Below are 87421 nucleotides of genomic sequence, written 5' to 3'. Positions count from 1 at the left end.
CCGCTCGGCCACCGCCACAGCCCGGCATGACCTTGGAAGGAGAGGCGCTCATGGACGCGAACAGCGTGGAACTCGAGATCGGCGGGATGACCTGCGCCTCCTGCGCGAACCGCATCGAGAAGACCCTGAACCGGCTCGACGGGGTCACCGCGACGGTGAACTACGCGACGGAGAAGGCGAAGGTCGCCCTGCCGGAGGGCTTCGACCCGGCGGTGCTCATCGCCCGGGTCGAGGACATCGGCTATTCGGCCGCGCTGCCGACGCCGCCGATCGCGGACGGTCGCGACGGCGCCGGTCCGGGGGACGCTCCCGGAGACCCGGCGACGGAAGACCCCGAGCTGCGGTCGCTGCGCACCCGCCTGATCGTCAGCACGATCCTCACCGTCCCGGTCGTCGCGATGGCGATGATCCCCGCCCTGCAGTTCACGTACTGGCAGTGGGCGTCGCTCGCGCTCGCGGCGCCGGTGATCGTGTGGGGCGCGTGGCCGTTCCACCGCGCCGCGTGGCTGAACCTGCGCCATGGCGCCGCGACCATGGACACGCTCATCTCGCTGGGCACGCTGGCCGCGTTCGGGTGGTCGCTGTATGCGCTGTTCCTCGGCACCGCGGGCATGCCCGGCATGCGGCACGAGTTCTCGTTCGCGCTGGCCCGCTCGGACGGCGCCGCGAACATCTACCTCGAGGTCGGCGCCGGCGTGACCGTGTTCATCCTCGCCGGGCGGTTCTTCGAGAAGCGCTCCAAGCGTCAGGCAGGGGCGGCGCTGCGCGCGCTGCTCGAACTCGGTGCGAAGGACGTCGCGGTGCTGCGGGACGGATCCGAGGTGCGGATCCCGATCGGGCAGCTCGCGACCGGCGACGAGTTCGTGGTGCGGCCGGGGGAGAAGATCGCCACCGACGGCGTCGTGGTCTCCGGATCCAGCGCGGTCGACGCCTCGATGCTCACCGGCGAATCGGTGCCGGTCGAGGTCGGCCACGGCGACGCCGTCGCCGGGGCGACCGTCAACGCGGGCGGGCGCCTGGTGGTCCGCGCGACGCGCGTCGGATCCGACACGCAGCTCGCGCAGATGGCGCGCCTCGTCGAGGACGCGCAGACCGGAAAGGCCGAGGTGCAGCGCCTCGCGGACCGCATCTCCGGGGTGTTCGTGCCGATCGTGATCGCCGTCGCGGTCGTCACGCTGGCCGCCTGGCTGCTCGTCGGCGCTCCCGCCACGGCGGCCTTCACCGCCGCGGTCGCGGTGCTCGTGATCGCGTGCCCGTGTGCCCTGGGCCTGGCGACTCCGACGGCGCTGCTGGTCGGCACCGGGCGCGGCGCGCAGCTCGGGATCCTGATCAAGGGACCGGAGGTACTGGAGTCCACCCGCCGCGTCGACACGATCGTGCTCGACAAGACCGGCACGGTCACCAGCGGGCGGATGACGCTCGTCGACGTGATCGCGGAGGACGGCACGGATCCGGCAGAGCTGCTGCGCCTCGCGGGGGCCGTCGAGCACGCCTCGGAGCACCCGATCGCGCAGGCCATCGCCCGTGCGGCCCAGACGGCGGCGGCCGGCGCCGGCACGGGCGCAGCAGACGGCCGGTCCTCGGATCAGGCGCCTGTCGGGCCGTCGGTCGAGTCCTTCCAGAACCTCGAGGGCCGCGGCGTGCAGGGCGTCGTCGAGGGGCGCGCCGTGATCGTCGGGCGCGCGGCGCTGCTCGCCGACTGGGCGCAGCACCTGAGCCCCCGGGTGGCCGCAGCCAAGGCCGACGCCGAGGCCGGCGGCAAGACCGTGGTCGCCGTCGGCTGGGACGGATCCGCGCGCGGGATCCTGGTGGTCGCCGACACGGTCAAGCCCACGAGCGCCGAGGCCATCGCCGAGCTCAAGCGGCTCGGCCTCACCCCGATCCTGCTCACCGGCGACAACGAGGCGGTCGCCCGCCGGATCGCCGCCGAGGTCGGGATCGACCGGGTCTCGGCCGAGGTGCTGCCCGAGGGCAAGGTCGACGTCGTCAGGCGGCTGCAGGCCGAGGGCCGCGTCGTCGCGATGGTCGGCGACGGCGTGAACGATGCGCCGGCGCTCGCCGCCGCGGACCTGGGCATGGCGATGGGCACGGGGACCGATGTCGCGATCGAGGCGAGCGACATCACGCTCGTGCGCGGCGATCTGCGCACAGCCGCCGACGCGATCCGGCTCTCCCGTCGCACGCTCGGCACCATCAAGGGCAACCTGTTCTGGGCGTTCGCCTACAACGTCGCGGCGATCCCGATCGCCGCTCTGGGCCTGCTGAACCCGATGCTCGCCGGTGCCGCCATGGCCTTCTCCAGCGTGTTCGTCGTCGGCAACAGCCTGCGGCTGCGCCGGTTCCGCTGACTCCACCGACCGCAACGACGAGCCGGCGAGCCGTGCCGGCCGCCGGCTCGTCGCGTGGGCGACGGGTGGAGGACGGCTCAGGATCCGGTCGCGAGAACGCCATTCGCTCAGGATTCCCGTTCCTTTCACCGAATCGATTCGATACCATAGGAGACGGCTCGCCGTGACCGATCACGGCGAGCTTTGCTTTCGTCCCCCGCCCCCGCTCGAAGAGTCCCCCATGGCCACGTCCCTCACCACCGGCCGCCCCTGGCGCGTCATCCTCGCGTTCGCCGTCCCCCTGCTGATCGGCAACGTCGTGCAGCAGCTGTACCAGTTCGCCGACGCGATCGTCGTCGGGCGCCATCTCGGCGTCGACTCGCTCGCCGCCGTCGGCGCGACCGGCAGCCTGATCTTCCTGCTGATCGGCTTCGCCTGGGGCCTGAGCAGCGGATTCGCGATCCCCACCGCGCAGGCGTTCGGCGCGGGCGATCACGCAGCCGTGCGGCGCTCGGTCGCGACCGGCACGCTGCTCACCGCGGCGACCAGCATCGTCATCTCGGTCGGTGCGCCGCTCGTGACCGAGCCGCTGCTCGCGCTGCTGCAGACCCCGAAGATCCTGATGCCGGAGGCGACGATCTTCACCCAGGTCACCTTCATCGGGGGCAGCACGGTGATGTTCTTCAACTACCTGTCCGCCGTGATCCGTGCGATCGGGGACTCGCGCACGCCGCTGGTCTTCCTCACCGTCTCGTGCGCGCTGAACATCGTGCTGGTGATCCTCATGGTGGGCGTCTTCGACTGGGGCGTCGCCGGAGCCGCGCTCGCGACCGTGGTCGCGCAGGGCGTATCGGTGGCGCTGTGCCTCATCTACGTGTGGCGCCGAGTGCCGGTGCTGCACGTGCACCGCGCGGACTGGCGGGTCACCCGCGCCGATCTCGCCGGTCACCTGCGCCTCGGCCTGCCGATGGGCTTCCAGGCGTCGATCATCGCGATCGGCACGCTCACCGTCCAGGTCGCCCTCAACACGCTCGGCGCCGAGGCCGTCGCCGCCTACACGACCGCCTCGCGAGTGGACAGCCTCGCCGTGGCCTTCCTCGCCTCGATCGGGCTCGCGTCCTCGATGTACACCGCGCAGAACCTGGGCGGCCGCCGGCCCGACCGGATCCGCCGCGGGGTCGCCGAGGCGATCTGGATGGCCGTCATCACCGCGGTCGTTCTCGGCACGCTGCTCGTGCTGTTCGGATCCTTCATGGTCCGGATCTTCATCGGATCCGGGTCCGACGAGGTCGTCCGCCTCGCTGCACTCATGCTGCTGATCAACGGCGTGAGCTACACCGCGCTGGCCGTGCTGTTCGTGCTGCGCGGGGTGCTGCAGGGCCTCGGGCGCACGCTGATCCCGACGGTGACCGGCGTGATCGAGCTTGTCATGCGCGTCTCCGCCGCGGTCGTGCTCGGCGCCCTCATCGGCTACCCGGGCGTGGTGCTCAGCAACCCGCTGGCCTGGCTCGGCGCGGTCGTCCTGCTCGTCCCGGCGTACCGCGCCGCGCACCGCGAGCTGGCGCTGATGCCGGTCGATCCTGCCGAGGTCACCCCGACCACCGCGATCCCGGTGATCGGTCCCACCGACGGCTCGATGGTCGTCGACGGCGTCATCACCGCGCCGGTGCCGGTCCTCAAGGCGAGGAACCTGCCGCGGATCCGGATCCGGCGCTGACCCTTGCGCCTCGGTCCCGCCATCCAGCACGCTGGAGGCCGGGGGAGCCACCGCCACGCCAGGGAGCACCGTCATGTCGCAGCGCATCACCCCGAACATCTGGTGCGATCGGAACGCGGAGGAGGTCGGGGCGTTCTACGCCTCCGTGTTCGACGACACCACCTCGCGGGTGACCGGGCGATACCCGGACGCCGGCCTGGCGGATTTCCCGCACGAGTTCGCCGGCCAGGCGGTGAGCGTCGACGTGGACATCGCGGGCTTCCGGATCACCCTCATCAACGCCGGATCGGACTTCGCGCCGAACCCGTCGATCTCGTTCCTCGTGAACGTGGATCCGCGCCGGTTCGACGGCGACGAGCGCACCGCCCGCGATTGGATCAACCGCACCTGGACCCGCCTCGGTGAGGAGGGCATGATCCTGATGGACATCGGCGAGTACCCCTACAGCGGCCTGTACGGCTGGGTCGAGGACAAGTTCGGGGTCAGCTGGCAGCTGAAGCTGATGGATCCGGAGGCACCGCCGGCGGCGCACATCGTGCCGATGCTGACGTTCGGCGGCGAGATGCGGAACAAGGCGCGCGAGGCGCTCGCGCTCTACACCGCGCTCCTGCCGGAATCGGCCGTCGACCGGGTCGCCGAGCACGAGGTCACGGTGATCCCGGACGTCGACGAGCCGGTCACCTATGCCGACTTCCGTCTCGCCGGCCAGCCGTTCGCCGCCATCGATTCGCCCGTCGACCAGGATTTCTCGTTCACACCCGGGCTGTCGTTGCAGGTCGACTGCGAGGGACAGGAGGACATCGACCGGCTCTGGGACGCCCTCAGCGCGGTGCCCGCGGCCGAGCAGTGCGGCTGGCTGACCGACCGCTTCGGCGTGAGTTGGCAGATCGTGCCGTCGAACATGGCCGAGCTGATGCAGCGGCCGCAGGCCTTCGAGCACATGATGCAGATGAAGAAGCTGGTGATCGCGGACTTCTGAGTCGGGCGCCGCGGGTCGCTGGGGCGCCGGATCCCACCCTCCCCGCTTGGTCACCGCATCGTCGCGGGCACCCACGTGAGAGTCTTCCGAGTCCGCCGCGCGCGGACCAGGGCGAATGCGGTGCCAACGAGCGATCCGATGAGGACGCTCCCATCGAGGTCAACCCGATTCCGCACTTGAGACACTGATCTGCTTCCTTGCGGCACTCGAACTCGAGCCGAGCCCAGCCATGGAGTCGGCCGACCGTCGTCACCAAGACTCGGGAATCTCCCCGTCTGAGCTCTCAACGACACCCTGGATCGGACTCAGTGCCTGCCATACGTTGTTCACCTTGGTGAGGAAGAACACGGCACTCTTGTATCCGCGCGCTTTCTTGAAGGGATCGATGCTCGACTCGCTATACGGCGAGGTGCACGACTCCGGGGGCGAGACGATGTTCACTTCCGTGGTGCCGCTGCCTTTGAGCCACGCATCAACCCGAACTGTCCACACGTTCGCGGACGTGCCGAACAGAGGAACGCTGCCGTTCTTGCCCGTCACCTGCCCCGCGATCACCGCATCAGCCTGATCCGCAGCGTCGGCGGGTGTCGCATACGAGGCCCACGACGGGCACGCGGCTCCCGCTGAGCATCCCACGAGAGCGCTGGCGGCAAGCAGTACGGGGCCCAGAATCGAAGCCTGTCGAGCAACCCGCCGAATCGCCATGATTCGAGTATCCACGACCACCGTGAACGACAAGATGCGCCCGGGTGCTCTTGCTCGTGCATCTTGCGATCGCGGATCCGCTGTATCTCGGGCGTGCGAACCGCCGGTCGCTGGGTCCGGGTCTTCCCGCCGTCCGGCCCGAATGGCGGAAGGGCTCAGCGGTGGTCGCGGTCGTGGTGCTGACGCGCCTCGTCGCCCGACGCGATCCGCTCCGCCTCGCGGGCACGCAGGTCGACGCGACGGATCTTGCCCGAGATCGTCTTCGGCAGCTCGGGGACGAACTCGATGATGCGCACCCACTGGTGCGCCGAGAGCTTGCCGCGCGCGTGGGCGAAGATCGATCCCGCGGTCGCTTCGAGGTCCTCGTGCGCGGCGGCGGTCAAGCACACGTAGGCCTTCGGCACCGCGAGCCGGGTCGCATCGGGGCTCGGCACGACCGCCGCCTCGACCACGTCCGGATGCTCGAGCAGCACCGACTCGAGCTCGAACGGCGAGATCTTGTAGTCCGAGGCCTTGAAGACGTCGTCCGCGCGGCCCACATAGGTCAGATAGCCCTCGGAGTCGCGCGTGGCGATGTCGCCGGTGTGGTGGAATCCGCCCACGCGCGACCGCGCGGTCGCCTCCGGATCCCCGTAGTAGCCCGCCATCAGCCCGAGCGGCCGGCCGGCCAGGTCGAGGCAGATCTCGCCCTCCGCGACGCCGTCGGCATCGCCGTCGAGGCGCTCGCCGCTGACCGGATCCACGAGCACGACCGGATAGCCGGGCAGCGGACGGCCCATGGATCCGTCCTTCACGACCTGCCCAGGGGAGTTCCCGACGCAGCAGGTCATCTCGGTCTGCCCGAAGCCGTCGCGGATCGTGCCGCCCCACGCGTCGCGCACCCGTCCGATGACCTCGGGGTTCAGCGGCTCGCCGGCGCCGACGAGCTCGCGCGGCGGATGCGGCAGGCGGCCGAGATCCGCCTGGATCAGCATGCGCCACACGGTCGGCGGAGCGCAGAACGTGGAGACGTGATGCTGCTCCATGACGTCCATCAGGGTGTTCGCGTCGAACCGCTCGTAGTTGTAGACGAACACGGTCGCCTCAGCGAGGAACGGGGAGTAGAAGCTCGACCAGGCGTGCTTGGCCCACCCGGGGGAGGAGATGTTGAGGTGCACGTCGCCCTCGCGCACGCCGAGCCACCACATCGTGGAGAGGTGCCCGACCGGGTAGGAGACGTGCGTGTGCTGCACGAGCTTCGGCCGGCTGGTCGTGCCCGAGGTGAAATACAGCAGGCTCGTGTCGGTCGCGGGGGTGGGGCCGTCGGGTTCGAATTCGTCGGAGCCCGCGACGGAGTCGGAGAAGTCGTGCCAGCCGGCCGGGGCGGCATCGCCGGTGTCGACGACGGCGACCCGCAGGATCCGATCCGGCAACTCGGCGACGCGATCCGCGAGCGACGCCAGGGTGACGACCGCGTGCGCCTCACCCTTCTCCGCGCGGTAGGCGATGTCGGACGGCGAGAGCAGGGTGGAGGTGGGGATCGCGACCGCGCCGAGCTTCGTCAGGGCGAGCATGGTCTCCCACAGGTCGATCGTGTTGCCGAGCATCACGATCACGTGGTCGCCGCGGCGGATCCCGAGGCCGCGCAGCCAGTTCGCGACCTGATCGGAGCGCCGCGACAACTCGCCGTACGTCCAGCTGCGGCTGCTGAGGTCGGCCGACACGATCTGCACCGCCGGCCGATCCGGGTTCTCCGCCGCGACCACGTCGAACCACTCCAGCGCGAAGTTGAACTCGCGCAGCTCGGGCCAGCGGAACGTGCTGCGGGCGCCCGCGTAGTCGACAGCGTGCGCGTGCATCAGGTCGCGGGCGGCGCGGATCGCCGTGGTCGCGGCGGTGGCGGGGCGGGGCTGGGTCATCGTCGATCTCCTGGGTCCCTGACGGCGTGATCCCTGCGGCCGTGGCGGGCCCCCAGGGCGATGGGTCCCCTTCATCTTGGTCCGGTTCGACCGGTTCCGCGAGCCGCCGATCGCCGGTGCGGCGAGGAGGGCAGCCGCCCGGCCCGCCTTCCAGACGCGCGGGCTGCGCGTGGGTGATGCGCGAGCGCGCACACCTCGAGAATGCGAACGGGCGGGCGGGGCGGCTGTCACCGTCGCCGTGCGAGCAGGTGTCGCCGACGGTTCACGGACCCTCCGGGGGTGAGCGGGCGAACACCAGGCGCGTTCCGGCCGGGACGCGCCGGCCGGCGTCCGCAGGGGCGCGGTTCGACGAGGGCCGCTGACCGCCGCGGGCGCGGCGGCGGACCTGGTCGGTGCCGGACGAGGCGCGACGGCACGGCGGCAGGATGGACCACTCCTCGGCGACGATCGCGTCGAACTCGGCCCGCATCAGCGCGTCGTCGGCGCAGATGAGGTCGATGAACCGCTCGTCGAGGCGCGGATCCGTCCTGCTGCCGGAGGCGGATGAGATCGTCATGACTGCTCCCGATCGGCTCAGGCGTCGATGGCGAGGCTCTCCGCCTTGCTCGAGATCGCGACCTTGCGCGGCTTCGCGGCCTCGGCGACGGGGATCTGCAGGGAGAGCACGCCGTCGTCGTAGTTCGCGCTGATCTTCCCGGTGTCGAGGTTGTCGCCCAGCACGAGCTGCCGGCTGAAGACGCCGCGCGGCCGCTCTGCGGCGACCATGCCGGCGTCGCTCGCCCGGATCGATCTCTCGGCCTTGACCGTCACGACGTTCCGTTCGACGTCCAGGTCGATCGAGTCGCGGTCCACGCCGGGCAGGTCGAACTCGACGTGGAAGACGTCGCCGTCCCGCCAGGCGTCCATCGGCATCACCGACGGTCGTGCCAGGGTTCCGTCCGCTCCGAAGATCTGCTGGGTGAGTCGATCCAGCTCACGGAACGGATCAGTGCGCATCAGCATCGTGACCACCTCCATGACCTCAGTTGAAGATGCTTCCGGGGCATGGATCCCACTCAGGATCTATGCCCTGCGCTGTAGATTTGTTATAACACCGACGCTAGGTCGATGCAAGAGAAAAGTTGCCGATCGGGAGCGGCGGCCTCACCGGAGACGCGGAGGCCCGGCTGGGTCGGCGGATGGCCTACGCTGGCGAGCGTTCCCCTGTCGTCCCACTGATCGGAGAAGCATGTCCCAGCCCCTGTTCGTCGAGATCGGCAACGATCCGCGGGACTACGCCTGGGGACGCGTCGACGGCGTCGCCGGCGTGCTCGGCACGGAGGGATCCGGCGGTCCGGAGGCGGAGCTGTGGCTCGGTGCCCATCCCGGGTCCCCGACCCGTGCGGTCGCGGGCGAGCCGTGGGGGACCCTCGTGGACTGGGAGCGCGAGAGCGGCGAACGCCTGCCGTTCCTGCTCAAGATCCTCGTCGCCGGCTCGCCGCTGTCGCTGCAGGCGCACCCCACTCCGGCGCAGGCCGCAGCGGGCTTCGCGGACGAGAATGCGCGCGGCGTCCCGCTCGACGCCGCGCACCGCAACTACAAGGACCCGTACGCCAAGCCCGAGCTGATCGTCGCGCTCGAGGACGGCTTCGAGGCGCTGTGCGGGTTCCGCCCGGTCGCCGAGACGATCGCCGACGTCGACGTGCTCGCCGAACGCGCCGGATCCGGCGCTCTGGCGCCGTGGCGCGCCGTGCTCTCCGGCCAGGACGGGCTGCGCGAGGGCTTCTCGTGGCTGCTCGCGGGCGGGCCGCAGGTCGCAGCGACCGTGCAGACCCTCGTCGCCGCCGCCGAGGGCGACGACCGCTTCGAGCTCATCACCCGGCTCGCCGCCGCGTACCCGGGCGACCCCGGCATCGCGGTGGCGCTGATGCTGCGCCACGTGACGCTCGCGGCCGGCGAGTCGCTGTGGCTGCCGGCGGGCAACATCCACGCCTATCTGCGCGGTGCGGGCGTCGAGCTCATGGGCCCGAGCGACAACGTGCTGCGCGGCGGCCTCACCCCGAAGCACGTCGACGTCGCCGAGCTCGAGCGGGTGCTCACCTTCACGGCGAGCGAGGACGACCATCTCGTGCCGGTCGAGCTCGGCGACGCCGTGCGCAGCTACCGTCCGCGCATCCACGCGTCGGGCGCCGGCGTCCCGTTCGAGCTGCTGGCCGTCACCGGCGACGCCGAGGTCGCGCTCGCCGGAGCGTCCATCGCGATCGCGACCGACGGATCCTTCACGCTCGTCGCCGAGGGATCCTCCGCTCCCGTCCCGCGCGGCGCCGCGGTGTTCGTGTCGCGCGCCGCGACCGTGCAGATCACCGGATCCGGCCGCCTCTGGATCGCCACCGCCTGACGTCAGCGGCGCTGGCCGGATGCAGAGCTGGCGCTGCGCAGTCGACGGGCCGGATCCGCACTCCGCCGCGGCCCGTGCGGAGAACCACCCGCGCGCCCCGTAACGTATTACCGTGAATCCGCCTTCTCGCCGTGTGATCGGGCTGACCCGGCAGGAGTGGGCCCTCGTCGCGATCACCGGCGTCTGGGGCTGCACGTTCCTCGTCGTGCACACCGCGATGCAGCACTCCGGGCCGTGGTTCTTCGTCGGGCTGCGGTTCCTCGCGGCCGGACTGTTCGCGGCGGCGATCTTCTGGCGTTCGCTGCGGGGGATCGGCTGGCGCGAGATCGGCGCCGGCGCGGCCATCGGCGCCGCGATCTACGGCGGCTACGGGCTGCAGACGGCGGGCCTGCAGACGATCGACTCCAGCACCAGCGCGTTCATGACCGCGTTCTACGTGCCCCTCGTGCCGCTGCTGCAGTGGCTCGTGCTGCGCAAGGCGCCGCGGGCGCTCACGCTGACCGGCGCCGCCCTGGCGTTCGTCGGCCTGCTGCTCGTCTCGGGCATCGGCGCTCGCGGCGTGCATCTCGGCGAAGGCGAGCTCTTCACGCTCGTGAGCACGCTGCCGATCGCGGGCGAGATCATCCTGATCAGCCTGTTCGGCGGGCGCTTCGACGTCGGACGGCTCACGGTCGTCCAGCTGCTCGCCGCGTCGCTGCTCGGCTTCGCGACGATGCCCGTCGTCGGCGAGCCCATCCCGGCGTTCGACCCGGTCTGGCTGATCACGGGCATCGCGATGGGCCTGGCCAGCGGGCTGATCCAGCTCACGATGAACTGGGCGCAGCGCTCGGTGTCCGCCACGCGCGCCACGATCATCTACACCGGTGAGCCGGTGTGGGCGGGCGTCGTCGGCCGGATCGCGGGGGAGCGCATCCCGCCGCTCGCGATCCTCGGCGCGGCGCTCATCGTCGCGGGCACTCTGCTCAGCGAGCTGCAGCCGCGCCGCCGCGACGGCGGCACCGCGGAGGATCCGCAGCCGGCGGAGATGCCGGCGGAGATGCCGGCGGAGGCGCCGACGGAAACGGCGGCGGAGGAGCCGGGGGAGCCGCGGCCGCCGAGCGGGCGCCTAGGATCCCCCGCGTAGACTGGAAAGGTCCGCCCGACCGAGGATCCGTCATGCCCGCCACCCGCACGTTCCCGCTGCGCCATGTGCAGCTCGCGCGCGCCGTCTTCGCGGCGGTCGCGGCACTGATGATCACCTTCTCGGCCGACCATTCCGCCGCGGTCGGGCTCGCGGTGTTCAGCGGCTTCGCCCTGGTCAGCGGCCTGATCTTCGCGCTCGCCGCCTGGCTCTCCGCGCCCTCGGGGCAACGGTGGCCGTACGTGCTGCTGGCGGTCGCCGCCGGTCTCACCGGCATGGCGGCGGGGGTGCCCGCGTGGCGCACGACGCCGCTGTTCTTCGTCGCGGTCATCGCCTGGGGAGTGCTCACGGGCGTGATCGAGCTCGTCGCCGGGCTCCGCGCCCGGCGAGCGATCCGCACCTCCGACGCGGATGGGCCAGCGGCGCCCGAAGGGGCACGGGACGCGATCCTGATCGGATCGCTCGGCCTGCTGCTCGCGGTCGCGCTGCTGTGCGTGCCGACCACCTACGCCCTCAACTACACGATCGCCCAGGCCGGATCGTTCACCCTGACCGGCATCACCCTCGCCGTGGGGATCTTCGGCGCCTATGCCGCGATCGTCGCGGTGTTCCTGGGGATCGCCGGGCTGTCCCCGCGCCCCTCCGGCGCCGCGGCAGACCTCGGCGACCCGGCCTCCGGATCCGCGGCGAGGCCCTCGGCCGGTTCGGGGACCACCACCGCCGGAGCCGTCACGACGACCCCGGCCGAGAACGAAGGATCCGCATGACCGAGAAGACCCGGCGCCGCGACCTGATGCGTCCCATGCAGCTCGTCGGGCTGTCCCTGCTCTGCGGCGTGTTCGCCGGCGTGGTCACGCTCATCGCGACCGGAGCCTTCACGCAGGACGTCATGCAGAGCGTCGCGAACGGCACCTACCGGGCGATTCCGCCGTGGAACCTCGCGTTCATCGTCACCGGCGGCATCTTCATCGCCGCCCTGCTGATCCTGTCGATCCTGATCCTCGCCGTCGACCCGGCCGACTTCGCGAAGCCGCACGACCGGCCCGTGCTGTACGACGAGCCGGACGGCACCGGGGCGACGGGCCAGGAAGGCACTCCCGGCGCCGCCGACGAGGGCCCCGGGCGCGCCGCGTCCTGAGCCCGGAGCGGGCGACACGCGCGTCCTCCGGGAATAGCCCGAGCCGCCGGGGCCTTGACCCCAGGGTGAGCAACACGATCGATCGACGCGCCGTGGGTTTCCGGTCCGAGCGTGGACCGGTGCTGCTCTCGATCATGCTGACCACCGGCCTGATCGCGATGGACGCCACGATCCTCGCGACCGCGGTTCCGAGCGTCGTCCGCGACCTCGGCAGCTATCAGCAGTTCCCGTGGCTGTTCTCGATCTACCTGCTCGCGCAGGCGGTGAGCGTGCCGATCTACTCGAAGCTCGCCGACACGGTGGGACGCAAGCCGATCCTGCTGTTCGGGATCGCGCTGTTCCTGCTCGGTTCGATCCTGTGCGGTCTCGCGTGGAGCATGACGTCGCTGATCCTGTTCCGGCTGGTGCAGGGTCTCGGCGCCGGCGCGGTCGCGCCCATGGGCATGACGATCGTGGGCGACGTCTACTCGGTCGCCGAGCGCGCCGTGGTGCAGGGCTACATCGCGAGCGTGTGGGCCGTGTCCTCGGTCGTCGGCCCCGCGCTGGGCGGGGTGTTCGCGCAGTTCGACGCGTGGCGGCTGATCTTCTTCATCAACATCCCGCTCTGCATCGTCGCCGCGTGGATGCTCATGCGGCACTTCCACGAGGACGCCGCGCGGCGCAGGCACCGGATCGACTACCCCGGCGCAGTGCTGCTCACAGTCGCGCTGACCGGACTGATCCTGGGCGTGCTCGAAGGCGGCAACGCCTGGGCCTGGCTTTCGGTGCCGAGCGTGATCTGCTTCGTCGTGGGGGCCCTCGCGCTGCTCGCGTTCGTGCTCGTGGAGCTCAGGGCCGCCGAGCCCATCGTGGATCCGCGGCTCATCTCCCGCCGGCTCATCCTGACCACCACGCTCGCGTCGTTCGCGATCGGAGCACTGCTGACCGGGATCACGAGCTTCGCGCCCGCCTATCTGGAGGGCTCGATCGGCGTGCTCCCGCTGCTGTCCGGTCTCGCGGTGGCCGCGCTCACGCTGGGCTGGCCGCTCTCCGCCGCCAACGCCGGGCGGCTGTATCTGCGGCACGGGTTCCGCTTCACGGCCCTGATCGGCGCGTCGATCGCGACCGTCGGCGCGATCGGGCTCGCGCTGGTGGGCCCATATCCGAACGCGTTCGTGCTGGCCGGCGTGGCGTTCGTCGTCGGCTTCGGACTGGGCTGGACGGCGGCGCCCACCCTGATCGTCGCCCAGGCGTCGGTAGGCTGGGGCGAGCGCGGCGCGGTGACCGGCATGAACACGTTCGCGCGGTCGGCGGGCGCGGCGGTCGGGGTGGCCGTGTACGGTGCCATCTCGAACGCGATCATCGCGCAGGGCGGCGGGGCGCAGGATCCGGCGACGGTCGTGCACGCGTCGACCTGGGTGTTCATCGCGGCGGCCGCCACGGCGGCGCTCATCCTCTTCGCGGTCTTCGCGATGCCGAAGGATCGCGCGGGCGCGCACACCGCGGCACCGGAACCGGTGCCGGCCGAGGCCTGAGCCCGGCCGAGGCCGACGCTCGGGGCGGTCCCAGGTTGTCGTGGCCCGGACCGGCCCGTCGTGGCCCGGGTCGTCGTGGCCCGAACTGCGCGGGCCGTCGTGGCCCGGACCACCGGGAGATGGAAAACGCTCCTTCCCGCGGCGCCGCGGCGTCGATTTCCATCTCCACCGATCCAATGCGCGGCCGGGAGATGGAAAACGCTCCTGCGGACACTGTCGCAGGAGCGTTTTCCATCCCGGAGGGTGCGGGGCCTACTTCGCGAGCGTCTCCGCCAGCCCCACGTAGGTCGCCGGCGTGAGCGCGAGCAGGCGCTGCTTGGCCTCGTCGCCGATCTCCAGCCCCTGCACGAACTCGGCCAGCTCGGCCGCGCCCACGCGATGACCGCGGGTGAGCTCCTTCAGCAGCGCGTACGGATCCTGGATGGTGGAGCGGCCGGCGACCACCTCGGCGCGGACCACCGTCTGGATGGCCTCGCCGAGCACCTCCCAGTTCACGTCGAGGTCGGCGAGCAGCACGTCCCTCGCGAGCAGGATCTCGTTCAGCCCGCGGCGCAGGTTGTCCAGCGCGAGCAGCGAGTGCCCGAACGCGACGCCGATGTTGCGCTGCGTGGTGGAGTCGGTGAGATCGCGCTGCAGGCGCGAGGTGACCAGCGTCTGCGACAGCGAGTTCAGCAGCGCACCGGACAGCTCCAGGTTCGCCTCGGCGTTCTCGAACCGGATCGGGTTGATCTTGTGCGGCATGGTCGAGGATCCGGTCGCACCGGCGACGGGGATCTGCGTGAAGTAGCCGAGCGAGATGTAGGTCCAGATGTCGGTCGCGAGGTTGTGCAGGATCCCGCCCGCGTGCCGGACGTGGTCGTACAGCTCGACCTGCCAGTCGTGCGACTCGATCTGCGTGGTGAGGATGTTGAAGTCGATCCCCAGGCCCTCGATGTATTCGCGGGCCAGTCCCGGCCAGTCCACGGACGGCTCGGCGGCGAGGTGCGCCGACCAGGTGCCGGTCGCGCCGGAGAACTTCGCGAGGTACTCGGATCCCTCGATCCGCTTCACGACCCGCTCGAGGCGCCACGCGAACACCGCGAGCTCCTTGCCCATCGTGGACGGGGTGGCGGGCTGGCCGTGCGTGCGGGACAGCATCGCGGCGTCGGCGTGCTCGGTCGCGAGCTCGCGGAGCTTGGCGATCACGTCCTGCAGGGCGGGCAGCCACACCCGCTCGACGGCGCGCTTGACGGTGAGCGCGTAGGAGGCGGAGTTGATGTCCTCGCTCGTGCAGGCGAAGTGCGTCAGCTCGGCGATCGCGTCGAGGCCGAGGGCGGAGAGGCGGTCGCGGACCAGATACTCGACGGCCTTCACGTCGTGGCGGGTCACCGCCTCCTTCTCGGCGAGCCAGTCGATCTCGGCCTGGCCGAAGTCGCGGTACAGGCCGCGCAGGCGCTCCTTGTCGTCTTCGGCGAGCGGCGCCGTGCCGAACAGCGAGCGGTCGGTGAGGGCGATCAGCCACTCCACCTCGACCTCGACGCGGGCGCGGTTCAGGCCCGCCTCGGAGAGGTAGTCGGCGAGCGGGGCGACGGCGGCGCGGTAGCGGCCGTCGAGGGGGCTGAGCGGCTGCACCGGGAGAGAGGAGCGGGCCGAGGGCTGAGCAGTCAGGGGAGACCTCCTGATGGGGGCACGCGTCAGAGTCGGGGTGCCGATGGCCGGATGGCGGGTTCGAGCTGACGGAACAGGCCGTGGCTCGCGCTCTCGATCATACCGAGCACCTCGTCGAACATCCGGGCGTCGGCGTAGTAGGGGTCGGGGACGTCGAGCACGGTGGGGTTGTGCTCGAAGGAGAGCAGCAGGGTGACCTTGCCCTCCTCCGACTCGTCGCGCGCCCACTGCCGCAGGATCCGCTCGTGCGAGCGGTCCAAGGCCACGACCAGGTCGCTCGCCGCGAACGACTCGTAGGTGAACTGGCGGGCCCGGTGCCGGGTTCCGTCGTAGCCGCGGCGGGCCAGCGCCTCGATCGTGCGGGTGTCGGCCTGCTCCCCGACGTGCCAGTCGCCGGTGCCCGCGCTCGTCGACACGATCCGGTCGCCGAGCCCCTGCTTGTCCGCGATGTCGCGGAACACCACCTCGGCCATGGGAGACCGGCAGATGTTCCCCGTGCACACGAAGATCACGCGGAACGGATCCGACTCGGCCATGGGTCCCATTCTGCCGCACGGCCGTGTCCGGATCCCCCTCCACATCCGGCCGGAAGCCGCGGGATCGCCCGGGTTGCGTGCGCCAGGCCCCGCCCTCGGACGCGGGTCGGCAGGGTGGTGACATGCTCACCATCGCACCCGACACCGCACAGGGATCCTGGCTGCGCGCCGAGGCGCTGCTCCGCTGCGACAGCGCGCGCGAACGCATCGAGCGCACGATCGTCGACCTGCGGGCGATCGACGACGGCTGCGGGTGGCGGGCGAAGGCCGTCGATCTGCTGCGGGCGGAGCTCGAACGGCGCCGGGAGGAGCTCCTCATCGCGCTGGACCGGGTGGGTTCCATCGAAGCCGCCCTGCGGGAGGGATGAGCGCCGTGGGCGACGACGTCGAGATCACGCACGGCGGCATCATCGCCGTCGATCCCGACGACCTGCGCGTGATCGGCAACCGGATCCTGTACGCCTCCGTCGCGGTGGAGCTGGCCGAGCAAGAGCTGCTCGCGATCCCGGACATCGTGGCGCCGACGACGGTCGGCCCGCTGCCGTGCCTGTGGGCGGGGACGGCGCAGTTGCGCACCGCGGGAGAGGGGCTCGCCGCGCTTGCGAGCACGATCGGCACCCTGGCCGACGTGTACGAGCTGGCCGAGCTGCGCGCGCAGCAGCACCTGCTCCGCGGCTCGGATCGGCAGCTGGAGCAGGCCTGTCAGCTCCGTATCGACGAGCTGCTGCGGAACGACGTGACGCTCCCGGCGGTCGAGGCCGCGCTGCGGCGGGAGTGGGAGAGCCGCCGGGTCGACGGCTTCCTCCCCGAGCCGGACGTCGCGCCGCCGACGCCGGGCGATCTCGCACTGTCCGCGCTGACGGCGTCAAGTCCGGCGCTGTACGGGATGCTGATGACCGCCGGGATCGAGGCCACGGGGCTCACCGCCTACGGCCGCGACCTGATGCTGCTGCTGGCGTCGAAGCGCGGCGTGGTCCCGGCGACACCGCTCGCGCCCACGCCGGGGACGGCGGTCGTGCGGGAGTCCGGCACCGCGACCACCGCACCGGGACTGCGGCCGGGCGACGTCCTCGTGACGCGCAGCGCTCGGCCGACGCCGGTCAGCAGCGCTCCCGCGTCGCTCACGGAAGCGGTGTCGCGGGTCCCGTACGGCAGGACGCCGCAGGTGCGCGTCGAGACGTACGAGCTGAGCGACGGATCGAAGCGTTTCGTGGCGTACGTCGACGGCACGCGCCCGGCGGGCGGGGACGCGGAGCCGTGGGACATGGGCTCGAACATCGACCACGCCGAATCCGACTCGTACAAGGCCACCGTCGCCGCGCTCAAGGACGCGGGGGCGGACGCGACCACGCCCGTCGACCTCGTCGGCTACTCGCAGGGCGGCATGGTCACGGATCTGATCGCGCAGTCCGGCGAGTTCGACGTGCAGGGCGTGTTCACCGTCGGGTCCCCGATCGAACCGGAGCTGTCCGGCGACGTGCTCGACGTCGCGGTGCGCCACACGGACGACGTCGTGGCCGGGCTCGCGGGCGGTGGCAGCGCGGACGGCACCGGCTCGCCGGACAGCCTCGTCATCACGCGCTCCGCCGTGCCGGGGCACGGGATCGACCCCGGGATGCCGGCGCATCAGCTCAGCGCGTACCAGGAGACCGTGCGCCAGGCGGAGCAGTCCGGCGACCCTCGCATGGGCGCGATCCGCGCGCATTTCGCCGTGCTCGACGGGGCCACCGGGACCTCCCGCGACTACACCGCGACGACGGTGCTGTCCGATGGGTGAGCGGTCAGCGGTCGCGGTCGCGGCGCCGGCGCTGCGGGCGCAGGATCGCGTTGAAGATCGCGTTGATGATCGCGATGATCAGGGCGGCCAGGATCGTCCAGCCGAAGCCGCCGACGTGCAGGCCCCAGCCCCAGAAGCCCGTGATCCAGGCGGTGATCCAGAGCAGGAAGCCGTTGATCACGAGAGAGATCAGGCCCAGCGTGATGATGTACAGCGGAATCGCCACGATCCGCACCACGGTCCCGATGATCGTGTTGACGATCGCGAACAGGGCGCCGAGTGCGATCAGGGTGACGATGAGCGGGATCTGCCCGCCCGGCGGGTACGGGGTGACCCTGACCTCGAGGACCGTGATCAGGCTCACCACCCAGATGGCGAAGGCGTTCACGACGACACGGATCAGGAACCTCATGATCCCGATTCTCGCACCGCGGGCCGGGAATGGGCGGGGAATCCGGTCCTAGACTCGACGCGTGAGCGATCCGATCCTGCCCCGCATCCGTCCCGAGATCGCCGCCCTGCCGCCTTACCGTCAGGGCAAGCAGGCCGGCGCCGACGCGTTCAAGCTGTCCAGCAATGAGAACCCGTTCGATCCGCTGCCGCAGGTGGTGGCGGCGCTCGCCGACGCGACCCCGATGAACCGATACCCCGACGCGACCGCGCGGGCGCTGCGCGAGCGGCTCGGCGAGCGCTACGGCGTCTCGCCCGACGCCGTGCACGTCGCGTCGGGCAGCGTGGCGATCCTCTACCAGCTCGTGCAGGCGGCCGCGACGGTCGGCGACGAGGTGGTCTACGCGTGGCGCTCCTTCGAGGCGTACCCCGGGCTGCCGCTGGTGGCCGGAGCCACCGGCGTGCAGGTACCCCTCACCACGGGTGCGCGGCACGACCTCGCCGCGATGGCGGCGGCGGTCACCGACCGCACGCGCGTGATCATCGTGTGCACCCCGAACAACCCGACCGGCCCGATCGTCACGAGCGCCGAGTTCGCCGCCTTCGTGGCCGCCGTGCCGCAGGACGTGCTGATCGTGCTCGACGAGGCCTACGCCGAGTTCGTGACCGCCTCCGACGCGGTCGACGGGCTCGCGGAGCGGATCTTCGAGGCGCACCCGAACGTCGTCGTGCTGCGCACCTTCTCCAAGGCCTACGGGCTCGCGGGCCTCCGCGTGGGCTACGCGATCGGCCACCCGCGGGTGCTCGACGCCGCCCGCAGCACCGCCGTGCCGTTGTCCGTGACGGGCGCCGCCGAGCGCGCCGCGATCGCGAGCCTGGATGCCGAGGACGAGCTCCGCGCCCGCGTCGCCGAGATCGTGGCGCGGCGCACCGCGCTCGTCGACGGCCTCCGAGGCCGGGGCTGGGATGTGCCGGACGCGCAGGGCAACTTCGTCTGGCTGCCCACGGGCGATGCGACGGTCGACGTGGCCTCGGCGTTCGAGAATGCGGGCCTGATCGTGCGTGCGTTCCCCGGGGACGGGATCCGCATCTCGGTCGGCGAGCAGGAGTCTCTGCAGCGCGTGCTCGACGTCGCCGCAGCGCAGCGCGGCTGAACGGGTCGGTTGTCGGCGCCTCCCATCGCGTGATAGGACCGAGCGCATGGATGACTCGACGAAGAGAAATCATGTGAAGCGGGTGCGCACGCGCGCTGCGGCGGTGGTCGGAGCGCTGACCCTGTCGCTGACGGCGGTGGCCGCCGTCGCTCCTCCGGCGCAGGCGGATCCCAGGCCCACGGAGAAGACTCCGACGGCCACGGGCTACGGCGGCGCGGTCAGCACCGTGGACCCGGAGGCGTCGGCGGCGGCCATCGAGGTGCTGCGCAAGGGCGGCACGGCGGCGGACGCGGCAGTGGCCGCGGCGGCGACGCTGGGCGTCACCGAGCCGTACAGCGCCGGCATCGGCGGCGGCGGATACTTCGTCTACTACGACGCGAAATCCCGTACGGTCAGCACCATCGACGGACGTGAGACCGCACCCGCCGGCATCACGCACGACGCGTTCATCGATCCGGCCACCGGCAACCCCTACCAGTTCACCCCGGAGCTGGTGACCAGCGGCGTCTCCGTGGGCGTCCCGGGAACGGCAGCCACCTGGCAGCGGGCCTTGGAGCGCTGGGGCACGCTGAGCCTGGGCGAGGCGCTGAAGCCGGCCATCACCGTGGCCGACCGCGGCTTCGTGGTGGATGACACGTTCCGCCAGCAGACCCTGGACAACAAGCGGCGCTTCGCGGCGTTCACCTCCACCAGCAAGCTGTACCTGCCGGGTGGGGACGCCCCCGCGGTGGGCAGCGTGTTCCAGAACCACGACCTCGCCGCGACCTACCGACTGCTCGCCAAGGATGGCACCAAGGCCTTCTACACCGGGCCGCTGGCGCAGGAGATCGCGCAGACCGTGCAGGCGCCGCCGAAGTCGCCCGACACCACCCTGCCGGTGCCGGTCGGCTCGATGACGGCGGCGGATCTGGCCGGGTACTCCGTGGTGGATCAGGATCCCACGCACGTGAACTACCGCGGGCTGGACGTCTACGGCATGGCGCCGTCCAGCAGCGGCGGCACCACGGTGGGCGAGGCGCTGAACATCCTGCAGAACTATCGGCTGTCTGGAATGGACAGCACGCAGGCGCTGCACCACTACTTCGAGGCGAGTTCGCTGGCCTTCGCCGACCGCGGCAAGTACGTGGGCGATCCGGCGTTCGTCGACGTTCCGACGGCGGCGCTGACCGATCCGCTGTTCGGCGCGGAGCGCGCGTGCCTGATCGACCCCGCGCACGCGCTGCCCACGCCGGTCGCCCCGGGAGACGTGACCGCGTACGACGGCGTGTGCCCTGGCGCCACGGCGCCGGCGGCGTCCGAGCGGGACACGGAGAACATCTCGACGACCAACCTGACGGTGTCCGACCGGTGGGGGAACGTGGCCGAGTACACGCTGACGATCGAGCAGACGGGCGGGTCCGGCATGGTCGTGCCGGGGCGCGGGTTCCTCCTGAACAACGAGCTGACCGACTTCTCCGCGGTCTGGAACGCCACGGACCCGAACCGGATCGAGGCGGGCAAGCGGCCGCGTTCCTCCATGTCGCCGACCATCATCCTGCAGGACGGCAAGCCGTTCCTGGCCCTCGGCTCGCCCGGCGGATCCACGATCATCACCACCGTGCTGCAGACGATCCTGAACCGGGTGGACCTGGGCATGGACGTCTCCCAGGCGATCGCCGCGCCGAGGGCGGCGCCGCGCAACGGGACCAGCGTGGTGGCGGAGCCGGCCTTCATCGACCAGTACGGCGCCGGTCTCACGGCCCTGGGGCACACCCTGGTGCCGTCCGGTGACTCGTTCACGTCGGCGGCCGAGATCGGCGCCGCCACGGCCATCGAGTTCCGGCCGGACGGCAGCACCGTCGCGGCGGCCGAGCCCGTGCGGCGAGGCGGGGGCTCGGCGATGGTGGTGTCCACCACGCCGTAGCCTCCGCTCCTGAGGCGCGACAGCACTGCTCCTGGTCACGTCGGGGCAGTCGACGAACGGACCCGCCCATTGCGAGGACTCCCACGCAAAAAGCTAGGGGGACCTGGCATAAATACGTGGGACGCCTGGATATCCGCCGCAGCGCATGCGTCGGTGGGGAAGTTCCTAGGACGTCCGGGATCGTTTGTGCGCACCCTCCACTCCGGAGCCGCAGACCTCGGTTAGCGTAGACAACGTGACCGCCGATTCCGCCACCGTCCGCGTCCTCGACGCCGAGGGAGCCTTCGCCCCGAGTCCCGCCGCCGAGGAGTACCTCCCGATCATCGAGGCGCTGCCCGACAGCGACCTCGGGCAGCTCTACCGCGACATGGTCGTGATCCGCGCCATCGATGCGCAGGCGACCAACCTGCAGCGTCAGGGCCAGCTCGCGCTGTGGCCGCCGAGCCGCGGCCAGGAGGCCGCGCAGGTCGGATCCGCCCGCGCCTCGCGCCCGCAGGACACGATCTTCCCCTCCTACCGCGAGCACGCGGTCACCCGCATTCGCGGCGTCGACCCGGTGGACATCATCAAGCTCATGCGCGGCACCTCGAACAGTGGCTGGGACCCCTCCGACCCGAAGAACGGCAAGACCCGCATCTACACGCTCGTGCTCGGCTCGCAGACGCTGCACGCCACCGGCGTCGCGATGGGCCTGGTCTTCGACGGCAGGTGCGGCACCGGCGACGTGGACCGCGACGAGGCCGTCATGGTCTACTACGGCGACGGTGCCTCCAGCCAGGGCGACGTGCACGAGGCGATGGTGTTCGCCGCGAGCTATCAGACCCCCGAGGTGTTCTTCCTGCAGAACAACCACTGGGCCATCTCGGTGCCGGTCTCGACCCAGTCGCGCGTGCCGCTCGTGCAGCGCGGTGCCGGCTACGGCATCCCGTCCGTCCGCGTCGACGGCAACGACGTGCTCGCCAGCTACGCCGTCACCCGCCGTGCGCTCGACGAGGCCCGTGGCGGCGACGGCCCTCGGGCGATCGAGGCGGTGACCTACCGGATGGGGGCGCACACGACGAGCGACGACCCGACCAAGTACCGCGGCGGCGACGAGGAGCAGGACTGGGCGCGGCGCGATCCGATCGCCCGGATGCGTGCGTTCCTGGAGAACCGCGGCGCGGGCGGATCCGTCTTCGCCGAGGCCGAGGCCGAGGCCGCGGATGCCGCCGAGGATCTGCGGGTGCGCACCCTGCAGCTCACCGCACCGGGCCACGAGGCCATCTTCGATTACGTGTACAGCGAGCCGCATCCGCTGATGGCCGAGCAGAAGGCCTGGCAGGCGCAGTACGAGGCGTCGTTCGGCGGAGCAGCCGCGACAGGGGAGGGGCACTGATGACCACGGTTGAGACCGCCAATGGCGCAGCGACCGAGTCCGCCGCGACGCGCATCGAGACGATGCCGTTCAGCAAGGCGCTGAACGCGGGGCTGCGCAAGGCGATGGAGGACGATCCCCGCGTGCTGCTGATGGGCGAGGACATCGGCAAGCTCGGCGGTGTGTTCCGCGTCACCGAGCACCTGCAGCGCGACTTCGGGGAACGGCGCGTGCTGGACACGCCGCTCGCCGAGTCGGGCATCGTGGGCACCGCGATCGGCCTCGCGATGGGCGGGTTCCGGCCGGTCATCGAGATCCAGTTCGACGGCTTCGTGTTCCCCGCCTTCGACCAGATCACCACCCAGCTCGCCAAGCTGACCGCGCGGCACGAGGGCAGGCTCTCGATGCCGATCGTGATCCGGATCCCGTACGGCGGCCACATCGGCGCCGTCGAGCACCATCAGGAGAGCCCGGAGACGTACTTCGCGCACACCCCGGGGCTGCGGGTGGTCTCGCCGTCGACGCCGAACGACGCGTACTGGATGATCCAGGAGGCGATCGCGTCGGACGATCCGGTGATCTTCCTCGAGCCGAAGAGCCGCTACTGGGCCAAGGGCGAGGTCGACCTCGCCGCCCCCGCCGTGCCGCTGCACGCCTCGCGGATCGTGCGCCGCGGATCCGACGTCACCCTGGTCGGGCACGGCGCGATGGTGTCGACGCTGCTGCAGGCGGCCGCCCTCGCCGAGGCCGAGGGGACGAGCTGCGAGGTGATCGACCTGCGTTCGCTGTCGCCGGTCGACTACGGCCCGATCCTGGACTCGGTGCGCTCGACCGGGCGCATGGTCTACGCGCAGGAGGCCCCGGGCTTCGTGAGCGTGGGCAGCGAGGTCGCTGCGACCGTGATGGAGCGAGCGTTCTACGCCCTGGAGGCGCCCGTGCTGCGGGTGTCCGGCTACGACACCCCGTTCCCGCCCGCGAAGCTCGAGGGCGCCTACCTCCCGGATCCGGACCGGATCCTCGAGGCCGTCGATCGGTCCCTGGCGTACTGACCGTCCCATGGGGTGCCGAACTCAGTCGATGCGGCCGATTCTCACCCGCGCACCGCGAATCCACACGATACTGACTGAGTTCGGCACACACCGACCGCGGGACTTCCGCCGAAAGGAACTCCGATGAGCACCCAGACCTTCACCCTCCCGGACGTCGGCGAGGGCCTCACCGAGGCCGAGATCGTCACCTGGAAGGTCGCACCCGGCGACGCGGTCGCCGTCAACGACGTGATCTGCGAGATCGAGACCGCCAAGTCGCTCGTCGAGCTGCCCTCGCCGCACGCCGGCACGGTCGGCGAGCTGCTCGTGCCCGAGGGCAGGACCGTCGACGTCGGCACCCCCATCATCACGTTCCTGACGGGTTCGCCCGAACCCGCGCCCGCTCCGGCGCCGTCCGCCCCGCCCGCCGGAGACGAGGGATCCGGATCCGTCCTGGTCGGATACGGATCCGGCACCGAGGCGACCTCGCGCCGCCGCCGGCCCGCCGAGCGGCCGGTGCGCTCCTCGGTCGGCGTGATCGCGAAGCCGCCGATCCGCAAGCTCGCGCGCGACCTCGGCGTCGATCTCGCCCAGGTCGCCCCCAGCGGCGCGGACGGCGAGGTCACCCGGGACGACGTCCTCAAGCATGCCGAGCAGGCGAGCGTGTTCCGCAACATCCAGACCCCGGAATGGGGCGACGTGCGCGAGGAGACCGTGCCGGCGCCGCACACCGCTCCCGTCGGCCTCGCTCGCGGGATCTCGCCGGCCCGCCCCGGCGCCGACGAGAGCCGCACCGAGTCCATCCCGGTCAAGGGCGTGCGCAAGGCGACCTCCTCCGCGATGGTGCAGAGCGCCTACTCCGCGCCGCACGTGACGGTGTGGAAGGAGATCGACGCGAGCCGGACCATGGAGCTGGTCAAGCGACTCAAGGCCTCGCCCGACTTCGCCGACATCAAGGTCTCGCCGCTGCTGATCATGGCGCGCGCCGTGATCTGGGCAGTGCGCCGCACGCCCATGGTCAACGCCGCCTGGATCGACACCGCGGACGGCGCCGAGATCGCCGTGCGGCACTACGTGAACCTCGGCATCGCCGCGGCCACGCCGCGCGGCCTGCTCGTGCCGAACATCAAGGACGCTCAGGACCTGGGCCTCAAGGACCTGGCCCGCGCCCTGAACCGGCTCACGACGACCGCGCGCGAGGGCAAGTCCACGCCGGCCGACCAGCAGGGCGGCACGATCACGATCACGAACATCGGCGTGTTCGGGATGGACGCGGGCACCCCGATCATCAATCCGGGCGAGGCCGGCATCGTGGCGATGGGCACGATCAGCCAGAAGCCGTGGGTGGTGGACGGCGAGGTGCGTCCGCGCTGGGTGACCACGGTCGCCGGATCCTTCGATCACCGCGTGGTGGACGGGGACGGCATGAGCCGCTTCATCGCGGACGTCGCCGCCGTGCTCGAGGAGCCCGCGCTGCTCGTCGACTGACACATTGCAGGGACAGCGGACATCGTGCTCCGAGACGCAGACCAGAAGGTCAAACACTTCACGGTGACCGGCTACACAGTCACCTCTGACCGCAGCCACCTCCTGATGGTCTTCCATCGGAAACTTCAACGCTGGCTGCCGCCTGGCGGGCATGTCGACGACAACGAGTTCCCCTCGGCCGCCGTCCTGCGTGAGGTCTATGAGGAGACCGGAGTCCACGCATCACACCGACGGGAGGAGAGTCTCGATCTTGCGCTCGAGGGCGTGATCGACGTCCAACTGCCAACACCTCTGACGATGAGCGCTCAGCTCATCCCGGCGACGGCCGAGGACCCCGAACACATCCACATCGACATGATGTACGAGCTCGTCGGCGATCGCACGCCGGCTCTCTCGACGGCCGAACGCGAAGTAGCAGGCGCACGCTGGTTCGCGCGGGCCGAAGTGCTCAGCGAGCCCCGCACGTTCGACGCGGTCCGGGCATTCGCACGCGAAAGGCTCCGCCAGGTCGACTGACGTGGTCAGAGCGGCCATACACCATCAGGTGTAACGTGGTGTCATGACTCGCACGAATATCGATATCGATGATGACCTCGTCGCCGAGGTGATGAGGAGATACCGACTGGAGTCCAAGCGGGGCGCGGTGGACTTCGCCCTGAACAGCCTGATCACGCCCCCGATGCCACGGGAGGAGATCCTGGCGATGCAGGGCAGCGGGATCGAGTTCGACAACGATGAGGTCGAGGCCGGCTGGTCGGCGCCGTGATCGTCGACACGTCGGTGTGGATCGAGTATCTGCGTTCCGGTCCTTCCCGTGCAGGGGATCGCCTGGCCGCACTGATCGCGGCCGGCGAGCGGATCGTGGTGCCCGAGACCGTTCTGCTGGAGCTGCTGAGCGGTCCGACCGATGAGATCGTGGCGGCGAAGCGGCGGCGGATGCTGGAGTCCTTCGAGCTCGCACCCATGACTCCCGTCATGGACAGCCTTCGTGCGGCGAGCCTGCAACGAGAATGCCGCCGCGCCGGAGAGACCGTGCGCAGCCTCGGCGACTGCCTGATCGCGTCGGTCGCTCTGCGAATGGGCCTTCCCGTGATGCATCGGGACAGGGACTTCGAAGTGCTCAGGGCGCGGTGCGGTCTGGAGACGGTCTCCCTGTTGGATGCCTGACGGGGTCGCGTCTCTCGACGCGGCCCCGGAACTCGACGCGCCGCCCGGCGACTTCGGCCTCAGCCGCGAAGGCGCTGCGCCACCAGCTGAGGCAGGCCGACGCTGCGGGCGGCGGCGAGGGCCGTGGAGATCGCGCCGGTGAGCACGATGTCGGCGCCGAGGCGTGAGCGCAGCAGAACCGGTGCAGGCAGGTCCAGGAGCGGGCGCAGGGCGTCTCGGGCGGCGTCCAGCACGGGCTCGATGCCGTCCGCGATCGCTCCGCAGATGATCACCCGCTCGGGATCGTACGTGCTGCCGAGCACGGCGACCACGCGGGCGAGGAACTCCCCGGCCCTGCGCGCCACGCGCACGGCGTCGGGATCCCTGGCCGCCGCGAGGGCGAGGATGCGGTCCGCAGGCAGGCCGTCCGCGAGCAGTGCCACGAGCGGGCCGCCGGGGGAGGCCTCGCCGGCCTCGATCAGCCCCCGGGCCAGGCGCGCCGTCACCGGGCCCAGCCCGTCGGCGGAGTCGACGCCGCGGACATGGTCGAACAGCACCATCTCGCCCACGCCGCCGTGCGCGCCGTGCAGGATGTGGCCGTCCACCACCGCCCCGGCGCCGAGGCGCTCCCCGGCGACGAGGGCGATGTAGTCGCGGCAGCCGACCGCCTCGCCCAGGTCTCCCTCGGCGGCCGCGGCGAGCACCGCGTCGTTCTTGACCTGGACCACGGGCGCCCACCCGGCCAGCACCTCGGCGAGGCCGGGATTGGTGCGCTCCCAGAAGCCGGCCGGATGCGGCGGGGAGGATCCGTCCCGCGCGACCGGAGCCGCGACGCCGGCGCACAGCGCGAGGATCCGATCGCGCGGCACGCCGCTCTCCGCGAGGGCGGCCTCGAGGTGACGCAGGATCGTCGCCCGCCGCTGGCCCACGGTGTGCTGCGGGTCGAGGCCGGTGCGCAGATGCGCCAGGGGTGCGCGTGCCAGGTCGGTGATGGTGATGCCGAGGTGCGCGTCGCCGGCGTCGAGAGCGATGACGGCACCGAGGTCGGCGGGCAGCTCGAATCGGCGCGCGGGCCGACCGCCCGAGTACTCGCCGGCGTCGCGGGCGTTCGCGAGCTCGTGCACGACGCCGAGATCGACCAGGGTGTCGATCGCGTCGATTGTGGTCGAGCGGGTCAGCGAGGCCCCCGCCATCGCCTCGGTCGCGGTGAACGGCCCGCGCCCCCAGGCGAAGTCCAGCACCTGGCCCAGACTGGGCCGCGCGTTGCCGTGCTCGACGACGGATGTCGACATGATGCTTGACCTCTCGGGCGGGGTTCTGTCAGAGTATCCCTCGTTCGAGTTGATTCGAGTACAAAATCTAATCCCCGAAGTTACGGCCCGCGAAGACGTGCGGCCTCCGGGGAGAGGACGGAGAAGAGGACGATGGTGTCTGCACAGATCAGACGGGCCGCGAAGGCGCTGGCCGTCACCGCAGTGCTCGCACTCGCGGCGGGCGGGCTGGCGGCCTGCTCCACCGACGGCCGCGAGACGGTGCGCTTCACGTTCAGCAAGCGCGAGGCGATCGACTTCATGACGAAGGTCGTGAACGACTACAACGCGTCGCAGGACAAGGTGCGCGTCGAGATCGACACGTCGGGCGTCGACGTGGTCTCGGCGAGCTTCGTGCGCGGCAACCCGCCCGACCTCATGCTCGCGAACTACAACTTCGAGGTCGCCCGGTTCGTGCAGCGCTGCGCGCTGACCGACCTCGCCGACACCCCGGAGGCCAGCCGGATCCGCAAGGATCTCAAGCCGCTGCTGGATCAGTACGGCGTCTGCCCCGGCAAGACCACCGTGCTGCCCTACTCGGTGATGGCCGCATCGGTGATCTACAACAAGGCGATCTTCGCGAAGTACGGCATCCAGATCCCGAAGACCTGGGACGAGCTGATCGCCGCGTGCGACAAGCTGAAGGCAGCCGGAGTGACCCCGTTCTACGGCACGTTCAAGGACAACTGGACGATCGGCCAGGGCTGGTACGACTACGCCGTGGGCGGCGAGGTGCCGGTCGTCGACTTCTTCAAGAAGATGAACGCGGAGGGCACCGACGTCGGGCCGAACTCGCAGACCTCCTTCTCCAAGGACTTCGCGAAGCCCGTCGACCAGATGACGGAACTCATCAAGAAGTACACGCAGCCCAACGCCGGCAGCCAGGCCTACGTGGACGGCAACCTCGCGTTCGCCAAGGGGCAGGGGGCGATGTACCTGCAAGGGCCGTGGGCGTTCGGCGAGATCGCGAAGACGTCACCGGATCTGCAGCTCGGCAGCTTCCCGCTGCCGATGACGAACAACCCGGACGACCTCAAGGTCCGGGTCAACATGGACCTCGCGGCGATGATCCCGACGGGATCGGCGCACCAGAAGGCGGCCCGCGACTTCCTCGAGTACCTGTACCAGCCGAAGATCGTCGACGGCTACAACGCCTCGCAGCTCGGGTTCAGCCCGACCACGGACGCGAAGATGCCGACCGATCCGCGGATCGCGGGGATGATCCCGTACTACACCAAGGGTGCGGTCTATCAAGGGGCTTCGGTGCTGGTGCCGAAGACAATCCCGGTCTTCAACTACGTCCAGTCGATCGCCCTCGGGGGCAGCGTCAAGGACAACCTCAGCACGATGGACGCGGACTGGGTGCGCGCCGCCTTCCTCGCCCCGAAGCTTCCGAGCGACTCGAAGGGGAGCGCGAAATGAGCACCACGACCACCATCGTCACCGGCGGCGACCGCACAGTCCGCCGCAGCAGCCGGCGGATCGAGCCGATCTACTACCTGTTCCTGCTTCCCACGCTGGTGCTGTTCACGCTGGCGATCACGGTGCCCGCCGTGATGGGCATCTTCTTCAGCTTCACCGACTCGATCGGGATCGGGACGTGGAGCTTCAACGGCCTGACCAACTACATCGCGGCGTTCGGCGATCCGGCGATCCTGCAGAGCTACCTGTTCACCTTCGGATTCTCGATCGTGACCGTGATCGTGGTGAACGTGCTCGCGTTCCTGCTGGCAGTCGGACTCGTCTCGCGGATCCGCTTCAAGACCGGTCTGCGTGCGATCTTCGTGATCCCGATGGTCGTCTCGGGCATCATCATCGCGTACGTCTTCAACTTCCTGTTCTCCAACTCGATCCCGGCGCTCGGAACCGCGACGGGGATCCCGTGGCTGTCGACGAGCATCCTGGCGAATCCCGACCTGGCCTGGGTCGGCATCGTGATCGTGACCGCGTGGCAGGCGATCCCCGGCACGCTGCTCATCTACATCGCCGGTCTGCTCTCGGTTCCCGGGGAGGTGTACGAGGCCGCCGATCTGGACGGCGCGAACAAGTTCCAGCAGCTCACCCGGATCACGGTGCCGCTCGTGGCGGGCTACTTCGTGATCAACGTCGTTCTCGGCTTCAAGGGCTTCCTGAACGCCTACGACATCATCAAGGGCCTCACCGACGGCGGCCCCGGCACGTCCACCCGCAGCGTGGCGATGACCATCATCGCAGGCTTCAACGGCGGCGACTACGCCTACCAGATGGCCAACGCGACGATCTTCTTCGTCGTCGCCATCCTCATCTCCCTGCTGCAGCTGTCCGTGACCCGCGGAAGGAACGCACTCTGATGTCCACGCAGACTCTTCTCACCACCGAGGCCGTCACGACGCAGGCCGGCGTTCGCCGCCGCGCTCCCCGCGTCAGGATGGAGCGGGTGAACTGGTCGGGCACGATCCTCCTGATCCTGAGCGCTTTCACCGTGCTGATCCCGCTCTACGTCACGGTGTCGATGGCGTTCAAGACGTCCAAGCAGTCGGTGGACGGCAACGCGTTCTCGCTGCCCGCCCCGTTCAGCCTGGACGGCTTCACGCAGGCCTGGGATCTCACGAAGTTCCCGGTGGGCGCCGGCGTCTCGCTGCTCGTCACCGCGGGCACCGTGTTCCTGACCGTGGTGCTGTCGGCGTTCGCGTCGTACGCGATCGTGCGCAAATGGGATCACAAGCTGTTCCGCTACTCGTTCTTCTACCTGCTGGCGGCGATGTTCATCCCGTTCCCGGTGGTGGCGCTGCCGCAGATCCAGCTCACCGGGCTCACCCATCTGGACAACCCGTTCGGCGTGATCCTCCTCGCCACGATGTTCCAGCTCAGCTTCAGCGTGCTGCTGTTCACCGCATTCCTGCGCTCGATCCCGCTCGAGCTCGAGGAGAGCGCCCGGATCGACGGCGCCAGCACCTGGCAGACGTTCTGGCGGATCATCTTCCCGCTGCTCGGGCCGATGAGCGCCACGATCGGCATCTTCGCGTTCCTGTACGCCTGGAACGACTTCATGATGCCGTCGCTGATCATCTCGGATCCGGCGCTGCAGACCCTGCCGGTGCGGCAGAACCTGTTCCAGAATCAGTTCAGCAGCAACTACAACGTGGCCTTCGCGTCGTATCTGATGGCGATGGCGCCGGCGATCATCGCGTACCTCTTCACCCAGCGCTGGGTGATGGAGGGCGTGACGCAGGGCGCCGTCAAGGGCTGACGCCGCGCCGCCGCGCTTCGACAGGCTCAGCGACCGGATCCGAACCCGCCCGTTCCCCCGAGCCTGTCGCCGCCCGGTCCCTGAGCCTGTCGAAGGGCTCACCACCCCGAACCCACAGAAACCACCCCGAACCCCAGAAGGGACCCCGAATGACTGATGCAGCCCTCGCGACCGAGACGCTCCAGACCTCGACTGAGACCGACGCCTCGTGGTGGCGTCAGGCCGTGGTCTATCAGGTCTATCCGCGCAGCTTCTCGGACGCGAACGGCGACGGCCTCGGCGACATCCGCGGCGTCGTGGAGAAGGCCGATTACCTGGCCGGCCTCGGCGTCGACGCCGTGTGGCTGAGCCCGTTCTACCCGTCCGCGCTCGCCGACGGCGGGTACGACGTCGACGACTACCGCGATGTGGATCCGCGTCTGGGCACGCTGGCCGACTTCGACGAGATGATCGAGGCCCTGCACGCCAGGGGGATCAAGGTCATCGTCGACATCGTGCCGAACCACTCCTCCGACCGGCACGCGCTCTTCCAGGCCGCGCTCGCCGCACCGAAGGGCTCGCCCGAGCGCGACCGGTACATCTTCCGGGACGGACTCGGCGAGAACGGCGAGCTGCCCCCGGTGGACTGGCAGTCGTGCTTCGGCGGGCCGGCCTGGGAGCCGGTGGGCGACGGCCAGTGGTACTACCACTTCTTCGCGAAGGAGCAGCCGGACTTCAACTGGGACAACCCCGACGTGCACACGGAGTTCCTCGAGACGCTGCGGTTCTGGTCGGACCGCGGGGTCGACGGTTTCCGGATCGACGTCGCGCACGGGCTCAGCAAGGATCTGCCCGAGGTGCTGCCGAGCCAGGCCGAGCTGGACGCGATCGACACGACCGACGGCCGGCACCCGCTCTGGGACCGCGACGCGGTGCATGAGATCTACCGCGAGTGGCGGCAGGTGTTCGACGAGTACGAGCCGCCGCGCATCGCGGTCGCCGAGGCGTGGGTCGCCACGGCGGAGCGCCGGGCCAAGTACGCCACGCCGGAGGGCCTGGGCCAGGCGTTCAACTTCGACCTGCTCGAGGCGGACTTCGAGGCCGCGCAGTTCCGGGCGATCGTGACCGACAACCTGGCGCAGAGCGCGGCGACCGGATCCAGCTCCACCTGGGTGCTCTCGAACCACGACGTCGTCCGGCACGCGACCCGCTACGGCCTCGAGCCGCTGAACGGACGCAAGATCAAGCAGGGATCCGCCTGGATCCTCGCCGGTGGACCCGCCGACCAGATCGACCTCGAGCGCGGCGGGCGGCGTGCGCTGGCCGCGTCGCTGTTCCTGCTCGGCCTGCCCGGCAGCGCGTACCTGTACCAGGGCGAGGAGCTCGGGCTGCACGAGGTCGCCGACATCAAGCCCGAGGACCGGCAGGATCCGGCGTTCTTCCGCGGCGCGGATCCTGAGCGCGACGGCCTCGGCCGTGACGGCTGCCGGGTTCCGCTGCCCTGGACCGGCACAGGGTCGTCGTTCGGCTTCGGTACGGCGGGCGCGCACATCCCGCAGCCGGCCTGGTTCGCCGCGTACGCGGTCGAAGCGGAGGATGCGGATCCGTCGTCGTCGCTGAACGCCTACCGGCGCGCGCTCGCGCTGCGTCACGAGCTGCAGGCCGGCGAGAGCCTGGAGTGGATCGAGACCGGTCGTGACGACGTGCTGCGCTTCGCCCGGCCGAACGGGTGGCAGGTCGTGACGAACTTCGGCACCGAGCCGTTCGCTCTCGAGGGCGGCGCCGACGTAGTGCTGGGCGAGCTCGTCGACGGCGCGGTGCCCGGCGAGACCACGGTCTGGCTGCGCAGCTGAGAAGGTGAGGGTGGCCGGAGCCGGATCGCTCCCGCTCCGGCCACCCCGTCCACTCAGCGGTGCGGCTGCACCTCTACTTCCCGGATCGGCGCAGGGGAGTTCCGGCTGCGCAGCGCACGGATCTGTCCGTTGATGATGACGCTCGCGATGCCAGTGATGTCACCCCGGTTCAGCGCATCGATCGGGTGGTTCGCGGGTCCTCCTACCGGCTGCTGCACGAGGACGATGTCGGCGGGCCGACCCTCGTCGAGCACGCCCTCGTCACGGCGCAGCACCCGGGCGGCGTTGCTGGTCGCGTAGGCGATGACGTCCGTTGCGGGCACGCCCCCGATTGACGACAGCTCGGCGATCGTCTTGATGATCGCGAGCGGCATGACTCCCGTGCCGGACGGGGTGTCCGAGCCGAGGATCACGCGGTCCAGGGCATCGTTCTCCGCGGCCATCCGCTGGATGTTGAGGCTGGCCGAGAGGTTGCCGGCCTGTACGAGCTGCAGCGCGGCGGTCGACTCCTTCACGAGCCTCTCGACGTCCGCCTCGGGCAGGCTCGTCGTGCCGCCGTTGATGTGGCCGGCGATGTCGGGAGCCATGGCGATCAGGTCGTCGACCGTGATCGGGGCCACGCCGGGAACGGAAGACGCACCACCGGAGTGCGACATCACGACGAAGCCCGCCTCCTGCGCCCAGCGCACGTGCGGAACGGCGTCGGTCGGCTTGGTGAACCCGCCGAAACCGACCTTCATGAGCCAGATGCCCTGCCGAGCCAGGTCGGCGTAGTCCTCCTGCTCCATATACGGACCCGTCATGAGTGAGCCGCCGTGGATGCGGACTCCGCCGGGCCGGTTGAGGGTGAACGAGCGGTTCGCGGCGACGGCGACGGCCTTGACGCCGAAGCGGTCCATGGGCCGTCCTGGGAAGTGCACCTCGCCCGCCGACATCATCGACGTCACGCCGCCGTGCATGTAGCTCTCGATGAAGCCGACCGTGTTCTGCTTCGGGTTGAAGTCGCCGATCGCGAAGTGCGTGTGCGTGTCGAACAGGCCCGGCAGCGCCACGGCACCCTTCGCGTCGATCACCACATCGGCTTCAGCGTCCGCCGCACCGCCGATCTCCTCGATGCGGCCGCCGCTGACGCGGATCGTCTCCACCTCGCGGAGCGGATCGCCCAGCCGACCGGTGACCACGCCGCGCAGGTTCTTGATGAGCAACGATCCCGTGGCCGGGCCGAAGAAGCCCTCCGGGTAGGTCTCGTCCCAGGTCATTTCTTTACCGCCAATCCGTGTTCTGGCGCCTGCGGGTGCGGGCGCTCGGGTGCATCGTCATTCCGCCGGCCGGAGCGCGACCATCAGCTCCACCTCGACCGGGCTGTCCTTGGGGAGCACGGCCACGCCCACGGCCGACCGGGTGTGGATGCCATCATCGCCGAACGCTCGGCGCAGGAGTTCGCTGGCGCCGTCGATCACCGCGGACTGCTCTGTGAAAACCGGGTCGCTCGCGACGAAGCCGGTCACCTTCACGACCCGTGCAATGCGGCCGAGATCGCCGGCCGCGGCGGCCAGCGCGGCGAGCGCGTTCAGCGCGCACCGGGCCGCGAGCTCCTTCGCGGATGCCGGCGCCACGAGGCTCTCGCCGTCACCGACCTTGCCGGTGATCGGCAGAGCGCCGTCGACGAGAGGAAGCTGTCCCGATGTGAACGCGAAGTCGCCGATCTGGAGTGCCGGGGTGTAGGCCGCGATGGCCGCTTGCATCGCCGGAAGCTCGAAGCCCGCGTCCCGCAGATTCCGCACGACCTCGTCGTGCCGCTCCGACGCCATCAATTCACCTCGGCCACGGCGGCCGGCTCGATGGACCCGTGGTCGCGTGACGACTCCCGGGCGACCATGACGGATACGATCGTGATCGCGAGCATCACGGCCACGTAAACCGCGATGGGGAGCCAGCTGTGAAAGCGTCCGTACAGCGCCACGGCGATGATCGGTGCGAGGGCGCCGCCCAGGATCCCGGAGAGCTGGAAGCCGAGGGACGCACCGCTGCAGCGCACGTTGGCAGGGAAGAGCTCGGTGGTGAACGCGGCGAGGGGCCCGTACATGGCGGCCCAGCAGAGCATGCCGATGAAATCCGCCAGCACGATCAGAGGGAGGTTGTGCGTGTCCAGCAGCGGGAAGAACGCGAACACCCAGAGGACCGCGCCGATCGCGCCGGCCAAGTACACGGGGCGCCTGCCGACGCGGTCGGAGAGAGCACCGAGAACGGGGATGAACACGACCATGGTCGCCGCGCTCGCCAGCACCACCAGCGTCGCTGCGGACTGGTTCAGCCCGACCATCTGGGTGAGGTACGTGACGACGAACAGCACGAAGATGTAGAAGGCGACGTCGGTCCCGATCCGGGAGCCCGTGGCGATCAGCAGCTCGCGGCGCTGGGTCCGCAGCACTTCCAGGATCGGGAAGCGTACTCGGCAGCCCTCGGCCGCAAGCTTCTCGAACTCGGGCGATTCGGTGACGCGCAACCGGATCCACAAGCCGATCGCGACGAGGACGGCGCTGAGCAGGAAGGGCACGCGCCAGCCCCAGGCGAGGAACGCGGCGTCGTCGGTGAGCCACAGCATCAGCGTCAGAACACCGTTTGCGAGAAGCAGGCCGAGCGGCACGCCGATCTGCGGCCAGCTTGCGGCGAATCCGCGTCGCTTCGGATCGCCGTGCTCGAGGGACATGAGCACTGCCCCTCCCCATTCGCCGCCGAGCCCGAAACCTTGGATGAAGCGCAGCAGCGTCAGGGCGATCGGAGCCAGCACGCCGATCGCGGCGTACCCGGGGAGCACCCCGATCAGCATCGTGGAGATGCCCATGATCATGAGCGTCACGACGAGGATCCGCTTGCGCCCGAGGCGGTCGCCCAGGTTCCCGAAGACGAGGGCCCCGATGGGCCGCGCCACGAAACCGACCGCGAAGCTGCCGAAGGCGAGAAGCGTCCCGATGAGCGGATCGACGGTGGGGAAGAACACGTGGTTGAACACGAGCGCCGCGGCCGTCCCATAGAGGAAGAAGTCGTACCACTCCAGAGAGGTGCCGATGACGCTGCCGCTGATGGCCCGCAGTCGAGTACGGAAGCTGTGTGCTGATTCCACTGTTGTCGAGGCCATGCTGCCTTCTCCTCAGAACGCATTGGCGGATGCGCGTCGGCCTCGATGCCGGGCGCCTCAGACCGCTTCGGGTGATGCGGTGTCCTCATCATTGCGACTGTTGATACAAAAGCCAATGCGGCACTTGGTTCGCAGAGTCAAACACCTGCTTATACTTCAGGAGTGTTGGACACGCAGCGACTCCTCACCTTCGAAGCGGTCGTGCGGATCGGCAGCTTCGCCGGGGCCGCGCGCGAACTCGGCTACACGCAGCCGGGCGTCAGCCAGCAGATGAGGGCGCTCGAACGCGACCTGAAGACGACCCTGTTCTCTCGCGACGGACGGGGCCTGAAGCTCAGTGAGCAGGGGGAAGTGCTCGCGTCCCGTGTTGCGGAGATCCTGGCGGAGCTGCGCGCCACCGAGGAGCGTATCGCCGCCGTCACCCGCCTGAAGGAGGCGCGCGTGCGCATCTGCGCTTTCCCGAGCGCCAATGCCACCCTCGTGCCGTCGGCCATCTCGCGGCTCCGGTCCCGTCAGCTCGGGATCGAACTCGAGCTGTTCGAAGCGGAGCCGCCGGAGTCCCTGCAGGGTCTGCACAGCGGCGAGTTCGACATCGTCGTGGCTTTCCGCTACGACGACCAGCCCGCGTCGCAGAGCGAACCGGATTTCAACACCATCCCGTTGCTCACGGAGCCGATGGTGCTCATGATGTCGGACGATCATCCGCTCGCGCGCCGCAAGCAGGTCGAACTCGCGGAGTTGCGCGACGAACGCTGGGTCGCCGGGTGCGTGCGGTGTCGGCAGGAGTTCGTCACGGCCTGCGGGGACGCCGGGTTCGAGCCGCGCATCGACATCACGACCGATGACAACCTCGCCGTGCAGAGCTATGTCGTCTCCGGTCTCGGGCTCGCCGTGATGCCTCAGATGACGCAGTCGTTCGTGAAGCATCCGAAGCTGCGTTCGCGGCCGCTGCTGCCGGAGCGGCACCGGCACGTGACCGCGACCGTGCTGCGATCCCAGCGACATACGCCCGCGATCATCCGGGTGATCGAGTCGCTGAGGGAGGCCGCGTCGGCCCTTGCAACGGCGCCGCGCATATAAGCGTTTGTTTGCTCGATCACTGATTCTCTCGCTCGTCGTTGGGGTTCCCGGCGCGCACACTGTGGGAGAGCGCGCGACCGACGTCGCGCGCCCCGACCGCGAGAAGAGGACCCGCCATGTCGCAGCAACTCCGCACCCGCCCTCCAGAGGCTGCGCCGTGCGCTACCCGTGCCGACCGGAACTGGGTCCGCCATGCGCTGAGGCTGCTGGATGCGGAGGCGGGGCGGAGCGGCTGGACGCCGTTGCTGCCGTTTCGCGTGCGTGGACTGGAGGGCGTCGATCTGTACCTCAAGGATGAGTCGCTGCACCCGACGGGCAGTCTCAAGCATCGCCTGGCCCGTTCGCTCTTCGTGCAGGCGCTCTGCAACGGCGACATCGGCCCGCGCACGACGATCATCGAGGCGTCCAGCGGTTCCACGGCCGTCAGCGAGGCGTACTTCGCCCAGATCCTGGGGCTTCCTTTCGTAGCCGTGCTTCCCCGAGCGACCAGCTACGAGAAGATCGCGCTGATCGAGCGCCACGGCGGGCGAGTGGAGATGGTGGATGATCCGACCCATGTGGTGCGCACCGCGGAGCGACTCGCGGAAGGGAGCGAGGGCTTCTTCATGGACCAGTTCACCTTCGCCAGCCAGGCCACCAACTGGCGCGATGACAACATCGCGAGCGAGATGTTCAGCCAGATGTCGCGAGAGCCGCACCCCGTGCCGGAATGGGTGGTGGTCGGAGCCGGCACGGGCGGGACGAGCACCTGCATCGCCCGGTACGCCCGGCACAAGGGCATCGGCAGTCGAGTAGCCGTCGTCGACCCGGACGGCTCGGCGTTCTACGAGGGGTGGCGACGCAAGGACATGACGTTCACCACCTCGACCCCGTCGCGGATCGAAGGCATCGGGCGCACTCGCGTCGAACCGTCTTTCGTCCCGAACCTCGTCGACGAGGTGATCCCCGTGCCTGATGGCGCCTCGATCGCGACCATGCGCTGGGCGTCCGATCTGCTCGGCCGGAGGGTCGGTCCGTCCACCGGGACGAACATCTGGGGAGCACTCCGGATCGCCCAGCGGATGCGTGCATCCCGACGCGAGGGCAGTGTCGCGACGGTGATCTGCGACAGCGGCGAGCGCTACGCCTCCACCTACTACGACGACGCGTGGGTAGCTGCTCGCGGCATCGACCCGACGCCGTGGAACGATTTGCTTTCGCAATATCAGTCGACCGGCCTGCCGCGCGCGGACTGACACGGGCGTCGGCCCTCTGCGCTGCGAGGGCCCGCCTGTTTTGATAATGATTCTCATTTAACGTACGCTCGAGACCATGCAGAAGCCGTTCGCCGCCCTCGCCCTCGCCGCCGCCTCGATCGTCGCCCTCGCGGGCTGCTCCGCGACGACCGGTCCCGCGTCCTCGTCGGGCAAGGACACGATCGCGGTGACCGCGTCGACCAACGTCTGGGGCGACGTCGCGAAGGAGATCGGCGGCGACCACGTGACGGTCACCTCGGTGATCGCCTCGCTGTCGCAGGACCCGCACGAGTACGAGGTCACGGCGGCCGACCAGCTGAAGGTGCGGGGCGCCGGGCTGATCCTGGACAACGGCGGCGGCTACGACGCCTTCTTCAGTGATCTGCTCGCCAAGTCGGGCAGCTCCGCCCCGGTCATCACGGCCGTCTCCTTCGCGCCCACCTGGCCGAAGGGCGAGGACGTCGCGAAGACCGTCGAGGGGTTCAACGAGCACGTCTGGTACGACACGGCCGTCGTCGAGGGCGTGGCGAAGAAGGTCGCCGACGAGCTGAGCAGCATGGCGCCGGAGCACAAGGCCGACTTCGAGAAGAACCTCGCGACCTTCGAGAAGGGGCTCGCGGAGCTGAACTCCTCGCTCGCGACGATCAAGGGCGCGCACCAGGGCGAGAAGATCTTCGTCACCGAGCCGGTTCCGCTGTACCTGACCGCGGCGGCCGGCCTGGTGAACGTCACCCCCGAGGCGTTCAGCCACGCCGTCGAGGAGGGGCAGGACGTCCCGCCTGCGACGCTCCTGGATGCCACGAGGCTCGTCGGATCCGGTGAGGTGAAGGCGCTGTTCGTCAACGCACAGGCCGGGGGCGCGGAGACCACCAAGGTCATCGGCGTCGCGAAGGAGAAGGGCGTGCCGGTGCAGGAGGTCACCGAGCTGATCCCGGACGGCAAGACGTACCTGAGCTGGATGCAGGACAACATCGCCACCCTGTCGCGTAATCTCGACAAGTGACCTCTCCCGCCGCCTCTCCGGCCGCCCCGCTGCTGCGGATCCGCGGCGCCGGAATCCGCCGGGAGGACCGCGAGCTCTGGAGCGGTCTCGACCTCGACGTCGCCCCCGGTGAGCTCGTGGCGGTGCTCGGCCCGAGCGGATCCGGCAAGACGACGCTGCTGCGCGCGATCCTCGGACTCCAGCAGCTCTCCGAGGGGTCCGTCGAAGCGGTCGGCCAGCCCGTGCGCGGGCGCGGCAACCGCCACGTCGGCTACCTGCCGCAGGCACGTCCGCTGCCGCCGGAGACGTCGCTGCGCGGCCGCGACCTCGTCGCGCTGGGCGTCGACGGGCACCGGTTCGGATTTCCCATCCCTCGCCGCGGCGACCGGGCCAGGATCGCCGCGCTCGTCGCCGCGGTGGGGGCGGACTCGTTCGCCGATCGTCCGGCCGGCACCCTCTCCGGAGGCGAGCAGCAGCGGCTGCGGGTGGGGCAGGCGCTGGCGGACGACCCCCGGCTGCTGCTCTGCGACGAGCCGCTGACCAGCCTCGATCTCGCCAACCAGCAGGCGGTCGTGGAGCTGATCGACCGGCATCGCCGCACCGGCGCCGGCGTGCTGCTCGTGACGCACGACATCAACCCCGTGCTCGACATCGTCGACCGGATCTTGTACTTGGCGAACGGCCGGTTCACGCTGGGCACCCCGCGTGAGGTGCTCACCACCCGGGTGCTCTCGGACCTCTACGGCGTCCCGGTGTTCGTCTCGGAGGTCGGCGGGCGGCTAGTCGTCGTCGGCGCGCCCGACGCGGAGAGCGCCGCGCATCACCACGACGGGCCGGACGCGGAGGGAGGCGCATGAACCTCTCGGACATCGGCCAGGCCATGTTCGGCGGGCTGCCGCAGTACGGCGAGATCCTCGCCCTCGTCTCGAACTCGGTCTGGGCCGGCGCCGTGCTGGGCCTCGTCGGCGGCCTCATCGGCGTCTTCGTGATGCAGCGGGACATGGCCTTCGCGGTGCACGGCATCAGCGAGCTGTCCTTCGCGGGGGCCGCCGTGGCGCTGCTCGTCGGCGTGGACGTCGTGACCGGCTCGATCGTCGGATCCCTGATCGCGGCCGCGATCATCGGCTGGCTGGGTGCCCGCGCCCGCGACCGCAACTCGATCATCGGCGTACTCATGCCGTTCGGGCTGGGCGTGGGGATCCTCTGCCTGTCGCTGTACAACGGCCGGGCGGCGGGCCGGTTCAGCCTGCTGACCGGGCAGATCGTCTCCGTGCAATCCGAGCAGCTGGGCTGGCTGACCGGCATCTGCGCGCTGGTGCTGCTGGGCCTGCTCGTGATCTGGCGTCCGCTGCGCTTCGACTCCCTCGACCCGCAGTCCGCGGCCGCCCGCGGCGTGCCGACCGTGGGGGTCTCGTTCGCCTTCATGCTGCTGCTCGGGCTCGTGGTGGCGGTCGCCGTGCACATCATCGGTGCGCTGCTGGTGATGGCGCTGGTGGTGACGCCGGCGGCGGCCGCGATGCGCGTGCGCACCGGCCCGCTCGCGGTGCCGCTGCTCGCCGCCGCGTTCGGCGTCGTGTCCGCCGTCGGCGGGATCCTGCTGGCGGTGATGGGGACGCTTCCGGTGAGCCCCTACATCACGACCGTCTCGTTCGTGATCTACCTGGTCTGCCGCGGGATCGGATCCCGCCGCGACCGGGTCGTGCGCTCGAACTGACGGGCGAACCGCCTGTTCGCGCCGGCGGTGCGGATCCCGGCGGTCAGGCCTCGGGGTCGCCGTACAGGGCGGCGATGTCCTTCGACGTGCGACCGCGCGAATAGGTGGGCTGCTGGGGCCATCCCTCCGGAACGTCCTGCCACGCCTCCTGGCGCCCGTACGGCAGCACGTCGGACACCGCGAACGAGAGCATGAACTGCTCGGCGCCGCGGCCGTTCGTGTGCCAGGTGCGGTAGACGTCGTCGCCGTCGCGCAGGAACACGTTGTAGCCGAAACCCTCGCCCGGTGCGGCGCCCATGTCGGCGCCGAAGGACGACTCGGCCGAGGAGTAGAACGGCATGACGTTCCCGACGCGCTTCTTGTACGCGAGGATCTCGTCCATCGGGCCGTTCGTGACGATGACGAGGCGCGCATCCAGGTCGTCCAGGGCTTCGGTGCGCGTCCACTGCGACGTGGCGCCGGTGCAGCCGGGGCACTGCCAGCGGGCGCCATCGGTCCACATGTGGTGGTAGGTGACGAGCTGGCTGCGGCCCTCGAAGACGTCGGCCAGACGCACGCGGCTGCCGTCCTCGGCGATCAGGGTGTACTCGGGCAGCTTCACCGCGGGAAGGCGGCGGCGGGCGGCGGCGATCGCGTCCAGCTCACGGGTTGCGGCCTTCTCCCTGATCCGCAGCTTCGCGAGCTCCTCGCGCCAGGTCTGCTCGTCGACCACAGGGGGCAGGGCTGTCATGGCTCCTCCGATGTTCACGTTGTCCACATACGGTATGTTCATACCGTACACATTGTCGGGGGCGTGGACAAGGGCGGAGGGATCCAGTGGCCTACCATCACGGCGACCTCGCGACGGCTCTCGTCGAGGCCGCCGTCGAGCTCAGCCGCGACGGCGGACCGGATGCGGTGACGATCCGCGAGGCCACGCGCCGGGCCGGCGTCTCGCCGAACGCCGCATACCGGCACTTCCCGAACCGCGCCGCACTGCTGGACGCGACCGCGGCGGCGATCCAGCAGGGGCTGGCGGCGTCGATGACCGATCCTCCCGCCGCGTCCCCGCGTGAGGATCTGCGCCGGATCGGCCGGGCCTACGTCGACTTCGCTCTCGAGGAGCCCGGCTGGTTCGCCGTGGTGTTCTTCGGCGCCAGGCGGCCGGATCCCGCCGCCGTCGGGGAGGCCCCCGCCTTCCTGGCGCTCACCGCCGCGCTCGACGCCCTCGTCGCGGAGGGCGCTCTGGATCCCGCCCGCCAGGACGACGCCGCGTGGGCGTGCTGGGCGACCGTGCACGGGTTCGCCGAACTCTGCCTGCACGGTCCGCTCGCGCACGTCCCGCGGGCCGAGCAGCGCCGCCGCGGAGACGTCGCGATCCGCGCCGTGATCGCCGGTGTCACGCGCTGACGCCGACGCCGTCTCCCGTAGGCTGCGGCGGGGAGCTGCCGAGGCCCTCTCGCCCGTCGCCCCGCCGTATCCGACAGCGCAAGGAGAGACCGATGACCGACATCGCCTGGACGGACGGCGTCTGGACCCACGCGCCGGTCTCCGCCGTGGAGGACGGCACCGACCTCCTCGTCACGGCCGCCGAGGGCAGCGACGCCTGGCGGCTCACCTCCTACGGCTTCATCCACGACAACGAGCACGCCCTCGTCGCCCCCTGTGAGCCGGAGAGCGCCGTCGAGGTCGAGTTCACCGCCGCGTTCTCCCAGCAGTTCGATCAGGCCGGGATCTTCGTCCGCGTCTCCGCGGAGCACTGGGTCAAGGCGGGTGTCGAGTTCGCCGACGGCCGGCTGCAGCTCGGCGCCGTCGTGACCGACGGCCGCTCCGACTGGTCGCTCGCTCCGGTCCCCGGGTGGCTGGGGCAGCGGATCCGGATCCGGGTGAGCCGCTCGGGCGACGCTCTCACCATCCGTGCCGCGGTCGAGGACGGGGAGCTGCAGCTCGTCCGCGTCGTGCCCTTCGCGCCCGGGCTCGAGGCCTCGGCGGGGCCGTTCGTCTGTGCGCCGACCCGCGCCGGGCTGACCGTGCGATTCCACTCCTGGCGGGGTACCGCGCCGGACGCGCAGCTACACTAGCGGCGCGGAGCTTCCGGATCGGCATTCCGGCGTGGATCCGCACTCCCGGGCGCGCCATGCCGCGGGTTAGGATCATCACGACATCGCGCGCGGATCGCGGCCCCGCACCCAGGAGGCCGGGGCGGCGCGATTCCCCCCTTTTCGAACCACTCGTTCCGGCGTGCCCCCGCGACGCCCCGAGGGGGGAACGATCAGAAAGGCGCCGACCGTGGACAGGGCAGCTGAAGACCGAGCAACCGACGAGAAGGCGCCGCAAGGGGACTTCTTCGATCAGCTGCTGGAGAGCCCGTCCAGCCCGCAGGCGTTCACGATCGGGTTCCGCGGGTACGACAAGACCGAGGTGGACGCGCACCTGACCGCCCTCAAGGAGGAGCTGCGCCGCGCCACCGAGTCGAGCGCGAAGACCGACGCGCACCTGCGCGCGGAGCTCGACAAGGCCGAGGCCGCGCACCGCACCGAGCGGGAGAAGGCGCAGGCCGCGCAGGCCGAGCGGATCGCGCAGCTCGAGGCCGACCTCGCCACCGCGCAGGCGAAGGCGGCCGAATCGGCGCAGCAGATCCAGTCGCTGAGCACTGCGCTCGCCGGATCCCAGGACGACATCGACGAGGCCACCTCGCGCTCGCAGTTCGAGACCGTGCTGCGTGTGGCCGAGGAGCAGGCGAGCGTGCTCATCCAGAACGCCGCGGTCCAGGCCGAACGGCTGCTCGAGGCCGCCCGCGAGGAGGCGGCCACGAAGCGCGCCGAGCTCGAGGCCGATGTGGCGCGCATCACGGCGCAGGCCGAGCGCGACGCCGATCAGATCCGCCTCAAGATGGAGACCGAGTTCACCGCGCACACCGCGCAGATCGAGCGCGAGGCCGCGCACGCGCAGGAGAAGGTGAACCACGCAGAGCAGGAGGCGCACGCGATCCGCACCGAGGCCGAGAAGGGCGCCGCGGCGCTGCGTGCGATGGTCACGCGCGAGACCACGGACCTGCGCGTCTCGGCCGAGCGCGAGGTGCGCGAGATGAACGCCCGCGTGCTGGAGATGGAGGAGTCCATCACCCGCCGTCAGGACGATGCGCAGCAGGAGTTCCTGGTGCTGCACAACCAGGCCGTCGCGCACGCCGAGCGGATCACCGCCGACGCGAACGAGCAGGTCGCCGCGTCGCTCGCGCACGCCGAGCGGATCTCCGCGAAGGCCGACGACTACGAGCGGCTGATGCGATCGCAGGCGAACGCGATCGAGGCCGAGGCGCAGGTGCGCGCCAGGGAGACCCTGGACCGCGCCCGCACCAAGTCGCAGAAGATCGTCGACATGGTCACCGCGCACACCGCGAACGTGGTCCGCGACGCCGACGACCGCGCCCGTCAGCTGCGCTGGCAGCAGCAGCAGCTCACCAGCTTCATGGCCGAGGTGCGCGAGCTGATCCGTCCCGACGGCGCCCTCGGCAGCGAGGCGACCGGATCCGGATCCGCTCCCGCTGCGGAGAGCGAGCCCGGGGACGCCGAGACGGACTGACTTCCGCCGGAGATGGAAAACGTCGCTGCGAAACCGTTCGCAGCGACGTTTTCCATCTCCACAAGGCGGAACGGGGCGGACGAAGATGGATCTCGCTGCCGGCAGGCCTCTGCGAGCGACGTTTTCCATCTCGCGGATCCGGCCAGGGTGCGGTGGGCCCCGCGGGCCCGGCGGATCCGGCCAACGTGCGGTGGCCCAGCGGATCCGGCGCGCGCCGCGACCCATCCCGGGCCTCGCGGGGCCCGGCGGTCCCCGCGGTCCCGGAGGTGACGCGGTGCCGCTCAGCGGCAGGAGGGTGCCCTCCCAGCCCCGGGCCAGGAGGCGGATCTAGACTCGGGGCATGGCTCAGCGGAACACGTGGCAGCGCGAACGCGTGCGCGAAGAGCTCGCGGACGCGCGCGGCTTCGTGAGCGCTCAGACGCTGCACGCGGCGTTGCGCGACGCGAACACCGGGATCGGGCTGGCCACGGTGTACCGGGCGCTGGCCGGGCTCGCGGCCTCGGGCGAGGCCGATTCGCTGCAGAGCCCCGAGGGCGAGGCGCTCTACCGCGCGTGCCACACCGAAGGGCACCACCACCACCTGATCTGCCGATCCTGCGGACTGACCGTCGAGATCGAGGCGACCGACGTCGAGCAGTGGGCGCGCCGCACCGCCGCCCAGCACGGCTTCCGGGACGCGGAGCACGTGGTCGACATCTTCGGGCTCTGCGCGACCTGCGCGGACGCCGCTGCGGAAGCGTGACGCCGGCGTGACCGCGACCACTCAGAGCCGGCGCGCGTCCGAGCGCGACAGGTCGATCCCGCACGCGCTGCGCACCCCGCCGCCGGGGCTGTCCGGACGCAGGACCGCGATCGCCGCCGTGGTCGGCACCGCCGTGATCGCCGCGCTCGTGGCGATCGACGTCTTCGCTCCGCACCTCTTCCGCGCATCGCTGCCCAACCGCCTGCAGGACGGGCTGACGCTCTCGCTCAGCGTGCTGTTCGAGGCGCTGCCGTTCGTGATCCTGGGTGTGCTGCTCTCGATCGTGGTGCAGGTGTGGCTTCCGGACGGGGTGATCGAGCGGATCCTGCCCCGGCGCGGCTGGGCGCGGCGTGCCGTGCTGTCGCTGCTCGGCATGCTGATCCCGGTCTGCGAGTGCGGCAACGTGCCGTTCGCGCGCGGGCTGATGATGCGCGGTCTCGCGCCGTCCGAGGCGCTCACGTTCCTCATCGCCGCGCCGATCGTGAACCCGATCGTGATCCTCACCACGCAGGCCGCGTTCGGCTGGGACGGCGGGATCCTGGTCGCGCGGATCGTCGGCGGTTACGCGGTCGCGAACCTGATCGGCTGGGTCTACAGCCGGCACCCCTCGCCGGACGCGCTGCTGACCGAGCGTTTCCGCAGCACCTGCGACGTCGTCACGCACGAGCTGGGCACTCCCACCCGGCGCAGCCTCGCGCAGTTCCTGGTCGAGCTGCGGGCCGTGATGCCCGCCCTGATCGTGGGATCCGCTCTCGCCGGAGCCGTGCAGGTGATCGTGCCGCGCGACGTGCTGCTGGCGATCGGATCCAATCCGCTGCTCTCGGTCGTCGCGATGATCGCGCTCGCCATCTCGGTCGCGATCTGCTCGAACGTGGACTCCTTCTTCGCGTTGTCGTTCGCCTCCACCTTCTCGCCGGGTGCGATCGTCGCGTTCCTGCTCGTGGGGCCCCTGGTCGACATCAAGATGATCGCGCTGCTGCGCACCACGTTCACCGGCCGCACCCTCGCGGGGATCGTGACGATCGTGATCCTGTTCGGCTTGGCCCTGGGGATCGGGGTGAACGTCCTTGTCTGAGCGGACGGCGCCGTCTGAGACGACGAGCAGAGCGGGATTTCTCGGCACCCGCTGGCTCGGTGCGGGGCTCGCGACGCTGCTCGCCGTCACCACCCTCGTGCTCGGCATCACCGGCCGGCTCACCCTGTACATCAGCCCGGAGACGGTCTGGTTCGCCATCGCCGCCGCGATCGTGACGCTCATCGGCGTCGTGTGGTCGTGCGCGCTCCCGCTGGGGGCCGAGCAGGACCACGGGCACGACCACGGCGCGGCGCCGGATGCGCACGAGCACGACGGCCGCCCGCACGACGGCCACGAGCACGCGCCGCGGCGGTCGGTGCGCCGGGTGGCGGGGATCGCGCTCGCCGGGGCCGGGGGAGTGATCGCCACCGCGGTCGCCGCCGGGGCGCTGCTGCTGCCGCCGGCGGCGCTGTCGGTCGACATGGCGCTGCAGCGCGCCCCGGTCGGCAACGTGCTCTTCGCCGGCGCCGACAACGTGGCGCTGGGCGCGAACACCGACACGAGCACCTTCGGGGTCGGCGCGTGGGCGAGCACGTTCGCCACGGGAACCCGCCCGGAGAAGTACGATGGCACCACGGTGACGCTCACCGGCTTCCTCACACCGGACGGATCCGCGACGGATCAGGCGCACCTGACCCGCATGGTCATCTCGCACTGCGTGATCGATGCGCAGCCGGCCTCCGTGCCGGTGCAGATCAGCGGCTGGAAGAGCCAGTACACGGTCGGCGACTGGGTGCAGGTGAAGGGCGTGGTCCGCGCGGCCGCCGACGGGAAGCTCTCGATCGTGCCGGCCAGCGTCTCGAAGATCCCGCAGCCGAAGGACCCCTATGAGCACTGACGACGCGGATCGCCCGCTCACCCGGGCCGAGCTGCGCGCCCGTCGCGCGGCCGAGGAAGCCGCGGACGCGGCCTCGACGAGCGCCGCGGTTTCGGCGAGCCCCGTGGCCTCGGATGCGGCCTCCTCGGAGAACCCGACGGCCGTGGAGAGCCCCGCGGCCCCCGCGGCTGGGCAGACCGCTGAGGCGGCCCCCGGGCCGCGCCGCACCCCGAACCCCGCATCCCCCGACGGCGTTCCCGACCGGCCCGACATCCGCGACGCGGAGCCCGCCGCCGAGGTGAGTCAGGCCGTCCCCCCGGCGACCTCGGTGACAGCGCCTCCTGCCGCGATCCCGCAACCGGCCTGGGAACCCCACGCCGCGCCGGAACCCGCCGAGCGCGGGCGCCGCCGGTTCCCCCTGATCATCGGCGCGGTCGTCGGCGTGCTCGTGCTCGTCGTCGCCGGGTTCGGCCTGGTCGGGCTGCTGCAGGGTCCGCGCGTGACCGGGGTGAAGATCGACGCGCAGTCCGCGATCGACGCATCGGGCACGCGCATGCTGCTCACGGCGAGCGAGCCGATCGCGAAGGTCTCTGCGTCGCAGGTCACGGTCACCCCGAGCGCGCCGTTCACGGTCGACACCTCGGGACGCATGCTCGGGATCCGCTTCACGGTGCCGCTCGACGACGACACCACGTACTCCGTGTCCGTGAAGGACGTCACCGGCACCGACCATCAGCGCACCGGCACCCTGCAGGCGACGTTCCAGACCCCGAAGTCGACGATCTACCTGCTGCAGCGCAACGCCTCGGGCGACGACACGATCTTCCTCACCGATCTCGGCGGCAAGAACGCCGTGCCGGTGTTCCAGCACAAGGGGATCGACGACTTCCGCACTACGGCCGACCGTCTCGTGGTCAGCACCGAGAAGGACGGCACCTCGACCCTGCTGGTGATGGACCGCCAGGGCAAGCACCAGCGCGAGCTGCCGCTGCCCGGTCCCGGCTTCGTGTCCTCGATGCAGGTGTCCGAGCGCGGCAACCTGGTCGGCTACACCTTCACCGACAAGGGCATCAGCGCGGCGGGCGGGCGGGCGAGCGTCCTGGTCACGCAGTCGCTGACCGGCGACGACACCCCGCAGATCGTCAAGATCGGCGACAAGCTGCCGAGCACCGCGCAATGGGCCTTCGTGCCGGACACCTCCTCGGTGCTGTTCATCGACTTCACGGGCGCTCTCTACGTCGAGGACCGCTCCTCGGCCAAGGGGGCGCCCACCGCGCTGGGGCCGGCGCAGACGATCGAGGGCATCTCCCGCGGCACCTACACGGCGATCGTCAGCAGGGCGAACGACCTGGTCGAGTTGAACCTCGCTGACGGAACCCAGAAGCCGCTCGCGGCATCGACCCCCGACTTCGGGGTGCCGAGCACGATCGCGCCGTTCCCCGGCGGCACGCTGCGACAGGTCGCGACCCGCGACGCGACCGGGCTGCCGACCGGACAGATCATCACCCGGGTCGACGAGAAGGGCAAGGCGGTCAAGCTGTTCAGCGTGACCGGATCCGACGCCATCATGCAGGCGTGCCCGTCGCCGAGCGGGCAGTACAGCGCGGTGGTGGTGGCGCCGAACCTGGTGCAGAACCCGTACGACCAATCGCTGCTGCCGCTGCCGACCACGCTGCAGACCCACATCCTGGACACGAAGACCGGCAAGGAGCGCGTCGTGCTCGCCGGCTTCGATCCGTCCTGGTGCGCTGCGGCGCCGCACCGCTGATGACCGGCTCCGCGCTCCCGCCCCTCGGCGAAGGGCTCCGGCGGGCGGCCAGATCCGACCTGCTCGCGCTCCCCGTCGAGGTCGCGCCGCGCCTGCTCGGCGCTCGGCTGCGCACCGTCGTGGACGGCGCAGAGGTGCGCCTCAGGATCACCGAGGTCGAGGCGTACCACGGCGCCGGAACGGGCGAGCTGGCGGACCCCGGCTCCCACGCCCGCATGGGCCGGACGGCGCGCAACGCGACGATGTGGGGTGAGCCGGGGCACCTGTACGTCTACCTCAGCCACGGCATCCACTCCTGCGTGAACGTGGTGTGCGGGCCGGACGGGGTGGCCGGCGGTGTGCTGCTGCGCGCCGGCGAGGTCGAGGTCGGCATCGACGTGGCGGGCGAGCGGCGGGGCATCGTTCCCGTTCTCAGGACGGATTCGACAGAGACGGCGGAAACCGCGCGGATCACGCCGGAGCGGGAAATCCGTCCTGAGATCGGGCCGCGGCAGCTCCGCGACCTCGCCCGGGGTCCCGGCCGTTTCGGTCAGGCCGCGGGCCTGCGGCACCCGCGGCATGACGGCATCGACGCGATCACCGGCACCGAGCTGCACGGTGTGGTGGCCGAGCTCTGGCTCGCCGAGCCGCTGGACGAGATCGCGGCGGGGCCGCGCGTGGGCGTCGCCGGGCACGCCGGCACCGCGGCGTTCCCATGGCGGTACTGGATCCCGGGCGATCCGACGGTCTCGCCGTTCCGGTGGGGCAGGGGTGCTGCGGCGGCCGCGGCCGACACGCCCGGGATCGGATCCGTGCTAAAGTAGCTCTTTGTCTGCGCACACTCCTGTGCGCAGTTCGTATGCCTCCCGCTCCCACTCCGGACCCTGAGCCTGTCGAAGGGTCCCGATGTCGTGCGAGAGGCGTGCAGACAAGGGATCTTGGGTGGGGCCGTCCGGCCTCACGGTATAGAAGGAGTCATCATGGCAGCAGTGTGCCAGGTGACCGGAGCTGTTCCCGGCTTCGGTCACAACGTCTCGCACTCGCACCGCCGGACGAAGCGCCGCTTCGACCCGAACGTGCAGAAGAAGACGTATTTCGTTCCGTCGCTCGGTCGCAAGATCACGCTGAACGTGTCCGCCAAGGGCATCAAGGTGATCGACGCCCGTGGCATCGAGAAGGTTGTCTCTGACCTCCAGGCGAAGGGTGTGAAGCTCTAATGGCCAAGAAGGCTCAGGACATCCGTCCGATCATCAAGCTGCGTTCGACGGCAGGCACCGGTTACACCTACGTGACCAAGAAGAACCGTCGCAACACCCCCGACCGTCTCGTGCTGAAGAAGTACGACCCGGTGATCCGCAAGCACGTCGAATTCCGAGAGGAGCGTTGATCCATGGCCAAGAAGAGCAAGATCGCTCGCAATGAGCAGCGCAAGGTCGTCGTCGAGCGGTACGCCGAGCGTCGCGCCGAGCTGAAGAAGACCCTGGTCGACCCGAACGCGACCGAGGAGGCCCGCGAGGCCGCCCGCGTCGGCCTGCAGAAGCTGCCGCGCAACGCGTCGCCGGCCCGTGTGCGTTCGCGCGACGTCATCGACGGCCGCCCCCGTGGCGTCCTCACGAAGTTCGGCATCTCGCGTGTCCGCTTCCGTGACATGGCGCACCGCGGCGAGCTGCCCGGCGTGACCAAGTCGAGCTGGTAAGCAGCAGTGCTTCACAGGGCGGGGATCTTCGGATCCCCGCCCTTCTGCATGTCCGGATCCCGGGAGCCTGATCGGCGAACAGCGGTTCCGACGTGGGACTGCTGTGACGGATGAGGCGCGACACGCCGCCGGAAAACGTCAAAACCCGCGAAATGACGCGGAAAACCGGGGTTTGGTTGATACATTCAAGGCGGTCGTTCGACCAACGGGGGGCATCCGCCCATCCGGAACTCTGATACGAAGCGACGGGATCCCGTCGCTGGAGGATGAAATGGCTGACAAGTCCATCACCAAGACCGAGCTCGTCGCGAGCATCGCCAGCGCCACCGGCCAGAGCCAGGCTGCTGTCTCCGGCGTTCTCGACGCCCTGTTCGCCACGGTCTCGGACGCTGTTGCCAAGGGCAGCAAGGTCTCGATCCCGGGCTGGATCTCCTTCGAGCAGGTCGCGACCGCCGCCCGCACGGGCCGCAACCCGCAGACCGGCGCCGAGATCAAGATCCCGGCCGGCAAGCGCGTCAAGGTGACCGCTGGTTCCAAGCTCAAGGCCGCCGTCAAGTAATCCCGGCACAGCCTCGGAAGGCCGCCCCTCGCCGCGAGGGGCGGCCTTCCTGCGTCCTGCCGCGTGCACGGCACGCGCTCCCGGCTGATGCCGAGAGGCGCGCGCCTAGGCTGGAGGGGTGAATCGCCCCTCGACCCGCCCCGTGCCGCGGAAGGCGGCGGCACCGTCCGCCCGCCCCTCGACCGGCGCGGGATCGACCTCCGCGGTCTCCGGATCCGCCTCCCTGCGCGTGACCGGGCCCGTGATCCTCGTGATCGCGGCCGTCCTCGGCGTGGTCGCCGGTCTCGCCTTCGGCGGGGGCGCCGCACCGAACCTGCTGCTCGATCCCGGCCCTGTGGTGCGCTGGGGGCTGCCGATCGCGACCCTCGTGAAGGATCTGGCTGCCGCGGCGATGCTGGGCTCCCTCGTGCTCGCGCTGTTCGGGCTGCGCAGCGGTGTGCGATCGTTCGAGATCGCGCTGGACACCGCGTCGATCGGCGCCGCGGTCTTCACCGTCGCCGGCGCGGTCGCGGGCCTGTTCACGTTCCTGCAGACCCTGGGCGTGAAGCTCAGCGCCGGACCCGAGTTCGGCGCGCAGCTCGGTCGGTTCCTGCTCGAGCTGCCGCTCGGCCAGGCCTGGCTGGAGACCGTGATCGGCGGTGCCGTGATCACGATCGCCGCTTTCGCGTTCCGAGGCTGGACGGCGACGCTGCTCACCGCGCTCCTGGCGGCCGCCGTGTTCGTCCCGCTCGCCACGCAGGGGCATGCGGGCGACCTCAGCGGCCACGACGCCGCGGTGAACTCCCTGCTGCTGCACACGCTGGGCGCCGCGGTGTGGGTGGGCGGTCTGCTGCTGCTGATCGTGCTGCGCGGATCCTCCACCGAGCTCGCGGGCGGCGGCGCGGAGGCCCGGACGTCGAAGCGGCCGAAGAAAGGCGAGGCCCGGCGGGCGGTCGCCTTCACGGCGCTCGTGCGCCGCTACTCGTCGCTCGCGCTCATGGCCTACGTGGTTGTGGCGGTCTCGGGCGTGGCCCGCTCGATCGTCGCAGTCGGGGACTGGGCCGGCATGCTCACCCCGTACGGCGGGATCATCGTGGCCAAGGCGGTCGTGCTGATCCTGCTCGGCGCTCTCGGCGCCCGCTACCGCACCCGGCTCATCCCCAGGCTCGACGTCGGCGACAGCGGCGGAACCAGCGCCTCCCGCGCCCCCGGCGGCTCGAACCGCGGCGCCGGCGCGTTCTGGCTGCTGGTCCTGCTCGAGCTCGGCCTGATGGGCATCGCGTCCGGTCTCGCCGTGGCCCTGGCGCGCACGCCCCCGCCGACCGGCACCGAGGCCGCGGCCGTGCGCACCCCGGCCGAGATCCTCACCGGATCCCCGCTGCCGCCCGCGCTCACCCCCGACCGGTGGTTCACGGCGTGGAACATCGACCTGGTCTGGGCGGTCATCGCCGGATTCGGGGTGTTCCTCTATCTGGCCGCGGTGTGGCGGCTGCGCCGGCGCGGCGACGCCTGGCCCCTGCACCGCACGATCTTCTGGGTGCTCGGGATGCTGGGGCTGGTCTGGGTGACCGGCGGCGCGATCAACGCGTACCAGGAGTACCTGTTCAGCGTGCACATGCTCGGCCACATGATGCTGTCGATGGCGATCCCGCTGCTGCTGGTCGCCGGAGCCCCGGTCACGCTCGCCCTGCGTGCGATCGGCAAGCGCTCGGACGGCACCCGCGGGGGCAGGGAGTGGATCCTGTGGGCGGTGCAGTCGCCGTTCTCGCGGGTGGTCACCAACCCGTTCGTCGCGGCGGCGATCTTCGTGCTGTCGCTGTGGGCGTTCTACTTCACCGATCTGGTGCGCTGGGCGATGACCGACCACCTCGGCCACGAGTGGATGACCGCGCACTTCCTGATCTCGGGGTACCTCTTCGTGCTGAGCCTGATCGGGGCGGATCCGGTGCCCCGGCGCCTGCCCTACGCGGGACGCCTGATCACCCTCATCGCGGTGATGGCCACGCACGCCTTCTTCGGCATGGCGATCATGATGCAGTCCGGCCTGATGGTGGCCGAGTGGTTCGGCGCGATGGGGCGCACCTGGGGCGCGACGCCGCTGCAGGATCAGTACGTCGGCGGCGGTGTCGCCTGGTCGGTCGGGGAGATCCCGACCCTGATCCTCGCGATCACGGTCGCGATCCAGTGGAGCCGCAGCGACGCGAAGGCGGAGAAGCGGGCGGACCGGCACGCCGACCGCACCGGCGACGCGGAGCTCGAGGAGTACAACGCCCGACTCGCGGCGCTGGCCGAGAAGGATCGCCGCTCCGCCGCCCACGGGCGCTGACCCGGTCGACCGCACGGCTCGTCAGGAAGCGGCGCGAACCGGCGCGGAGCCCGGCGGGTCAGCCCTGGTCGCTGTGGTCCTCGGTCGGGGACTGATCCGGAGAGGTGATGCTGATCGACGCGGAGCCGTCCGGCAGGAACTGGATCGTCCCGTCGACATGGAACGGCACGTCCTGATCCACCTCGCTCAGGGATCCGTCGTACAGGGACTGCACCTCGACCACGATGTGCGCGGTCGCGGGGGTCGGCGGGATCTTCCAGCCCGCGCCCGACGGCTGCAGCGTGACCGCCGGCAGGGAGACGATGCTCCAGGTCGGCGGGTGGGTGACGCGGTTCGGCACGGTCATGCCGAACGGGCAGCCGGTGGGCTGCAGCACGTTCTGGGTGGCGCACTGGGTGAGGAACTCGTCGACCCGCTGCTGCACGATCTTCACGAACGCGTCCGTGGGGTGCGTCTGCACGTCGAGGGGCACCTCGGCGAGCGGCTTGTCGGCGAGCACGCCGACTCCGTCCGCGGTGGCGGTCGCGGTCTTCACCGACACCGAGTACAGCCCGGGCGAGAACACCAGCAGCGGCACCGGGTCGAGCGGCGAGGCCTGCGCCCCCTTCGCCGCGACCTGCCGGCGGTCGAGCTCGAAGCCGTTCACCGCGAACCGGTCGGATCCGCGGACCGTGAGGTCGACGACCGACAGCGGGCTCTGCGCGAACCCCCAGGACGGGGCGATGCCGATCCAGCCGGTCTGGCGGATCCGGAAGGTCGACGTTCCGGGATGGCCGTCGGCCTTGTAGTGCACGGTGACCGCGGTGGCGTCCCGGTCGGGCCGCTCCTCGGTGACGGCCACATCGGTGAGCGGGGCGAGGGCGGCGCGGCGCAGCAGCGCGTCGGAGGCGTTGCGGAAGGATCCCTGGTCGAGGTCGGAGCGCTCGATCGCGACCCCGGGAAGCCGCAGGGCGTCGGCGGCGCGGCCCTGGGAGAGCAGGTCGAGATAGCGCGTCACGAATGCGGAGGGGCTGTAGAACTCGCGGTACACGCTGATCCCGCCGGCGCCCAGAGCGGCCACCAGGACGACCCCGACGAGGGCGAGGACAGCGAGATCCGACCACACCGATGCAGCGCGTCGCGCCGTCCGCGCCCGGCGACGCCGCGCGCCCGGCGCCAGCACCCCCGCCGACTGCACCATGGCGCAAGTCTACGAAGCAGAGCCTGCGTGGATACCGAATGGGTCGACGTGAGGCGACCCGCTCGGGCGAAAGGTAGACTCCGAAGACCGTGAGCACGCCCACCCTCTCCGCCGAACAGGAAGAACTGTTCCGGCTGATCGAGGACACCCGTGAGCACGTGTTCATCACCGGCCGCGCCGGCACGGGCAAGTCCACGCTGCTGCAGCACTTCGCCTATCACACGCAGAAGCAGATCGCGGTGTGCGCCCCGACCGGGGTCGCGGCCCTGAACGTCGAGGGTCAGACGATCCACTCGCTGTTCCGGCTGCCGATCGGGCTGATCGCGGACGGCGAGATCGAGCAGTCCGACGCGACCCGCAAGATCCTGAACGCGATCGACACGCTCGTGATCGACGAGGTGTCGATGGTCAACGCAGATCTGATGGACGCGATCGACCGGTCACTGCGGCAGGCACGCGGGCGGCGAGGCGAGCCGTTCGGCGGCGTGCAGGTGGTGATGTTCGGCGACCCGTATCAGCTCGCCCCCGTGCCGCCGCGCGGCGACGAGCTGCGCTACATCCGGGACCACTACCGCTCGTTCTGGTTCTTCGACGCGAAGGTGTGGGCGGGCGACGCGGGCGCGGACGACGGACTCATCGATCTCGGTCGGCACGGCGCCACGCTGCACGTGCGGGAGCTCGTGCACATCCATCGCCAGGCCGACGCGGGCTTCAAGGCCATGCTGAACGCCGTGCGCTACGGCCGGGTGACGGCGGAGATCGCGGAGGCGCTGAACACGGCGGGGGCGCGGACGCCCCCGGACCCGGCGCCGGGCGAGATCCCGATCATCACGCTCGCGACGCGCAACGACATCGTGAACGGCATCAACGCCCGCCATCTCGCGGCCCTGCCCGGCAAGGTGCAGAAGGCGAAGGCCGACATCTCCGGCGACTTCGGCCGCGGCGAGGCGAACTACCCGGCCGACCAGGAGCTGCAGCTCAAGGAGGGCGCGCAGGTGATGTTCCTGCGCAACGACATCTCCGCGGCGCCCGAGCCGCCGCGCTGGGTGAACGGCACGATCGGGACGGTGGTGCGGATCCTCGGCGACGCCGTGCGCGTGGAGATCGACGGCGAGGAGGTCGACGTCGAGCCCGCGGTCTGGGAGCGCTACCGCTACATCTACAACCCCGGCACGAAGACGCTCTCGCGCGAGGTGGTCGCCGAGTTCACCCAGTTCCCGCTCCGGCTGGCCTGGGCGGTCACGATCCACAAGTCCCAGGGCAAGACCTACGACCGCGCGATCGTCGACCTCGGTTCCGGCGCGTTCGCCCCCGGGCAGACGTATGTCGCGCTGTCGCGGCTGACCTCCCTGGAGGGGCTGTACCTGACGCGCCCGCTGCGCCCGAGCGACATCCGCGTGGACGAGGACGTGCGCCGCTTCATGCGCGCGGCCTGGGAGGCGCGGCAGGGCGATTCGACGCCGCAGGTCGGCGGTTAGGCCCGCCGCGACGCGAGAAGAGGAGACCGCTCGGGCGGTCGTCCGCGGATCTCCACCCGTCCGCCCGCGGATCTCCACCCGAGGGTGGTGCCCCGGAATCGGGGATCCGAGGAGCATCGAGGACATGAACCTCTCCGTGCTCTCCAACATCCTGCTGATCCTCGTCGCGGTGGGCTGGATCGCCGTGCGCCAGATGACCTGGCGCCCGGTGCTCGGCGGCCGGGACTGGACCTTCCCCGCGCTCGCCGTCGTGGTCGGCGCCGCCCTGCTGATGCAGTCGCTGAACGGCCGGGCGCTCGGCCTCATCGACGTCATCGCGTTCGTGGTCGAGCTCGTGATCGCCCTCGCGGTCGGCGCCGGCATGGGAGCGATCGCGCACATCCGCCCGATCGTCCGCCCCGCCGGCTCGGCAACGGTCACCGCCGGCCTGTCCGCCAAGGCCGCGGCTGCGGCCGCCGCCGAGTTCGAGACCCGCACGGGGCCGTGGGGCCTCGCACTCTGGGTGGTGCTCATCGGCGTGCGGGTCGGGCTCACCTTCGCGTTCGAGTCGCTCGGCAGCCACCTCGGCATCTCCGGCGGTCTGATCCTGCTCGTGCTCGCGGCCAATCGCGGGGCGCGCGTGCTCGTGCTGCACACCCGGGTCCTCCGACTGGCTCAGGGGCCGGCTCTGCGCCGCAGCACCGCGCAGGGCGGATCCGGGCGCATCATGGTTCGGTGACCCGCATCAATCCGCTCACCTGGTGGAGCGCCGGCATGAACCTCGCCGGCGCTCTCGCCGTGGGATACGGCCTGTGGCGGACCGCGCACGTCATCGCGGCGTGGGCGCTCGCGCTGGCGGTCGCGGGGATTCTCGCCTGGGTGGTGCGGACGCTGCTCGCCGCACGACGAGGGTCCCAGGCCTCCCGGACCGAGGAACGGGGCGAGACCTCGCGCACGCCGCGCAGCGATTCCGTGATGCAGCGCGTCCTGGCCGGCGCTCTGCACGGCCTGATGGTGCTGGCCGGAGGCCTGACGGCGGTGCCGACGCAGGGACTCGGCACCGCCGTGCTCATCGTCGCGATCATGCTCGTCACGAGCGACCGCCTGGCGTCGCCGCCGGTGTGGGGCGGGACCGTGCTCGCGGGGGCGCTCTCCGCCGTGGCCGGAACGCTGCTGGCAGCGACGGGCGCGGGCGGATCCTCCGGTCCGAACGTGCTCGGACTCCTCGCGGTGCTGGTCGGGCTGGTGTTCACCGTCGTCGCCGGGTTCAGCCGGCGCGCGCAGCAGTCGCTGCTGGCCGAGCGGGAACGGGCGAGCGCCGAGGCGCTGCGGGCGCAGGCGGCGGCCGAACGGGTGGCGATCGCCCGCGATCTGCACGACGTGCTCGCGCACAGCCTGGGCGGGCTGGTGGTGCAGCTCGACGCCGCGGAGGCCCTGCTCGACGCGGGCGACGCCGGAAGCGCCGCGACCAGGGTGACGGCCGCACGGCAGCTCGCGGTGGAGGGGCTGCGCGAGGCCCGGGAGGCGGTGCGGGCCCTGCGCGAGCCCGCGGACGAGGACGCGGCGGACGGCGGCCTCGCCGCGGCTCACGCGCTCCGCAGCGTCGGCCCCGCCGAGGTCACCGAGCGCATCGACGCGCTCCTGCGTGCGCACGAGGTCATCGGCGGGCGCGCCGAGCGGCGCAGCACCGGCGCGCCTCGCCCGATCCCCGAGGCGCTGGCGGAGGCCCTGGTGCGGGCGGTGCAGGAGGGGCTCAGCAACGCTCGCAAGCACGCGCCGGGCGCGGACGCGCGGATCGAGGTCGTCTGGCATCCTGACCGGGTGGAGTGCATCGTGCAGAACAGGATCCCCGTCCGCGAGGGCGCGGGCAGGGACCGCGCCGGGACGGTTGCGCCCGCCGTGGCCCGGACCGAGCTCGCGGCGACCGGCGGCGGCTACGGGCTGCGCGGGGTCCGCGAGCGCTTCGAGGCTCTCGGCGGAGCGGTGCAGGCGGGGATCCTGCCCGCGGAGTCCGCCGCAGCGGACGACCGCTTCGTGCTGCGCGTCGAGGCGGCGGCGTGAGCGGCCCGGTCCGGATCGTCATCGCCGACGATCAGGCGATCATCCGCGAGGGGCTCGAGACGGTCCTCGGCCTGGTGCCGGATTTCGAGGTCGTCGGGGTCGCGGCGGACGGCGCCGAGGCGGTCGCGCTCGTCGCGGAGCGGGCGCCCGACGTCGCCCTGATGGACCTGCGCATGCCCGTGCTCGACGGCGTCGCGGCCACCCGCCGCGTCGCCGCGGAGACGCCGGGCACGGCCGTGCTGGTGCTGACGACCTTCGCCGACGACGCCGACATCCTCGCCGCGCTGCGGGCGGGCGCCCGCGGCTATCTCACCAAGGACGCGGGGCGAGCCGAGCTCGCCGCGGCCATCCGGGCGGTCGCGGCCGGGCAGTCCACCTTCTCCGAGCCCGTGCGCGATGTGCTGCTGGGCCGGATCGGCGCACCGGACGACGTCACCGCGCGAGCGGAGGCGCCGGGCGACGCGGATCCGGGCCCCGCCTCCGCGGAGGCGCTCGCGGGCCGGTTCCCCGTGCTCACCGCGCGCGAGCGCGAGGTCCTCGCGCTCATGCTGCAGGGGCGCTCGAACGCGGAGATCGCCGACACGCTGTTCGTCGGGGTGTCCACCGTGAAGACGCACATCAACGCCCTGTTCGCGAAGCTGGGCGCGCGCGACCGGGCGCAGGCGATCGCGATCGGACTCGGCACGAGGTCCTGAGCCGACGCCGGGTCGACGCCGGGTACCCGCCCGGCGAACATCACGATCCGGCGCCGGGCTCGGGGATCATCCTCGAGGATGACGGGGACTGTCGAAGCGTCCGCTTAGAATCGTGAGGAATGTCAGGGGGCTGAATGCGTCGGATCACTCTTCGCCGAGCGGGGGCGCTGGTGGCGGGTGCCGTCGTCGCGGTGCTGGCACTGAGCGGTTGCACCGAGGGCAACGCCGCCCCGAGCTACAGCCCGAAGCCGCAGGTGCAGGGCTCGCTCCCCTCCGACGTGCGCGACCAGCTCAAGGCGGCCGTGCAGCGCTCGATGACGGCGAGCGGCGCCAGCGGAGCGATCGTCGGCGTCTGGGCCCCGTGGAGCGGATCCTGGACGGCGGGCCTCGGCACGGTCTCGGCCGGCGACAAGACGCCGGTCAAGACGGACATGTCGTTCCGGATCGGCGACGTCACCCGGCTGATGACCTGCGACGTGCTGTACGCGCTCGCCGATCGGGACATCGTCAAGCTCGACGGCAAGATCACCGACTACGTCTCCGGCGTGGCAGACCTGCAGGACGTGAGCCTGCTCGATCTGTGCAACGGCACCGCCGGCATCGGGTCGTCGGAGAGCACCGCCCTGCCGATCTGGCTGCACAACCCGGATCGGGTGTGGGATCCGAAGGAGCTCGCGTCCTACGGTCTCGGCCAGAACCGCACCCCGGCGCACACCGCCTACCGCGACTCCGACGCCGGTTACCTGCTGCTCGGGCTCGCCCTCGAGCGCGCGAGCGGACAGACCGCGTCGCAGCTGATCCACCGGTACGTCACCGTCCCGCTCGGCCTGACCTCGACGGCGCTGCCGGGCGTGACGCCCGCCGCGCCGAAGCCGGCCCCGGCGCTCGACGGGTCGTACCTGCCGCAGGAGAACGGCGCCTACCAGTGCGCCAAGCCCGCGGACATCACCGAGAGCTCGTCGAGCATGGGATACACCGACTCCGGCGTGACCTCGACGATCGCCGACCTCGGGCGGTACGCGCAGGCCGAGGCGTCGCAGGCGCTGCGCACCAAGGATGCGCCGAAGCGATTCGGGTCGCCGCTGCCCGCCGCCGACGGCGCGCCGTCCTGGTACCAGGCGACCGGCGGGGCGTTCCTGGTCGGATCCATGATCGGGCAGCACGGCATGACCGCCGGCTACCTGACCGCCGCGTACTCGGATCCGGCGAGCGGATTCACGGTCGCGGTCGTGCTGAACGACTCGAGCGCCGGAAGCGCGATGATCGGGAACCTCGCGTTCGAGCTCGCCGCGATCGCCTCGAAGGCCCCCGCGGCGAAGGGGCAGAAGGCGAGCACGTTCGCCTTGCCGTTCACGCCGGAAGACTACGCTAAGGCCGTCGACGGTGCGGCCATCTGTCCGCTGCCGCAGGGCTGATCCGGCCCGCACGACCTCCGCACCCTCCCGGTCGGATCGCGAGCACCGCGCCCGCGCCGGCCGCGGAGCAGACCCGAGGGGGCAGCATGGCCATCGTCGACAACGGCGTCTACGTGGACGGGGTCCGCACGGACACGCCCGTCACCCTGGACGAGACCTTCCGCCTCATGCACGAGCGCGGCGGGATGGGCTGGATCGGCCTGTACCGGCCGAGCGAGCGGGAGGTGCGGCAGGTCGCCGCCGAGTTCGGCCTGCACGAGCTCGCCGTCGAGGACGCCCTCACCGGGCATCAGCGCTCGAAGCTCGAGCGCTACGGGGACTCGCTGTTCATCGTGCTGCGGCCGGCGCGCTACCTCGACGCCACCGAGGAGGTCGAGTTCGGCGAGCTGCACGTGTTCGTCGGTCCGAACTTCGTCGTCACGATCCGGCATGCCGAGTCGCCCAGCCTGAGCCGGGTGCGCGGTCGCATGGAGCATGACGCGGAGATGCTCGCCCGCGGCCCGGAGGCCGTGCTGTACGCGATCCTGGACGAGCTCGTCGACGAGTACTCGCCGGTGCTCGCGGGCCTGGAGAACGACATCGACGAGATCGAGGCGCAGCTCTTCGTCGAGGAGGCCGACGTCACGCAGCGCATCTACGAGCTGTCCAGCGAGGTGATCGACTTCCAGAAGGCCACCCAGCCGCTGCAGCCCATGCTCGAGGCGCTCCTGCGCGGATCCGCGAGGTACGCCGTCGACCTCGAGCTGCAGCGCTACCTGCGCGACGTGCTCGACCACATCCTGAACCTCTCCGAGCGGGTGGCCACGTTCCGGGCGAACCTCGACAACGCCCTCACCGTGGAGGCCACGATCGTCGCGCGCCGGCAGAACGAGGAGATGCGCCGGATGACCGAGGAGAGCATGCGCCAGGGCGAGGAGGTCAAGAAGATCTCCAGCTGGGCGGCCATCTTCTTCGCGCCGACGATCGTGGCCGGCATCTACGGCATGAACTTCCGCGCCATGCCCGAACTCGCCTGGCCGCTCGGCTATCCGATGGCGATCGGCCTGATGGTCGGCGGCGCGTTCCTGCTCTACGTCGTCTTCAAGAAGCGCGGCTGGCTGTAGGGTCCCCGAGCCCCGGGGTGGGCTGTCGGTCAGCGTCCGAGGCCGGTCACCGCGATCACCGCGAGGGCGGTGGCGGTGACGAGGACCCACAGGATCGCTCCGAGCACGAGGGGGCGCCAGCCGGCGCGGCGCAGCGCGCGGACGTCGGTGGACAGACCGATGCCGGCCATCGCGGTGGCGATCAGGAACGCGCTCACATGGGCCAGGGCTTCGCGCGGGCCGGGCGGGATCGCGCCGAGGGATCCCAGCACCGCGACAGCGAGGAAGCCGAGCAGGAACCAGGGCACCAGGCCGAGCGCGCCGCGCAGCGTGATCCGCCGCCCCTCCGCCGTGCGCCGCGACTCGATCACCGACAGGGCCAGGGAGATCGGGATGATCATGAGCGTGCGCACGAGCTTGACCACGACGGCGAACCCGAGCGCGGAGGCGCCGAACACGCTCGCCGCGGCCACCACCGAGCTGGTGTCGTTGACGGCGGTGCCGGCGAGCAGGCCGAATGTGTGCGGATCCATCCCGAGCGCGTGCCCGAGCAGCGGGAAGAGCAGCACGGCGAGGACGTTGAAGACGAAGATCGTCGACACCGCGTAGGACACCTCGGCGCTGACGGCGGCGATCACCGGCGAGACCGCGGCGATCGCCGAGGCGCCGCAGATGCCCGTGCCGACCCCGATCAGCGTGCGCAGGCGGGGCTCGACCCGCAGCGCGCGGCCGATCAGCCACGCCCCGAGCAGGCACACCGTGAGCGTGGAGAGCATCACCGGCAGCGACTCCGCCCCGACGCGCAGGATCGCACCGAGGGAGAGCTGCGCGCCGAGCAGCACCACGGCCAGCTGCAGCAGGAACCGGCCGGAGAAGTCCGCGCCGGGTCGCAGCCGCGGACCGGGCCTGCGGATCACCGCGACGACCACGCCGATCACGATCGCCGGCACGGCGGATCCGAGCACCGGCAGGGCGGCGCCGATCGCGGTCGCGACGACGGCGATCGCGACGGTGAGCAGGAGACCGGGCAGCACCTCGCCGCCGTGCGCGGCGAGCCGGAGCGGAAGCGTGCGAGCCGGGCGGAACTGCATGGATCCAGCCTCGTCCTGGTGCGGACCGGGCGGTATCCGGCTAGGGTCGATGGGGGTACAGGCTCTGACTGTGAGGCTCATGGACACTGCGCACGGGCCGATGCCCGACATCGGATCGCTCGAGCTGCTCGTCGCCGTGGTGCGCACCGGGTCCATCTCCGGCGCGGCCAGGGAGGTGGGGGTGACCCAGCAGTCGGCCTCGGCGCGGCTGCGCGCGATGGAGCGCCAGCTCGGCCTCACGCTCTTCCGCCGCACGACCGCGGGCGCGGTGCCCACGCACGAGGGCGAGGTCGTCGCGAGCTGGGCGGACGACGTGCTGGCCGCGGCCGGACGCTTCCGCGCCGGGACGGAGACACTGCGCGGGGAGAGCCGCGCCAGGCTCACCGTGGCGGCGAGCCAGACCGTGTCCGCGCACCTGGTGCCGGTCTGGCTCGTCGAGCTGCGCCGCCGTCAGCTCGCCGCGGGCCGGACCCCGACCGCGGTCCGGCTGCTCTCCGGCAACAGCGAGGACGCCGAGGCGATGGTGCGCGACGGGCAGGCGGATCTGGCCTTCATCGAGTCCTCCGCGGTGCCGTCCGATCTCGGCCGCACCACGGTCGGCCGCGACGCGCTGGTGCTCGTGGTCGCGCCGGGGCGCCGCTGGAGTGCCGACCGCACGGGTCAGGCCAGAACGGGCCTCGACGGCACGGGTCGGGGCGGAACGGGTCAGGGCGGAACGGGTCACGACGACACCGGTCTGGATGACACAGGTCTCGATGACACCGTGCCGTTCGCGCAGGCGGCGGATGAGCCGCTGGTGGCACGCGAGGAGGGCAGCGGCACCCGCCGTGCCTGGGAGGACGAGGTGCGCCGCCGGCTCGGCCGGGACGCCGCCGAGCCCGCGATGGTGCTGCCCACCTCGGCCGCCGTGCGCTCGGCCGTGGCGAACGGACTGGGCGCCGCCGTGCTCTCCCGGCGCGAGGTCGCGGACGATATCCGGCTCGGCCGCCTCCGCGCGCTGCGCACGAGCGGGGATCCGGTGACGCGACCGATCACGGCGCTGTGGCGCGGTTCGCCGCGCGACCTGTCCTCGACGGGCTGGGAGCTGATCGAGGTGGCCGTGATCGCGGCCAGGGCCGAGGCCGCGGGGCGGCGCGGCGCCGCGCGGTAGTCTCGCCTCGTCGCCCAACTCGGAAGGAGGCCGCCCGGATGTCCGCACTCGTGCTCTTCGGCCTCGCCGCCGTGCTGGTCTGGTCGCTCGTGTCGCACCGGTTCGAACGCTGGGGCGTGGCGGGGCCGGCGATGCTCCTCGTGCTGGGCGCCGCCACCACGGTCTGGGATCTCCCGTCGTACGCGGCGGTGATCGACTCCGCGGCCAGCGAGAAGGTGGTCGAGGTCATCCTGGCGCTCCTGCTGTTCGCGGACGCGACGGAGGTCCGCGGCGGGATCTTCGGAGGCGAGGGCAGGGTCACCGCGCGGCTCGTGCTCATCGCGCTGCCGGTGTCCCTGATCCTCACCGCGCTCGCGAGCGGGCTGCTCATCCCGGAGTCGTTCGCCGTCATCGGCGTGATCGCCTGCGTCGTGATGCCGACCGATTTCGCCCCCGCCGCGCAGCTGCTGCGCACGCGACTGCTGCCGGAGCGGATCCGGCAGATCCTGAACGTCGAGAGCGGCTACAACGACGGCCTGATCTCGCCGCTGTTCGGCATGGCGCTGCCGATCGCGGTGGTCGTCGCCACCGTGATGCACACGACCCCCGACTCGGTGACCGTGATCCTCACCGACAAGGATCTCGAGCACCACGGCGAGAAGATCGCCGAGGCGTTCCTCAACGCGGTCCCCGCCACCGTCTCGGCGATCGTGATCGGCGTGGTGCTGGGCGGGCTAATCGGTCTTGCGCTGCGTGCGACCAGGGCCCGGGGCATCGCGAGCGAGGGCGGGGCCCGCTACGCGATGCTGCTGCTGCCGCTCATCGCGTACGGGATCGCCACGATTCCCGCGATCGAGGCGAACGGGTTCGTCGCCGCGTTCGTCGCGGGACTGATGTACCGGCTCGCCCGCACCCGCGGCATGGAGGTCCGCGTGATCCCGCACGCCGAGCTGCTGCTCGTCGAGGAGGTCGGGGTGCTGACCGCGAACTTCGTGTGGTTCGTGCTCGGAGGTGCCGCGCTGCTCGCGTTCACGACGTCGTTCGACGGGCGGATCGCGGTGTTCGCCCTGCTCGCGCTCACGGTGCTGCGGCTCGGCCCGGTGTACCTGTCGCTCATGGGCAGCTCCGTGGGCCGGCGCGACCGGGTGCTGATCGGCGCTCTCGGGCCGCGCGGAACCGCCTCGATCGTGTTCGGCCTGCTCGCCTACAACGAGCTGCCCGAGGCCGAGGCAGACATCGTGCTGCTCGCCATGGTGGTGACCGTGGTCGGCAGCGTGCTGCTGCACGGGGTCGTGGCGCCCCTCGTCCTGGCGCGGATGGATCGGGGTCGCGCCGCGAGCTGAGACGCGGGATCGCGTCCCTGGCGGATCGGTGAACGGTCCGGGAACAGCCTGTGCTTCTCTTGTGAGCGGGGATCCGTTGGTCCTAGGGTCGGCGAGTGGGACCGCTGCCGGCCGGCTCCGCGCTCTCCGCGCAGAGGCCCCTCTCCCCAGCAGAAAGGTCTCCCCATGTCCCATTCCCGACTCGCCTCCGCGGGCGCGCTCGGTGCGCTCGTGCTTGCCATCGGCGCCGGCGGCGCCGCGGCGGCGCTCCCCGCCGCGGCCGCTTCGCCGGCTCCGGGTGACACGTCCACCCCGATCAAGCACATCGTCGTGATCTTCGGGGAGAACGTCTCGTTCGACCACTACTTCGCCACGTACCCGAATGCGGCCAACACGGCCGGTGAGACGGTGCAGGGCACCGGAGCCCCGGCGTCCTCGTTCACGGCCGCGAAGAACACCCCGACGGACATCGCCACGCTGGCGAACGCCGGCCTGCTCGCGCCGAACAACCCCAACTCGGTGCAGCCGAAGCGGCTCACGCCTGGCCAGGCCGTGACCTGCGACCAGGATCACGAGTACCTCGCCGAGCAGAAGGCGTACAACGGCGGCGCGATGGACAAGTTCGTGGAGAACACGAGTACCGACACGTGCGGCGCCCCCGGCGATCCTCGCTACTCCACCCCCGGCATGACCATGGACTACTACGACGGCAACACCGTCACCGGCCTGTGGAACTACGCGCAGCACTTCGCGCTCAACGACAACAGCTTCTCCGACACGTTCGGGCCGTCCAGCCCCGGCGCGATCAACCTCGTCTCCGGCCAGACCCACGGTGTGATCAGCATCGATCCGTTCACGGGACAGCAGACCGCGACGCCGGACCCGTACACCGTGAAGAGCCCGGACGCGCAGGGCGTCGGCACCATGACGGAGGATCCGGATCCCGCCTATGACGACTGCTCCGACGGCAGCCACGCGAAGAGCTACGCGCTCGCCGCGATGCAGGGTCGCAACATCGGCGATCTGCTGAACGAGAAGAACGTGTCGTGGGGCTGGTTCCAGGGCGGCTTCACGCCGCAGGGCACCAAGAACATCCAGGGCAACGACTACGCGCAGTGCACCACGACCCACACGAACATCGCCGGCGTCTCGTCGACCGACTACAACCCGCACCACGAGCCGTTCCAGTACTACGCCTCGACGGCCAACCCGCACCACCTCGCCCCGGCCTCGGACGCGGAGATCGGGCACGCGGGCCAGGCGAACCACCAGTACGACATCACGTCGTTCGACAGCGTCGTGAACACCGACAACATGCCGGCGGTGTCGTTCCTGAAGGCGCCCGATTACCAGGACGGGCACGCCTCGTACTCCGACCCGATCGACGAGCAGGCGTTCATCGTGAACCAGATCAACGCGATCCAGAAGTCGAAGAACTGGGACTCCACCGCGATCGTGCTGGCGTACGACGACTCCGACGGCTGGTACGACCACGTCGCCGCGACCGTGAAGAACGCCTCGAACGACTCGCAGCTGGATGCCGCGTGGTGCCTGGACGCGGCATCGTCCGGCACGCCGATCATGGGCGGCTACGTGGACCGCTGCGGTCCCGGCCCGCGCCAGCCGCTGCTGGTCGTGTCGCCGTTCGCGAAGAAGAACTTCGTGGACCACACGGTCACCCAGCAGTCCTCGATCTCGCGGTTCATCGAGGAGAACTGGGGCCTCGGTCGGCTCGGCGACGGATCGATGGACGAGGTCGCGGGCTCGCTCGGCAACATGTTCGACTTCTCGCACCTGCGCAAGGACACGCTGACGCTCGATCCCGCCACCGGCATGATCGTGCGGCCGGCGTACTGCTCCGGCAACAACGGCAACCACACCGGACAGGGCGGCGGCTGCCACTGACCTCACCGGGCACACGGCGGCCCTTCGTCCCGCTGCCCCCGCCTCGGAGACCACTAGGTCCCTGAGCGAGGGCAGCGACGGGACGAAGGGTCGCCGCGCTGCGTGCGGGGGCTACTGCGGCTGACGCCTGTACGTCGCGCGCACGAGCGGGATGGGGTCGATGTCGGCGGGCACCGCGGTGTCCAGCTCCAGAGCCAGGCCGTCGCCGTCTGCGCGCAGGCGCATCACGGTGCGGCCGCGGTCGGAGCGGCGATCCAGGATCAGGGTGTCGCCCTCCCAGGTCGCGGTGCCGGGGGTCGTCGGGGTGAAGCCGTACGTGTCGAACCACCAGAATCCGGCGCCCGCCACGACGCCGTGGGCGACGAGACGGCCCTTGTCGTGCTGCTCCACGTAATCGAGCAGGATGCCATCCGGGCCCGGTTCGACGGAGAGGGCGCCTGTGGCCGTTCCCGCCGCCGTCCACGCGGTCGCGAACAGCTCCTCCGTTCCGGTCCATTCTCCGAGCAGTGCGATGAGCCGTGAATCCGGTGCCATGGTTCGAGCGTACGGGCCGGGATCGGGTCCGATCGGGCGGCTGCCGGGCGTGGCGTTGCCGGTGGCTGCCGGGCGTGGCGCTGCGTGCCGGGCGCGGCGTCAGGCGACGGCGTGCCGTCCGCGGGAGAGCAGCAGGTAGAACACCATGCCGAGCAGGGCCCCGATGAACCACGAGAAGGGCGCGAGACCGCTCAGCTGCGGCAGGAGCGCGACGATGGCCGCGACCAGCGCCGCCGGGATGAACGCGAACACGGCCGCCGGGTTGACCCCCTTGCTGTACAGGTAGCGGCTGCCCGGGACCGTCCGGTACAGGTCCGGCACGTCGATCCGCCCGCGCTGGATCAGGTAGTAGTCGGTCATGATGATCGCGTACAGCGGCCCGAGGAACGCCGCGAGCGCTCCGAGGAAGTAGTTCACCGCGACCGGGTTGGCGTACACGTTCCACGGCAGGATCAGCACGGAGAGGATCGCTGTGATGACGCCGCCGCGGCGGAACGTGATGAACTTCGGGGCCGCGTTGGCCAGGTCGTAGGCCGGCGAGACGAAGTTCGCGACGACGTTGATGCCGATCGTCGCGATGACGAACGTGATCGCGCCGATCAGGATCGCCACGGTGCTGTCGATCTTGGACACGAGCTCGACCGGGTCGAAGATGTACTTCCCGAAGATCGCCAGGCTGCCGCCGGTGACGACGACGGACACGACCGAGAACGCGATGAAGTTGACGGACAGGCCCCAGAAGTTCGCGAGGCTCACGGCGCGCTTGTTCGGCGCGAACCGGGAGAAGTCGCAGTAGTTCAGCATCAGGGTCGAGAAGTAGGCGACCGTCAGCGAGATCGAGGCGAAGAAGCCGTAGATCACGCCGCCGGCGTCGGCCTGCTTGGTGGAGAAGTTGAACGCGATGTTCCCGCCCGACTTCACCAGCACCCAGATCGCGAGACCGAGCATGACGACCCAGATCGCGGGGCCGGCGAAGTCGACCAGCTTGCGCACGGCGTTCATGCCGCCGCTGAACAGGGCCAGCTGCAGGGCGGCGAGCACGAGGAACGCGATCCAGCCGAGCGGCGACAGGCCGAGGAACCCGCCGTGGGTCATCGGGGTGAGCTGCGGCCACACGCGCAGCAGCAGCACGATCAGCGCGACCGAGGCGAGCCAGGTCTGGATGCCGTACCAGAACACGGCGATGATGGCGCGGATCAGCGCGGGGATGTTCGCGCCGAACACGCCGAAGCTGGCGCGCGCCAGCACCGGGTACGGCACGCCGGTGCGCTGGCCCGCGTAGCCCATCCAGTTGATCGCGACGTTGACGAGCGCGATGCCGATGACGAGTGCGACGAGCACCTGCCAGCCGACCAGGCCGAAGGCGAAGAGCCCGGCGGCGAACGTGTAGCCGCCGATCGAGTGGACGTCGCTCATCCACATCGCGAACAGGCTGTAGGTCTTCCAGTTGCGGTCTTTCGCCGGCGCCAGATCGTCGTTCAGGAGGAAGGGACTGGTGTCGGTGGGCAACTCGACGTGCGTCGTCTCTGACATGATCTTCTCCACATCATGAAAGTTCGATCTCTCATTGCGGGATCTTGAGCCAAGGGTCCCACCGGCGCGTTGCGCGGTCAAGGAACGATGTCAGATCGTCATATCGCCGCCGCGCGGCCGCTGCGGGACGCGCCGCCCGGCTCCGCAGCCTGCCGCGTGCGGCCGGCTCAGCCGGTCGGTGCGGGCGACTTCCAGGGGCTGGTGTACTCGCCGTTGCGCTGGTCGTATCCCGGGGGAGGGTCGAACCGCGTCGCGGTGAGGCTGCGCGGCGCGAGCGAGAAGCCCTGCCAGTGCACCTCCATCGGCGACTGGTCCTCGTCGCGCGGGACGTGATGGAACCCGACCGCGATCCAGGAGACGACGTCGGAGAGCGGCTGTTCCGCCCCCTGCTTCACGAAGTCGAGGACTCCGCTCCCGCACGTCACGGGGTTCTTGGTCGCGTAGACCTGGCAGGCGTCGTCGTTGGTGAACGCCACGTCGTAGCCTTCCGCGGCACCGTGGCGATGATCGTCGGAGAAGACGAACGTGTCGGTCCGGCTGAGGTCGATCTCGTAGGACACCGGGTGGCCGTCCCCGTTCTTCACGTCCGGGTTGCTGATCTGCCACCAGCGCCGGTCCTGCCACTGCGCCGTCACGGGATGGGGGATGGGGGTGAGCCCGCCGGTCATGACCGGGGCCTTCGGGCCGTCCGCGCCGGTGGGCTGCGCGTCGTACTGCTGCACCGTCAGCCCGCCCGTGCCGCCCAGGGCCCAGTGCACCCGCCAGACGGCGTTGTGCGAGTGGCTCGCCGCGAACTCGTGCCGGCCGACGTCGGCGCCGTGATCCGCATCGGTGAAGTCGTTGGGGGAGAGGTCCCCGGTGGCGCCGAGCTGGATCCCGATGGATCCGTCGGCGCCGAACGTGTACTGCGAGATGTACTCGTACCAGCCCACACGCGAGATCGTGGAGAGGCGCCAGTCGGTGCGGCGGGCCTCAGCGAGCGGCTGATCGGCCCAGGCGCTCGAGTGGAAGGCGAGGCCTGCATCGACCTGCTCGGTGCACAGCACCTCACGGACGCGGGTCTTCCCGTACGTGCCGTCGTCGATGTCCGGGATCGCGGCGGAGAGCCGGCTCCCCCTGCACGAGGTCTTGTCGAGCGTCTGCATCTTGGTGCCGCCGAAGCCGGCCTCGGTGATGTCGTGCGTGGTGCTGTCGCCGGTGTCATAGGGCACCTCGAGCTGCGAGAGCGACAGCGAGGAGATGACGCTCAGTGCTGCGGCACCGGGCGGCGTGAGCCGGATGTCGGAGAGCACGAGCCCTCTCTTCGGATCCACGCTCCAGCACATCTGCCAGGTCGCGCCGCTGGAGAGCTTCTGCGAGATCGGCTTCTCCCCCTTCGCGCACGTGTGCGCGGCCGCGGATGCGGCGGTGCCGTCCGCGGACGGGGCCCCGGTGCAGGCCGAAAGGAGAAGGAGGCCCGCGACGAGGACCCCGATCAGGCCTCGTCCTCTCCACGTGCCGGAGCGTCTCCGTGCGTCAGAGCTTCTCCGCGCATCAGGGCGCTTCATGGTCTCCACCCCCCGGGAGATCGTCGTGGCGGCCAGCATATCGGTCGGCAGGCACGAGAAAGGCGGCGGCCCCGGCAGGACCGCCGCCTTCCTCACTCATGCCGGATCAGCGCTTGTCCGCACCGGCCGTGCGCCTGCGGATGACAGTCAGCACGGCGCCGGCGAGCAGGAGCAGGATCGCGATGGACAGGAACGGCCCGACCTCGCCACCGGTCTGCGGCAGCGAACCGGTGCCCGATCCCGAGCCGTTGCCCGTGCCGGTCCCGGCGCCGGTCGCGGCGACCTGGAAGGTGCCCCGGCCGGTGTTGCCGTCGCCGTCGGTGGCCGTCACCGTGTGGGTGCCGGGCGCCGCGGCCTTGTCGACCGTCATCGTGACGGTGAATCCGCAGTCGGATCCGACGGCCACGTGGAGCGGCTGACCCAGCGCGGCGCCGGAGGCGTCGGCGATCGTCACCGTGGCGGTGCTGCCGGCCGCGAAGCCGGTGCCCGTCACCGTGATCGTGTCGCCGGCGTGCACCGAGGACGGCTGGATCGTCACCGCCGGGTCCGCCGTGCAGCTCGTCGCACCGGCCGACACCGCGAGGGGGGCGGCGACCTCTGCTCCTGCGGCGTCGGCGCCGACGACGGTGAAGTCGCCGGGGACCGCGTCCGCCGGAACCGCGACCGTGGTGCCCGCGGGGATCGCGCCGAGGGCGTCGGTCGTCACGGTGACGGCGGCGCCTGCCGGGTTGCCTGCGGAATCGGTCAGCTGCAGCGTCACCGCGGTGAGCGGCTGCCAGCCGTCACCCGACACCGTCGTCGATCCGCCCGGGTGCACCGGGCCGGTCGCCGCCAGAGTGGGGTGATACACGGCGAACGTCGCGGTGTCGGTGTCGCCCGTGGCCGGGTCGGTCGCCGTCACCGAGAACATGCCGGCTGCGGCATCGTCCGGGATCGGGAGCGTCGTCCCCGCCGGCAGGGTGCCGTCGGCCGCGGCGGTCACCGTGACCGGAGCGCCGACGTGCTGGCCGGCCGGGTCGACGAGCTGGAGCCCGACGGAGTCGCCGGGGGTCCAGCCGGCACCGGTGACGGTCGTCTGACCGCCAGCCGGGACGGGTCCGGTCGCGTCGATCCCCGCCGCGATCGCCGCGGTGACCTCGACCGGAGCCGATGCCTTCGCGCCGTTCGCGTCCGTCCCGGTGACGGTGTAGGCGCCGGGAGCCGAGACGGCCGGGACAGCGAGCACGGTGCCCGCGGGAACCGCTCCGTCCGCTCCCGTCGTGACGGTCACGGCCGTGCCCACGGGGGCGCCGGCCGGGTCGGCGAGCTGGAGCCGCACCGAGGTGCTCGGCAGCCAGCCGCTGCTCGTCACCGCGGTCTCGCCTCCGGCCGGGATCGGGGTCGTCGCCGTCAGCACGGGGCTGTACACGTCGACCGTGTTCTGCGCCGTGTCGCCGGAGGCGGCGTCCGTTCCGGCCACCGTGTAGCGGCCCGCCGTGGCGTCCGCCGGGACCGGCACCGTCGTGCCGGAGGGCAGGGTGCCGTCGGCCGCGGCGGTCGCCGTGACCGGCGCGCCGACCGGTGCACCGGCAGGGTCGGTCAGCTGCAGCGCCACGGCCGCACCCGCCTTCCAGCCGCCGCCCGTGACGGTCGTCGCCATGCCCGCCGGGATCGGACCCGTCAGGTTCAGGATCGGACCGGTCGCCGTGACAACCGCGACCGGTGCCTGGGCGCTCGCGCCGCCGGCGTCCGTCCCGGCGACGGTGAAGTCGCCCGGAGCGGCGTCCGCGGGGATCGCGACCGTCGTGCCGGCCGGCAGGCTGCCGTCGGCGAGCGAGGTCACGGTGACCGGAGCGCCCACGGGGGCGCCGGAGGGATCCTTGAGCTGCAGCGTGACCGCGTCGTTCGGCTTCCAGCCGCCGCCGGTGACCGTGGTCGTCCCGCCGGCCGGGACCGGAGAGGTCGTGGCGATCGTCGGAGCGTAGACGAGCACCGGAGCCGAGACGTCGGCACCGTTCGCGTCCGTCGCGGATGCCGTGAAGGCGGTGCCGTCGGCGGCGCCGGCGGGCGTGGTCAGCACGGTCCCCGCGGGGAACGCGCCGAGCAGGTCCGTCGTCACCGTGACCGGAGCGCCTACGGCCGCACCCGTCGAGTCCTTCAGCTGAAGGACCACCGGCGAGCTCGGCAACCAGCCGGCACCGGTCACGTCCGTCGTGCCGCCGGCCGGAACCGGGGAGGACGCCGTGATGGCGGGTGCGTAGACCGACACCGGGAGCTCCGCCTTCGCGCCGTTGTCGTCGGTGCCGACCACGGTGTCGCCGCCCGGGGCGGTGCCCGCGGGGATGGTGACGCAGGTGCCGGCCGGCAGGGCGCCGTCGGCGTCAGCGGTGACCGTCACCGGAGCGCCCAGAGGAGCGCCGGAGGGGTCGGTCAGCTGCAGCGTCACGGTGCTGCCCGGAGCCCAGCCGGATCCTGCCACCGCGTAGCACGAGCCCGCAGGGGCCGCCGGTCCGCCGCTGAGCGCCGGTGCGTACACCGTCACGTCCGCAGAGACCGTCGCGCCGTTCAGGTCCGTGCCGGCGACGGTGAACACGTCACCGGCCTGCGCGGAAGCCGGGATCGCGACCGTTGTTCCGGTCGGGATCGCGCCGCTGCCGTCGGCCATGGCCGTCACCGGAGCGCCGGCGGGGGCCCCGGAGACATCCTTCAGCTGCAGGGCGACCTGCGCGTTCGGCAGCCAGCCGGTGCTCGTCACCGTCGTGGTGCCGCCTGCGGGGACGGGGCTGGTCGCCTGGATCGACGGCTGGTAGACCGTGATCGTGTCGGTGGCAGCGGCGCCGCCCGGCTCGGTGCCGGTGATCGTGTAGTCACCCGCGGCGGTGCCTGCCGGGATGCTCAGCGTCGTGCCGGCCGGGATGGTCCCGTCCGCACCCGCCGTCACGGTGACCGGGGTTCCGATCGGCGTGCCGGTCGCGTCGGACGCCTGCAGGGTGACCTGCGCGTTCGGCGCCCAGCCGCCGCTGGTGACGTCGGTCGTCCCGCCGGCCGGAACCGGGGAGGACGCGGTCAGCACCGGGGCCGTGGCCGCGACGACCGTCAGGGGGCTTGTGACGTCAGCGCCCTGGGGGTCGGTGCCCTTCACCGTGTCGTCGCCGGGAGTCGTTCCCGCCGGAACGGTCAGGCAGGTGCCGGCGGGGACCGCGCCGGTGGCGTCCGTCGTCACCGTGAGGGGCGAGCCGATGGCGGCTCCCGAGGCGTCGGTCAGCTGGAACGTCACCGTGTCGTTCGGTGTCCAGCCGGTCGAGGTGAGCGTCGTGCACTGGCCCGCCTCGGTGGGAGAGGAGGCGCTCAGAGTCGGTGCGTACACCGTGACGTCCGCCGCAGCGGTGTCACCCGAAGCGGGATCCGTGCCCTTCACCGTGTAGGCGCCGGCCGGGGCGTTCGCCGGGACCGGGACCGTGGTGCCCGCAGGCAGTGCGCCGGTCGCATCCGTCGTCGCGCTCACGGGGCTTCCCACCGGGTTTCCGGAGGGGTCGGTCAGCTGCAGCGAGACCGGAGCGTTCGGCTTCCAGTTCGTGCCGGTCACCGTGGTGGTGCCGCCGGCCGGAACCGGGGACTGGGCGCTCAGCGCCGGGACGGCGGCGCTGGTGCCGACGGTGACCGGAGCGGTGCGCTCTGCGCCGTTCGGATCCGTGCCCTTGACCGTGTAGTCACCGGGCGCGGTACCAGTCGGGATCGTGAGGCAGGTGCCGGCCGGGATCGTGCCGTTGGCGTCCGGCGTGATCGTGACCGGGGAGTCCACGGCGGTGCCCGCCGCGTCGGTCAGCTGGAACGTCACCGGCGTGCCGGGGATCCAGCCGCCGGAAGTCAGCGCGGAGCAGTCGCCCGGGGCGACCGGGGACTGCGCGGTCAGCGAGGGGTCGTAGACCGTGACCGGCCCCGATCCTGTGGCGCCGGAGGGATCCGTGCCCTTGACCGTGTAGGCGCCGGGGGCGGTGCCCGCAGGAACCGTCAGGCAGGTGCCCGCCGGGATGGCGCCGGTGGCGTCCGACGTGACGGTCAGCGGGGAGCCCACGGGGGCGCCGTTCGCGTCGGTCAGCTGGAACGTGATGGCGGTGTTCGGAGCCCAGCCCGTCGAGGTGATGGTGGTGCACCCGCCCGCCGGGGTCGGCGAGGACGGGGTCACGACGGGCGCTGCCGCCAGGCCGCACGCGTCGACGCGGGCGCCGGCGTTGCCGATGCCCAGGCGCGCGGTGCCGCCGCCGACGCCGAAGCTCAGCGCGGACACCTCGGCGCCGCTCGTCTTGGTGCTGCCGTCGGTCGCGGTGCAGGTGGTCAGGCTCTGATGGTTCAGCTGGATCGAGAACAGGTTCCCGGCGATCGCCTGAAGGAACGGCTCCACCGCGGCGCGGACGGGCGCGGTGACCGTGTCCGTCTTCAGGGTGGTGAACGCGGCGAAGATCGGGCTGCCGCCGTCCGAGAGGACCGCGTTGATCGGGGACATGGCGAGCTGGGTCGCGGAGATCACCGGTGCGAGGATCGCACAGGCGCTTCCCGTGCAGGGCTCGATGACCTGTCCGGCGAGGTTGACGCCGAACTTCCCGGATCCGATGATCGGCACCGTGGCGTCGACGTGCACGGCGACGCTCTGCATCGACTGCAAGGCGGCGTCGGAGGCGACCTGGATGACCGTCTCGATGGCCTCGTGGATGTCGCCGGCGATGAACGGATAGGTGTCGCTGTCGATCAGCTCGGTGTTCGGCGCCTGGTTGTTGATGCCCACCGGGCGGTTCGGGATGACGCCGTCGGGGTGGTTCGGGCTGGGATCGTTGCTGCCGAGACGGGCGAGATCGATCGTGACGGTACCCGCGCCCAGGTCGATCGAGGCGTAGCCGTCCTTGGTCGTGATCGGCGCGAGCATGACCGCGTCCAGCACGTCCTGCTTGATGGAGCTCGTCACCGTGGCCTTCAGCGTGGTCCCCGGGACGAGGGATGCGAGGCTGGTGAGGTTGAGCATCGAGTTGATGGTGTCTGTGGCCGAGCTCTCCAGCGTCCCTGCAGCGTCGCTGAGTCCCGCGGCGGCCTGCTCGATGACGGGGGAGTGCAGCACCAGCTTCGCGGAGCCCGCGCGGTACTGGCCGTAGCCGGTGACGCCGCCGTCGGGATCCTGCAGCACGCCGTCGACGGCCTTGACCCAGGCGCCGCCGAGCCCGAAGCTCAGCTGGGCCTTGTCGATCGCGGGTGCGGCGGCCGATGCTCCGGGGATCGAGAGCAGGTTGATCTGCGCCTCGCCGAAGTCGGCGTCTGTGCCGTCCAGGGTGAGACCGCCGTCGGCGCCGGCGATGCCGGAGATGCCCTCGGCGTTCTTGGCGTCGGTCGCCGTCGACTGGCTCTGCAGCACGCCGAGCTGGCCGAACGAGATGAACTGATCGAGCGGGATCTGATACCCCGCACCGAAGTCGACGATCTCGGTGCCGCCGAGGGCGCCGCTGAAGGCCTCCGTGTTCGGACCGGGGTTCTGAATCGACCCGGCATGCGATTGAGCGAGCCCGAAGAGATCGGCGCCGCCCAGACTCATGTCGAGGATGCTGGCCTCCGCCTCGGCCGGATCCGTCGGATACGTGTCCAGACCCGCGGCGCTAGCGGCGCTCGCGGCGAACAGGACTCCGACGAGGCCGAAGGCCGTACCGGCCAGGATCGGCCCGGACCGGCGACGCCGTCCTCCTGGCGGACGCCTCCGTCCGGTGTCGTCATGGGTCGTGAAGAACATGAGCTACCCCCTCCGTTGGAAAACCGGGGGGTACCGACGACGCGGCCAATGCATCATTCCCCCCTTGGCACATTTCCTACCGGTATATCGACCGGATGTACAGCCGGCTCATAGGTGTCTTTCAGGTTCATAAGCCGCGGAACTGTGCGGAATCCACGGTCATTGCGATCTGAATCCGGATGTATAACGATCGAGTAACGTCGCCTGCTGATCCCTGGAGTGTCTGTCGTGACGGCCGCGGAGGCGGGCCCGGGTCGCGCGGCTGCCGATGCACGCCTGGGCGCCGCTCCCGAAGCCGCCGAGAACCACATTCCGGAGACGGCATATGTCCCGGAGGGTGGCGGCGGGTCGGGTGCGAAGGTCCGACGCCGGCCGCACGGGATAGGCGCCGATGAACGACACGGGTGACGCTCGGAGGCGGTCGAGCCCGGCCCGGGAGCCGATGGAACTCGCGACTTTCCGATCGATTCAGTGAGATCGACGGCCCTGCGGTGTAAGTTGCTGGGGACTCTTGAGGCTACCCCCTCCGGAGTCCCGCCGATCCGTTGGCCAATAGCGGTTCGGCAGCCCCTTCCGCGGAGAGCCTCGGTTCTCCGCGGAAGGGGTCCTCTGCGAAGGTGCTCTCTTCTCGACGGGCGCCCGGCAAGCCCTTGCCGGCGCCTGCGGGGGATGCCTGATCCTGGCTGCGGCGACGGACCGGCCGTCCGCGCATCGGTTATGTGGAGGGGCTGACGGGAATCGAACCCGCGCTGTCTGCTTGGGAAGCAGAAGTTCTGCCATTGAACTACAGCCCCGCACGCCTTGCGGCGCCTGGCCAGCATAACAAACGCGCGTGGCGTCGCAGTCCCGAGTCCGATCTCGGCGGCGTCCAGGGTGGCGAAAGAGGAGCAGGGACATGTGTTCCGGGTTTCCGGAATCATCCCCGCGGATCCCCGGAGTCATCCTCCAGAGGGATGCTTGCGGGCACAGCTGCCGCATAGCGTCGAAGCATGATCACTGCAGAGGGCCTCAGCAAGAGATACGGACCCAAGACCGCGGTCGACAACGTGTCGTTCACCGTCAAGCCGGGGACGGTCACCGGCTTCCTCGGCCCGAACGGCGCCGGCAAGTCGACCACGATGCGCATGATCGTGGGCCTGGACCGGCCGACCTCAGGCCGCGTCACCGTGAACGGGCAGGAGTACCGCCGTCTGCACGCGCCCCTCACCGAGGTCGGCGTGCTGCTGGATGCCAAGGCCGTGCACACGGGCCGCTCCGCCCGAAATCACCTGCGCGCGCTCGCCGCCACGCACGGCCTGCCCTCGAAACGCGTCGACGAGGTGATCGAGATCGCCGGGATCGGATCCGTGTCGCGCAAGCGCGCAGGCGGCTTCTCCCTCGGCATGGGGCAGCGCCTCGGCATCGCCGCGGCGCTGCTGGGCGATCCGCACACCCTCATCCTCGACGAGCCGGTCAACGGCCTCGACCCCGAGGGCGTGCTGTGGGTGCGCAACTTCGTGCGGCATGCGGCGTCGGAGGGTCGCACGGTCCTGCTGTCCAGCCACCTGATGAGCGAGATGGCGCAGACCGCCGACCACATCATCGTGCTCGGCCGCGGCAAGGTGCTCGCCGACGCCCCGCTGTCGCAGCTCGTCGAGCAGTGGACGACCGCCCAGGTGCGGGTGCGCAGCCCACGCGCCGTCGAGCTGGGCGAGCTGCTCACCGCCGCCGGCGCCGTGGTCACCGGCACGTCGGACGACACGATCGAGGTCACCGGTCCCGAGGCGTGGTGGATCGGCGACCTCGCGGCCGAGCGCGACATCGCGCTGCACGAGCTCACCCCCACCAGCGGTTCGCTGGAGGACGCCTACCTCGCCCTCACCGGCGAGGCCGTCGAATACCGCAGCCATGCCCTGCCGGAAGCCGGCGCCCCGATCCCGGAGGTGGTCGCATGAGCGCCGTCGCCCCCACCGCCCCCGTCCGCGCGGGCGGCTACCGTCTCACTCTGCCGCGGACGCTCCGCAGCGAGTGGATCAAGCTCACCACGCTGCGCTCCACGTGGTGGTCGATCGCGATCACCGCGGCGCTGACGATCGGCATCGGCGTGCTCATCGCGTTCGCCCTCACCACGTCGGGCGGGGCGCCGCGCGGCCTCAACGGCATCATGGCCGTCGTCTCGCCGATCCAGTTCACGGCGCTGCTGGCCGGGATCCTCGGCGCAATCGCGGTCACCGGGGAGTACTCCACGGGCATGATCCGCTCCACGCTCACTGCGGATCCGCGGCGCGGGCGGGTACTGGTCGCCAAGGCCGTGGTGCTCGCGGTGTTCCTCTTCCTGACGTCGCTGATCATGTTCGTGATCTCCGCCGTGCTCGTCTCCGGGATCCTCGGCGCGCACGGCCAGGCCCTGGAATGGGGTTCGCCGGACAAGGTGATCCTGCCGCTGCTGTCGGCCGCTGTGACGATGTCGGTGTGCGCGCTGATCGGCGTCTCGTTCGGCTTCCTGCTGCGCTCGGGCGCCGGCGCGATCGCCGCGACGGTCGGTCTGCTGTTCGTGCTGCCGATCATGTCGACGTTCTTCGCTTTCGCGGGCGAGTCGTGGAAGTGGGTGCTCGACGCGGCGAACTACCTGCCGCTGTCCGCCGCGCAGAACGCGATCCTGCCCAGCGACACCGAGCCGCTCTCCGTCGGCGTCGCGTTCCTCACGCTCGCGGCGTGGGTGGCTGCCGGGCTGCTCGGGTCCTGGATGGTGCTGCGCTCGCGGGACGCCTGATCCCCCGCGCGTGCGGTCCGGGCCCGCAACGGCCGGACGGGGCCGCGCCGGCAGCGGCCGGGCAACTAGGCTGAACCCGTGCTGCTCAGTGATCGGGATATCAGGGCCGGGCTCGAGACGGGGCGGATCGGACTGGATCCGCTCGAGACGTCGATGATCCAGCCGTCGAGCATCGACGTGCGGCTGGACAGGTACTTCCGGCTGTTCGACAACCACAAGTACCCCTTCATCGATCCGTCCGTCGACCAGCCGGAGCTGACGCGCATGATCGAGGTCGCACCGGACGAGCCGTTCATCCTGCACCCGGGGGAGTTCGCGCTGGGCGCGACGTTCGAGCAGGTGTCGCTCAGCGACGACGTCGCCGCGCGACTCGAGGGGAAGTCGTCGCTCGGACGCCTCGGACTGATCACGCATTCCACCGCCGGCTTCATCGACCCCGGATTCACCGGGCATGTGACGCTCGAGCTCGCGAACGTGGCGACGCTGCCGATCAAGCTCTGGCCGGGCATGAAGATCGGCCAGCTCTGCTTCTTCCAGCTGTCGTCGCCGGCCGAGAACCCGTACGGATCCGGCCCCTACGGCAATCGCTACCAGGGGCAGCGCGGCCCGACCGCCTCGCGCTCCTTCCAGAACTTCCATCGCACGGACGTCGGCGTGACCGATGTGGGATCAACCGGAGGCTGACATGAGCGCGGACGAGACGGATCCGAACCGGGACGAGCAGTCCGCTCCGGAGCAGTCACCGGTCACGGCGCCGGTCGCCGAAGAGCCCGGAGCGGACGCCGAGCCGACCGCGGCGCCGGCGGAGTCCGCATCCGTGCCGCTCGCCACGCCGCCGGCCGGCGACACCGAGCTCGCGCCCGCACCGGTCGAGAGCGAGGGGCTCGCGGCGATCCTCGCCGATCCCGAGATCGCACCGGCAGAGGAGAGCGCGCACCTGGCCGAGCTGCTCGCGACGCCCGCGGAGGCGGCGCCCGCCGAGGAGACCCCGGATCTGGCGGCGATCCTCGCCGAGCCCGATCCGTCCCTGTACGGAGAGCCGCCGGCCGACGTGCCGGAGCCGGCCGACTCGTCCGAGCCGGCCGACTCGCCCGAGCCGTCCGACTCGGCGGAGCGGGCCGAGGGCATCCGGACGGCCGAGCCGGGCTCGCGGCCCGAGCCGGTCGCATCGACCCCGACCGCCGCCGAGGCGAACGGACCCTCTGCGGGAGCGGCCGGGTCCGGGCACGCCACCGGACTGCCGCCGCTTTCAGCGCTCCCCCCGGAGCGTCCCGGTCCGCCGTCCGCCTCGCTCGCCCCGGAAGCGGGAGGCGGGGGATATCTCGGCCTCATCGTCGCGATCATCCTGATCCTCGCCGCCCTGCTCGCCGGCGCCGTGGTGCTGATCATCGTGCTCATCGCGAACGGCGCCTGGCCGTTCGCGGCGGCGTCGGAGCTCGCCGGAGCCGTGTCGCTGTTCTGACCCGGTGGGCCGCGCCGCGATCCGGACGATCCGTCGGATCCGCCGGACGGATGGTCAGGCGACGACCGCGTCGCTGCGAAAGGCTGGAGCCATGACCACGACCGCCCCCGTGCCCCTCGCCATCGAACGCGCGCCGCAGCGCCTGCGCTACGGCGCCCTCGTCGCCATGATGGCGACGGCGTTCCTGCTCGTCACCGCCGAGTTCCTGCCCGGCGGCCTGCTCACCGACATCGCGTCCGAGATCGGCGTCACCGCCGGCCAGGCCGGGCAGATGATCACCGTCACCGCGCTCGCGGGCCTCATCGTCGCGCCCACCATCGGCCTGATGCTCCCGCGGCTGGACCGCCGTTCGCTGCTGGTGTGGATGGCGGTCGGCGCCGCCGTCTCGAACCTGGTCGTCGCGGTCGCGCCGAGCCTGCCGCTGCTGCTCGTGGCCCGCGTGCTGCTGGGGGCGGCTCTGAGCGGCTTCTGGTCGATGTCCGTCACGGTCGCCGCCGGGATCGCCGGCCCCGAGCGGCTCGGGCGCGCGATGATGTTCACCTCCGCGGGCGTCTCCCTCGCCACGGTCGCCGGAGTGCCGCTGGGCGTGCTGCTCAGCCAGGTCGTCGACTGGCGCGGCGTGTTCGCGATCGCCGCCGCGGCCAGCGCCGTGCTCGCCGTCGTCCTGCGGATCCTGCTCCCGAGCGTCCCCGCCGAGGGCGCGGCCAGCCTGACCACCCTGATCCGGACCATCCGCCGTCCCGGGATCGGCCTGGGCCTCGCTGGACACGTGCTCGTGGTCCTCGGCCACTTCCTCGCCTACACGTACATCCGCGTGGCCCTCGAGCGGGTGCACGACGGCGGCACCGCGATCACCGAGAGCACGATCATCCTGCTGCTCGCCCTGTTCGGCGCGGGCGGGTTCTTCGGCAACATCCTGATCGGCGTCATCGTCGACCGCCGCTACCGCACCCTCGCGGTGATCGCGCCGCTCGCGATCGCCGCGACCATGCTGCTGATGATCGCGGCGGCGGGATCGCTCTGGCTCGTCGGGGCGGTCGCGTTCGCCTGGGGCTTCTTCTTCGCCTCCTGGCTGCTGATCGTGAACACCTGGATCGGCCACCGCACGCCCGACCGGCTCGAGGCCGGCGGCAGCCTGGTCGTCGTCGGGTTCCAGGGCGCGATCATGACAGCCGCGGCCGTCGGCGGGGCGCTCGTGGACGGGATCGGAATCGGCATGGTCTACACGATCGGGGCCGTGGTGCTGGTGGTCGGCGCCGTGCTGTTCGGACTTTCGAGCCGGATCCGCTGACCGATCCGGTCCCTGGGCGCCGGTCGCTGGACGACCCGTCGCGGGTGCTCGAGACCGACGAGGACGTTCAGGCGGTGCGGGAGAGGCGCCAGGCGGTGGGCGTCTGGCCGGTGCGGCGGCGGAACGCGCGGCTGAACCCCTCGTCGGAGGAGTAGCCGAGATCGCGCGAGATCTCACTGACCAGGCAGCCGAGCGCGAGCCGATCCTGCGCCGCGCGGATCCTGACCTCGGTCACGTAGCTCGCGGGGGAGGTGCCGAACGCGGCGCGGAAGCGCTCGGCGAAGACCGTGCGGGACATCGCGCCGACGCTGGCGAGGCCCTCGACGCTCCAGTCTTCGCCGGGGGCGGCGTGGATCGCCGCGATCACCCGGTCCAGGAAAGGGTCGGTGGTGNGCGCGCAGCCGTGCGCGGCCCAGGCGCGGATCATCGACACCAGCACGGTGTTCGCCATCATCCGGCAGACCACCGTGTCGCCGTCGCGCTCGCATGTGAGATCCGGGTCGGGCCGAGTCGCCTCAGTGAGGTCGATGCCGATCTGCGCGGCCAGCATCGCCGCGGCCGGCTCGTGGTGGGCGAAGTCGCGCACCATGGCCACGTCCGGAAGGGCGTCGGCCACGTGCTGGGCGCTCGCCGCGAGGGTGAGCGTGGAGACCAGGATCCGCGTTCCGGGATCCGTCCGCAGCGACATCGTGCGGCGCCCCGGGGTGAGGATCGCGTCGCCCTGCGCGAGCGACACCGGATCGTCTCCGCAGCGCGTGTGCACGGTGCCCTCGATGACGTAGACGAGCGAGAGGGCGTCGCGGTCGAGCGCGATGATCTCGTCGCGCTCGGGCGTGATCCGCACCTGCCGGCGCAGTCGCACGTCCACCGCCTCGAGCAGCGCGTCGACGGCGCCGCGTGCATCGCGGCTCGCGCCGGACCGGACGGCGTCGGCCGTCGTCGGCCCGGGGTCTGCGAGGAGCGTCATGATCTTCGGAACCGGCGCGCCCCGAGGTCTATTCCGCGGAGACGTCCGGACGCGGATCGGGTCCCTGCCGCAACGCGGTCCAGGGGCCCGATCGGAGGCCGGCACGATCAGTCGCGGAACCGGCCGTCGTGCAGGTGGATGTGGAAGTGCGGCGCGTGGCCGCGGTGTCCCCGGCCGCCGTGGTGGCGTCCGCCGCGGTGCTCCGGGCGCAGGCCGTCGGGGCTTTCGCCGTGCTCCCGGCGGCGATGCCGGCCCTCGTGCCGCAGGCCTTCGTGCGCGAAGCCCGGGTGGTGCGCATCGTGGTCGTGGTGCGCCGGGCCGAAGCCGTCGTGGCCGCCGTCGTGTCCGGAGCCGTGGTGGCCGAAACCGCGGTGACCGCGGTGCGCGTCGTGGTGCACGTGCGGGCCGTGGTCGTGGTGCGCCGGGCCGAAGCCGTCATGTCCGGAGCCGTCATGTCCGGAGCCGTGGTGCACGTCGTGCCCGAACCGGCCGTGGTGCACGTCGTGCCCGAACCGGCGGTGGTCGCCGCGCTCCGGACGGCGGTCGTCACGGTGGCGGCGGGGGAGGCGCGCGCCCTCGGTCCAGCCGAGGCCGCGTGCGAGCTCTTCGAGCGACGCGGTCAGGGCGGTGAACTGCGCATCGCCGAGGATCGCAGTGATCTGCGCGCGGATCTCGTCGACGGCGGCCGACAGACGGGCCTTCGCGGCGGCGCCCTCGGCGGTGAGCGTCCAGCCCTCGCCGTCGCGCTCGATCCAGCCCAGCTCGACGAGCCGGCCCAGCTTCGCGTGCGGCAGCGGGCGGTCCGAGGGGGTCGTGCCGTCGATGAGGTTGAGGATCCGCCAGTCGCGACGGGTGATCCCCTCGTCCTCGAAGGCGGTGGCGAATTCGGCGGCCATGAGCCGGTCGATCGCGGTGATCCAGAAGCCGAACGGGCGGCCCCCGGAGGTGGCGGCGTCCTCGACGGAGGTGTTCTCCGCGGAGGCCTTCTCCGGTGTGTTCTCTGAGGTGGTCATGGGTGAGGTCCTTTGTTTGTCATTGTGCATGTACATGCAGTGTGACATGCAATCTGGATCCATGTCAAGACGCATGTAAAATCGAGAGGTGCCCCACGAGCCCGAGACTCCGGATCCCGTCGATGCGATCGTCGCGGCCCTCGCCCGTCTGCGCTCGCGCGGCCCGCACGCCCACCCCGGGCGCGAGCATCCGCACGACCACGCTCATGACGACCAGCCGTGGCACGGGGGTGGCAGCGGCCTGCACGGGGACGGGCACGGGCATCCCCGCGGCCGCCGGCCGCAAGGCGCGCCCTGGGGCGACGGCCCGCGCGGGCGCGGCGAGGCACCGGCACGGCTGCGGATGCTCGAGGCGCTGGCGGGAGGCGCGCTCAGCGTGAGCGCTCTCGGGGAGGCGATCGGGGTGGACCAGCCGCGCGCGTCGCGGCTGGTGCAGCAGGGCGTCGAGCGCGGCTGGCTGCTGCGCGAAGCGGATCCCGACGACGCCCGGCGCACCCGCATCGTGCTCACCGACGAGGGCAGGCGCATGATCCGCGGCTTCCGCGGGGAGCGACGCGAGGCCATGCGCACGGCGCTCGCCGCGCTGACGCCCGAGGAGCAGGCCGAGTTCGCGAGGCTGCTCGCCAAGGTCGCCGACAACTGGCGCTGAGCGGCGAACCGCTCCGGGTCAGACCGCGGCCGAGCGCTCCTTCACCGGCAGGAGCAGCAGCAGTCCCGCGAGCAGCACCACCACGATCCCGATGATCCCGAACTTCGTCGCACCCGTGAGGGCGATGAGCAGCGTCCACGCCCCCGGGGCGATCCAGCTCGCCGCCCGCCCCGTCGTGGCGTAGAGCCCGAAGACCTCGCCCTCGCGTCCGGCCGGCGTGACACGGGCGAGGAACGACCGGGCGGCCGACTGCGCGGGGCCGACGAAGGCGCAGAGGATCAGCCCGCCCACCCAGAACACGGTCTTGCCGCCGTCGGCGAACGCGAACACCGCGATCCCGGCGACGGTCATGCAGGTGAGCGAGATGAGGATCAGCCGCTTCGGACCCCAGCGGTCGTCGAGCCGTCCGGCGAGGATCGTCGAGACGCCGGCGATCACGTTGGCCGCGACACCGAAGATCACGATGTCGCCGAACTCGAAGCCGAACACCGTCTTGCCGATCACCGCACCGAACGCGAACACGCCCGCGAGCCCGTCGCGGAACACCGCGCTCGCGACGAGGAACCAGAACGTGGTGCGGGTGCGCTCGTCGCGGTACAGACCGATGACGTCCTTCACGAGCAGCACGTACGAAGTGAAGAACCCGACCTTGCGGTCCGGCCGGCCGAGCGACGGCTCCGGCACGTTCAGGAAGATCGGGATCGAGAACACGATCGCCCACACCGCGCAGCCCACCGCGATGAGACGGAACGGCAGCCCGCCCTCGGCGGAGAGCCCGAACCAGTTCGCCTTGTTGAACACGATCACCAACACGAGCGCGACGATGCCGCCGAGATAGCCGAAACCCCAGCCGAGGCCGGAGATCCGCCCCACCGTCTTCGGATTGGCGAGCGAGATGAGCATCGCGTTGGAGTTGACCGAGGCGATCTCGCTGAAAACGGTGCCGGCGGAGACCAGCGCGACGCCCAGCCAGAACAGGGTCGGAGTCGGCGTCACGAACCACAGCCCGAGCATGCACAGGATCAGCGCGCCCGTGCCGATGCCGAGCCACAGCTTCTGCTTGCCCGCGGCGTCGGCGCGCTGGCCGAGCACGGGAGCGAGCAGCAGGATCCCGATGCCGGCGATGGTCGCCCCGAGGCCCAGGCCGCTGGTGAGCTCGGCGATCGCGGCGACGTACGCCGGATCCTTCGGGCCCAGCTTCGCGATGTCGGCCGGGAGGAAGGCGTCGGTCGTGAGGTACAGCGCGGTGAAGATGAACGTCAGGATCACCGAGTGGAACGGCTGCGTCGCCCAGTCCCACAGCGCCCAGGAGTAGATCTGCTTCTTCGGCGCGGGCTCGTCGCCGCGCAGCTCCAGGCCCACGATCGCGACGGCGCCGCTGTTCGCTGTCGCCGGGGGCTCGGGATGATCGCCGTTGCTCATGCAGGAAGTCTCGTGCGTGGCGGTGAACGAGAGGTAGCGGCGCGCCGGATCCGGGGTCGTGGGCGACCGGTCCGCGGGGCGGAGGCCGCCGTCCCGTGTGCCGAACTCAGTCGATTCCGCGTGCCCGGCGTGGAACGGCGTCGCCTCGGCCCGATTCGACTGAGTTCGGCACGTTCGACGACTCCGCCGCCCGGGTGCGGCGGCCTGCGTGCCTGCCGCCTGGCCGGTGTGGGCGCGGCGCGCCCGGTGCAGCGCCGGGCCGGTACCGTCGGAGGATGGATCGGCCCGTCGTGCTCGTCGAGGGGGAGAGCGACCGGCTCGCCCTCCTCGCCGCCGCGCGCGTCCGCGGGGACGAGCTGCATGCGGGCGTCGTCTCGCTCGGCGGGATCACGAACCTGCGCTCCTGGCTGGTCCGGCGGGATCAGGCGGTGCCCGTGCTCGGACTGTACGACGCCGCCGAGTTGCGTTATGTGCTCGGCGCGCTCACCGCGGGCGGTCTGCTCCCGGACGGGGAGACGGATCCCGCCGCGGTCACGCGGAGCGGGTTCTTCGGCTGCGATCAGGACCTCGAGGACGAGGTGATCCGCGCCGCCGGCGCCGACCTGGTGCTCGAGACCCTGCGCGCCCGCGGGGAGCTGGCGCTGTTCCGCACCTTCCAGGGGCAGCCCGCCCAGCGGCTGCGCTCGGTCGAGGCGCAGCTGCACCGCTTCGCCGGCACCGCGAGCGGGCGCAAGGCGCATTTCGCCGCCGACGTGATCGCCGCGCTGCCGCCGGAGAGACTGCCCGCGCCGCTGGCCGGTCTGCTGGACGCGGTGCACGTGGTCGCGGGGCGGTTCTGAGCGGTATCCGTCACCCCTGCACTCTGCAGGACGACGGCCGTGCGGCAGGACGGAGAGGAACCCGCGTCCGGCTCAGTGGGCCGTCGCGACGCCGATCGAGTCGTGGATCATCACGGCGGCNCGGCGCCCGCGGCGACGATGAGTTGCTGCGGGCCGGGGGAGGCGACGTCTCCGGCGGCGTAGAGCCCGGGGACGCTGGTGCGGCCGGCGCGGTCTGCGGCGAGGTGCCCGTGCGCGTCGAGATCGGGGGCGAGGCCGCCGAGGTAGGAGAGATCGGTCTCCCACACCGGGCGCACGAAGCCGCCCTCGACGACGTGCAGGGATCCGTCGGCGAGGCGGATGCCGGTGAGGGCTCCGCGTTCGCCGTGCAGCTCGGCGATCGTACTGCGCTCGACCGCGATCCCGGCCGAGGCGAGCTCGGCCTCCTCCGCCGCGTCGATCGTGTCGGCGCCGTGCGTGAAGACCGTGAGCTCGCGTGTCCAGCGGGCGATGAGCCGGGCGCGTGCGGCCAGGTCCGGCGTCTCGCCGATGAGCGCGAGCGGACGGTCCTGCAGCTCCCAGGCGTCGCAGGCCGCGCAGCTGAACAGGCTCACGCCGTAGAAGCCGCGCAGGTTCGGCACGTCCGGGAGCGTCTCGCGCAGGCCCGTCGCCAGCAGGACCCGCTGTGCGGAGACGCGCGTCTCGGGCGCGCGGCGGCCGAGCCCGGCGGCGAAGCCGGATCCGTCGGACTCGATCGAGAACACCCGTTCCCGCGTGCGGATCGTGACGTTCGGGTACGCGGCGAGCTCGGCGCGTGCGATCCGGCGCAGCTCGTGCGGGGGGATCCCGTCGCGGGTGAGGAAGCCGTGCGAGATCAGGGTCGCGGCGTTGCGCGGCCGGTCCGCGTCGACGACGAGCACACGGGCGAGCGAGCGGGCGAGATTCAGCGCGGCGGAGAGCCCGGCCGGGCCCCCGCCGACGATGAGCACGTCGTAGGTATCCTCGGTGTCCTTCGTCTCGCCGCGGCCGCTCGGAACATGGGGAGGGGCGTCATCAGTCATGCCCGTCCCCCTGCGGCGGGAGGGCGGCGATGAGGGGGTGGTCGAACGAGTAGACGCCGACCTTG

78 protein-coding genes and 1 tRNA gene are annotated in these 87421 nt (G+C 71.1%); 56 read left to right on the top strand and 23 right to left on the bottom strand.

What is annotated here, in order from left to right:
• The first annotated feature begins 50 nt into the window (after positions 1–50).
• From ACTJJZ_RS14585 to ACTJJZ_RS14575, 3 genes are all read left to right on the top strand, one after another.
• Positions 51–2348: a heavy metal translocating P-type ATPase gene (locus tag ACTJJZ_RS14585; protein ID WP_440721909.1), complete on the top strand. Its 2298-nt coding sequence runs from the start codon at positions 51–53 to the stop codon at positions 2346–2348.
• A gap of 220 nt (positions 2349–2568) precedes the next feature.
• Entirely contained in the window at positions 2569–4044 is a 1476-nt protein-coding gene (locus ACTJJZ_RS14580; protein WP_440721908.1) for an MATE family efflux transporter, read from the top strand.
• A 73-nt stretch (positions 4045–4117) separates the two neighbouring features.
• The gene (locus ACTJJZ_RS14575) at positions 4118–5023 is read left to right on the top strand and encodes a VOC family protein (RefSeq protein ID WP_440721907.1); all 906 of its coding nucleotides are present in this window, start codon (positions 4118–4120) and stop codon (positions 5021–5023) included.
• Positions 5024–5272: 249 nt separating this feature from the next.
• Here ACTJJZ_RS14575 and ACTJJZ_RS14570 read toward each other — a convergent pair whose 3' ends face one another.
• The 4 genes from ACTJJZ_RS14570 to ACTJJZ_RS14555 form a co-directional block, all read right to left on the bottom strand.
• Entirely contained in the window at positions 5273–5728 is a 456-nt protein-coding gene (locus ACTJJZ_RS14570) for a hypothetical protein (protein WP_440721906.1), read from the bottom strand.
• A gap of 155 nt (positions 5729–5883) precedes the next feature.
• Complete coding sequence (locus ACTJJZ_RS14565; protein ID WP_440721905.1) at positions 5884–7626, bottom strand: AMP-binding protein; 1743 nt, start codon at positions 7624–7626, stop codon at positions 5884–5886.
• A 262-nt stretch (positions 7627–7888) separates the two neighbouring features.
• A complete protein-coding gene (locus ACTJJZ_RS14560; RefSeq protein ID WP_440721904.1) occupies positions 7889–8182 on the bottom strand; it encodes a hypothetical protein in 294 nt (97 codons plus the stop codon).
• Positions 8183–8199: 17 nt separating this feature from the next.
• On the bottom strand, positions 8200–8628 hold the full coding sequence (locus tag ACTJJZ_RS14555; protein WP_440721903.1) for an Hsp20/alpha crystallin family protein: 429 nt from the start codon (positions 8626–8628) through the stop codon (positions 8200–8202).
• A 226-nt stretch (positions 8629–8854) separates the two neighbouring features.
• Between ACTJJZ_RS14555 and manA the strand changes: the two genes are divergently transcribed.
• From manA to ACTJJZ_RS14530, 5 genes are all read left to right on the top strand, one after another.
• Positions 8855–10003: a mannose-6-phosphate isomerase, class I gene (gene manA / locus ACTJJZ_RS14550; RefSeq protein WP_440721902.1), complete on the top strand. Its 1149-nt coding sequence runs from the start codon at positions 8855–8857 to the stop codon at positions 10001–10003.
• Between the two features lie 112 nt (positions 10004–10115).
• Positions 10116–11126 (top strand): DMT family transporter, encoded by a 1011-nt coding sequence (locus ACTJJZ_RS14545; protein ID WP_440721901.1) that lies wholly within the window; start codon positions 10116–10118, stop codon positions 11124–11126.
• A gap of 32 nt (positions 11127–11158) precedes the next feature.
• Positions 11159–11890: an acyl-CoA synthetase gene (locus ACTJJZ_RS14540; RefSeq protein ID WP_440721900.1), complete on the top strand. Its 732-nt coding sequence runs from the start codon at positions 11159–11161 to the stop codon at positions 11888–11890.
• Positions 11887–12261 carry a hypothetical protein gene (locus ACTJJZ_RS14535; RefSeq protein ID WP_440721899.1) on the top strand — a complete coding sequence of 125 codons (375 nt, stop codon included), beginning with the start codon at positions 11887–11889 and terminating at the stop codon, positions 12259–12261. Before ACTJJZ_RS14540 ends, ACTJJZ_RS14535 begins: the two co-directional genes overlap by 4 nt.
• A gap of 134 nt (positions 12262–12395) precedes the next feature.
• Positions 12396–13775 (top strand): MFS transporter, encoded by a 1380-nt coding sequence (locus ACTJJZ_RS14530; RefSeq protein WP_440721919.1) that lies wholly within the window; start codon positions 12396–12398, stop codon positions 13773–13775.
• A gap of 252 nt (positions 13776–14027) precedes the next feature.
• Here the strand turns inward: ACTJJZ_RS14530 and purB are convergent, their stop codons facing one another.
• Entirely contained in the window at positions 14028–15386 is a 1359-nt protein-coding gene (gene purB, locus ACTJJZ_RS14525; RefSeq protein ID WP_440721898.1) for an adenylosuccinate lyase, read from the bottom strand.
• A gap of 62 nt (positions 15387–15448) precedes the next feature.
• Positions 15449–15967 carry a low molecular weight protein-tyrosine-phosphatase gene (locus ACTJJZ_RS14520; protein WP_440721897.1) on the bottom strand — a complete coding sequence of 173 codons (519 nt, stop codon included), beginning with the start codon at positions 15965–15967 and terminating at the stop codon, positions 15449–15451.
• Positions 15968–16080: 113 nt separating this feature from the next.
• On the opposite strand from ACTJJZ_RS14520, the gene ACTJJZ_RS14515 reads away from it, so the two are divergent.
• Together ACTJJZ_RS14515 and ACTJJZ_RS14510 are read left to right on the top strand one after the other, a co-directional pair.
• Positions 16081–16326 carry a hypothetical protein gene (locus ACTJJZ_RS14515; protein WP_440721896.1) on the top strand — a complete coding sequence of 82 codons (246 nt, stop codon included), beginning with the start codon at positions 16081–16083 and terminating at the stop codon, positions 16324–16326.
• Between the two features lie 5 nt (positions 16327–16331).
• Positions 16332–17735, top strand: coding sequence for a hypothetical protein (locus ACTJJZ_RS14510; RefSeq protein ID WP_440721895.1), 1404 nt, complete (start codon positions 16332–16334; stop codon positions 17733–17735).
• Between the two features lie 4 nt (positions 17736–17739).
• Here the strand turns inward: ACTJJZ_RS14510 and ACTJJZ_RS14505 are convergent, their stop codons facing one another.
• On the bottom strand, positions 17740–18147 hold the full coding sequence (locus tag ACTJJZ_RS14505) for a phage holin family protein (protein WP_440721894.1): 408 nt from the start codon (positions 18145–18147) through the stop codon (positions 17740–17742).
• Positions 18148–18208: 61 nt separating this feature from the next.
• Here ACTJJZ_RS14505 and ACTJJZ_RS14500 point away from each other — a divergent pair, with 61 nt between their 5' ends.
• From ACTJJZ_RS14500 to vapC, 8 genes are all read left to right on the top strand, one after another.
• Positions 18209–19279 carry a histidinol-phosphate transaminase gene (locus ACTJJZ_RS14500; RefSeq protein WP_440721893.1) on the top strand — a complete coding sequence of 357 codons (1071 nt, stop codon included), beginning with the start codon at positions 18209–18211 and terminating at the stop codon, positions 19277–19279.
• Positions 19280–19325: 46 nt separating this feature from the next.
• Positions 19326–21182 (top strand): gamma-glutamyltransferase, encoded by a 1857-nt coding sequence (ggt, locus tag ACTJJZ_RS14495; protein WP_440721892.1) that lies wholly within the window; start codon positions 19326–19328, stop codon positions 21180–21182.
• 235 nt (positions 21183–21417) lie between these two features.
• A complete protein-coding gene (locus ACTJJZ_RS14490) occupies positions 21418–22557 on the top strand; it encodes a thiamine pyrophosphate-dependent enzyme (RefSeq protein WP_440721891.1) in 1140 nt (379 codons plus the stop codon).
• Positions 22557–23585, top strand: a complete 1029-nt coding sequence (locus ACTJJZ_RS14485) for an alpha-ketoacid dehydrogenase subunit beta (RefSeq protein WP_440721890.1) — start codon at positions 22557–22559, stop codon at positions 23583–23585. Before ACTJJZ_RS14490 ends, ACTJJZ_RS14485 begins: the two co-directional genes overlap by 1 nt.
• Before the next feature lie 123 nt (positions 23586–23708).
• On the top strand, positions 23709–25052 hold the full coding sequence (locus ACTJJZ_RS14480; protein ID WP_440721889.1) for a dihydrolipoamide acetyltransferase family protein: 1344 nt from the start codon (positions 23709–23711) through the stop codon (positions 25050–25052).
• A gap of 63 nt (positions 25053–25115) precedes the next feature.
• Positions 25116–25568, top strand: a complete 453-nt coding sequence (locus tag ACTJJZ_RS14475) for an NUDIX hydrolase (protein WP_440721888.1) — start codon at positions 25116–25118, stop codon at positions 25566–25568.
• A 43-nt stretch (positions 25569–25611) separates the two neighbouring features.
• Positions 25612–25818 (top strand): type II toxin-antitoxin system VapB family antitoxin, encoded by a 207-nt coding sequence (locus ACTJJZ_RS14470; RefSeq protein ID WP_440721887.1) that lies wholly within the window; start codon positions 25612–25614, stop codon positions 25816–25818.
• A complete protein-coding gene (gene vapC / locus ACTJJZ_RS14465; RefSeq protein WP_440721886.1) occupies positions 25815–26219 on the top strand; it encodes a type II toxin-antitoxin system VapC family toxin in 405 nt (134 codons plus the stop codon). Before ACTJJZ_RS14470 ends, vapC begins: the two co-directional genes overlap by 4 nt.
• A gap of 59 nt (positions 26220–26278) precedes the next feature.
• Here vapC and ACTJJZ_RS14460 read toward each other — a convergent pair whose 3' ends face one another.
• Positions 26279–27490, bottom strand: a complete 1212-nt coding sequence (locus tag ACTJJZ_RS14460) for an ROK family protein (RefSeq protein ID WP_440721885.1) — start codon at positions 27488–27490, stop codon at positions 26279–26281.
• Positions 27491–27622: 132 nt separating this feature from the next.
• On the opposite strand from ACTJJZ_RS14460, the gene ACTJJZ_RS14455 reads away from it, so the two are divergent.
• The 4 genes from ACTJJZ_RS14455 to ACTJJZ_RS14440 all read left to right on the top strand — a co-directional run bounded on the left by ACTJJZ_RS14455 (position 27623) and on the right by ACTJJZ_RS14440 (position 32569).
• Complete coding sequence (locus tag ACTJJZ_RS14455) at positions 27623–28930, top strand: extracellular solute-binding protein (protein WP_440721884.1); 1308 nt, start codon at positions 27623–27625, stop codon at positions 28928–28930.
• A complete protein-coding gene (locus tag ACTJJZ_RS14450; protein ID WP_440721883.1) occupies positions 28927–29838 on the top strand; it encodes a carbohydrate ABC transporter permease in 912 nt (303 codons plus the stop codon). Before ACTJJZ_RS14455 ends, ACTJJZ_RS14450 begins: the two co-directional genes overlap by 4 nt.
• Entirely contained in the window at positions 29838–30737 is a 900-nt protein-coding gene (locus ACTJJZ_RS14445; protein WP_440721882.1) for a carbohydrate ABC transporter permease, read from the top strand. The genes ACTJJZ_RS14450 and ACTJJZ_RS14445 overlap by 1 nt, the downstream gene beginning before the upstream one ends.
• Before the next feature lie 149 nt (positions 30738–30886).
• The gene (locus tag ACTJJZ_RS14440) at positions 30887–32569 is read left to right on the top strand and encodes a glycoside hydrolase family 13 protein (RefSeq protein WP_440721881.1); all 1683 of its coding nucleotides are present in this window, start codon (positions 30887–30889) and stop codon (positions 32567–32569) included.
• A gap of 53 nt (positions 32570–32622) precedes the next feature.
• Here ACTJJZ_RS14440 and ACTJJZ_RS14435 read toward each other — a convergent pair whose 3' ends face one another.
• From ACTJJZ_RS14435 to ACTJJZ_RS14425, 3 genes are read right to left on the bottom strand one after another with little or no spacing between them, the layout of a single operon-like run.
• Positions 32623–33828: an amidohydrolase family protein gene (locus ACTJJZ_RS14435; protein ID WP_440721880.1), complete on the bottom strand. Its 1206-nt coding sequence runs from the start codon at positions 33826–33828 to the stop codon at positions 32623–32625.
• Between the two features lie 57 nt (positions 33829–33885).
• Positions 33886–34380 (bottom strand): RidA family protein, encoded by a 495-nt coding sequence (locus tag ACTJJZ_RS14430; protein ID WP_440721879.1) that lies wholly within the window; start codon positions 34378–34380, stop codon positions 33886–33888.
• Entirely contained in the window at positions 34380–35708 is a 1329-nt protein-coding gene (locus tag ACTJJZ_RS14425) for an MFS transporter (protein ID WP_440721878.1), read from the bottom strand. The genes ACTJJZ_RS14430 and ACTJJZ_RS14425 overlap by 1 nt, the downstream gene beginning before the upstream one ends.
• A gap of 162 nt (positions 35709–35870) precedes the next feature.
• Between ACTJJZ_RS14425 and ACTJJZ_RS14420 the strand changes: the two genes are divergently transcribed.
• The 5 genes from ACTJJZ_RS14420 (at position 35871) to ACTJJZ_RS14400 (ending at position 40719) form a co-directional block, all read left to right on the top strand.
• Positions 35871–36788: a LysR family transcriptional regulator gene (locus ACTJJZ_RS14420; protein WP_440721877.1), complete on the top strand. Its 918-nt coding sequence runs from the start codon at positions 35871–35873 to the stop codon at positions 36786–36788.
• A gap of 116 nt (positions 36789–36904) precedes the next feature.
• Entirely contained in the window at positions 36905–38023 is a 1119-nt protein-coding gene (locus ACTJJZ_RS14415) for a PLP-dependent cysteine synthase family protein (protein ID WP_440721876.1), read from the top strand.
• A 76-nt stretch (positions 38024–38099) separates the two neighbouring features.
• Positions 38100–39026 (top strand): metal ABC transporter solute-binding protein, Zn/Mn family, encoded by a 927-nt coding sequence (locus ACTJJZ_RS14410; RefSeq protein WP_440721875.1) that lies wholly within the window; start codon positions 38100–38102, stop codon positions 39024–39026.
• On the top strand, positions 39023–39862 hold the full coding sequence (locus ACTJJZ_RS14405; protein WP_440721874.1) for a metal ABC transporter ATP-binding protein: 840 nt from the start codon (positions 39023–39025) through the stop codon (positions 39860–39862). The genes ACTJJZ_RS14410 and ACTJJZ_RS14405 overlap by 4 nt, the downstream gene beginning before the upstream one ends.
• On the top strand, positions 39859–40719 hold the full coding sequence (locus ACTJJZ_RS14400; RefSeq protein WP_440721873.1) for a metal ABC transporter permease: 861 nt from the start codon (positions 39859–39861) through the stop codon (positions 40717–40719). Before ACTJJZ_RS14405 ends, ACTJJZ_RS14400 begins: the two co-directional genes overlap by 4 nt.
• A 43-nt stretch (positions 40720–40762) precedes the next feature.
• On the opposite strand, the gene ACTJJZ_RS14395 is transcribed toward ACTJJZ_RS14400, so the two are convergent.
• Positions 40763–41449: a DUF899 family protein gene (locus tag ACTJJZ_RS14395; RefSeq protein WP_440721872.1), complete on the bottom strand. Its 687-nt coding sequence runs from the start codon at positions 41447–41449 to the stop codon at positions 40763–40765.
• 86 nt (positions 41450–41535) lie between these two features.
• Here ACTJJZ_RS14395 and ACTJJZ_RS14390 point away from each other — a divergent pair, with 86 nt between their 5' ends.
• From ACTJJZ_RS14390 to ACTJJZ_RS14330, 13 genes are all read left to right on the top strand, one after another.
• Positions 41536–42108: a TetR/AcrR family transcriptional regulator gene (locus ACTJJZ_RS14390; RefSeq protein ID WP_440721871.1), complete on the top strand. Its 573-nt coding sequence runs from the start codon at positions 41536–41538 to the stop codon at positions 42106–42108.
• A 92-nt stretch (positions 42109–42200) separates the two neighbouring features.
• A complete protein-coding gene (locus ACTJJZ_RS14385) occupies positions 42201–42779 on the top strand; it encodes a DUF1349 domain-containing protein (RefSeq protein ID WP_440721870.1) in 579 nt (192 codons plus the stop codon).
• 208 nt (positions 42780–42987) lie between these two features.
• Positions 42988–44280 (top strand): cell division initiation protein, encoded by a 1293-nt coding sequence (locus ACTJJZ_RS14380; RefSeq protein ID WP_440721869.1) that lies wholly within the window; start codon positions 42988–42990, stop codon positions 44278–44280.
• Positions 44281–44620: 340 nt separating this feature from the next.
• Positions 44621–45022: a Fur family transcriptional regulator gene (locus ACTJJZ_RS14375; RefSeq protein WP_440721868.1), complete on the top strand. Its 402-nt coding sequence runs from the start codon at positions 44621–44623 to the stop codon at positions 45020–45022.
• Positions 45023–45089: 67 nt separating this feature from the next.
• Complete coding sequence (locus ACTJJZ_RS14370; protein ID WP_440721918.1) at positions 45090–46097, top strand: permease; 1008 nt, start codon at positions 45090–45092, stop codon at positions 46095–46097.
• Entirely contained in the window at positions 46090–46935 is an 846-nt protein-coding gene (locus ACTJJZ_RS14365; protein ID WP_440721867.1) for a TIGR03943 family putative permease subunit, read from the top strand. Before ACTJJZ_RS14370 ends, ACTJJZ_RS14365 begins: the two co-directional genes overlap by 8 nt.
• A complete protein-coding gene (locus ACTJJZ_RS14360) occupies positions 46925–48682 on the top strand; it encodes a hypothetical protein (RefSeq protein ID WP_440721866.1) in 1758 nt (585 codons plus the stop codon). Before ACTJJZ_RS14365 ends, ACTJJZ_RS14360 begins: the two co-directional genes overlap by 11 nt.
• Positions 48682–49485, top strand: coding sequence for a DNA-3-methyladenine glycosylase (locus ACTJJZ_RS14355; protein WP_440721865.1), 804 nt, complete (start codon positions 48682–48684; stop codon positions 49483–49485). The genes ACTJJZ_RS14360 and ACTJJZ_RS14355 overlap by 1 nt, the downstream gene beginning before the upstream one ends.
• 156 nt (positions 49486–49641) lie before the next feature.
• The gene (gene rpmB / locus ACTJJZ_RS14350; RefSeq protein WP_345184126.1) at positions 49642–49878 is read left to right on the top strand and encodes a 50S ribosomal protein L28; all 237 of its coding nucleotides are present in this window, start codon (positions 49642–49644) and stop codon (positions 49876–49878) included.
• The gene (gene rpmG, locus ACTJJZ_RS14345) at positions 49878–50048 is read left to right on the top strand and encodes a 50S ribosomal protein L33 (RefSeq protein ID WP_440721864.1); all 171 of its coding nucleotides are present in this window, start codon (positions 49878–49880) and stop codon (positions 50046–50048) included. Before rpmB ends, rpmG begins: the two co-directional genes overlap by 1 nt.
• A gap of 3 nt (positions 50049–50051) precedes the next feature.
• Positions 50052–50357: a 30S ribosomal protein S14 gene (gene rpsN / locus ACTJJZ_RS14340; RefSeq protein ID WP_440721863.1), complete on the top strand. Its 306-nt coding sequence runs from the start codon at positions 50052–50054 to the stop codon at positions 50355–50357.
• Positions 50358–50628: 271 nt separating this feature from the next.
• Positions 50629–50916 (top strand): HU family DNA-binding protein, encoded by a 288-nt coding sequence (locus ACTJJZ_RS14335; protein ID WP_045250850.1) that lies wholly within the window; start codon positions 50629–50631, stop codon positions 50914–50916.
• 241 nt (positions 50917–51157) lie between these two features.
• The gene (locus tag ACTJJZ_RS14330) at positions 51158–53221 is read left to right on the top strand and encodes a cytochrome c oxidase assembly protein (protein ID WP_440721917.1); all 2064 of its coding nucleotides are present in this window, start codon (positions 51158–51160) and stop codon (positions 53219–53221) included.
• Positions 53222–53279: 58 nt separating this feature from the next.
• Here the strand turns inward: ACTJJZ_RS14330 and ACTJJZ_RS14325 are convergent, their stop codons facing one another.
• A complete protein-coding gene (locus tag ACTJJZ_RS14325; RefSeq protein WP_440721862.1) occupies positions 53280–54401 on the bottom strand; it encodes a hypothetical protein in 1122 nt (373 codons plus the stop codon).
• Between the two features lie 89 nt (positions 54402–54490).
• Between ACTJJZ_RS14325 and ACTJJZ_RS14320 the strand changes: the two genes are divergently transcribed.
• The 6 genes from ACTJJZ_RS14320 to ACTJJZ_RS14295 all read left to right on the top strand — a co-directional run bounded on the left by ACTJJZ_RS14320 (position 54491) and on the right by ACTJJZ_RS14295 (position 61132).
• Positions 54491–55879 (top strand): ATP-dependent DNA helicase, encoded by a 1389-nt coding sequence (locus tag ACTJJZ_RS14320; protein ID WP_440721861.1) that lies wholly within the window; start codon positions 54491–54493, stop codon positions 55877–55879.
• Between the two features lie 124 nt (positions 55880–56003).
• Positions 56004–56597 (top strand): hypothetical protein, encoded by a 594-nt coding sequence (locus ACTJJZ_RS14315; protein WP_440721860.1) that lies wholly within the window; start codon positions 56004–56006, stop codon positions 56595–56597.
• Entirely contained in the window at positions 56594–57919 is a 1326-nt protein-coding gene (locus tag ACTJJZ_RS14310; protein WP_440721859.1) for a sensor histidine kinase, read from the top strand. Before ACTJJZ_RS14315 ends, ACTJJZ_RS14310 begins: the two co-directional genes overlap by 4 nt.
• A complete protein-coding gene (locus tag ACTJJZ_RS14305) occupies positions 57916–58614 on the top strand; it encodes a response regulator (protein WP_440721858.1) in 699 nt (232 codons plus the stop codon). The genes ACTJJZ_RS14310 and ACTJJZ_RS14305 overlap by 4 nt, the downstream gene beginning before the upstream one ends.
• 134 nt (positions 58615–58748) lie before the next feature.
• Entirely contained in the window at positions 58749–60029 is a 1281-nt protein-coding gene (locus ACTJJZ_RS14300; RefSeq protein WP_440721857.1) for a serine hydrolase domain-containing protein, read from the top strand.
• An 86-nt stretch (positions 60030–60115) separates the two neighbouring features.
• Positions 60116–61132 (top strand): magnesium and cobalt transport protein CorA, encoded by a 1017-nt coding sequence (locus tag ACTJJZ_RS14295; RefSeq protein WP_440721856.1) that lies wholly within the window; start codon positions 60116–60118, stop codon positions 61130–61132.
• A gap of 29 nt (positions 61133–61161) precedes the next feature.
• Here the strand turns inward: ACTJJZ_RS14295 and ACTJJZ_RS14290 are convergent, their stop codons facing one another.
• Entirely contained in the window at positions 61162–62202 is a 1041-nt protein-coding gene (locus tag ACTJJZ_RS14290; RefSeq protein ID WP_440721855.1) for a YeiH family protein, read from the bottom strand.
• 79 nt (positions 62203–62281) lie between these two features.
• Here ACTJJZ_RS14290 and ACTJJZ_RS14285 point away from each other — a divergent pair, with 79 nt between their 5' ends.
• The 3 genes from ACTJJZ_RS14285 to ACTJJZ_RS14275 all read left to right on the top strand — a co-directional run bounded on the left by ACTJJZ_RS14285 (position 62282) and on the right by ACTJJZ_RS14275 (position 66558).
• Entirely contained in the window at positions 62282–63352 is a 1071-nt protein-coding gene (locus tag ACTJJZ_RS14285) for a LysR family transcriptional regulator (RefSeq protein ID WP_440721854.1), read from the top strand.
• 38 nt (positions 63353–63390) lie between these two features.
• Positions 63391–64674: a cation:proton antiporter domain-containing protein gene (locus tag ACTJJZ_RS14280; protein WP_440721853.1), complete on the top strand. Its 1284-nt coding sequence runs from the start codon at positions 63391–63393 to the stop codon at positions 64672–64674.
• Positions 64675–64839: 165 nt separating this feature from the next.
• The gene (locus ACTJJZ_RS14275; protein WP_440721852.1) at positions 64840–66558 is read left to right on the top strand and encodes a phospholipase C; all 1719 of its coding nucleotides are present in this window, start codon (positions 64840–64842) and stop codon (positions 66556–66558) included.
• Between the two features lie 111 nt (positions 66559–66669).
• On the opposite strand, the gene ACTJJZ_RS14270 is transcribed toward ACTJJZ_RS14275, so the two are convergent.
• The 5 genes from ACTJJZ_RS14270 to ACTJJZ_RS14250 all read right to left on the bottom strand — a co-directional run bounded on the left by ACTJJZ_RS14270 (position 66670) and on the right by ACTJJZ_RS14250 (position 76715).
• Positions 66670–67092: a hypothetical protein gene (locus ACTJJZ_RS14270; protein WP_440721851.1), complete on the bottom strand. Its 423-nt coding sequence runs from the start codon at positions 67090–67092 to the stop codon at positions 66670–66672.
• Between the two features lie 99 nt (positions 67093–67191).
• Positions 67192–68625 (bottom strand): NCS1 family nucleobase:cation symporter-1, encoded by a 1434-nt coding sequence (locus ACTJJZ_RS14265; protein WP_440721850.1) that lies wholly within the window; start codon positions 68623–68625, stop codon positions 67192–67194.
• A gap of 167 nt (positions 68626–68792) precedes the next feature.
• Complete coding sequence (locus ACTJJZ_RS14260) at positions 68793–70100, bottom strand: copper amine oxidase (RefSeq protein ID WP_440721916.1); 1308 nt, start codon at positions 70098–70100, stop codon at positions 68793–68795.
• 178 nt (positions 70101–70278) lie between these two features.
• The gene (locus tag ACTJJZ_RS14255; RefSeq protein ID WP_440721849.1) at positions 70279–75921 is read right to left on the bottom strand and encodes an LPXTG cell wall anchor domain-containing protein; all 5643 of its coding nucleotides are present in this window, start codon (positions 75919–75921) and stop codon (positions 70279–70281) included.
• Positions 75922–76641: 720 nt separating this feature from the next.
• A tRNA-Gly gene (locus ACTJJZ_RS14250) sits at positions 76642–76715 on the bottom strand.
• A gap of 195 nt (positions 76716–76910) precedes the next feature.
• On the opposite strand from ACTJJZ_RS14250, the gene ACTJJZ_RS14245 reads away from it, so the two are divergent.
• The 5 genes from ACTJJZ_RS14245 to ACTJJZ_RS14225 all read left to right on the top strand — a co-directional run bounded on the left by ACTJJZ_RS14245 (position 76911) and on the right by ACTJJZ_RS14225 (position 81426).
• Complete coding sequence (locus ACTJJZ_RS14245) at positions 76911–77855, top strand: ABC transporter ATP-binding protein (protein ID WP_440721848.1); 945 nt, start codon at positions 76911–76913, stop codon at positions 77853–77855.
• Complete coding sequence (locus ACTJJZ_RS14240; protein ID WP_440721847.1) at positions 77852–78673, top strand: ABC transporter permease; 822 nt, start codon at positions 77852–77854, stop codon at positions 78671–78673. Before ACTJJZ_RS14245 ends, ACTJJZ_RS14240 begins: the two co-directional genes overlap by 4 nt.
• A 78-nt stretch (positions 78674–78751) precedes the next feature.
• Positions 78752–79357, top strand: coding sequence for a dCTP deaminase (gene dcd / locus ACTJJZ_RS14235; RefSeq protein ID WP_440721846.1), 606 nt, complete (start codon positions 78752–78754; stop codon positions 79355–79357).
• 1 nt (position 79358) lies between these two features.
• The gene (locus tag ACTJJZ_RS14230) at positions 79359–80135 is read left to right on the top strand and encodes a hypothetical protein (protein WP_440721845.1); all 777 of its coding nucleotides are present in this window, start codon (positions 79359–79361) and stop codon (positions 80133–80135) included.
• A gap of 91 nt (positions 80136–80226) precedes the next feature.
• The gene (locus ACTJJZ_RS14225; RefSeq protein WP_440721844.1) at positions 80227–81426 is read left to right on the top strand and encodes an MFS transporter; all 1200 of its coding nucleotides are present in this window, start codon (positions 80227–80229) and stop codon (positions 81424–81426) included.
• A gap of 67 nt (positions 81427–81493) precedes the next feature.
• Here ACTJJZ_RS14225 and ACTJJZ_RS14220 read toward each other — a convergent pair whose 3' ends face one another.
• The gene (locus tag ACTJJZ_RS14220) at positions 81494–82393 is read right to left on the bottom strand and encodes an AraC family transcriptional regulator (RefSeq protein WP_440721843.1); all 900 of its coding nucleotides are present in this window, start codon (positions 82391–82393) and stop codon (positions 81494–81496) included.
• 107 nt (positions 82394–82500) lie between these two features.
• The gene (locus ACTJJZ_RS14215; protein ID WP_440721842.1) at positions 82501–83406 is read right to left on the bottom strand and encodes a MarR family winged helix-turn-helix transcriptional regulator; all 906 of its coding nucleotides are present in this window, start codon (positions 83404–83406) and stop codon (positions 82501–82503) included.
• Positions 83407–83494: 88 nt separating this feature from the next.
• Between ACTJJZ_RS14215 and ACTJJZ_RS14210 the strand changes: the two genes are divergently transcribed.
• A complete protein-coding gene (locus ACTJJZ_RS14210) occupies positions 83495–84055 on the top strand; it encodes a MarR family winged helix-turn-helix transcriptional regulator (protein WP_440721841.1) in 561 nt (186 codons plus the stop codon).
• Positions 84056–84073: 18 nt separating this feature from the next.
• On the opposite strand, the gene ACTJJZ_RS14205 is transcribed toward ACTJJZ_RS14210, so the two are convergent.
• Positions 84074–85477 carry an MFS transporter gene (locus tag ACTJJZ_RS14205; RefSeq protein WP_440721840.1) on the bottom strand — a complete coding sequence of 468 codons (1404 nt, stop codon included), beginning with the start codon at positions 85475–85477 and terminating at the stop codon, positions 84074–84076.
• A 275-nt stretch (positions 85478–85752) separates the two neighbouring features.
• Between ACTJJZ_RS14205 and ACTJJZ_RS14200 the strand changes: the two genes are divergently transcribed.
• Positions 85753–86316 (top strand): hypothetical protein, encoded by a 564-nt coding sequence (locus tag ACTJJZ_RS14200; RefSeq protein WP_440721839.1) that lies wholly within the window; start codon positions 85753–85755, stop codon positions 86314–86316.
• Between the two features lie 110 nt (positions 86317–86426).
• Here ACTJJZ_RS14200 and ACTJJZ_RS14195 read toward each other — a convergent pair whose 3' ends face one another.
• Entirely contained in the window at positions 86427–87356 is a 930-nt protein-coding gene (locus ACTJJZ_RS14195; protein WP_440721838.1) for an NAD(P)/FAD-dependent oxidoreductase, read from the bottom strand.
• Positions 87357–87421: the final 65 nt, after the last annotated feature.

Source organism: Microbacterium sp. 22242, assembly GCF_052045495.1.
Lineage (GTDB): Bacteria > Actinomycetota > Actinomycetes > Actinomycetales > Microbacteriaceae > Microbacterium.
The sequence above is the reverse complement of the archived record's forward strand: the minus strand, read 5'-3'. Positions and strand labels throughout refer to the sequence as shown.

Bases quoted from the DNA above. Each gene is read 5' to 3' on its own strand.
- ACTJJZ_RS14585 (WP_440721909.1), top strand. From the start codon at position 51: ATGGACGCGAACAGCGTGGAACTCGAGATCGGCGGGATGACCTGCGCC.
- ACTJJZ_RS14580 (WP_440721908.1), top strand. From the start codon at position 2,569: ATGGCCACGTCCCTCACCACCGGCCGCCCCTGGCGCGTCATCCTCGCG.
- ACTJJZ_RS14575 (WP_440721907.1), top strand. From the start codon at position 4,118: ATGTCGCAGCGCATCACCCCGAACATCTGGTGCGATCGGAACGCGGAG.
- ACTJJZ_RS14570 (WP_440721906.1), bottom strand. From the start codon at position 5,728: ATGGCGATTCGGCGGGTTGCTCGACAGGCTTCGATTCTGGGCCCCGTA.
- ACTJJZ_RS14565 (WP_440721905.1), bottom strand. From the start codon at position 7,626: ATGACCCAGCCCCGCCCCGCCACCGCCGCGACCACGGCGATCCGCGCC.
- ACTJJZ_RS14560 (WP_440721904.1), bottom strand. From the start codon at position 8,182: ATGACGATCTCATCCGCCTCCGGCAGCAGGACGGATCCGCGCCTCGAC.
- ACTJJZ_RS14555 (WP_440721903.1), bottom strand. From the start codon at position 8,628: ATGCTGATGCGCACTGATCCGTTCCGTGAGCTGGATCGACTCACCCAG.
- manA (WP_440721902.1), top strand. From the start codon at position 8,855: ATGTCCCAGCCCCTGTTCGTCGAGATCGGCAACGATCCGCGGGACTAC.
- ACTJJZ_RS14540 (WP_440721900.1), top strand. From the start codon at position 11,159: ATGCCCGCCACCCGCACGTTCCCGCTGCGCCATGTGCAGCTCGCGCGC.
- ACTJJZ_RS14535 (WP_440721899.1), top strand. From the start codon at position 11,887: ATGACCGAGAAGACCCGGCGCCGCGACCTGATGCGTCCCATGCAGCTC.
- ACTJJZ_RS14530 (WP_440721919.1), top strand. From the start codon at position 12,396: ATGCTGACCACCGGCCTGATCGCGATGGACGCCACGATCCTCGCGACC.
- ACTJJZ_RS14520 (WP_440721897.1), bottom strand. From the start codon at position 15,967: ATGGGACCCATGGCCGAGTCGGATCCGTTCCGCGTGATCTTCGTGTGC.
- ACTJJZ_RS14515 (WP_440721896.1), top strand. From the start codon at position 16,081: ATGCTCACCATCGCACCCGACACCGCACAGGGATCCTGGCTGCGCGCC.
- ACTJJZ_RS14505 (WP_440721894.1), bottom strand. From the start codon at position 18,147: ATGAGGTTCCTGATCCGTGTCGTCGTGAACGCCTTCGCCATCTGGGTG.
- ggt (WP_440721892.1), top strand. From the start codon at position 19,326: ATGGATGACTCGACGAAGAGAAATCATGTGAAGCGGGTGCGCACGCGC.
- ACTJJZ_RS14485 (WP_440721890.1), top strand. From the start codon at position 22,557: ATGACCACGGTTGAGACCGCCAATGGCGCAGCGACCGAGTCCGCCGCG.
- ACTJJZ_RS14480 (WP_440721889.1), top strand. From the start codon at position 23,709: ATGAGCACCCAGACCTTCACCCTCCCGGACGTCGGCGAGGGCCTCACC.
- ACTJJZ_RS14470 (WP_440721887.1), top strand. From the start codon at position 25,612: ATGACTCGCACGAATATCGATATCGATGATGACCTCGTCGCCGAGGTG.
- ACTJJZ_RS14460 (WP_440721885.1), bottom strand. From the start codon at position 27,490: ATGTCGACATCCGTCGTCGAGCACGGCAACGCGCGGCCCAGTCTGGGC.
- ACTJJZ_RS14455 (WP_440721884.1), top strand. From the start codon at position 27,623: ATGGTGTCTGCACAGATCAGACGGGCCGCGAAGGCGCTGGCCGTCACC.
- ACTJJZ_RS14450 (WP_440721883.1), top strand. From the start codon at position 28,927: ATGAGCACCACGACCACCATCGTCACCGGCGGCGACCGCACAGTCCGC.
- ACTJJZ_RS14445 (WP_440721882.1), top strand. From the start codon at position 29,838: ATGTCCACGCAGACTCTTCTCACCACCGAGGCCGTCACGACGCAGGCC.
- ACTJJZ_RS14440 (WP_440721881.1), top strand. From the start codon at position 30,887: ATGACTGATGCAGCCCTCGCGACCGAGACGCTCCAGACCTCGACTGAG.
- ACTJJZ_RS14435 (WP_440721880.1), bottom strand. From the start codon at position 33,828: ATGACCTGGGACGAGACCTACCCGGAGGGCTTCTTCGGCCCGGCCACG.
- ACTJJZ_RS14430 (WP_440721879.1), bottom strand. From the start codon at position 34,380: ATGGCGTCGGAGCGGCACGACGAGGTCGTGCGGAATCTGCGGGACGCG.
- ACTJJZ_RS14425 (WP_440721878.1), bottom strand. From the start codon at position 35,708: ATGGCCTCGACAACAGTGGAATCAGCACACAGCTTCCGTACTCGACTG.
- ACTJJZ_RS14415 (WP_440721876.1), top strand. From the start codon at position 36,905: ATGTCGCAGCAACTCCGCACCCGCCCTCCAGAGGCTGCGCCGTGCGCT.
- ACTJJZ_RS14410 (WP_440721875.1), top strand. From the start codon at position 38,100: ATGCAGAAGCCGTTCGCCGCCCTCGCCCTCGCCGCCGCCTCGATCGTC.
- ACTJJZ_RS14400 (WP_440721873.1), top strand. From the start codon at position 39,859: ATGAACCTCTCGGACATCGGCCAGGCCATGTTCGGCGGGCTGCCGCAG.
- ACTJJZ_RS14395 (WP_440721872.1), bottom strand. From the start codon at position 41,449: ATGACAGCCCTGCCCCCTGTGGTCGACGAGCAGACCTGGCGCGAGGAG.
- ACTJJZ_RS14385 (WP_440721870.1), top strand. From the start codon at position 42,201: ATGACCGACATCGCCTGGACGGACGGCGTCTGGACCCACGCGCCGGTC.
- ACTJJZ_RS14375 (WP_440721868.1), top strand. From the start codon at position 44,621: ATGGCTCAGCGGAACACGTGGCAGCGCGAACGCGTGCGCGAAGAGCTC.
- ACTJJZ_RS14360 (WP_440721866.1), top strand. From the start codon at position 46,925: ATGAGCACTGACGACGCGGATCGCCCGCTCACCCGGGCCGAGCTGCGC.
- ACTJJZ_RS14355 (WP_440721865.1), top strand. From the start codon at position 48,682: ATGACCGGCTCCGCGCTCCCGCCCCTCGGCGAAGGGCTCCGGCGGGCG.
- rpmB (WP_345184126.1), top strand. From the start codon at position 49,642: ATGGCAGCAGTGTGCCAGGTGACCGGAGCTGTTCCCGGCTTCGGTCAC.
- rpmG (WP_440721864.1), top strand. From the start codon at position 49,878: ATGGCCAAGAAGGCTCAGGACATCCGTCCGATCATCAAGCTGCGTTCG.
- rpsN (WP_440721863.1), top strand. From the start codon at position 50,052: ATGGCCAAGAAGAGCAAGATCGCTCGCAATGAGCAGCGCAAGGTCGTC.
- ACTJJZ_RS14335 (WP_045250850.1), top strand. From the start codon at position 50,629: ATGGCTGACAAGTCCATCACCAAGACCGAGCTCGTCGCGAGCATCGCC.
- ACTJJZ_RS14325 (WP_440721862.1), bottom strand. From the start codon at position 54,401: ATGGTGCAGTCGGCGGGGGTGCTGGCGCCGGGCGCGCGGCGTCGCCGG.
- ACTJJZ_RS14315 (WP_440721860.1), top strand. From the start codon at position 56,004: ATGAACCTCTCCGTGCTCTCCAACATCCTGCTGATCCTCGTCGCGGTG.
- ACTJJZ_RS14300 (WP_440721857.1), top strand. From the start codon at position 58,749: ATGCGTCGGATCACTCTTCGCCGAGCGGGGGCGCTGGTGGCGGGTGCC.
- ACTJJZ_RS14295 (WP_440721856.1), top strand. From the start codon at position 60,116: ATGGCCATCGTCGACAACGGCGTCTACGTGGACGGGGTCCGCACGGAC.
- ACTJJZ_RS14290 (WP_440721855.1), bottom strand. From the start codon at position 62,202: ATGCAGTTCCGCCCGGCTCGCACGCTTCCGCTCCGGCTCGCCGCGCAC.
- ACTJJZ_RS14285 (WP_440721854.1), top strand. From the start codon at position 62,282: ATGGACACTGCGCACGGGCCGATGCCCGACATCGGATCGCTCGAGCTG.
- ACTJJZ_RS14280 (WP_440721853.1), top strand. From the start codon at position 63,391: ATGTCCGCACTCGTGCTCTTCGGCCTCGCCGCCGTGCTGGTCTGGTCG.
- ACTJJZ_RS14275 (WP_440721852.1), top strand. From the start codon at position 64,840: ATGTCCCATTCCCGACTCGCCTCCGCGGGCGCGCTCGGTGCGCTCGTG.
- ACTJJZ_RS14270 (WP_440721851.1), bottom strand. From the start codon at position 67,092: ATGGCACCGGATTCACGGCTCATCGCACTGCTCGGAGAATGGACCGGA.
- ACTJJZ_RS14265 (WP_440721850.1), bottom strand. From the start codon at position 68,625: ATGTCAGAGACGACGCACGTCGAGTTGCCCACCGACACCAGTCCCTTC.
- ACTJJZ_RS14255 (WP_440721849.1), bottom strand. From the start codon at position 75,921: ATGTTCTTCACGACCCATGACGACACCGGACGGAGGCGTCCGCCAGGA.
- ACTJJZ_RS14245 (WP_440721848.1), top strand. From the start codon at position 76,911: ATGATCACTGCAGAGGGCCTCAGCAAGAGATACGGACCCAAGACCGCG.
- ACTJJZ_RS14240 (WP_440721847.1), top strand. From the start codon at position 77,852: ATGAGCGCCGTCGCCCCCACCGCCCCCGTCCGCGCGGGCGGCTACCGT.
- ACTJJZ_RS14230 (WP_440721845.1), top strand. From the start codon at position 79,359: ATGAGCGCGGACGAGACGGATCCGAACCGGGACGAGCAGTCCGCTCCG.
- ACTJJZ_RS14225 (WP_440721844.1), top strand. From the start codon at position 80,227: ATGACCACGACCGCCCCCGTGCCCCTCGCCATCGAACGCGCGCCGCAG.
- ACTJJZ_RS14215 (WP_440721842.1), bottom strand. From the start codon at position 83,406: ATGACCACCTCAGAGAACACACCGGAGAAGGCCTCCGCGGAGAACACC.
- ACTJJZ_RS14205 (WP_440721840.1), bottom strand. From the start codon at position 85,477: ATGAGCAACGGCGATCATCCCGAGCCCCCGGCGACAGCGAACAGCGGC.
- ACTJJZ_RS14200 (WP_440721839.1), top strand. From the start codon at position 85,753: ATGGATCGGCCCGTCGTGCTCGTCGAGGGGGAGAGCGACCGGCTCGCC.